General features: G+C 63.8%; 93 protein-coding genes, 1 pseudogene and 1 other annotated feature (1 of these 95 cut by a window edge). Of the genes and pseudogenes, 49 read left to right on the top strand and 45 right to left on the bottom strand.

The window, feature by feature from the left end:
- Nucleotides 1–72: 72 nt before the first annotated feature.
- Genes AB7A72_RS14095 through AB7A72_RS14085 form a run of 3 tightly spaced genes read left to right on the top strand, consistent with a single transcriptional unit; the run spans nucleotide 73 to nucleotide 3,600 of the window.
- The gene (locus tag AB7A72_RS14095) at nucleotides 73–2,634 is read left to right on the top strand and encodes an RHS repeat-associated core domain-containing protein (protein WP_407064982.1); all 2,562 of its coding nucleotides are present in this window, start codon (nucleotides 73–75) and stop codon (nucleotides 2,632–2,634) included.
- Between the two features lie 50 nt (nucleotides 2,635–2,684).
- A complete protein-coding gene (locus AB7A72_RS14090; protein WP_369460348.1) occupies nucleotides 2,685–3,080 on the top strand; it encodes a hypothetical protein in 396 nt (131 codons plus the stop codon).
- Between the two features lie 58 nt (nucleotides 3,081–3,138).
- The gene (locus AB7A72_RS14085) at nucleotides 3,139–3,600 is read left to right on the top strand and encodes a hypothetical protein (RefSeq protein WP_369460347.1); all 462 of its coding nucleotides are present in this window, start codon (nucleotides 3,139–3,141) and stop codon (nucleotides 3,598–3,600) included.
- A 735-nt stretch (nucleotides 3,601–4,335) separates the two neighbouring features.
- Here AB7A72_RS14085 and AB7A72_RS14080 read toward each other — a convergent pair.
- From AB7A72_RS14080 to AB7A72_RS14070, 3 genes are all read right to left on the bottom strand, one after another.
- Nucleotides 4,336–5,073 carry a hypothetical protein gene (locus tag AB7A72_RS14080; protein WP_369460346.1) on the bottom strand — a complete coding sequence of 246 codons (738 nt, stop codon included), beginning with the start codon at nucleotides 5,071–5,073 and terminating at the stop codon, nucleotides 4,336–4,338.
- 147 nt (nucleotides 5,074–5,220) lie between these two features.
- Nucleotides 5,221–5,826 (bottom strand): glutathione S-transferase family protein, encoded by a 606-nt coding sequence (locus tag AB7A72_RS14075; protein ID WP_369460345.1) that lies wholly within the window; start codon nucleotides 5,824–5,826, stop codon nucleotides 5,221–5,223.
- Nucleotides 5,827–5,893: 67 nt separating this feature from the next.
- Nucleotides 5,894–7,132: a CaiB/BaiF CoA transferase family protein gene (locus AB7A72_RS14070; RefSeq protein ID WP_312526332.1), complete on the bottom strand. Its 1,239-nt coding sequence runs from the start codon at nucleotides 7,130–7,132 to the stop codon at nucleotides 5,894–5,896.
- Nucleotides 7,133–7,307: 175 nt separating this feature from the next.
- Between AB7A72_RS14070 and AB7A72_RS14065 the strand changes: the two genes are divergently transcribed.
- The 7 genes from AB7A72_RS14065 (at nucleotide 7,308) to AB7A72_RS14035 (ending at nucleotide 13,784) form a co-directional block, all read left to right on the top strand.
- Entirely contained in the window at nucleotides 7,308–8,276 is a 969-nt protein-coding gene (locus AB7A72_RS14065; protein ID WP_369460344.1) for a Bug family tripartite tricarboxylate transporter substrate binding protein, read from the top strand.
- 5 nt (nucleotides 8,277–8,281) lie between these two features.
- Entirely contained in the window at nucleotides 8,282–9,349 is a 1,068-nt protein-coding gene (locus AB7A72_RS14060; protein WP_369460343.1) for a mandelate racemase/muconate lactonizing enzyme family protein, read from the top strand.
- An 84-nt stretch (nucleotides 9,350–9,433) separates the two neighbouring features.
- On the top strand, nucleotides 9,434–10,459 hold the full coding sequence (locus AB7A72_RS14055) for a Bug family tripartite tricarboxylate transporter substrate binding protein (protein WP_369460342.1): 1,026 nt from the start codon (nucleotides 9,434–9,436) through the stop codon (nucleotides 10,457–10,459).
- Between the two features lie 4 nt (nucleotides 10,460–10,463).
- Nucleotides 10,464–11,318 (top strand): alpha/beta fold hydrolase, encoded by an 855-nt coding sequence (locus AB7A72_RS14050; RefSeq protein WP_369460341.1) that lies wholly within the window; start codon nucleotides 10,464–10,466, stop codon nucleotides 11,316–11,318.
- A gap of 33 nt (nucleotides 11,319–11,351) precedes the next feature.
- The gene (locus AB7A72_RS14045; RefSeq protein ID WP_312806922.1) at nucleotides 11,352–12,320 is read left to right on the top strand and encodes a LysR family transcriptional regulator; all 969 of its coding nucleotides are present in this window, start codon (nucleotides 11,352–11,354) and stop codon (nucleotides 12,318–12,320) included.
- Between the two features lie 76 nt (nucleotides 12,321–12,396).
- Entirely contained in the window at nucleotides 12,397–12,972 is a 576-nt protein-coding gene (locus tag AB7A72_RS14040) for a carboxymuconolactone decarboxylase family protein (protein WP_312834856.1), read from the top strand.
- Nucleotides 12,969–13,784: an amidohydrolase family protein gene (locus AB7A72_RS14035; RefSeq protein ID WP_369460340.1), complete on the top strand. Its 816-nt coding sequence runs from the start codon at nucleotides 12,969–12,971 to the stop codon at nucleotides 13,782–13,784. Before AB7A72_RS14040 ends, AB7A72_RS14035 begins: the two co-directional genes overlap by 4 nt.
- A gap of 40 nt (nucleotides 13,785–13,824) precedes the next feature.
- Here the strand turns inward: AB7A72_RS14035 and AB7A72_RS14030 are convergent, their stop codons facing one another.
- Nucleotides 13,825–14,610 carry an enoyl-CoA hydratase/isomerase family protein gene (locus AB7A72_RS14030; protein WP_312526350.1) on the bottom strand — a complete coding sequence of 262 codons (786 nt, stop codon included), beginning with the start codon at nucleotides 14,608–14,610 and terminating at the stop codon, nucleotides 13,825–13,827.
- A 236-nt stretch (nucleotides 14,611–14,846) separates the two neighbouring features.
- Here AB7A72_RS14030 and AB7A72_RS14025 point away from each other — a divergent pair, with 236 nt between their 5' ends.
- Nucleotides 14,847–15,830, top strand: a complete 984-nt coding sequence (locus AB7A72_RS14025; protein WP_369460339.1) for a Bug family tripartite tricarboxylate transporter substrate binding protein — start codon at nucleotides 14,847–14,849, stop codon at nucleotides 15,828–15,830.
- A 58-nt stretch (nucleotides 15,831–15,888) separates the two neighbouring features.
- Here the strand turns inward: AB7A72_RS14025 and AB7A72_RS14020 are convergent, their stop codons facing one another.
- From AB7A72_RS14020 to AB7A72_RS14005, 4 genes are all read right to left on the bottom strand, one after another.
- Nucleotides 15,889–17,604 (bottom strand): FAD-dependent oxidoreductase, encoded by a 1,716-nt coding sequence (locus AB7A72_RS14020; protein ID WP_369460338.1) that lies wholly within the window; start codon nucleotides 17,602–17,604, stop codon nucleotides 15,889–15,891.
- Between the two features lie 42 nt (nucleotides 17,605–17,646).
- Entirely contained in the window at nucleotides 17,647–19,134 is a 1,488-nt protein-coding gene (locus AB7A72_RS14015; protein ID WP_369460355.1) for a polyamine aminopropyltransferase, read from the bottom strand.
- Nucleotides 19,135–19,441: 307 nt separating this feature from the next.
- Complete coding sequence (locus AB7A72_RS14010) at nucleotides 19,442–19,660, bottom strand: DUF350 domain-containing protein (RefSeq protein WP_021027983.1); 219 nt, start codon at nucleotides 19,658–19,660, stop codon at nucleotides 19,442–19,444.
- Between the two features lie 68 nt (nucleotides 19,661–19,728).
- Nucleotides 19,729–21,288 carry a DUF4178 domain-containing protein gene (locus tag AB7A72_RS14005; protein ID WP_369460337.1) on the bottom strand — a complete coding sequence of 520 codons (1,560 nt, stop codon included), beginning with the start codon at nucleotides 21,286–21,288 and terminating at the stop codon, nucleotides 19,729–19,731.
- Between the two features lie 214 nt (nucleotides 21,289–21,502).
- On the opposite strand from AB7A72_RS14005, the gene AB7A72_RS14000 reads away from it, so the two are divergent.
- Both AB7A72_RS14000 and AB7A72_RS13995 read left to right on the top strand, forming a co-directional pair.
- Nucleotides 21,503–21,763, top strand: a complete 261-nt coding sequence (locus AB7A72_RS14000; protein ID WP_239810043.1) for a DUF2061 domain-containing protein — start codon at nucleotides 21,503–21,505, stop codon at nucleotides 21,761–21,763.
- A gap of 68 nt (nucleotides 21,764–21,831) precedes the next feature.
- Nucleotides 21,832–22,131: a hypothetical protein gene (locus tag AB7A72_RS13995; protein ID WP_313333962.1), complete on the top strand. Its 300-nt coding sequence runs from the start codon at nucleotides 21,832–21,834 to the stop codon at nucleotides 22,129–22,131.
- A 9-nt stretch (nucleotides 22,132–22,140) separates the two neighbouring features.
- Here the strand turns inward: AB7A72_RS13995 and AB7A72_RS13990 are convergent, their stop codons facing one another.
- The 9 genes from AB7A72_RS13990 to AB7A72_RS13950 form a co-directional block, all read right to left on the bottom strand.
- Nucleotides 22,141–22,929, bottom strand: coding sequence for a peptidoglycan DD-metalloendopeptidase family protein (locus AB7A72_RS13990; protein ID WP_369460336.1), 789 nt, complete (start codon nucleotides 22,927–22,929; stop codon nucleotides 22,141–22,143).
- Nucleotides 22,926–23,561, bottom strand: coding sequence for an FMN-binding negative transcriptional regulator (locus tag AB7A72_RS13985; RefSeq protein WP_369460335.1), 636 nt, complete (start codon nucleotides 23,559–23,561; stop codon nucleotides 22,926–22,928). The genes AB7A72_RS13990 and AB7A72_RS13985 overlap by 4 nt, the downstream gene beginning before the upstream one ends.
- 22 nt (nucleotides 23,562–23,583) lie before the next feature.
- Nucleotides 23,584–25,020: an amidase gene (locus tag AB7A72_RS13980; RefSeq protein ID WP_369460334.1), complete on the bottom strand. Its 1,437-nt coding sequence runs from the start codon at nucleotides 25,018–25,020 to the stop codon at nucleotides 23,584–23,586.
- A 91-nt stretch (nucleotides 25,021–25,111) separates the two neighbouring features.
- A complete protein-coding gene (locus AB7A72_RS13975) occupies nucleotides 25,112–26,674 on the bottom strand; it encodes an ABC transporter substrate-binding protein (protein WP_369460333.1) in 1,563 nt (520 codons plus the stop codon).
- Nucleotides 26,675–26,722: 48 nt separating this feature from the next.
- Nucleotides 26,723–27,586 (bottom strand): alpha/beta hydrolase, encoded by an 864-nt coding sequence (locus tag AB7A72_RS13970; protein ID WP_369460332.1) that lies wholly within the window; start codon nucleotides 27,584–27,586, stop codon nucleotides 26,723–26,725.
- A 29-nt stretch (nucleotides 27,587–27,615) separates the two neighbouring features.
- Entirely contained in the window at nucleotides 27,616–29,292 is a 1,677-nt protein-coding gene (locus tag AB7A72_RS13965) for a dipeptide ABC transporter ATP-binding protein (protein ID WP_369460331.1), read from the bottom strand.
- The gene (locus tag AB7A72_RS13960; RefSeq protein WP_230774099.1) at nucleotides 29,289–30,107 is read right to left on the bottom strand and encodes an ABC transporter permease; all 819 of its coding nucleotides are present in this window, start codon (nucleotides 30,105–30,107) and stop codon (nucleotides 29,289–29,291) included. The genes AB7A72_RS13965 and AB7A72_RS13960 overlap by 4 nt, the downstream gene beginning before the upstream one ends.
- Nucleotides 30,104–31,048 carry an ABC transporter permease gene (locus tag AB7A72_RS13955; protein WP_182326223.1) on the bottom strand — a complete coding sequence of 315 codons (945 nt, stop codon included), beginning with the start codon at nucleotides 31,046–31,048 and terminating at the stop codon, nucleotides 30,104–30,106. The genes AB7A72_RS13960 and AB7A72_RS13955 overlap by 4 nt, the downstream gene beginning before the upstream one ends.
- 5 nt (nucleotides 31,049–31,053) lie before the next feature.
- Nucleotides 31,054–32,205 (bottom strand): C45 family autoproteolytic acyltransferase/hydolase, encoded by a 1,152-nt coding sequence (locus tag AB7A72_RS13950; protein ID WP_369460330.1) that lies wholly within the window; start codon nucleotides 32,203–32,205, stop codon nucleotides 31,054–31,056.
- A 242-nt stretch (nucleotides 32,206–32,447) separates the two neighbouring features.
- Between AB7A72_RS13950 and AB7A72_RS13945 the strand changes: the two genes are divergently transcribed.
- The gene (locus tag AB7A72_RS13945; protein WP_312414622.1) at nucleotides 32,448–33,323 is read left to right on the top strand and encodes a GntR family transcriptional regulator; all 876 of its coding nucleotides are present in this window, start codon (nucleotides 32,448–32,450) and stop codon (nucleotides 33,321–33,323) included.
- A gap of 20 nt (nucleotides 33,324–33,343) precedes the next feature.
- Here AB7A72_RS13945 and AB7A72_RS13940 read toward each other — a convergent pair whose 3' ends face one another.
- The 11 genes from AB7A72_RS13940 to AB7A72_RS13890 all read right to left on the bottom strand — a co-directional run bounded on the left by AB7A72_RS13940 (nucleotide 33,344) and on the right by AB7A72_RS13890 (nucleotide 44,157).
- Nucleotides 33,344–34,090 (bottom strand): siderophore-interacting protein, encoded by a 747-nt coding sequence (locus AB7A72_RS13940; RefSeq protein ID WP_369460329.1) that lies wholly within the window; start codon nucleotides 34,088–34,090, stop codon nucleotides 33,344–33,346.
- 141 nt (nucleotides 34,091–34,231) lie between these two features.
- Complete coding sequence (locus AB7A72_RS13935) at nucleotides 34,232–35,221, bottom strand: 2-hydroxyacid dehydrogenase (protein ID WP_369460328.1); 990 nt, start codon at nucleotides 35,219–35,221, stop codon at nucleotides 34,232–34,234.
- A 23-nt stretch (nucleotides 35,222–35,244) separates the two neighbouring features.
- Nucleotides 35,245–36,195 (bottom strand): sugar kinase, encoded by a 951-nt coding sequence (locus tag AB7A72_RS13930; protein WP_369460327.1) that lies wholly within the window; start codon nucleotides 36,193–36,195, stop codon nucleotides 35,245–35,247.
- 46 nt (nucleotides 36,196–36,241) lie between these two features.
- Entirely contained in the window at nucleotides 36,242–37,048 is an 807-nt protein-coding gene (locus AB7A72_RS13925; RefSeq protein WP_369460326.1) for a sugar phosphate isomerase/epimerase family protein, read from the bottom strand.
- Between the two features lie 209 nt (nucleotides 37,049–37,257).
- Nucleotides 37,258–38,013 carry an amino acid ABC transporter ATP-binding protein gene (locus AB7A72_RS13920; RefSeq protein WP_369460325.1) on the bottom strand — a complete coding sequence of 252 codons (756 nt, stop codon included), beginning with the start codon at nucleotides 38,011–38,013 and terminating at the stop codon, nucleotides 37,258–37,260.
- Between the two features lie 132 nt (nucleotides 38,014–38,145).
- Complete coding sequence (locus AB7A72_RS13915; protein ID WP_373449255.1) at nucleotides 38,146–38,937, bottom strand: transporter substrate-binding domain-containing protein; 792 nt, start codon at nucleotides 38,935–38,937, stop codon at nucleotides 38,146–38,148.
- A gap of 181 nt (nucleotides 38,938–39,118) precedes the next feature.
- Nucleotides 39,119–39,760 carry an amino acid ABC transporter permease gene (locus AB7A72_RS13910; RefSeq protein WP_312526389.1) on the bottom strand — a complete coding sequence of 214 codons (642 nt, stop codon included), beginning with the start codon at nucleotides 39,758–39,760 and terminating at the stop codon, nucleotides 39,119–39,121.
- 16 nt (nucleotides 39,761–39,776) lie between these two features.
- The gene (locus AB7A72_RS13905) at nucleotides 39,777–40,448 is read right to left on the bottom strand and encodes an amino acid ABC transporter permease (protein ID WP_230774108.1); all 672 of its coding nucleotides are present in this window, start codon (nucleotides 40,446–40,448) and stop codon (nucleotides 39,777–39,779) included.
- Between the two features lie 118 nt (nucleotides 40,449–40,566).
- Nucleotides 40,567–41,667, bottom strand: a complete 1,101-nt coding sequence (locus tag AB7A72_RS13900) for a LacI family DNA-binding transcriptional regulator (RefSeq protein WP_369460324.1) — start codon at nucleotides 41,665–41,667, stop codon at nucleotides 40,567–40,569.
- A 291-nt stretch (nucleotides 41,668–41,958) separates the two neighbouring features.
- The gene (locus AB7A72_RS13895; RefSeq protein WP_407064981.1) at nucleotides 41,959–42,945 is read right to left on the bottom strand and encodes a LysR family transcriptional regulator; all 987 of its coding nucleotides are present in this window, start codon (nucleotides 42,943–42,945) and stop codon (nucleotides 41,959–41,961) included.
- A gap of 48 nt (nucleotides 42,946–42,993) precedes the next feature.
- Nucleotides 42,994–44,157 carry an NADH:flavin oxidoreductase/NADH oxidase gene (locus AB7A72_RS13890; RefSeq protein WP_369460323.1) on the bottom strand — a complete coding sequence of 388 codons (1,164 nt, stop codon included), beginning with the start codon at nucleotides 44,155–44,157 and terminating at the stop codon, nucleotides 42,994–42,996.
- A gap of 154 nt (nucleotides 44,158–44,311) precedes the next feature.
- On the opposite strand from AB7A72_RS13890, the gene AB7A72_RS13885 reads away from it, so the two are divergent.
- The 4 genes from AB7A72_RS13885 to AB7A72_RS13870 all read left to right on the top strand — a co-directional run bounded on the left by AB7A72_RS13885 (nucleotide 44,312) and on the right by AB7A72_RS13870 (nucleotide 46,574).
- Entirely contained in the window at nucleotides 44,312–44,758 is a 447-nt protein-coding gene (locus AB7A72_RS13885) for a LysR substrate-binding domain-containing protein (RefSeq protein ID WP_369460322.1), read from the top strand.
- Between the two features lie 361 nt (nucleotides 44,759–45,119).
- The gene (locus AB7A72_RS13880) at nucleotides 45,120–45,548 is read left to right on the top strand and encodes a DUF4747 family protein (protein WP_369460321.1); all 429 of its coding nucleotides are present in this window, start codon (nucleotides 45,120–45,122) and stop codon (nucleotides 45,546–45,548) included.
- Nucleotides 45,549–45,588: 40 nt separating this feature from the next.
- Nucleotides 45,589–45,984 (top strand): DUF4747 family protein, encoded by a 396-nt coding sequence (locus AB7A72_RS13875; RefSeq protein WP_369460320.1) that lies wholly within the window; start codon nucleotides 45,589–45,591, stop codon nucleotides 45,982–45,984.
- Between the two features lie 20 nt (nucleotides 45,985–46,004).
- A complete protein-coding gene (locus tag AB7A72_RS13870; protein ID WP_369460319.1) occupies nucleotides 46,005–46,574 on the top strand; it encodes a hypothetical protein in 570 nt (189 codons plus the stop codon).
- A gap of 260 nt (nucleotides 46,575–46,834) precedes the next feature.
- Here AB7A72_RS13870 and AB7A72_RS13865 read toward each other — a convergent pair.
- From AB7A72_RS13865 to AB7A72_RS13835, 7 genes and pseudogenes are all read right to left on the bottom strand, one after another.
- Nucleotides 46,835–48,045, bottom strand: a pseudogene (locus tag AB7A72_RS13865) (IS3 family transposase); the annotation flags it as partial.
- Nucleotides 47,651–47,767 (bottom strand) — a sequence feature (AL1L pseudoknot). (Overlaps the previous pseudogene by 117 nt.)
- A gap of 63 nt (nucleotides 48,046–48,108) precedes the next feature.
- Nucleotides 48,109–53,646: a DEAD/DEAH box helicase gene (locus AB7A72_RS13860; protein WP_369460318.1), complete on the bottom strand. Its 5,538-nt coding sequence runs from the start codon at nucleotides 53,644–53,646 to the stop codon at nucleotides 48,109–48,111.
- A gap of 11 nt (nucleotides 53,647–53,657) precedes the next feature.
- Nucleotides 53,658–54,734, bottom strand: a complete 1,077-nt coding sequence (locus AB7A72_RS13855) for a hypothetical protein (RefSeq protein WP_369460317.1) — start codon at nucleotides 54,732–54,734, stop codon at nucleotides 53,658–53,660.
- 4 nt (nucleotides 54,735–54,738) lie between these two features.
- Nucleotides 54,739–57,591 (bottom strand): hypothetical protein, encoded by a 2,853-nt coding sequence (locus tag AB7A72_RS13850; RefSeq protein ID WP_369460316.1) that lies wholly within the window; start codon nucleotides 57,589–57,591, stop codon nucleotides 54,739–54,741.
- 14 nt (nucleotides 57,592–57,605) lie between these two features.
- Nucleotides 57,606–58,817, bottom strand: a complete 1,212-nt coding sequence (locus AB7A72_RS13845; RefSeq protein ID WP_369460315.1) for a Druantia anti-phage system protein DruA — start codon at nucleotides 58,815–58,817, stop codon at nucleotides 57,606–57,608.
- A 694-nt stretch (nucleotides 58,818–59,511) separates the two neighbouring features.
- Nucleotides 59,512–59,883, bottom strand: a complete 372-nt coding sequence (locus AB7A72_RS13840; protein WP_369460314.1) for a hypothetical protein — start codon at nucleotides 59,881–59,883, stop codon at nucleotides 59,512–59,514.
- Nucleotides 59,840–60,784 carry a phospholipase D-like domain-containing protein gene (locus AB7A72_RS13835; protein WP_369460313.1) on the bottom strand — a complete coding sequence of 315 codons (945 nt, stop codon included), beginning with the start codon at nucleotides 60,782–60,784 and terminating at the stop codon, nucleotides 59,840–59,842. The genes AB7A72_RS13840 and AB7A72_RS13835 overlap by 44 nt, the downstream gene beginning before the upstream one ends.
- 299 nt (nucleotides 60,785–61,083) lie before the next feature.
- Between AB7A72_RS13835 and AB7A72_RS13830 the strand changes: the two genes are divergently transcribed.
- From AB7A72_RS13830 to AB7A72_RS13815, 4 genes are all read left to right on the top strand, one after another.
- On the top strand, nucleotides 61,084–61,623 hold the full coding sequence (locus tag AB7A72_RS13830) for a cysteine hydrolase family protein (protein ID WP_369460312.1): 540 nt from the start codon (nucleotides 61,084–61,086) through the stop codon (nucleotides 61,621–61,623).
- A 250-nt stretch (nucleotides 61,624–61,873) separates the two neighbouring features.
- Nucleotides 61,874–62,830 (top strand): sulfurtransferase, encoded by a 957-nt coding sequence (locus AB7A72_RS13825; RefSeq protein ID WP_239810020.1) that lies wholly within the window; start codon nucleotides 61,874–61,876, stop codon nucleotides 62,828–62,830.
- Nucleotides 62,831–62,921: 91 nt separating this feature from the next.
- A complete protein-coding gene (locus AB7A72_RS13820; RefSeq protein ID WP_369460311.1) occupies nucleotides 62,922–64,193 on the top strand; it encodes a YeeE/YedE family protein in 1,272 nt (423 codons plus the stop codon).
- A gap of 164 nt (nucleotides 64,194–64,357) precedes the next feature.
- Nucleotides 64,358–65,221 (top strand): methylglyoxal synthase, encoded by an 864-nt coding sequence (locus AB7A72_RS13815; protein ID WP_369460310.1) that lies wholly within the window; start codon nucleotides 64,358–64,360, stop codon nucleotides 65,219–65,221.
- An 18-nt stretch (nucleotides 65,222–65,239) separates the two neighbouring features.
- Here AB7A72_RS13815 and AB7A72_RS13810 read toward each other — a convergent pair whose 3' ends face one another.
- Together AB7A72_RS13810 and AB7A72_RS13805 are read right to left on the bottom strand one after the other, a co-directional pair.
- Nucleotides 65,240–65,644, bottom strand: a complete 405-nt coding sequence (locus AB7A72_RS13810; protein WP_312834882.1) for a VOC family protein — start codon at nucleotides 65,642–65,644, stop codon at nucleotides 65,240–65,242.
- A 172-nt stretch (nucleotides 65,645–65,816) separates the two neighbouring features.
- A complete protein-coding gene (locus AB7A72_RS13805; RefSeq protein ID WP_312414672.1) occupies nucleotides 65,817–67,424 on the bottom strand; it encodes an alkaline phosphatase D family protein in 1,608 nt (535 codons plus the stop codon).
- A 312-nt stretch (nucleotides 67,425–67,736) separates the two neighbouring features.
- Here AB7A72_RS13805 and AB7A72_RS13800 point away from each other — a divergent pair, with 312 nt between their 5' ends.
- From AB7A72_RS13800 to AB7A72_RS13790, 3 genes are all read left to right on the top strand, one after another.
- Nucleotides 67,737–69,098: an aspartate aminotransferase family protein gene (locus AB7A72_RS13800; RefSeq protein WP_369460309.1), complete on the top strand. Its 1,362-nt coding sequence runs from the start codon at nucleotides 67,737–67,739 to the stop codon at nucleotides 69,096–69,098.
- Nucleotides 69,099–69,340: 242 nt separating this feature from the next.
- Nucleotides 69,341–70,858, top strand: a complete 1,518-nt coding sequence (locus AB7A72_RS13795) for a CoA-acylating methylmalonate-semialdehyde dehydrogenase (protein ID WP_312526405.1) — start codon at nucleotides 69,341–69,343, stop codon at nucleotides 70,856–70,858.
- 89 nt (nucleotides 70,859–70,947) lie between these two features.
- Complete coding sequence (locus AB7A72_RS13790; protein WP_369460308.1) at nucleotides 70,948–71,838, top strand: IclR family transcriptional regulator; 891 nt, start codon at nucleotides 70,948–70,950, stop codon at nucleotides 71,836–71,838.
- A 7-nt stretch (nucleotides 71,839–71,845) separates the two neighbouring features.
- Here AB7A72_RS13790 and AB7A72_RS13785 read toward each other — a convergent pair whose 3' ends face one another.
- Complete coding sequence (locus tag AB7A72_RS13785) at nucleotides 71,846–73,099, bottom strand: Zn-dependent hydrolase (protein ID WP_369460307.1); 1,254 nt, start codon at nucleotides 73,097–73,099, stop codon at nucleotides 71,846–71,848.
- Between the two features lie 162 nt (nucleotides 73,100–73,261).
- Between AB7A72_RS13785 and AB7A72_RS13780 the strand changes: the two genes are divergently transcribed.
- The 6 genes from AB7A72_RS13780 to AB7A72_RS13755 all read left to right on the top strand — a co-directional run bounded on the left by AB7A72_RS13780 (nucleotide 73,262) and on the right by AB7A72_RS13755 (nucleotide 80,253).
- Complete coding sequence (locus tag AB7A72_RS13780) at nucleotides 73,262–74,932, top strand: ABC transporter substrate-binding protein (RefSeq protein WP_369460306.1); 1,671 nt, start codon at nucleotides 73,262–73,264, stop codon at nucleotides 74,930–74,932.
- 126 nt (nucleotides 74,933–75,058) lie between these two features.
- Nucleotides 75,059–76,009, top strand: a complete 951-nt coding sequence (locus AB7A72_RS13775; protein WP_239810011.1) for an ABC transporter permease — start codon at nucleotides 75,059–75,061, stop codon at nucleotides 76,007–76,009.
- A 27-nt stretch (nucleotides 76,010–76,036) separates the two neighbouring features.
- Nucleotides 76,037–76,939, top strand: coding sequence for an ABC transporter permease (locus AB7A72_RS13770; protein ID WP_230774131.1), 903 nt, complete (start codon nucleotides 76,037–76,039; stop codon nucleotides 76,937–76,939).
- A 3-nt stretch (nucleotides 76,940–76,942) separates the two neighbouring features.
- On the top strand, nucleotides 76,943–77,992 hold the full coding sequence (locus tag AB7A72_RS13765; protein ID WP_369460305.1) for an ABC transporter ATP-binding protein: 1,050 nt from the start codon (nucleotides 76,943–76,945) through the stop codon (nucleotides 77,990–77,992).
- Nucleotides 77,993–78,007: 15 nt separating this feature from the next.
- Nucleotides 78,008–79,024: an ABC transporter ATP-binding protein gene (locus AB7A72_RS13760; RefSeq protein ID WP_312526416.1), complete on the top strand. Its 1,017-nt coding sequence runs from the start codon at nucleotides 78,008–78,010 to the stop codon at nucleotides 79,022–79,024.
- Between the two features lie 41 nt (nucleotides 79,025–79,065).
- Nucleotides 79,066–80,253, top strand: coding sequence for an amidase (locus AB7A72_RS13755; protein WP_369460304.1), 1,188 nt, complete (start codon nucleotides 79,066–79,068; stop codon nucleotides 80,251–80,253).
- A 16-nt stretch (nucleotides 80,254–80,269) separates the two neighbouring features.
- On the opposite strand, the gene AB7A72_RS13750 is transcribed toward AB7A72_RS13755, so the two are convergent.
- The 3 genes from AB7A72_RS13750 to AB7A72_RS13740 form a co-directional block, all read right to left on the bottom strand.
- Nucleotides 80,270–80,803, bottom strand: coding sequence for an ureidoglycolate lyase (locus AB7A72_RS13750; RefSeq protein ID WP_369460303.1), 534 nt, complete (start codon nucleotides 80,801–80,803; stop codon nucleotides 80,270–80,272).
- A 73-nt stretch (nucleotides 80,804–80,876) separates the two neighbouring features.
- Nucleotides 80,877–81,248, bottom strand: coding sequence for a hypothetical protein (locus AB7A72_RS13745; protein ID WP_239810005.1), 372 nt, complete (start codon nucleotides 81,246–81,248; stop codon nucleotides 80,877–80,879).
- 80 nt (nucleotides 81,249–81,328) lie between these two features.
- Nucleotides 81,329–81,961: a hypothetical protein gene (locus AB7A72_RS13740; RefSeq protein ID WP_312834892.1), complete on the bottom strand. Its 633-nt coding sequence runs from the start codon at nucleotides 81,959–81,961 to the stop codon at nucleotides 81,329–81,331.
- Nucleotides 81,962–82,282: 321 nt separating this feature from the next.
- On the opposite strand from AB7A72_RS13740, the gene AB7A72_RS13735 reads away from it, so the two are divergent.
- From AB7A72_RS13735 to AB7A72_RS13725, 3 genes are all read left to right on the top strand, one after another.
- Entirely contained in the window at nucleotides 82,283–84,595 is a 2,313-nt protein-coding gene (locus AB7A72_RS13735) for an NADP-dependent malic enzyme (RefSeq protein ID WP_239810003.1), read from the top strand.
- Between the two features lie 326 nt (nucleotides 84,596–84,921).
- Nucleotides 84,922–85,332, top strand: a complete 411-nt coding sequence (locus AB7A72_RS13730) for a ribonuclease (RefSeq protein ID WP_239810002.1) — start codon at nucleotides 84,922–84,924, stop codon at nucleotides 85,330–85,332.
- Nucleotides 85,333–85,466: 134 nt separating this feature from the next.
- Nucleotides 85,467–85,892: a barstar family protein gene (locus AB7A72_RS13725; protein WP_027010748.1), complete on the top strand. Its 426-nt coding sequence runs from the start codon at nucleotides 85,467–85,469 to the stop codon at nucleotides 85,890–85,892.
- A 75-nt stretch (nucleotides 85,893–85,967) separates the two neighbouring features.
- Here the strand turns inward: AB7A72_RS13725 and rsmA are convergent, their stop codons facing one another.
- From rsmA to AB7A72_RS13710, 3 genes are all read right to left on the bottom strand, one after another.
- Complete coding sequence (gene rsmA / locus AB7A72_RS13720) at nucleotides 85,968–86,747, bottom strand: 16S rRNA (adenine(1518)-N(6)/adenine(1519)-N(6))-dimethyltransferase RsmA (RefSeq protein ID WP_239810001.1); 780 nt, start codon at nucleotides 86,745–86,747, stop codon at nucleotides 85,968–85,970.
- A gap of 119 nt (nucleotides 86,748–86,866) precedes the next feature.
- Nucleotides 86,867–88,276, bottom strand: a complete 1,410-nt coding sequence (locus AB7A72_RS13715; RefSeq protein ID WP_239810000.1) for a peptidylprolyl isomerase — start codon at nucleotides 88,274–88,276, stop codon at nucleotides 86,867–86,869.
- Nucleotides 88,277–88,290: 14 nt separating this feature from the next.
- Complete coding sequence (locus AB7A72_RS13710) at nucleotides 88,291–90,756, bottom strand: LPS-assembly protein LptD (RefSeq protein ID WP_369460302.1); 2,466 nt, start codon at nucleotides 90,754–90,756, stop codon at nucleotides 88,291–88,293.
- A gap of 123 nt (nucleotides 90,757–90,879) precedes the next feature.
- Between AB7A72_RS13710 and AB7A72_RS13705 the strand changes: the two genes are divergently transcribed.
- The 15 genes from AB7A72_RS13705 (at nucleotide 90,880) to AB7A72_RS13635 (ending at nucleotide 105,146) form a co-directional block, all read left to right on the top strand.
- Nucleotides 90,880–92,025: an aminoglycoside phosphotransferase family protein gene (locus AB7A72_RS13705; RefSeq protein ID WP_369460301.1), complete on the top strand. Its 1,146-nt coding sequence runs from the start codon at nucleotides 90,880–90,882 to the stop codon at nucleotides 92,023–92,025.
- Between the two features lie 53 nt (nucleotides 92,026–92,078).
- Nucleotides 92,079–92,813, top strand: a complete 735-nt coding sequence (locus AB7A72_RS13700; protein ID WP_369460300.1) for a 16S rRNA (uracil(1498)-N(3))-methyltransferase — start codon at nucleotides 92,079–92,081, stop codon at nucleotides 92,811–92,813.
- A gap of 314 nt (nucleotides 92,814–93,127) precedes the next feature.
- The gene (locus tag AB7A72_RS13695) at nucleotides 93,128–93,907 is read left to right on the top strand and encodes an IclR family transcriptional regulator (RefSeq protein ID WP_369460299.1); all 780 of its coding nucleotides are present in this window, start codon (nucleotides 93,128–93,130) and stop codon (nucleotides 93,905–93,907) included.
- Nucleotides 93,908–93,952: 45 nt separating this feature from the next.
- The gene (locus AB7A72_RS13690; RefSeq protein ID WP_312414727.1) at nucleotides 93,953–94,693 is read left to right on the top strand and encodes a transporter substrate-binding domain-containing protein; all 741 of its coding nucleotides are present in this window, start codon (nucleotides 93,953–93,955) and stop codon (nucleotides 94,691–94,693) included.
- Nucleotides 94,694–94,756: 63 nt separating this feature from the next.
- Nucleotides 94,757–95,425 (top strand): amino acid ABC transporter permease, encoded by a 669-nt coding sequence (locus AB7A72_RS13685; RefSeq protein WP_239809994.1) that lies wholly within the window; start codon nucleotides 94,757–94,759, stop codon nucleotides 95,423–95,425.
- Nucleotides 95,426–95,451: 26 nt separating this feature from the next.
- The gene (locus tag AB7A72_RS13680; protein WP_394680822.1) at nucleotides 95,452–96,198 is read left to right on the top strand and encodes an amino acid ABC transporter ATP-binding protein; all 747 of its coding nucleotides are present in this window, start codon (nucleotides 95,452–95,454) and stop codon (nucleotides 96,196–96,198) included.
- A 10-nt stretch (nucleotides 96,199–96,208) separates the two neighbouring features.
- Entirely contained in the window at nucleotides 96,209–96,805 is a 597-nt protein-coding gene (locus tag AB7A72_RS13675) for a HutD/Ves family protein (RefSeq protein ID WP_369460297.1), read from the top strand.
- Nucleotides 96,806–96,809: 4 nt separating this feature from the next.
- Entirely contained in the window at nucleotides 96,810–98,207 is a 1,398-nt protein-coding gene (locus AB7A72_RS13670) for a formimidoylglutamate deiminase (protein ID WP_369460296.1), read from the top strand.
- A 3-nt stretch (nucleotides 98,208–98,210) separates the two neighbouring features.
- On the top strand, nucleotides 98,211–99,038 hold the full coding sequence (hutG, locus tag AB7A72_RS13665; protein WP_312414735.1) for an N-formylglutamate deformylase: 828 nt from the start codon (nucleotides 98,211–98,213) through the stop codon (nucleotides 99,036–99,038).
- Between the two features lie 135 nt (nucleotides 99,039–99,173).
- On the top strand, nucleotides 99,174–100,601 hold the full coding sequence (locus AB7A72_RS13660) for an FAD-binding oxidoreductase (RefSeq protein ID WP_369460295.1): 1,428 nt from the start codon (nucleotides 99,174–99,176) through the stop codon (nucleotides 100,599–100,601).
- A 239-nt stretch (nucleotides 100,602–100,840) separates the two neighbouring features.
- Nucleotides 100,841–102,073, top strand: coding sequence for an ammonium transporter (locus AB7A72_RS13655; protein WP_369460294.1), 1,233 nt, complete (start codon nucleotides 100,841–100,843; stop codon nucleotides 102,071–102,073).
- Nucleotides 102,074–102,171: 98 nt separating this feature from the next.
- Nucleotides 102,172–102,486 carry a hypothetical protein gene (locus AB7A72_RS13650; protein ID WP_369460293.1) on the top strand — a complete coding sequence of 105 codons (315 nt, stop codon included), beginning with the start codon at nucleotides 102,172–102,174 and terminating at the stop codon, nucleotides 102,484–102,486.
- 158 nt (nucleotides 102,487–102,644) lie between these two features.
- Nucleotides 102,645–103,985: an aspartate aminotransferase family protein gene (locus AB7A72_RS13645; RefSeq protein ID WP_312414747.1), complete on the top strand. Its 1,341-nt coding sequence runs from the start codon at nucleotides 102,645–102,647 to the stop codon at nucleotides 103,983–103,985.
- Nucleotides 103,986–104,020: 35 nt separating this feature from the next.
- Nucleotides 104,021–104,590, top strand: coding sequence for a carboxymuconolactone decarboxylase family protein (locus AB7A72_RS13640; RefSeq protein ID WP_369460292.1), 570 nt, complete (start codon nucleotides 104,021–104,023; stop codon nucleotides 104,588–104,590).
- Nucleotides 104,591–104,618: 28 nt separating this feature from the next.
- Nucleotides 104,619–105,146: a GNAT family N-acetyltransferase gene (locus AB7A72_RS13635; RefSeq protein WP_369460291.1), complete on the top strand. Its 528-nt coding sequence runs from the start codon at nucleotides 104,619–104,621 to the stop codon at nucleotides 105,144–105,146.
- 66 nt (nucleotides 105,147–105,212) lie between these two features.
- On the opposite strand, the gene AB7A72_RS13630 is transcribed toward AB7A72_RS13635, so the two are convergent.
- A protein-coding gene (locus AB7A72_RS13630) for a PepSY domain-containing protein (RefSeq protein ID WP_312453491.1) crosses the window boundary here: on the bottom strand, nucleotides 105,213–105,365 show its 3' portion. It continues 366 nt past the right edge of the window; only the last 153 of its 519 coding nucleotides appear in the window; its start codon lies beyond the right edge, outside the window; it ends in the stop codon at nucleotides 105,213–105,215.

Genomic DNA, 105,365 nt, shown 5'->3' with positions numbered 1-105,365 from the left:
ACCAACCCGCTAGGCCACGCCACCCAAATCCGCTATGACGCGAGAGGCAGGCGCACCCATGTCATCAGCCCCATGGGTAACACCCAAGTCACCCGCTACGACCAAAGAGGCCGGGTGATTGAAATCCTGGCCCCTGGTGAGAGCGAAGGCGCGGGCCGCAGGACGGTGTATGACAGCAATGGCTGGCCGATTCAGTCCATCAGCCCAAGCGGCCTGGTCACAGAAACCACCTATGACGAGAGAGGCCGCATCCAGGCCACCAAGGACCCTGCTGGCAATACTACCCGCTACGAATATGGACAAGACGGCACCGAGCAGGCAGGCCTGCTGATAGCAACCCAATACCCCACCTACAAAGAGACTTACCAGTACGACCAGCAAGGGCGGCAGACCGTCACCATGCAGCACCTGGGGGGAAACGAAACTCGCACACAAAGCCAAACCTATGATGTGCTGGGCCAGTCCGTAGCGAGCACCGATCCCGCAGGCAAGACCACGCTGGTTGAGTACGACGCGCTGGGCAGAAAGAGCGAGAGCACGGACCCGGCAGGGCAATCCACCCGCCAAAGCTGGAATGCCTTTGACCAGCTGACCAGCCTGACGGATGCCAATGGCAACACCCACCGTTTCGAGTACGACAAATCAGGACAGCAGACCAAAGAAACCCGCCCCATGGGCGGAGCCATTGCCTACCGCTACGACGCGGCCCACCAACTAATCCTGCGCATCGATGCGGGAGGCAATACACGAGCCTATAGCTATGACGCGGCCGGCCGAATGACCGAGGCGCAACACCAGCTTGGCGGCACCACCCTTGATGAAAAAACCAGCTACCAGTACGACAACGACGGGCGCCTGGCTGCCTACGAGCAGCAAGACGGCAACGGCCAACTTATCAGCAGCGCCAGTTACAGCCACGATGCGCAAGGGCGCACAGCACAAAGCCAAACAACGTATGGCAAGGTAGAAGGAGCAGGAAGCTTTAGCTTCACCACAGGCCAAAGCTTTAACAGTGACGGCCAACTGGCAAGCCACACCTATCCCGACGGCAGTAAACAAACCTATAGCTACACCCAGGGGCAGCTCGCCCACATCACGCTACCCAATAGCAGCGAGATCAGCTACCAAAACTACCAGTGGAACGTTCCTACCAGCATCCAAACCCCAGGCGCTGCCAAATCCTTGGCGCTGGATGCCCTGCAACGCCCCACCCGCATCCAGGTCCAGAACGGCAGCAACGAGATCCTGGCCAGCAAAGCCTACCAATACGACAAGGCCGGCAATATCACCCAGATCGACAGCGACCTGGGCACCACCCAATATGGCTATGACAACCTGGACCGCCTCACCCAGGCGACCCCCGACCAAAGCCTGCAGGGCCTGGGCCTGCCCAGCGAACACTATGGCTACGACGCCGTCGGCAACCGTACCAGCAGCGCGCACCAGCCGGGCGCCTGGAGCTATAACGCCGACAACCAAATGGTCCGCTATCCCCAAAAAGAGCCGTTTAGCCCAAGCCCTGCGGTAGACACCCAGGTGAGCTACACCCCGCAGGGACATACCCAGCAGGAAACGAGTGGGCAGGACAACAAGACCTACCGCTACAACGCCGCCGAGCGGCTGATCACCTACGAGAGCAGTGATGGCACCCGAGCCCATTACCGCTACGACCCGTTCGGCCGCAGAATCAGCAAGAGCGTGACCAAAGACGCGGCCACGCAGGTGACCTACTTTGTCTACAGCGAGCAGGCGCTGATGGGAGAGCTGGACAAGGATGGCAAGCTGCAACGGGCTTATGGATTCAATCCGGTTGCGGGGCAGCAGGGGTTGTGGAGTACGGATCCGGTTTGGCAGGCGGAGGCTGTTAATAGTGATTTAGCTAGTTCCCAAACCGGCTATCACTTTCTGCATACGGATCATCTGGGGACGCCTGATATAGCGACAGATAAGGCAGGCACGGTTACGTGGAAAAAGATCAATGACGCGTTTGGAGCCACTCAAACTGTGGAAAGTATCGCGCAAGTCAATCTCCGATTCCCCGGGCAATATTTTGATGAAGAGAAGCAAAGCGTCTACAATTTTAATAGGAATTATCGGCAAAATGTGGGCAGGTATTTGCAGGGGGATCCTATAAAATTAAACGGTGGTATTAATTTTTACAAATATGGCAATGCCAATCCTTTAATATATTTTGATGATAAAGGGCTATCAGCCGGGGGATGGGGTTTGATACCAGTTCCACCTGCAGGCGATGTTAATACAATATACTGCAAAGATGGTCGACTGGAATTGTATATTATTCCTAGTGAAGATTATAGCAAATGTCCCGCAATTGAAAAATGTTTAAGAGTTCATGAGGATACTCACAGACGGGATGCAATTAGCTTTGATCCTAAAATATGTGATGGTGTAAATGGGAAGGCTGTTGGATACTATGGAGAGGATGGAAAGTCATACAAAATGGCTGACTACACTAAAAATGCAGAAATTCGTGCTCTTGACAATCAAATTGCATGTTTAAAAGCATCCGTTTCCGAAGGGTGTGATGCATATTGCCAAGGCTGGATTAGAGATGAAATCATCAGGAACGAAAATTTAAAAATCAAAGTGCGACAAGGAACGTATTGGGGGTAATTATGAGGAGAATTTTATTCATTGCGATAGCTTGTTATGCTGGAACATCCTTGGCAAAAAGCGATTGCCCAGTCGAATTGCTCTTAATTGAAAAAAGCAATGGAAGGGTCGAGTTGGGTCTTAAGAATAATATGAGTAAACCTCATGAAATTCAATACGACCGCCTACCGTGGGTGCTTTTGTCTGGCGGTGTGGAATTCCATGTGTTGGTTGACGGCAAACGAATTCAACAGGTGCATGGAGTCGGACGAAATACGTTGGTTTTAAAATTAGGTCCTAAATCTTCAATATCTAGTGAGGTAAATGTTGGCTATTTGGCCTCGCATTACTCTGGAATTTCTATTGATAGAGTTTCAATTGCATGGGAATACGTTATTCCAAATAGTGAGATTTTTGAAAAGCATTGCCGACGTTTCGAGGGTGTGCTCAAGTCTCCTCCCGCATAAAACTATCAAATCATAAGTGGGATTTTTAATGCTGCAAATGTGAGAGCTAACGATAAAGGTGATTGATATTAAATCTTTATGGATGCTGGTTGGCTTAAGCGCATCGGTTCAAGCGTGCCCTGTGCATGTTAGCGTTGAGCCAAAAAATAACGATGTGTTAGTCGTCTCGATCGATAACATTTCGTCCCAAGACTTGGACATTCTCTACGATTTTCTTCCTTGGTCTGTATTCGGTTTCGGAATAAACTATTCTGCGAAATACAGAGAGGCGAAAACAGAGATTAGGCCTATATATGCCTTTGGACATCGCTCGGAGATTGTTGTGCTGAAGGCAAATACTTCTATGCAGCAAGAAGTATCTTTATACAAGCGATTCAATGATCTGAAATCAGATGCTGGGGTTGTTGATGTAGCTTGGGTCTACAGATTTCCGGAACCGGGAAAAGGGACAGAGGGCTGCGCTCAGTTCAAAGGCCTATTTTCTATTTTTGAAACACCCACCAAACGGACGTCAGAATGAGTTCGTTCGACCAGTAGCATTTGGCGGTGGTGGGTTCACTGCTTTCTGCGACGCGGCGAGAGGCATGTACAGATGGAATGCCAGCAGTCGTTTTGCTGCTTCTCTCAGCGCCTGCGCCAACCCGAACCCGATCTTGGCGCAGATTCCAAAGCACCCATCACCCCACCCCCGCCCCCGCATACAACCCCGCGTAAACGCCTCCTCAAACACCGAATACCCCGACCAGTCGCTGTGCGCAAAATGCAGGCGGCCGGTGCTTGGGGTGGGCAGGGCCTGGAGGCGTTCGCCGTTGATCAGCGCTGGGCGCTTGGCGCTGCTGCTGGGCTGGCCGATGCGGCTCAGCACGGTCTGGGTGCCGGGGCGGGGGATGGCATCGCGTGGCCGTAGCGCATGACCTCGACATGGGTGGTTTTTCGTAGATGTCGGCGTGCGCGCGGGCCAGGGTGGCCAGGGTTTGGTCGCGTGCTGCCTCCCAGCTTAGGGCCAGCAGTTGCTGGCGGGCGTTGCAGGCGCTGGCACCAGGCTGGTTGCCGCACAGCGCGCGATAGCAGTTGAAAACGCTGGGCAGTATGGCGATCCCTGGTTAGTGCATGGCTAAATCTGGGAGAGGTGATAAAGGGTGGGGGAACGCAAGTAACGGAGGTTCTGTCAGTGAAGCGATGATCCACAGAGAGGCTTGGGCGTGTGACCTGGATGTGCCCATGGGGTCACCTGGCAAAGCTTGTGTTGGCTGCACTAAAGCCTGGTGGCAAGTTGCGATTGGTAGAAATCGTGAAAGACGTCGACAGGTGCGGAAGTGGCCAGTGGCTGCAGTGGAAAGCACTGCGCGAGGTTGTCCAAGTTGGTTTGACTGTCGACCCGCTGCAGGAACACTGCCGCCACGCTCTTTCGAACATCGCCGTGGCGGTCCAAAAACTGGCCCCACAGTGGCATGTTGCGAAATCTGTTGCTGGCCACCATTGCCTGCGTGGTGTATTGCGGAGGAAAAAGCCGTTGGTAGGCAGGCAAGTGGTAGAGCCAGGAGACACCCGCTATTTGCTTGACTGATGGCAGCTTGGCGCGAACATGGGCCACGAGTGCAGCGAGCTCCGATAGCCGCAACTCCATACGCTCGTCGCTCAACGGACCCTGCAAGCTGTGGTCGTCGTTGTGGAAATGAAGCCTGATCTGACCCGGCTCCCCCAGCGCATACGAAAAACAGCCGAATGTTGCAATCACCGAGTCGGGACGATCAAGGTGCGCGCGTGGGGTGTAGACATGGTAGGTCCATGCACCAAGGTCCGGATGGTCTTTCAGACCCGCAATGTAGGCCACCCACCTGGGATGGTGGGGATTGAAATCTCGACCGCCCACCAATCGGACGTAGAAATTCGTGTAGTCGAGCAGGGCCGTCTCCAGCTTCAGGTTCGCCAGTACCGCGATCTTTCTGGCGAAATAGATCTGGAGATCAAAAAATTCCTTGGCGTAGGCCATCGCAGTAGCACTCCGTGAGATTGCCGTTACGTTCGGATTTTGGGGCATTGAACCGAGAATCGACCCAGCCGCATCGATGAACCGTTTGCTACGACCTTCGTCCTGGCGATGATTCAGACAAAAGGAGTTCCACACACTGCGATGCGATCAGCCGTCCACCGGCTCGGTAGCCACCACGGATGGGCGTTGTTGCATCTTCGCGAACCATGCCGCCAACTGCGGTGCCTGTTCGCGCCAGCCCAGCGTGTCGAAACGGTAATCGATGTAGCCCAGCGCGCAGACCAGGGTCAGATGGCCGATGCCAAAGGCGCGCGCTTCCAGTGCCGGTACCTCGCCCTCCAGCAGATCCAGGCTGGCGCGGGTCTTGAGCTCGAATGCGGCCAACAGGGCCGCCAGCGGCACGGCGCGCTCGCGTTCGTTGCGCCACAGAATCAGCGCATCGAGCAGGCCATCACCCAGCGCATGCCAGCGCAGCGCCGCCCAGCGGGCGTCGCCTTCCCGAGGGAAGAGCGAGCCGCTGGCCAGACCGTCCAGGTATTCGCAGATGACGACCGAGTCAAACAGCGTCCGGCCGTCGTCCAGGATCAGTGTCGGGATCTTGGACAGCGGATTGTCCTGCATCAGGACGGCATTGGGCTTGAGCATCGCGGCCACAGAGCGGACCAGCTCCAGCTGCTGCGTCAGCTGCAGCTCATGGGCGCAGATCATGACTTTTCGGACATAGGGAGATTTGGGGGACCAGTGCAGTTGCATAGCAATCCAGGAAGAGAAAACAAAGGAGCGTACCGGCGCTGGTACGCATGTGTTGTCCAGTGCGGGGCTACACCACACCGCTGGCCAGCAGCCCCTCGATACGCTCGGCCGAATAGCCCAGCTCTTCCAGCACCTGGCGCGAGTGCTGACCCAGCAGCGGCGGCGCCACCTGCTGCTGCAGCGGGGTCTCGGAGAAGCGCATCGGGCTCACCACCTGCGGCACCTGCACGCCGCTGGGATGCGGCACATATTGGAGCATGCCACGGGCCTGGACCTGCGGGTCTTCGAACACGTCGGGCACCGAGTTGATGGCGCCACAGGGCACGCCCGCGCCGTCGAGCGCAGCGATCAACTCGGCGCGCGGGCGCTGAGAGAACGCATGCCGCAGCATGGCCGACAGGGTCGTGATGTTGCGCACGCGCTGGGCGTTGGTGGCAAAGCGCTCGTCCTGGGCCCACTCGGCGTGGCCGAGCACATCGCACAACTTGGCAAACTGGCCGTCGTTGCCGACCACTAGGATGGCATCGCCATCGGCGCAGGCGTAGACATCCTGCGGCTGGATATTGGGGTGCGCATTGCCGTTGCGCCGGGGCGTCTTGCCGGACACGAGGTAGTTCATGGCCTGGTTGGCCAGCATCGCCACCTGCACATCGAGCATGGCGATGTCGATGGAGTCGCCCACGCCGTTTTGGTCGCGGCGGGCCACGGCCGCGAGCACCGCCACTGCGGTATACATGCCGGTCATCAGGTCGACGATGGGCACACCGACCTTTTGCGGGCCACCACCCGGTTGGCCGTCGCGCTCCCCTGTCACGCTCATCAGACCGCCCATGGCCTGGATCAGGAAGTCATAGGCGGGCTGGTCGCGGCGCGGACCGGTCTGTCCAAACCCGGTGACCGAGCAGTAGATGAGTCGCGGATTGATCTTGCGCAGGCTGGCTTCGTCCAGGCCATAGCGCGCGAGCGTGCCGGCCTTGTAGTTCTCCAGCACGATGTCCGACTGCAGGGCCAGGTCGCGCACGATCTGCTGGCCTTCTGCGGTGTCCAGGCTCACGGTGATCGAGCGCTTGCCGCGGTTCACCGCCAGGTAGTAGCCGGCCTCCTTGGTGTCCTTGCCATCGGCATCCTTGAGGAAGGGCGGGCCCCAGGAGCGTGTGTCGTCGCCGGCGCCCGGTCGCTCCACTTTGGTGACCGTGGCTCCCAGATCGGCCAGGATCTGCCCGGCCCAGGGCGCCGCAAGAATACGGCTCAGATCCAGCACCCGCAGGTGCGACAACGGGCCAGCAGCCACTTTGGCATTGGTCATCAGCAAGACTCCAGTCAGATATGCAATGCCTGGACTTTAGGCCTGCCTTGGCAGGGCGCCTAGCCGGGGCGCGCGCAAGGCTGAGATGCTTCGAGGCACATAACAGGCTTGCGATGCAAGGGCCTTACTTCGGTGGAAGGCTCTGCCTAGACTGGCGAAAAAGGAGACAACCACCATGCATAGACGTACTTTCACCAGCCTCTTGGCGGCTATCGGCCCCTTGCTCGCAAGCGGCCACGCATGGGCCGACAACTGGCCCAACAAGCCGCTCAAGCTCATCGTTCCCTATGCCGCTGGCGGCCCGACCGACGCCATCGCGCGCATGATCGGAACCAAGATGGCAGCCTCTTTGGGCCAGCCGGTGGTGGTCGACAACCGGGCAGGCGCGGGCGGCACCATTGGCGTCGATGCCACCGCCAAGTCGCCAGCGGACGGCCACCAATTTGCGCTGGTCGCGCCGGGCCCGCTGGCCGGCATGCCCAACCTGACGAAAGTACCGTACTCGCTCGACGATCTGGAGTTTCTCACGCTGGCGGCGCGCATCCCCAGCGTGATCGTGGTGAACCGCAAGTCCGGCATCACCTCGCTGGCGCAGTTGATTGCCAAGGCCAAGGCTGCCCCCGACACCCTGAACTACAGCTCCGCAGGGGCGGGCACCACGCCGCATATCGGCTTTAAGCTGTTCAAGCAAGAGACGGGCGCAGCCATCGTGCATGTGCCCTACAAGGGCGCGGCGCCAGCCATCAGCGCGGTGCTCTCGGGCGAGGTGCAGATGACCATGGTCGATCTGCTGCCCATCTTGCCCTTTGCCGCCAATGGCAATCTGGTGGTGCTGGCGGTCGCGGGCAAGACGCGTGCGCCGCAGCTCCCGGATGTCCCCACCACGGTGGAGCTGGGGCTGCCCAATGTGCTGATGGAGACCACCTACGGGCTGATTGCGCCCAAGGGCATTCCTGCCGGCGTGCAGACCCAGCTGCGCGAAGCCGCCGTGGCGGCCATCAACTCGCCGGAGATGAAGGAGCGGTTTCTCAAGCAGGGCGCGATCGCTGCCACCTCGACGCCAGCGGAGTACCGCAGCCTGATGCAGGCCGAGTCTGATAAATGGCGTGGCGTGATCAGCAGCGCGAAGATCACGCTGGACTGATCGCGATGAAGATTACCCACGCCTTGGTCAAGCCCTGTATCCAGGGGCTGGCGGATCCGCAATGGAAGTTTGCTCGCGCGCAGGTGCCGCGTCTTGAAGCGGCGGTGCTGGAGCTGCAGGACGAGGACGGTCATATCGGCCTTGGCTATGTGCATGCGATTCCCGCGATCTCCACACACGGCGCCGGCGCGCTGGCGGCGCTGGAATTCCTCGCGCCACGGCTGATCGGCCGGCGCGCCGATGACATCGCTGCCATCATGGAGGAGGTCGACGCCACACTGGCCTTCAACCCCACCGTAAAGGCCGGTGTCGACATGGCACTGCATGACCTGTTGGCTCGCCGCCTGGGCGTACCGGTACATGTGCTGCTGGGTGGCAAGATGCGCAATGGCGCCGCGCTGTCACGCATTCTTCCGATCAAGTCGCCAGACGACATGGCGGCCATCGCGGCCAGGCTGGCGGGCGAAGGCTATTCGCAGCTCAAGCTCAAGCTGTCGGGCGATACGGTGACCGACATCCAGCGCATTGCCGCTGTGCGCGCGGCAGTGGGGCCCCATGTGACGCTGACGCTCGACCCCAACCAGTCGTACCACGCCAAGCAGCTGATCAGTGCGTTCTCCAAAATGGAGCGCTATGACATCGCGCTGATCGAGCAGCCCGTGCCTGCGGCCGATATCGCCGGGCTGGCGCTGCTGACGCGCACGCTGCCGGTGGCCATCGAGGCTGACGAGAGCGCGCAGAGCGTGCGCGATGTGTTCAGGCTGGTGTCCGAACGCGTGGTGGATGTGATCAACCTCAAGGTCACCAATCTCGGCGGGCTGCGCCACTTCCTCGAAGCCGTGCGCATCTGCGAGGCCGGCCAGGTGGCCTGCCGCATCGGTGCCGCGTTCGGGCCGGCGCTGATGCAGTCCATGGCCCTGCAGGCGGCATGCATTCCGAAGGCGCTGCCTTACGCCTGCGAGCTGTCGGAGCATCTGCATCTGCAGGACGACCCGTTCACGGCACTGCCCGTGCAGAACGGCAGCCTGGCGCTGCCCGACGGGCCGGGTTGCGGCGTGGGCTGGCGTCACTGAGGCCGGGCGGCGGACCTCCGCCCCCGAGACGACGGATCATCTATCACGCGATGGCAGGATTTCAATAACGAGGAGACAGGCGCCATGACATTTCCCCACCACCTGACTGCACCTGCATGCGCAGCAGCCGGCACCGGCCGGCGCACCTGGCTGCTGGCGCTGGCGGCGGCGGTGCTGTGCGCCGCTGTGCCTTCGCTGGCCCGGGCTGAAGGCTTTCCCGACAAGCCGCTGCGGCTGGTCGTGCCTTTCCCGGCTGGTGGCGCTGCAGACATGATGGCGCGCGGTATGGCCCAGCGCCTGGGCACCGAGCTGGGGCAGCAGGTGGTGGTGGACAACCGGGGTGGCGCTGGTGGCGTGACTGCGGCAGAGCAGGTGGCACGTGCGCCAGCCGATGGCTACACGCTGTTTTTTGCCACCATGGGCACGCAGGCCATCAATCCGGCGTTGTATGCCAAGCTGCGCTACGACCCGGTCAAGGACTTCGCGCCGGTGGCGTTGACGCACACCACCCCGCGGGTGCTGGTGGTAGGCGCAGCAGTGCCGGCGCGTACGGTCAAGGAGCTGATTGCGCTGGCAAAAAGCAAGCCCGGCGTGCTGACCTACGGCTCGGCCGGCAACGGCAGCTCCAGCCATCTGTCGGGTGCGCTCTTCGACGAGCTTGCCGGGGTGAAGATGGTGCATGTGCCCTACAAGGGCAGTGCGCCGCTGCTCACCGATGTGCTGGCGGGGCGGGTCGACATGACCTTTGACTCCTACACCGTTTACGAAGAACAGATCCGCAGTGGACGGGCCCGCGCGCTGGCCGTGACATCGCGTACCCGGCTCAGTTCGCTGCCCGACATTCCGACACTGGCCGAGTCGGGACTGGCCGGCTACGACGTCTCGAACTGGCTGGGCGTCGTGGCGCCGGCCGGTACGCCCCGGGTTGTGATCGACAAATTGAATGCCGCCCTGGTGCGAGCCATGGCAGCGCCCGAGCTGCGCAAACAGCTCACGCAACTGGGCATCGAGCCCACCTCCAGCAGCCCGGAGGAGTTCGCCCAGCTGGTGCGCAGCGAGATCCCCAAGTGGCGCAGCATCGTCCAACAGTCCGGTGCGACGGTGGATTGACGCCATGCACACCATGACCCCAGCGGCAGTGTGGCGCCGCCGTGAGATGGTCTGCACCAGTGCCGGCGAGATCGATGTCGTGATCGACGCTCCCGAGAACGGTGCGGGCCCGGCCATCGTGCTGCTGCCGTCGTCGCAGCGCGATTCGCTGGACTTCGACCCCCTGGCGCAGCAGCTGGCGCTGCTCGGTCACCGCGTGCTGCGGCCCCAGCCCCGTGGCATGGGGCGCACCACGCTGCCCCTCGAACAGCTCACGCTGCACAGGCTTGCGCAAGACGTGATCGACACCGTTCAGGCGCTGGGCTGCGGCAGCGCGGTACTGGTCGGCCATGCGTTTGGCCATTTCATCGCACGCGTCGCCGACATGGACCACCCGCAATGCGTGCGCGGTGTGGTCGTGGCGGGGGCTGCAGCGCGCGTGTTTCCGGCAGGCATGGCGGAATCGCTGGACCTGGCATCGGACGCCAGCCAGCCCGCTGCCCTGCGCATCACCCATCTGCAGCGCGCCTTCTTTGCCCAGGGCAACGACCCCACGGCCTGGCTCGAAGGCTGGCATCCCGAGTTGCGTGCGGTCTACCGCGCGGCAGGCACGGTGCCGCCCAAGGACCGCTGGTGGACGGTGGCCAACGCCCCAGTGCTGGACCTGCAAGGCGCGCAGGACCCCTGGCGCCCGCCGGAAAGCCGCGGCGAGCTGCAGGAGCTGCTGGGTGCACAGAAGGTGGCAGTGCAGGTGATCGACCAGGCCAGCCATGCGCTGGTGGTGGAGCAACCCGTTGCGGTGGCCGGCGCCATCGCGCGCTGGATGGCCCTGCTGCCGGAGGGGGGCGGACGCAGCGCAGGCGCAGCACATGGGGTTTAATCAGCCATCGTCCTGATGCCTCTTTCCCATTCAATGTGCAGCGCCAAAGCCACCACACTCCAGCTCGACATCGCCTCCAACCTGCACAAGTGGCGCACGTTTTTGGCCATTGCCGAGCTGGGCAGCTTGACGCGGGCCGCGCTCTTTCTTGACAGCAACCAATCCCTGTTGAGCCGCCAATTGAATGCGCTGGAGCGCGACTGCGGCGCGCGGCTGTTCAACCGCACCGGGCGCGGCGTGACCCTGTCCGATGTGGGCGAACGCATCTTCCCCCATGTGAAGAACCTGCTCGCGGATGCCGAGCAGCTGGAAGTCGAGATCCGTGGCGAGGCGCGCGAGCCCGCCGGGCGTGTCACCGTGGGCTCGCTGCCGTCCATCTCCGGCCCCATCGTGGGGCGGCTGTTCCAGCAGATCCGGGCGCAGTTTCCTGGCATCCACCTGAAGATTCTCGAAGGCTCAAGTGGCCAGGTCGAGGAGTGGCTGGCCGATGCGCGCGTGGACATCGCCATTCTCTACCGCTACAGCCATGCGGTGCCCGAGCAGGAGCAGGCGCTGGCCAGCGTGGAGAGCTTTCTGATTGGTCCGGCAGGCGATGCGCTGACCTCGGCGCCGGAAGTGGCCTTTTCCGCGCTGCACGATCTGCCCTTCATCTTGCCCAGTGCGCCCAATGGCCTGCGCACGACCTTGGACGCGCTGGCGCGCCAGGAGCACATGAATCTGGTGCCCGTCATCGAAGCCGATTCGCTGCCGCTGATGCGCTCGCTGGTAGCGCAGGAGCGGCTCTACACTGTGTTGCCGATCCATGCCGTCTGGAACGAGGTGCAGGATGGCAGCCTCAGCGCTGCGCGCATCGTCAATCCACCGATGCAACGCATCGTCTCCATGGTCTTTGCCCGCAACAAGGGCCCGGGCCGCGCGGCCTCGGCCGTGGCGCGGCAGATCGCGCAGATCGTCGATGAACAGGCGCACGCCGGCATGTGGCGCTCCACGCTGCAGACATAACAGCTTTGCCGGCTGCCGGGGGGTGAGCCGGCTGGCATGCATGGTGAAATCGATGACCAGCATACGAAGGAGACCCATGCCCCGCATTTCCCTACCCGCCCCAGAGCAGATGTCGCCCGCCCAACGCCAGGTCTACGACAAGGTCGTGTCCGGCCCGCGCGGCAAGATCGAAGGCCCGCTGCGCGCGGCGCTGCACAACGCCGAGTTGGCCGACTGCTGGCAAGCCCTTGGTGCGCTGCTGCGTTACCGCACCAGCCTGACGCCTCGGCAGTCGGAGATCGCCATTCTGGTGACAGGCCGTGCCTGCCAGTCTCCGTTCGAGTGGTATGCGCACCGGCGTGAGTCGGAGAAGATCGGCATCGAGGCCGATATCCTCGAAGCCTTGCTGGCCCGGACGCCGCCACCGTTCCGCGCGCCCGAGGAGCAGCTGGTGTACCAGTTCGCGCTGGAGCTCAACCAGCAGCGCTCGGTATCGGATGCAACCTACGCCGCGACGCTGGGGGTGTTTGGCGAGCGCGCTGTGGTGGAGCTGACGGCGCTGGTCGGCTACTACACCATGGTGGCGATGACGCTGAATGCCCACGAGATTCCGCTGCCCGAAGGCCAGCAGCCGGCCTTCCCCTTGCCGCAACACCAGGGAGATAGGCCATGAGCGATGCGATCATCCGGGGCTGGGACTGCCACGCCCACTTGTTCGGGCCCTACGCGCGCTATCCGCTGAACGAGGACCGCAGCTATACGCCACCCGAAGCCCTGCAGGCCGGCTATCTGGCGCTGTTGCAGCGCCTGGGCCTCTCGCACGGCGTGCTGGTGCAGCCCAGCGCTTATGGGGAAGACCACCGCTTGCTGCTGGACACGCTCGCCGCCTTGCCCCAGCTGCGCGGCGTTGCCGTGCTGCGCCCCCATGCGGTGGAGCGCCTGCGCGGGCTGCGCGCCCAAGGCGTGCGCGCGGTGCGCTTCAGCCAACGCAGCGCCGGCGGCAACTTCGCCGGCAGTGCGTCATTGCAGGATCTGGAAGACATGGCTGGCGCTTTGGCCAGCGAAGGACTGCATGCCGAGCTGTGGACCGATAGCCAGGCGCTGCCCGATATTGCGCCGCGCCTGCGCCAGCTGCCGGTGCCGGTGGTCATCGACCACATGGGCGGTTTCGATGCCGCCGCTGGCGTGGATGCGCCTGGCTTTCGCGAACTGCTGTCCTTGCTGGAGGAGGGCGAGGTGTGGGTCAAGCTCTGCGCCTACCGCAACGTCATGGGTGACGCGGACCTGGAGCGCGCCCGGCCGTTTCATGACCGGTTGCTGGAGGCCAACCCCGAGCAACTGGTCTGGGGCAGCGATTGGCCGCATCTGCGCGTAGTGCCCGAGCCCGATGCCGGGCAGCTGTTGGACACCTTCAAGCAGTGGGGCGGGAGCGATGCAGTGGCACGCCAGGTGCTGCAGGACAATCCGGCGCGACTCTACGGCTGACGGAGCGTTGCAGCGCGCGCACCATGCGCGCCGCCTGCGCTCAACGCCCGGTGAACACCGGGGCGCGCTTTTCCTTGAACGCGAGCTGCGCTTCCTTGGCATCGTCGGTCTTGGCGATCTGCGCGGTCATGTCCTGTTCATAGCGGTAGCCATCGCGCAGGCTCATGTCCTCGACCACATTCATGGTGTGCTTGCCCATGCGTGTCGACACCGGGCTCTTGGAGGCGATGACGGCCGCCAGCTGCATCGCGGTGGGCATCAGTTCTTCAGGCGGGGTGCAGGCCAGAACGATGCCGAGCCGGTACAGCTCGGCGCCTGGCATGCGGTAGCCCGTCAGCATCATGTGGCGCAGCTGGGTATGGTTGAACAGCCGCATCGCATGGCGGCTGCCGCCGAGCAGGCCCACATCCACCTCGGGCAGACCCAGCGAGGCCTTGTCCGAGCACAGCAGCAGGTCGGACGACGCAGCCATCGCCAGGCCCGATCCGAGCGCCACGCCATTGATCGCACAGATCACCGGCTTGGCGCATTCGCGGATCGCATGGAAACACTCGCGCGTGCGCCGCGAGTGCGCCAGCAGGTCGCCGGGGCCTTTGATGACATCGGCCCGGCCCTTGAGGTCTGCGCCGGCGCAGAACACTTTGCCCGCCCCGGTGAGCACCACAACGCGGACCTCGTCCATTTCCGAGACCCGGTCCAGCGCCCAGGTCAGCTCGTCATTGAGCGTGCGCGTCAGCGCGTTCACCGGAGGGCTGTCGAGCGTCATCACGGCAATATGGTCGCCGACCTCTACCTTCAACTGCGTCAATTCTTTCCAGTCGCTCATGTCTCTTCTCTCGGTGATGGCAAAGAACCAGTCTATCCAAGGGCCCCCGGTGCCAGCCAGCTCTGCAGGATCACTTCTGTTATGCGCATTGGAGCCAGGCAGGCCCCCCCGCTATGTCTCCGGATGCATGCCAGCCTTGCTGCAGCCTGGCTGGGACAGCGCCGCGCAGTGCCTACACTTGGAGCGGGGCTGGTCCGCCGTGGCCCTACCGCACCTAAAAAATGGAGAGACATCAAATGCAACGCAAGCAATTCATCGCTGGACTCGCTCTGGCTGCCGTCGCCATGACCGCCGTGCATGCGGGCGAGGGGCCGGGTGGCTACCCGAGCAAGCCCATCCGTCTGGTGGTGCCTTTCCTGGCAGGCGGCGCCACCGACCAGATGGCACGCGGTATGGGGCAGAAGCTGGCAGAGGCGCTGGGCCAGCCGGTGATCGTGGACAACAGGGCCGGCGCGGGCGGCAGCATTGGTGCCGAGGCCGTGGCCAACGCCCCCAAGGATGGCTACACGCTGCTGTACTCGACGATGGGGGTGTTGACCATCAATCCCAGCCTCTATCCCAACCTCAAATACGATCCAGCCACCAGCTTTGCGCCGGTGGGCCTGACCCATGTCACCGCCAACCTGCTGGTGGTGAATCCGCAGGTGCCGGCAAAATCAGTGGCCGAGCTGGTGGCGCTGGCGCGCAAGAAACCGGGTGGGCTGAGCTTCAGCTCGGCGGGCAACGGCACCAGCAGCCACCTGTCGGGCGAGCTGTTCAAATCGATCGCCGGGGTGGACATACAGCATGTTCCCTACAAGGGCAGCTCGGCGGGGCTGCCCGACCTGCTGGCCGGGCGCATCGACATGACGTTCGACACCGCATCCCTCTTTGGCGAGTACACCCGGAGTGGCAAACTGCGGCCGCTGGCAGTAACGTCACGTGCGCGCATGCCAGCGATGCCCGAGGTGCCGGCCATGGCCGAGACGGCCGGCTTCAAGGACTATGACGTCTCGCTGTGGTTGGGCGTGCTGGCGCCGGCCGGGACCTCGCCGGAGATCGTGGCCTACCTCAACCGCAAGCTGGTCGAGGTGATGCGTGAACCGTCGATGGAAAGTTCACTCAAGCCTTTCGGTATCCAGCCGCTGCACAGCAGCCCGCAGGCGTTTGCCAAAGTTATCGACCAGGACCGCAAGAAATGGGCGGCGGTGGTCAAGTCGGCCAACGTCCAGGCGGATTGATCCGCAACGCAGCGCGCCAGGTCAGCGAACCTCGCTGGCCCTTGGGTTGAGACGCCCATCACCCGGCGCTCACCCCCGCATACAACCCCCGCGTAAACGCCTCCTCAAACACCGAATACCCCGACCAGTCACTGTGCGCAAAATGCAGGCGGCCGGTGCTGGGGGTCGGCAGGGCCTGGAGGCGTTCGCCGTTGATCAGCGCTGGGCGCTTGGCGGTGCTGGTGGGCTGGCCGATGCGGCTCAGCACGGTTTGGGTGCCGGGGCGGGGGATGGCCATCGCGTGGCCGTAGCGCATGACCTCGACATGGGTGGTTTTTTCGTAGATGTCGGCATGTGCGCGGGCCAGGGTGGCCAGGGTTTGGTCGCGGGCGGCTTCCCAGGTTTGGGCCAGCAGTTGCTGGCGCGCGGCACGGGCACTGGCGCCGGGCTGGTTGCCGCCCAAGGCGCGGTAGCAGGTCAGCACGGTGGGCAGTTGCTGCATTGCATTCAGGCGCTGGTGGCCGGCGTTGACATAGCCCAGGCCGCCGTGGGCCACATCGTCGTACAGCACATTGTCCCAGGCCAGTTCGGCGCCGGGGCGGTCACGCAGCGGCGCGCGGATGTGGACGTTGGTCACCTGCCAGGGTGCCCAGTCCAGCGCCTGCACGGCGGCGCGCAGAAAGTCGGGCGGGTCTTGCACCACATGGGCCGCGATAAAGGTCGGCAGCGCGACGATGCAGTGCGCGGCCAGCCAGCGCTCCATGCGCTGGCTGGCGTGGTTGAAGCTGTCGATCTCCACACCTTGGCGCGTCTCGGCAATCCGCATCACCGTGTGGCCGCGGTGCAGCCAGCCGGCGGCCTGCACCGGGGCCGCGAGTTGCTCGCTGAGCCAGCCATTGCCTTGCGGCCAGGTCAGCACGCTGTCATGCGCATCGTCCGCCGTGCCTGGCGCCTGAAAGCCGTGGCGGCTGGCAAAGTAGTGCAGGCCGGCCCAGGCCGATACCTGGGCGCAGCCGGCGCCAAAGTCGTCCTGGCAGGCATAGTCCAGGTACCAGCGCAGGTGCGGGTCGTCCAGCTGCTGCTGGGCCAGCCAGGTGTCAAAGCGGATCGCATCCAGCGCCTGGTGGGTGGGCGCCAGGCCGCCTGGGGCCTGCCAGCTGCGCATCGCTGGCATGCTGAAGGGCTGGGCGCGCATAGCCTGGTCCACCAGCTGGGCAAAGCGCTGGTACTGGGCCAGCGTGCTGGCGGCCACTTCCTGCGTGGGCAGCAGGCCTTCCTGCCATTCGCCATGGATAAAAAGGCGCTCCTGCGGGCTGAAGCACAGGTACTCGTCCTGGTACTGCCAGCGGCCGGCCACGCGCTGGCGCACGCCCAGCTCTTCGAGCAGATCCTGCACCTCGGGGGCGTTGTCACCAGGCACCGGCAGGTAGTGGGCGCCCAGGGGGCAACGCAGGCCCTGCACGGTGCCGCCACGGCTGTTGCCGCCGGCCTGGTCTTCCAGCTCCAGCAGGGCCACATCGCTGGTGCCTGCCAGGCGCAACGCGCGGGCGGCCGATAGCGCGGCAATGCCGCCGCCTGCAATCAGCACCTGCACGCGGTGGGTGCGGCTGGGCGCGGGCAGCGGCAGGCCTTGCGCCAGGCGGTCGCGCATCGCATGGCCGCGCTCCCAGGCCTGGCCCACAAAGCCGCCTTGGATATGGGCGGTACTGGTGCTGGGTGGCGCGGGCTTGCAGCCGGCCAGCGCGCTGCTGCCAGCCAGCGCGGCGGCGCCTTTCAGGACGGAGCGGCGCTGCATCACTGGGCGGTCCGCAGTGGGCAAGGGTGGCAGGCCATCATGTCAGTGCGCCACCTTGCCCCATTCGCGCTCATAGGTGTGCACCAGCACCTGGTTGGACAGGCGGTTCACCTCGGTCGGCACCCGCGCCATGTCGGGCGGAAAGTCAAACAACAGCGGCAGGCTGGGCAGGCTCAAAAAACGCATGCCTTCGGGCAAGGTGCTCGGCAGGCTCCAGGGGCGGCGGCTGGCAATCACAAAGCCCCATTCGCCAAAGCTGGGCACATGGGCGTGGTAGGGCGTGGCCTGCATGCCCACCGATTCGACGGTGGTCACCACGGTCCAGAAACTCTCGCGCGCAATCAGCGGTGAGGTGGTCTGGATCACCGCAAAGCCGCTGGCGGCCAGGTGTTGGCTCAGCATCGCGTAGAAGCTGTTGGTGAACAGCTTGCCCACCGCAAAATTGGTCGGATCGGGGAAGTCCACGATGATCACATCGAACACCTCGTCGGCCTTTTGCAGCCACTGGAAGGCATCGGCATTGATGATGCGCACCTTCGGGTTGTTCAAGGCATTGCTGTTGAGCGCCTGCATGCTCGGCACGTTCTGGAACAGGTCGGTCATCTGCGGGTCCAGCTCGACCAGGGTCACCGATTCGACCGAGGGGTACTTGAGCACCTCGCGCACGGCCATGCCGTCGCCGCCGCCAAACACCGCCACCTTGCGCGGCGCGCCAAAGCGGCTCATCACCGGGTGCACCAGGGCCTCGTGGTAACGGTATTCATCGCTCTGGGCAAACTGCAGGTTGCCGTTCAGGTAGAGGCGCGCGCCGCGCTTGCCCTGGGTCACCACAATGCGCTGGTAGGGCGTGGTGCGCGCCAGCACAATGGGCTCCTGGTAGAAGTGGTCCTCGGTCAGCGATGTCAGCCGCTCGGCACCCACCAGGCCGCCCAGCAAGGCGGCAATCACCAGGCCGCAGGCCAGCACATGGCTGCCAAAGCGGCGCAGCTCTTCCTTGAAGAGAAACAGCGCCCATACTGCCACCAGCGCATTGAGCAGGCCAAACACCAGCCCGGTGCGGATCAGCCCCAGGTGCGGCACCAGCAGCAGCGGAAAGGCCAGCGACACCGCCAGCGCGCCCAGGTAGTCAAAGGTCAGCACCTTGGAGACCAGATCGCGCAGCACCACATTGCGCTTGAGGATGCGCATCACCAGCGGTATCTCCAGCCCCACCAGGGTGCCCACCACCAGCACTGTGCCATACAGCATCCAGTGGAAGGCGCTGGGCACATAGGCGTTGATGATGGACAGCACGGCAGGCAAGGCCCCGCCCACCAGCGCCACCATCAGCTCGATGCGCAGAAAATGCGCCGGCAGCTCGCGCACCAGGTAGCGCGACAGCCAGGAGCCGATGCCCATCGCAAACAGGTAGGTGCCGATGATGGTGGAGAACTGCAGCACCGAATCGCCCAGCAGGTAGGACGCGAGCGCTGCTGCGGCCAGCTCGTACAGCAGGCCGCAGGCCGCCACCACAAACACGCTGAACAGCATCGCCACTTCCAGCGGGCTGGCGCGCCGCACCTCGCCTTCCGGCAGGGCGGCATGGCCAAACTCCAGCGCGTCGCCCGCGCCCAGGGGGCTGCCCGGACTGGGGCTGGGGGATGCGTTGGCAGAAGGGGTGGCGGGGGTGGAGGTCGACACGGGCGAGAGCTGCAGAAGCCGTGCAGGGCGCGCAGGCGCCAGCAGTGTTGGCTGAAAAAGAGAAAAAGACAGGGCGCCCCGTGCACAGGCCAGGCGCCGCCAGCGTGGCAAAGGGCGGCTGACGGCGATGGCCATCAGCGCCCGCGCAGGCGCAGAGCTAGCCGATCGCCGCTGCCACGATGATGCTGATGCCCAGGCTCATCGCCGCCACCACCACGCCCAGCGCGAGGTTCTGCTTTTCTACAATTTCGGCCCACATGTCCACGGGGGTGATCTTGTCGATGATCAGAAAGCACAGCCAGAAGACCACCACGCCCACCATGGCGAACAGGATGGAGCCAAAAAACGCCGCAGGGCGGAACCATTCCAAATCCATCACAACTCTCTCCTTCGTCAAAAGCGCGCCCTCATCGGGCTGTGCGCAGTGCTGTTGCCAGCGATTGTTTATTTGTGGCTGCCGCCGGAGCTGTAGCCACCCCATGAACCGCTGGACGACCGGCCGCTGCCCGTGCTGCTGCTGCACTTGCTCACATAGGTCGGGTCGGCGGCCAGTTTGCGCCGCTCCAGCGCAGTATCGCAGCCCTTGGGCCACAACCAGATAAGCAGGAAGAACAGCAGGAACAGGCCAATGATGACCGGCATGCAGCCGAGCTTGGGCACCGTGAAACTGCTGGTCTCGGGTTTGAACAGCGCCAGCTGGTCGCTCATGCCAAAGGCCGATGCCACCGACTCGGGCGTCATCTTGCGGCCCAGCGACCAGCTCAGCTCGCGCGGGCCCTGCTCCAGGTTCAGCAGCTGCGCGCCATCCTTGCCCCGGGCAAAGTCCACATTGTCGGTCTTGTCGCCCCGTGCCACCGGCCAGTAGAACTCGCCCAGCACATAGGTGGTCTCGGCGCGGTAGCGCGATTGCAGCTGGTAGGTCTGCTGTTTCCAGGTCGCCGTGCTGCGGCCTGCGCGGTAGTCGGGTGCGCCGGTCAGGGTCTTGACCAGGCTCCAGCCTTCGCTGCTGTTGACCAGGAACTGGAAGCCCTGCTGGCTGTGGTAGAGCAGGTACTCGTCCCAGCCAAAGTATTCGTCGTCATCGGGCTCGATGCCGATGCGGTGCTGAAACCCCACCAGCTGCCATTTGCTGCCAGCCAGGTTCGCTATCTTGCCCAGCGGCACCAGGGGCTTGACCGGGTCCTTCTGGATGGCGGCGCGCAGCTCCCCGCCAATGCCTTGCGACACATCGATGAGCGAGCCGCAGCTCGGGCAGGTCAGCGCCTGGGTCGTGTCCAGCTTGATATCGACCCGCGCCGCGCAGCGCGGGCAGTTGAAGTGCCGGCCCTGGTCCTTCTTGTTGGACGTGGTCTTCAGCCCTGCAATCTTGAGCGCGCCCAGCAGCACCGGCGCGCCCAGGTAGACGGCGGGCGGGTTCTCGCTGTAGTCGATGGACAGCACCTTGTCGTCCTCGGTGCGCAGCTCCACCACGGTAAAGGGCTTGCCCAATTCGGGCTGGTGCGGCATCTCGCCCTCGGCCGCCATCAGCTGGGCCAGTACGACGCTGGTCACGCTGTACTGCACGCCGCTGATCGCAATGCGCTGGCCCGGTTGCCAGCGGTCGGCCGGCGGCAGGTTCTTGGTGGCGGCCTGGCTGGCGCGGCTCAGCACAAACTGGCCGTTGTCTTCGCTGATGACAGCGGTCTCGCCGCTGTCGCCCAGCGCCATCCACTCGTTCCAGCTGCCGGTCTCGCCCTTGTACTGCAGCCGGCCCACAAGGCGGAAGCCCTCGGGCTTGCCCTGGCTGCCCTTGGCGAACTGGCCGGTCTGGTTCAGCTTGAGCGGGCTGTAGTCGTTGAAGACCTCGGCCATCTTGCCGATGCGCTTCAGGATATCGCCATTGCGCACGATGGAGCTTTGGCAATACGGGCAGACGGCGAAGGCGGACTGGGCGCTGGCAAATTCCACAGGTGCACCGCAGCCCGGGCAGGGCGCCGTATAGCTGCGTTGCTGGTCCGTCGTCATAGGTCGTCTGGCTTGTTATGAAGGTGTTATGGAGGCGCCCATTCGGCAACCGCACCGCATCATAGCGCAGGGCTTGGCGCGCGGGCCGCCAGCGTGCGACTGGCGGTATTAGCCAGGCCTATGGTTTTTTTAGCGAGGATTCATTGGCCTTTGCCATTGCTAATAAATATCATTTACAGCACTGCCATCGATTTATTGCAAGAAAGAGCCCGCCATGTCCTCCATCCGCCGCAGCCTGCAGAACAACCGCCAGACGCTGAAGAAGACCGCCAGCTACTACCTGATCCACATCACGGTCGCCGCAATGGTGGCGTACGCCGTCACCGGCAACCTGATCGCCTCGCTCACGCTGAGCCTGCTGGAGCCCACGGTGCAGGCCTTTGCCTTTTTCTTCCATGAAAAAGCCTGGCAGCGCTGGAATGCGCGCTCAGCTGCCGCTGTGGCAACCGCGCCCGTAGCGGTGCAAGCCAGCTGACAGGCCCCCTGACAGCAGCGGCCGGATGTGCGACAGTAGCGCATTGCCGCTACCCACAGGATGCACCGATGACCCCCTCCATTTCACGCAAGCGATTGTCCCTGGCCGCCTGGCCCGCGCTCTGTGCCGCCGTGCTGGCCTTGCAGGGCTGCGACGTGGTGGCGCCCATTGGCAGCAATGCCGTGCTGTCGGACCAGGCTATTGCCGAGAAAACCGCCAACTACTTCAGCAGCACCGAGGCGCATGTGCAGGTCTTCGGCTTTGACCGGCAGCGTGAATCGACGCGCTACCAGGCAAGCTTTCAAGGCAACAAGTACAACTGCTCGATCTACATGAACCAGGTGCGCTGCGACCCGGCTGGCCAATAAGCGCAGCCCTCAGCTGCGCAGCGCCTCATCGTTGGCGCGCAGCAGCGGCGCCGGGTTGGGGAAGATGTCCTGCCAGACCGGTGCAAAGGCCTGCTCGCCGACACCGGGCGCATCGCTGAAGTCGGGCAGGCGCAGCAGGCACAGCTGCAGGTGCAGATGGGGCAGCCACCAGCCGTTCTCTGCAAAGTCGCCCAGGTGGGCAAACTCGCTGCCTGCGGCAATCTGATCGCCCGGCTGCCAGCGCCGGGCCGATGCATGGCTCAGATGCCCCCAGATGCTGAAAAACTCTGGGTGCGCAGGGCCCTGGTGGCGCAGCACCAGCATGCCGCCATAGTCCAGCCGGATATCACGCACTTCAGCCACCACCACCTCCGCGGCCAGCGGCAGCCGCAGCGTGGTGCCCGCTGGCGCAAACAGGTCTACGCCCAGGTGGCAGTCGCGCATCGCGCCTGCCAGCCGGGTCGATGCGTAATTGCTGCTTTGGTAAACGCATCGCTGCTCCATCCAGTGGCCCACACCCATGTCAAACCCCTGGCTTTGCTGCAGGGCCTCATAGGCGCGGATGGCACCCTCGCGGTCCATGCTGGCGCTGGCGGCGGCCACGGCAGAGTCAGCGCTGCGGAAATCGACGTGGCCCATGCGCGCCTGCGCCAGGCCGGGCATCAGCCCACTCCAGCTGCCGCGCTGCTGCGCCACCCAGGCATGGAAGGCGGCAGCCTCCGGTACGGCGCTGAGGCCGCTGTGGTGGCGCGCAATGGCCTCGGCGATGGGGTCGGTCTGTGTGTCGGCGGTGGTCATGGTTGTTGGAGTTGGCAGTGTTGCTCTATGGTATCGGCCAGCGCATGCTGGTTCTGCTCGCGCAGGCGCGCCACGGCGCCGCGCATATCGGCCGGGCGTTCGTCCTGGCCGAGCTTGAACTTGGCTTCACAGCGCGCCACCGGCATCTCATAGCCCACAATGCCGGGCAGGCGCCGCTCCAGGCCGCCGGGGCCCAGCTCGCTGCTGTCCCAGGGGCAGCGGCGGCCGCGCTCCATGTGGCCCACCAGGTCCTGCAGGTGGGCGACCAGTTCATCTTCTTCCAGCATGCGCGGGGTGCCATGCAGGTGCACCACCTGGAAGCCCCAGGTCGGCGCGCTGTCGCGATGCGGGTAGTGGGGGTACCAGGACGGCGAGATATAGCTGCCCGGGTCCATCAGGATGGCGATGCTCGGCAGGCCCTGGCGCAGAAAGCGCACATGGTCGCTGGCCGATGCGACGTGCGACACCACCGTGCCCAGCGCGCCACGCGTGGAGTCGAGCCGGAACACCGGGTGGGACAGCGCCACGCCTTCGCTGTGCGGCGTGACCAGGGTGCCCAGCACCACGCGGTCGACCAGCTCCTTGATCTGCGCGGGCTGCTGGGGTTGGTAATAGGGTTTGGTGTAGAGCATGAGGGGGCGGGTCAGAGAGAGATCAGGCGTGGACCGGGGGTAGGCGCTGGTCCCAGGGCAGGGCCTGCTCCAGCTGCGCGGCCAGCTGCAGCAGCCGGCTTTCTGCGCCATAGGGGGCGATGAACTGCATGCCCATGGGCAGGCCGCTGGCGCTTTGCCACAGCGGCACGCTCATCGCGGGCACGCCGGCGGCATTGGCCGGGCGGGTGAACACGGTCGCATCCATGAACTCCTGCATGAAGTGCTGCGCATCGGGCTGGCGCACATCCAGCGCCTGCAGGCCCTGGGGCAGGGTCGGCATCACCGGGCAGAGCAGCAGGTCATAGCGGCCAAACATCTCGCCCAGGCGCCGGGCGATGCTGTTGCAGGTATTGCGCGCGGCCAATAGCTCGACAGCGCCCAGGCGCCGGCCCTGCTCGGCCAGGCCCAGGTTCACCGGTTCAAAGAACTCCGCTGTCGCTGGCCTGCCGGTGCTGCGCACCAGGTCATCCATCTCCAGCGCGGTGTAGGCGGCAATGATGCGGCTGAAGGCGGCGGCCAGGTCGGCGTGCGAGAAGTTCCATTGCGCCTCTTCGGTCACATGGCCCAGTTCCTGCAGCAGACGACTGGTGTCCTGCAGGCCTTGCAGGATGCTGCTGTCCAGCGCCTGGCCCGGGCCTGCCTCCTGCAGCACGCCAATGCGCAGCCGCCCGGGCGGGCGCAGCAGCGCCTGGCTGAAGTCTTCCGCCTTGGCCGGCGCGGCATAGAGCGAGCCGGGCTCCAGCGCATCGCTCAGGTCCAGCATCAGGGCCGAGTCGCGCACGCTGCGCGTCAGCACATGGTGGCTCACGAGCCCGCCCCAGTTCTCGCTGGAGACAGGGCCGCAGGCCACGCGGCCGCGCGAGGGGCGCAGGCCAAACAGCCCTGTGCAGGCCGCCGGTATGCGGATCGAGCCCGCGCCGTCATTGCCATAAGCCAGCGGCACCATGCGGGCGGCCACTGCGGCGGCCGAGCCCCCCGAGGAGCCGCCGACATTGTGCGCAGCACTCCAGGGGTTCAAGGCGCGGCCGTGCAGGCTGGGCGCGGTCGCCACATTGGCCGAGAACTCGGGCAGATTCGTCTTGCCGACGATCACCATGCCCGCCTGCTGGTAGCGGCGCACCAAGGTGTGGTCAGTGGCCGAGACGTTTCCCAGTGCCGCGCGCGAGCCATACGACATCGCTGCGCCGGCATAGCTGGGGCAGTCGTCCTTGAGCAGCACCGGCACGCCGCGCAGCGGCGCATCGGCCGGCAGCTGGCGCAGCTGCTCGTCTGCCTGCGCGCGCATTGTCAGGATCACGGCATTGAGCTGGGGGTTGCAGCGCTCGATGGCGTCAAAGGCATGGTCCACCGCGGCCTGGGGCGTGAGCGCACCAGCGCGGATGGCCTGGGCCAGGGCCGTGGCATCGGCCAGGCGGTAATCGGTTGCAGAGAAAGACATACAGGGTGTGAAACGCAGAGATCGGAATGCGGAGAAAGTGGCATGCGCGTGGCAGAACCAGACCGTTCTGCCCACGCGGGCGGAGGTTGGCTTAGGGCGCTGCGCGGCTCACGCCCCAGAAGCGGTGCGTGCCGGCGGGCCAGCCCTTGTAGCCCTTGATGCTGGGCGCCATCGCGGTGACGACGGGCAGGTTGTACAGCCCGATGATCGGCACCTCCTTGGCCATCAGCGCATGGAGCTGGTTGAACAGGTCCTTGCGGCGCGCCGGATCGCGCTCCATCGCCACCTGCTTGAGCAAGGCCGAGGCCTGCGCATCGTCCCACTGGCGGGTCGGCTCGGCCTTTTTGTCGCCGATCAGCGATTCATACATCAGCAAGGGGTCCAGCCGCGCCGAGTAGGCAAAGATGGCCAGCTCGTACTGGCCCTTGCCGTACAGATCCAGCTGCGAGGCCCAGTCGCGCACCTTGATGTCGATATTGATGCCGGCCGAGCCCAGCAGCGCCTGCAGGATGGTGGCCAGCTGCACGCGCTCCTGGCGGTTGGCTACCAGCAGGCTGATGGGCTGGCCCTTGTAGCCCGCCTGCTTGGCCAGCGCGCTGGCGCCCACCGGGTCATAGCCGGGCCAGGCCTTGCTGCGCTGGTCGTAGTAGGGGCTCAGCGGCGATATCACCGAGGGGTTGGCGGTAAACAGGCCCTTGCCGGCGGCCTCGGCCACATCGGGCAGGCTCAGCGCCTTGGCAATGGCCTGGCGCATGCGCACATCCTTGAGCGCGGGCGCCTCGGTCTGCACCTGCAGCACCACCCAGCTCGGGGTGGGTTGCACCTCCACCTGCACGCCCTTGCCCTTGAGCTCCTTGATGGTGTCGGGGTCTACATCGTCGATGACGTCCAGATCGCGCGAGAGCACGCCGTTGGAGCGCGTGCTGGCATCGGGCACGGTGACAAAGCGCAGGGTGGCAATGCTGGCCTGCTTGTTGCCGGCATAGCCATCGCGCGCGCCGGGCAGCGCGCTGTAGTCGGCAAAGCGCTTGAGCTCGGTGTAGCGGCCGGTCTGCTTTTCGGCAAAGCGGTAGGGGCCAGTGCCGATGACCTGGCTGACGCTGCCGTTGGCTGTTACCGACTCCGGGTGGATGATCCAGGGCGTGCACTGGATGGTGGCCAGGGTCATCAAGAAGTTGGGCGCGGGCGCCGAGAAGCTGAAGCGCACAGTTTGCGCGTCGACGGCCTTCACCTCCTGCAGCGCCGGGCCGATCTTGCCGTTGTAGCGGTTGATGCACTGGAAGTTGGTCTTGGGATCGAGGTAGCGCTTGAAGTTCCACACCACATCGGCGGCCGACAAGGTCTTGCCATTGTGAAAGCGCACATTCGGGCGCAGCTTGAAGTCGTAGCTGGTGCTGTCGTCATTGGCTGTCCAGCTGCTGGCCAGCATGGGCTTGACAGTCAGGTCCTCGCCATAGGCGACCAGGCCCTCGACCACATGGGCCATCACCATGTCGGAGTTGGCGTCGCGGTTGACACCGGGGTTGACGCTGGCGATATCGGCATGCAGCGCCACGCGCAGCATATCGGGGGCGCCGGCGGCCTGGCTGTGGGCACTGAGCGCGCAGGCTGCAGCGAGCAGCGCGGGCGACCAAAGAGAGCGGCTGGTGGGCATGGTCTTCCTTGTGGTGGTGACGTTGGCGTGGGGGCTTGGGACAGGGGCTTACACCGGGGCGGCTTGCGGCGTGCGCAGGCACTGCTGCAAGAAGGCCTCGACCGGCTCGATGACCTTGAAGGGCTCGTGCGCAATGCCGGGCACCGTGTCGCGCTGCACGCGGATGCCATGCGCGGCAAAGCTGTCGGCCAGTGCGGTGATGCGCTCGATGCGGTTGTCGCCCTGCAGCTGGGCGCCATCCATCCACAGTGCACTGTCGCGCGGAATGGTGATCTCCCAGGTGGCGGTGTCCGCCGTGCCGATGATGGTCTGCACCGTCACCGCGCGCATCGCCGCCAGGTTGAGGCTGCGGCCAAAGCGCTGCTCGATGTCGCGCACACCCACCCACCAGTCGTAGTCGGTATTGAGCAGGGTGACCACGCCTGGCGCGCCGATCGACACGGCATGGAGGCGCTCCGGGTGCAGCAGGAAAAAGCGCTGGCTGAACTGCCCGCCGCCCGAGAAGCCGTAGAGCATGAAGCGCTCGCTGCGCACGCGGTACTTGGCCGCCACCTCGTCCACCATGGACAGCAGCACCTGGTCATAGCGGATGCCATGGAAAAGAATGCGCTTGTAGTTGGCCAGGTCGCCGGCCACGCCAATGCCGGCGGGAAAGAGCGGCGCCAGCACGATGCAGTCATTGCGGTCGGCAAAATCGGCAAAGCGGTCGCGGTACTGGCTGGCGGTGCGGCCCGTGCCGTGCACGATCACCGCCAGGTCGTAGACCTTGTCCTCGCTCTCGCTGTAGTTCTTGGGCACATAGAGGCAGTAGCTGAAGCGCTGGTCGTACTGGCTGGCAAAAAAGGTCGTGGCGCCAAAGTCGTAATAGCTCAGCTTGATGCCGTGGCCCTGGCGGGCGGGAGGGGGTGACATAAGAGGACTCCTGAAAGGTTGCTGAATTTTTAGGCAGGGCAGGCAGCGCCGTCTGCTGGAGCGGTGGCCCGGCCCTCGGCATGGCGCCAGCGCAGGTGCACGCCGCCATCGGGCGTGGCCTGCAGCATCGGGATCGCGTCCAGCAGCTGGCGCGTATAGGGGTTCTGCGGCTGGTCAAACACGGCATCGCGCGTGCCCTGCTCGGCAATCACGCCGCCCTGCACGACGATGACCCGGTCGGCAATCTGCTCGACCACGCCCAGGTCGTGGCTGATGAACAGGCACGAGAAGCCATAGCGCTGCTGCAGCTCGGCCAGCAGGTCCAGCACCTGGGCGCGTACCGTCACATCGAGCGCAGAGACCGCCTCGTCGGCAATCATCAGCGCCGGGCGCCGCACCAGCACGCGGGCAATGGCCACGCGCTGGCGCTGGCCGCCCGAGAGCTCATGCGGGTAGCGCGTCGCAAAATCGCCGCCCAGCCCCACATCGGCCAGCGCCTGCTGCACGCGCTCGCGCTTGTCGCTGGCGCTCAGGCCCTCGGCCATGCGCAGCGCCTCGGCCACCAGCGCCTGCACCGTCATGCGCGGGTCCAGCGAGGAATACGGGTCCTGGAAGACCATCTGGCAGTTGTAGCGGTAGTCCTTGAACCCCGGGCAGCCCGGCCGCAAGGGCTGGCCCTTGTACAGCAGGCTGCCACTGGTGGGCTGCAGCAGGCCCGACAGGATCATGCCCAGGGTCGTCTTGCCCGAGCCCGATTCGCCGACCACGGCCACCACCTCGCCGGGGAAGATATCCAGGCTGATGCCCTTGAGCACGCGCGCTGGCGCCCCCTTGCGGAACCAGCGCTGGCGGCCGCCAAACTCCAGCACCAGGTCGCGGGCCGACAGCAGCGGCGCCGTGCGGTCGATCTTGCGCGGCGCCCGGCGCTGGGGCAGGGTGCGCAGCAGCTGGCGCGTGTAGTCATGCGCGGGGGCGGCCAGCACCTGGGCGGTGGGGCCGGTCTCGACGATGTCGCCCTGCTTCATCACCACCATGCGGTCGGCGTAGCGGGCGACCATCGGCAGGTCATGGCTGATCAGCAGCACGGCGGTGCCGTTCTCACGGGTCAGCTCCAGCATCATCTCCATCACCTCGCGCTGCACCACCGCGTCCAGCGCCGTGGTGGGTTCGTCGGCAATCAGCAGGGCGGGGCGCAGCAGCATGGCCGAGGCGATCATGATGCGCTGGCGCATGCCGCCCGAGAACTCATGCGGGAACGCACTCAGGATGCGCTGGGTGTCACGCAGGCCGACGCGCTCCAGCATCGCATGGATGCGCGGCATGTGCTCATTGCGCGCCTGGGGCAGGTGCATGCGCAGGCCTTCGAGCAGCTGCTCGCCAATGCTCAGGGTGGGCGTGAGCGAGGTCATCGGCTCCTGGAACACCATGGCCACGCGCGGGCCGCGCACAGCGCGCAGCTGGTGCTCGTTCATCGCATAGAGCGACTGGCCGTCGAGCAGGATATCGCCGCCACTGCGGCTGATGGCATGGGGCGTGAGCCGCATCACGGCGCGGCTGAGCATGGTCTTGCCCGAGCCCGATTCGCCGACGATGCCAACAATCTCGCCAGCGGCCAGCTGCAGCGAGGCGTTGCGCACCACCAGCTTGTCGGTGCCGGCCGAGAGGCTCAGGTTCTGGATCTGCAGCAAGGCAGGGGATGTGGTCATACGCGCCTCCGCATGCGTGGGTCGAGCCGGTCGCGCAAGGCGTCACCGAGCAGGTTGATGCCCAGCAGTGCCAGCGAGATCGCCAGCCCCGGGAAAATCGCCAGCCAGGCCGCCTGGCTGACATAGGAGCGGCTGCCCGCCAGCATGTTGCCCCAGGTGGGGGCCGGTGGCGCCACGCCCAGTCCCAGAAAGCTCAGTGAGCTCTCGGCCAGGATGATCCAGCCGCACATCGAGGTGGCCATGACGATCACCGGTGCGATGCAATTGGGCAGCACATGGCGTAGCAAGGTGTAGGTCTCGGAGTTGCCCATGACGCGCGAGGCACGCACAAAATCACGCTCGCGCAGGCCCAGCACGGTGCCACGCACCACGCGCACTACTGACGACGCATAGGCCAGTGCCAGCGCGATGATGATGCCGCTGGCGCTGGCACCAAACACCGCCAGCAGGCCCAGCGCCATCAACAGGCCCGGGAAGGCTAGCAGCGCATCGTTGATGGCCATCAGGATGCGGTCGGGCCAGCCGCGCAGGTAACCGCTGAGCGCGCCGATCAGCACACCAAAGAAGGTGGCCAGAAACACCGTGCTGAGGCTGATGCGGATGCTGGTGGCAGTGCCGCGCATCAGGCGGCTGAGCACATCGCGGCCCAGCTCGTCGGTGCCCATCCAGTGCTGCCAGCCGGGCGCTGCCAGGCGGGTCTTGAAGTCGAGCTTGAGCGGGTCATACGGCGTCCAGAACGTGGCCAGCAAGGCCACGGCGACCACCACGGAGACCAGGCCAGCGCCCAGCCAGAAGGAGAGGGAGCGGCGGTTCATGATGCAGCCACCCTCGGGTCGAAGATGGGATAGAGCAGGTCCACAAAGAGGTTCACCAGGACATAGATGCTGGCGATGAAGAGCAGGCAGCCCTGGATCAGCGGGTAGTCGCGGGCAAAGATCGCATCGACCAGCAGCCGGCCCAGGCCCGGAATGGTGAACACGGTCTCGATCACCGCCACCCCGGCGAGCAGGTTGCCCAGGATCAGGCCCAGCAGGGTCCAGGTCGGGCCAAAGGAGCTCTTGAAGGCATGGCGCAGCATCACCGTCATCTCGCTCAGGCCCTTGGCGCGGGCATGGGTGATGTAGTCCAGGTGCAGCACTTCCAAGGTGGAGGCGCGGGTCATGCGCAGGATCACGCCAATCTCGTGCAGCAGCAAGGTGGTGATGGGCAGCACCAGGTAGAGCAGCGCCTGCTGCGGGTTCTCGCCAAAGGCGACAAAGCCGACCACTGGAAACCAGCCGAGCTTGAGCGCAAAGAACATCAGCAGCAGCAGCCCCATCCAGAACGCGGGCAGCGACAGCAGCAAGGTGGCGGTGGCGACCAGGGCCAGGTCGGTGAGGCGGCCTTGGCGCCAGGCCGCCAGCATGCCCAGCGGCACGGCGACCAGCGTGGCCAGCAGCACGGCAGGCAGCACGATCTGGGCGCTGACGGCAAAGCGCTGCCAGATCAGCGCGGCAACCGGTTGGCGGTTGGAGATGGACTGGCCCAGGTCGCCCTGCAGCACATGGCCGGACCAGACCAGGAACTGCGTAGGCAGGCTGGCGTTGAGGCCCAGTTGCTCGCGCAGGGCCGCCAGCGATGCGGCATCGGCCGAGTCACCCAGCATCAGCGCTGCCGGGTCACCGGGGATCAGGCGCACCAGGATGAAGACGGCCAGTGCCACGATCACCAAGGTCGGAATCGCCATGCCGATTCGGGTGGCAGCGAATTTCCACATGGCGGTCAGTGCTCCAGCGCCGCAGCGGCTGCGGCAGACGGTTCAGCCGCGCCATCGCCATGCAGGCGGTAGGTGGTGAACTGGCGGTTGATGGCGGGCAGCGGTGCAATCTCCATGATGCCCAGCGCCGGCTCCATCACGATCATCGCGACGGTGGCGGTCAGGTTGCCGCCATCGGCAGGCCGGGGCGGGCGGCATACCGCGTAGGGCGAGAGGAAGTCGTCAAACAGCGCCTTCTTCAGCGATTCGCGGGTCAGCAGGCGGCCCTGCTCCTGCAGGATCTTGCGCACCCGCCAGTCGCGGTAAAAGCTCTCGGGCACATGGGGGATGCCGGTGTCGCGCAGCTTGGCCAGCGCCACCGGGCTGACCCAGTGGTTGGCGTGCACGATCATGCCGTCCTCGGGGTAGAGCGGGAAGGCCTCGTCGGGCGCGCATTCAAAGTCAATGCCAAAGCCCGCGGCCGATGCCACCATGATGTTGTTGGAGCAGGACTTGGGCGTGGTGGCCACGGCCTTGGCGGCCAGCGCAAAGTGCTCCTGCTCCAGCACCTTGCGGCGGATCAGGCCCAGCGGAATGCCCAGCTTGGTGTAGTCGCGCTCGCATTCCAGGTAGTTGGCGGTGATGGAGATGCCTGCGGCATTGAGGCCGCTGCGGGCCAGGCCGCCGGCTTCGACAAAGGTCAGGTAGTCGGGGCCATGGTCCTGGCGCACGCGCAGCACCACACCGGTCTCGGCGCATTCGGCGCGCCAGTCCCAGTTCTGGCCATGGATCAGGTTGCCCGAGGCGCTGCGCTCGGGCAGCAGCATGGCGCCGGTGCAGCCGTCGTCGAGCTCGTCATCGACCGGCTTGGTGGACTGGGCGCGTGCCAGGGCCACTACCTCGGTGCGGGCATTGATCATCACGATGTCGTCCAGCGCGACGCCCGAGCCTTCGGCAATGCCGCGCATTTCTTCGAGGTAGTTCTCGTCAAAATCGGCGATCTTCTGGGCGTACTCGGCGATCAGCGCGGCCTTGTGTGCGGCACTGATGCCGTACTTCTCCAGCGCGCCGCCATAGAGGGCTGCGCTGCGGGCAATGCGGTCTTTGAGCGCCGCGCCATACTGGCGCCCACGGGCTTGGGGGGCGCCAGACAGCGTGACGAGTGGAAACGGCGACATCTTTTTCCTTTTGTGTTTTGTGAACTTTTAATACATTAATTTCGTGGTCATTGACTGTCAATTTGTTTTTTATAGAATCAAACAAAACTTAGGGAAACTACGATGAAGGATGCTGCCAAGACGGGAAGCCTGGCGCGTATGCTCGGGGCTGGCCGGCAAAAACAAGAGGCTGCGCGCCGCCGCCACTGCCACCGCATTGCGCAGACGCGGGCCGCAGCAGCACAACCCAGGGGAGAATCGGTTTGAAGCAATCGCTGAGTTCTTTGCAGATCGACGTCGCGCGCAAGCTGACGGCGCTGATGCATGCTGGCCGCTGGCGCGTGGGCGACCGCATCTCCGACCTGCACCTGGCCGATGAGCTCAAGGTCTCGCGCACGCCGGTGCGCCAGGCGCTGATGCTGCTGACCGCCCAGGGCCTGGTGGCCTACCACCCGGGCCGGGGTTTTCGGGTCGAGCGCGTGCCCGATGGCGATGATGCCCTGGAGCAGCTGGTGCCCCCCTCCGACGCCGAGGCGCTGTACAGCCAGATCATGAACCACCGCGCCAGCGGCCAGCTGGCTGGCGAAGTCTCCGAGGCGCAGCTGGTGGAGCTGTTTGGCGTGACCCGGGGCGCCGTGCGCCGCGTGCTGATGCGCTTTGCTGCCGAGGGCCTGACCGAGCGCCTGCCTGGCCACGGCTGGCGCTTTACCGAAAGCCTGGACAACCCCCAGGCCGTGCACGAGAGCTATGACTTTCGCTTGATCGTCGAGTGCGGCGCGCTGAAGATGGCCGGCTTTGCGCCCGATCCCGAACAGCTGCAGCAGCTGTTTCGCGAGCAGTCAGACATCTTGCAGATGCCGGTCGAGCAGCTGCGCCAGGATGTGTGGTTCAAGGCCAATGCGAATTTCCATGAAACCCTGGTGTCCTGGTCGCGCAACCGCTTTCTGATCGAGTCGGTGCGCCGGCAGAACTCGCTGCGCAAGATCTCGGAGTTCGCGCACTTCAGCCACCTGAGCGAGCAGCACATCCGCCAGGCCTGCACCGACCACCTGGGCATTCTCAAGGCGCTGAAAGAAGGCGATGCCGACTATGCCGCCGCGCTGCTGCGCCGGCATATTTCGCGCTCGGCGGAAATCTAAAAACAGGTTCTTAACAGGACCTAGGTTTTTTCCAGGTCCAGCTTGGGCGCGCGCAGCTCGTTCTCGCTCATGCCCCGGCGCCAGTAGGCCACGATCAGCTGCTCCTGCTTGCCCAGGCCCAGGCTGTCCACCGCCCATGCGCGCAGCGCCTGCGCGGTCGCAAATTCGGCACCTACCCATAAAAAGCGGCTTGCGCCTGCGGTGGTTTGCGCGGCGGTCCAGTCCAGCGCTTGCACGGCCTGCTGCAGTTGCTCGCCGGTACCTGCGGGCGCGCCTGCGCGGTAAAGCCAATGCCACTGCATGCCGGGCGGCAGAGGGATGTTGATCGCATCCTGCGGGTCTGCGATCTCGCAGACCACATGGCCGCGTGTGCTGGCGGGCAGCTGCTCTGCGATGCGCGCCAGCGCGGGCAGTGCGCTGTCGTCACCGGCCAGCACCATCCAGTCGGCGATGCGGGCCGTGCGGCCACCGGGTTTGAGGATCTCGACCCGGTCGCCGACCTGCGCCTGCTGGGCCCAGCAGGCGCCCGGTCCGGCATCGGCATGCAGCAAAAAATCGATCTCCAGCCATTGCGCATCGGCATCGAAGGCGCGCACGGTGTAGACGCGTGTGCTGCTGGCGCCGTCGCGTTGCGGCGACGGAAACACCAGGCGGCAGTGGATGTTGTCGTGCTGGCAAAAGGGCGCCAGCTGCGCGCCGGCAAAGCGGATGCGGCGGTAGCCGGCAGAGGGGGAGCAGAGGGAGAGAACCTGGAGCGTGGAGGGCATGCCGCAGTCTAGAGACGGTACGAGAGGGGAGGCCGCTGGACCCGAGCGGGTGGCCAGCATCGGAGGGTCTGGCGGCCATTATGCGGGCGCGCCTTCCCTTATTCCGTCTCGCGCGGCGCTGCCCATGGCGCCGCTGTGGGCTCAGGCGTGGTTCAGGTCGAATCTGCCTGCAGGTTGTTCACCCGCCAGCACCTGCAGCAGGTTGCTGGTCGCCATCTCGGCCATCGCGTGGCGCGTCTCGTGCGTGGCCGATCCGATATGCGGCAGCGCCACCACCTTGGCATGGGTGCGCAGGGGGGATTCGACCGGCAGCGGCTCGGTGGCAAACACATCCAGGCCGGCGGCGCGGATCTGGTCGGTGTCGAGCGCATGCAGCAATGCAGCCTCGTCGACGATCGCGCCGCGCGAACCGTTGATGACGATGGCGCTGGGCTTCATCATGGCAAAGGCTTCGGCGCCCAGCAGGTGCTTGGTCTCGGGGGTCGAGGGCACGACGGAGACAACAAAGTCCGCCTCGCGCAGCAGTGCATCGCGGGCGACATAGTGCACATGGCCGGCCAGCGCGCCCAGTTCGCTCTCGGGCACAACGCTGCGGTTGTTGTAGAGCACGCGCATGCCAAAGCCCAGCGCCGCGCGCCGGGCCAGTGCCATGCCGATGCGGCCCATGCCCAGAATGCCCAGGGTCTTGCCATGCACATCCCAGCCAAACAGGTCCTCGCCAATATTGCGCTGCCATTGGCCGGAGCGCACATACATCGCCAGCTCCGGAATGCGGCGGCTGGTGGCCATCAGCAGTGCAAAGATGGTGTCGGCCGTCGTCTCCGTCAGCACGCCCGGCGTGTGGCACAGCGCAATGCCGCGCTCGCGCAGCGCGGCCAGCGGGTAGTTGTCCACGCCCACCGAGATGCTGGAGATCACCCGCAGCTGCAGTGCTTCATCGAGCAGCGCATCGGTGATCGGGTAGCTCGACCCGATCAGTGCCTGGGCCTGGGGCAGCGCTGCAAAAAAGGCATCGCGCTGTGCAGCCACGCGGGGGTTGGCCACGGTCACATTGTGCGCGGCTTGCAGGCGGGCCAGTTGGTCCTCGGGCAGTTCACGAAAAACCAAAATCTGGTGGCGGGTGCTGGTCATTGCTGCTCCTGGATGCGTTGAAATCAATAGCCGGCGGCGGTCAAGGCTTCGCGGGTTGGCAAGCCTTCGGAGTCGCCCAGCACCTGCACCTGCAGCGCGCCAATCCAGCAGCCGCGCTTGACGGCATCGGCCACCGAGCGGCCATCGAGCAGGCCGCTGATGACGCCCACCGCAAAGGCATCGCCGGCGCCCACGGTGTCCACCACCTTCTCGACCGGGCAGCCGGCCACATAGCCGGTGCCGGCCTGGGCGTCATCGTAGTAAGCACCTTCTTCGCCGAGCTTGACGACCACCAGGCTGGCGCCCTGGTCGCGGTAGAACTTGGCCACCGCTTCGGGCGTCTTGTGGCCGGTCAGCAGCTCACCTTCGGCCAGGCCGGGGAAGACCCAGTCCGCACCAGCGGCCAGCGCATTGATCTCGCGGCGCATCGTGGCCTCGTCCTGCCACAGGGTGGGGCGCAGGTTGGGGTCAAAGGAGATGGTGCTGCCAGCAGCGCGGGCGATCTGCAGGGTACGCTGGGCAGTGGCCAGGCTGGTCTGCGAGATCGCGGCAAACACGCCGGTGGCATGCAGGTGGCGGGCCGAGGCCAACCAGGGCTCGTCGATGTCGGCGGGGGTCATCAGGCTGGCGGCCGAGCCCTTGCGGTGGTATTCCACCTGCGGGTCGCTGCCGTCATCGGTGCGGCCCTTGATCTGGAAGCCGGTCTTCTGCGCCGGGTCCAGCACCACATGCTCGCAGTGCACGCCTTCGCTCTTCATCTGGTTGATGAGGTAGCGCGCCATCGAATCGGCGCCCAGGCGGCTCGCCCAGTGGGTGTTGAAGCCCAGGCGCGCCAGGCCGGTGGCCACATTGATCTCGGCGCCCGCAATGCGCTTGGTGAAGAACTCGGCGTTCTCCAGCGGGCCGGCGCGGTCGGCGATCAGCAGCATCATGGCTTCGCCAAAAGTGGCGATGTCGAAGGTCTTGGTGGTCATGGCCGTGTCTCTCTTGGGTGCGGTGGGCTGTTGGTTTATCGGGGACTTAGCGGGCTTGCAGTGCCGTGGCATCGCGCAGCACGGCCAGCTCCTGCCGGGTGACGGCGACCAGGTCGTCGCCGATCAGCGGGTACTCGATGGCGCGGGGTGCGTCGCTGGGCAGCGCGCGCAAAATGGCGCGCCAGGCGGCGGCCGATTCGGCCAGCGGCACTGCTACCCATTTGGCCGGCAGGCGTTGCACGCCCTTGGCATGCACATAGGCCACGCGGCTGCCAAACAGCTGCGCCGCTTGCAGCGCGCATTCGCCCAGGTAGTGCCAGTTGCCCATGTCAAAGGTCATCGGCAGCGGCAGGCCGGCGGCATCGGCCGCGGCAAAAAAGCGCTGCAGTGCCTGCACGGTGCCGGCGGCCGTGGTCTGGTCGTTTTCGATCAGCAGGGTCAGGCCCGCGCCCTCGATGGCGCTCTTCAGCGCCGCAAAGCCCTGGGCCGAATGCGCGACCGACTGGCTGGCAAAGCCGCCGATCGACATCTTGAGCCAGGTGGCCCCCAAGCTATGGCTGGCGGCGACCGCGTGTTGTACGGCAGCGGTGTTCAGGCTGCCGTCCATCGCAAACAGCGGCTGGGGGCAGGAGTAGACCAGGTCCAGCTGGTGGTCGCGGCCATAGGCGGCCAGCGCGGGCAGCTCTTCGGCGGGGTTCAGCAGCAGCTCTTCGCGCACTTCATAGCCGTTGGCGCCTGCGCGGTGCGCGAGCTGGGCAAAGTAGAGCTGGCCGTGGCGGCGCACTTCGGCATTGCCAAAGGAGGTGAGGGAGATCAGGGCGGGCGAGCCCGCGTTTTGCAAAGACAAGGCCATGGTTTTCGTATTTTTTGGCCGCTTACGCCCGTATACCAAGCGTTGACAGCTATTGATAAGTGAGCAAACAATCTGCAGTAACTTCGCACGTTCTCAAAAACTGGCGCGGCCCATCGGCGCACACCGAGCAAGGGCCGCCCCGCAGCGAAGGTGGGGTCCCCCTCCCGCGTAGCGAGAGAGGGGGAAGGCGCGAAGCGCCTCAGGGGGTGTTAGTGATTACTCAGGATCTGGCCCAGGAACTGCTGGGTCTTGGGGTGTTGGGGGTTGTCAAAGAACGCAGCCGGTGGGCCTTGCTCGATGATCTTGCCGTCGGCCATGAAGATCACGCGGTCGGCCACGCTGCGGGCAAAGCCCATTTCATGGGTCACGCAGAGCATGGTCATGCCGTCTTCGGCCAGGCCGATCATGGTGTCCAGCACTTCCTTGACCATCTCGGGGTCGAGGGCCGAGGTGGGCTCGTCAAACAGCATGATCTTGGGGGCCATGCACAGCGCACGGGCAATGGCCACGCGCTGCTGCTGGCCGCCCGACAGCTGGCTGGGGTACTTGTTGGCCTGGTCCGGAATGCGCACCCGCGTCAGGTAGTGCATCGCGCGCTCCTGCGCCTCGGCCTTGCTCAGGCCGCGCGAGCGCATCGGCGCCAGCATGCAGTTCTCCACAATCGTCAGATGCGGGAACAGGTTGAACTGCTGGAACACCATGCCCACTTCCTTGCGGATGGTGTCGATGGCCTTGCTGTCACCGGTCAGGTCCATGCCGTCCACGGTGATCTGGCCCTTCTGGATGGCTTCGAGCCGGTTGATGCAGCGGATCATCGTGGACTTGCCCGAGCCCGAAGGCCCGCAGATGACGATACGCTCGCCAGCACGCACGTCGAGGTTGATATCGGTCAGCACCTGGAAGTTGCCATACCATTTCTCGACGCCTTGGAGGCGAATGATGGGTGCTTGCGAGGGGGTCGTCATAAAGCAGTCTTGTCGTGTGTGATGAGCGTTTGCACGAGGCGGGTTTGATGCGCGGGACGGCCAGCTAGGGCCGCCCCGACGCAAAGGCCGTCGTCCCCCTTCCAGGGGGAAGGCGCGCAGCGCCTCAGGGGGTTAGTCCAATTTCGGCAGGTCGGCGCCCAACCACTTTTGGTACAGCTTGTTCAGCTCACCATTGGCGGTGTTCTTGGCGATGAAGGCGTTCACGGCTTCGGCCACTTCGTCCTGGCCAGGGCGCAGGGCGACGGCCATGTTCTGCTGCAGCAGCTGGAACTTGTTCTCGAACTGGCCCGCAGGGGCGCGCTTGGCGATCTGGGCCGCCACGGTCACCGAGCAGCCGATGGCATCGACCTGGCCCGACAGCAGGGCTTGCATGGCCGATGCGTCGTCGTCAAAGCGGCGGATTTGCGTGCCTTCCGGCGCAGCCTTGGTGACGGCCACGTCCTGGGTGGAGGCACGTGCCACGCCCACGCGCAGGCCCTTGAGGTTTTCCGGGCCCTTGATGGCGGTCTTGGTGGCGCCGTACAGCACGATCGATGCGGCCGAGTAGGGCTTGGAGAACAGCACCTGCTTGGCGCGCTCGGGCGTGATGGCCAGCGAGGCGATCAGCATGTCGACCTTGTTGGTCAGCAGAAAGGGGATGCGGTTGGGGCCGGTCACGGGCACGATGTCGGCGGTCACACCCCATTCCTTGGCCAGCAGCTTGGCCACATCGGCGTCGTAGCCATCAGGCTGGTTGCTGCCGTTCAGGATGCCGTAGGGCGGGAAGTCCACCAGCATGCCGATGGTGATCTTGCCCTTCTTCTTCAGATCCGCCAGCGACTGGGCCGATGCGGTCAGGGGCAACAGGGCGCTGGCAGCCAGGGCGGCAGCAGCGGAGGTGAAAGTGCGGCGGGAAATCTGCATGCTCATGTCTCCTAAGGGTTTATAAACGCGGCAAGAAGGGAAAGGGATTAATACAGGCCAAACGTAAGAAGCACCAGCGTCGTTGCAGCAGGGCCCATCGGCGGGACGCCGAGCAAGGGCCGCCCCGCAGCGAGGGCGTCGTCCCCCTGGGGGGAAGGCGCGTAGCGACTCAGGGGGGTGTTCATCTTGCTTGGCGCTTCTCAAGGCGGCCCGCCCACAGCGACAGCGGCCAGCACAGGATGAAGTAAACGGCACCGACGACACCAAACACCAGCATGGGCTGGAAGGTGGCGTTGTTGATGATCTGGCCAGCGCGGGTGATCTCGGTAAAGCCGATGATGGCTGCCAGCGAAGTGCCCTTGATGATCTGCACCAGGTAGCCCACGGTGGGGGCCACGGCAATCTTCATCGCCTGGGGCAGCACGACAGCGCGCATGCGCCAGAAGTAGGACAGCGACAGCGCATCGGCCGCTTCCCACTGGCCGCGTGGCACAGCCTGGATACAGCCGCGCCAGATTTCGCCCAGGAAGGCGCCGCTGTTCAGAATCAGCGCAGCCGCCGCTGCAATCCAGGGGTTGATCTCAAAGCCCAGAATGGGCGCGCCAAAGAACACCAGAAACAGCTGCAGCAGCAGCGGCGTGCCCTGAAAAATCTGGGTAAAGGCGGTGGCAATGCCGCGCGCCAGGCCGTTCTCTGACGTGCGCGACAGCGCAATCACCAGGCCCACCAGGGCGCCGCCGATAAAGGCGATCAGGGACAGGGCCACGGTCCACTTGGCCGCTTCCACGATGAACCACAGCTCGGGCCAACCAAAAGTACGCATTTCTTGTTCTCCGAGTTCAGCGACGGTCTGGGTAGTTCAAGGCCATCTGATAGATGAGCTTGAACAGCAGGTTGAAGGCCAGCGACAGCAGCAGGTAGATGGCGGCTACGACGATGTAGACCTCAAAGCTGCGGAAGGTCTCGGACTGGATATTGGCGGCCACCGAGGTCAGGTCGTCGGCCGAGATCACGGACACCACGGCCGAGCTCAGCATCAGCAGGATGAACTGGCTGGTCAGCGCCGGGTAGATGGTCTTGAGCGCGGGCTTGAGGATCACGAAGCGGAAGATTTCCCAGCGTTTCAGATCCAGCGCTAGGCCGGCTTCGATCTGGCCCTTGGGGATGGATTCGATGCCGGCGCGGATGATCTCGGTGGCATAAGCGCCCAGGTTGACCACCATGGCCACCAGTGCGGCGGTTTGCGGCGACCAGCGCAGGCCCACGGCCGGCAGCGCAAAGAAGAAGAAAAACAACTGCACCAGAAAGGGCGTGTTGCGGATCAGCTCGATGTAGGCATTGATGACAAAGCGCAGCGGCGCCGGGCCCGAGGTCTTGCCCCAGGCACAGACGATTGCGACGGCCAGGCCGATGATCATGGCGAGAAAGGACAGCTGGATGGTCACCCAGGTGCCCTGCAATAGCTGCGGCCAGGCTGCCAGGACCTGGTCGAATTGGAACGTGTAGTTCATGGCGATGCGGCGCGTTTGAAACCGGTTTCAGTAGCGCTGCAGTTTAACGGAAGGTTACGGAACGATTACTAGGGTTTGCCCTAGTTTGGTGCGTAACGCCTTTTTTAACCGTTGTAAATCAATTACTTGGCGATTTTGTCGAGCCGCGCACAATGATGGTGCCTGGTAACTCGACTGTTCGGGCGGGGCTTTGCAGGCCCTGGATGCGCTCGATCAGGCAGGTGGCCGCCGCCTGCCCCAATGCATCGGTGGGCTGGGCCACCGTGCTCAGGCCCGGGCCCACCAGCGCGGCCCAGTCGGTCTCGTCCACACCGATGATGCCCAGCTCGCGCCCGGGCACCCAGCCCAGTGCATGCACGGCAGTGGCCACGCGCAGGCTGGCCACGGCATTGCCGGCCAGCACGGCAGGGCGGCGGCCGGCTTGCTGCGCCTGCTGCTGCCAGTGCTGCAGGTGCTGCTGCAGGGCGCTGGCACCGTCGGCGGTGCTTTCCCACACGCTGCCCTGCATGGTGGGCGCCTGGCTTTGGATGTAGCGGGCAAAGGCCTGCTGGCGCGCGGTGCGCGAGCTCACATCGGCAATCGGCTCGGTCACCAGCAGTACCTCGTCAAAGCCTTGCTGCTGCAGATGGTCCATCGCGATCTGGACCACGCCGGGGTTGTCCACGGTCACAAAATCAGCGTCCAGCCCTTCCTGGAACCGGTCCACCAGCACGATGGGTTTGCCGTGCAGCTGCGCGTCCTGCCAGAGCTGGGCGCTGGTGTCCACGCGGTTGAGGATCATGCCGTCGAGCTGGTAGGCGGACAGCGCATGCATGGCATCGCGCTCGCGCCCGGCCTCATTGCCCAGGTTGAACAGCACCAGCAGGTAGCCGGCGGCCTGGCAGGCCTTTTCTGCGCCCTGCAGCACTGCGACCGAGAAGGGGTTGGTCACATCGGCCACCGCCAAGCCGATCAGGCGGGTGCGGCCATGCTTGAGCGCCTGGGCCATCGGGCTGGGCCGGTACTGCAGGCTGGCAATGGCCTCCTGCACGCGCTTGGCCATGTCGGGGGTGAGGATGTCGGTACGGCCATTGAGGTAGCGCGACACCGTGGCCTTGGAGACCTGGGCCGCCAGCGCCACATCGGCAATCGTGGCCCGGGCCTTGGCAGGGGCCGCAGGCTTGGCTGCGCCGGGCGGGCAGGGGCGCGATGGGGTGGCGGTGGGCGCAGGCTTGGGCACGGGGCAGTCCAGGGTGGTCGTTACGGTAGCGATGGTAGCGCCGAACCGCACGCCTGCCGCGTTGGCCGGCCTGCGCGCGGAGGGGGGCAGTCGCGCAGGTGCGACCCCGGGAGCCCGGTTGGTGCCGGGCGTTTGCTGCATTGCAAAAGCGGCGGTTTTCCGATTCTCACCCTGTGGATAATTTTGTGCAATGTTCCCGTTGTTGCGCGAGAAACTCCCTGCAATCTCCCTCTAGGAAAGAAATGCACACCGGGAAGCCGGTTTCTGTGGATAAGTTAATTTCATAGCAACTTAGTCAACTGCTGTGTGGGCATCAAGGAGGCAGTCAATAAAGGCCTGCGCCACACGGCTCGGAGCGGGCGATAAGCGCCACATGGCCACGAATTGGCAACGGTAATGGAAGCGTTCTGGCCGTACAGCCCGCATCAAACCTTGGTTTTCAAAACTGGCCGCGTAGTGGTCGGGCAAAAATCCCAAAAAACACCCGGACAAAATCAAGGTGGCAATCGACTCCTGGTCAAACCCGGTGGCTGCGCGCGGCAGCCGCACGCTGTGGCTCAGCTCCATATTGGGCGAGTGGTAGCCCAGGCCGGCAAAGGGGTAGCTGCGCAGCTGCTCCCAGTCCAGCGCCTGGTGCTGCTGCTCCCACAGGTCATGGCCGGCGGCGCAGTACAGCTGCATGTTCTCGGCAAACAGATCGCGGTAGACCAGGCTGGCCGAACTGCGGTGCGCCGGGATGATGCCCACATGAAACCGCCCGTCCATCAGCCCGCGCTCGATCGCGTTGATCGAGCTGACGTGCAGCTGCATGTTCACATCCGGCGCCTGGCCGTGGAACTGCGCAATCGCGCGGTGGATCTGGGCCTGCGGGTTGCTCACCGTCTTGTCGAAGATGGCGATCTCCAGATTGCCGCCCATGCGGGCGTGGATATCGTCAATGCGGCTGCGGAACAGATCGACGCCGCCGAGCAACTGCAAGGTGGCCTCGTAAACCTGGTGGCCCTCCGGCGTCAGCGCAAAGCCCGCGCGCCCGCGCCGGCACAGCACCATGCCCAGGCGGGTTTCCAGGTCCTTCATGTGGCGGCTCAAGGTCGACGTGCCGATGTTGAGCTCCAGCTCGGCGGCCGACATGCCCCCGCACTCCACCACGCTCTTGAAGACCTGCAGCAGCCGCAGATCCATATCGCTGAGCTGGCCCAGCACCGCGCGGGCGCGGCGAGCGGCGGCAGGGGGGTGGGGCGGGGAGGCAAACACGGGAGGGCGGGCAGGCATCCGCATAGCTTAGCGGCTTTGGGCGCTGCCGCCCACGGTGTTTACAGAAGCTGTTTAGCGCACGCCTACCGCTGCGCCACGGAACAGCTTGCTGTACTCACGCGGCTGGCTGCGCCAGTACTGGCGCGGTGCATCCACCTGCGCGCCCAGGCTGGCGGCCGCATGCCAGGGCCAGCGCGGGTCGTACAAAGCAGCGCGGCCAATGGCCACGGCATCGGCCTGGCCCGAGGCCACAATGTGCTCGGCCTGCGCAGGCTCGGTCACCAGACCGACGGCAATCGTGGTCAGGCCGGTGGCCTGTTTGATGGCCTCGGCAAAACCCACCTGGTAGCCCGGCTGCACGGGGATCTGCTGGGCGGTCGACAGCCCGCCCGAGGACACATGGATGGCGCTGCAACCCAGCGCCTTCAGCCCCTGGGCCAGCGCGATCGAGCCATCGATATCCCAACCACCCGGCGCCCAATCCGATGCCGAGATACGCACCCACACCGGTTTGGCCGCAGGCACGGCCGCGCGCACGGCGGCAAACAGCTCCAGCGGGTAGCGCAGGCGGTTCTCCAGGCTGCCGCCGTAGGCATCGCTGCGGGTGTTGGATAGGGGCGAGAGGAACTCGTGCAGCAGATAGCCATGGGCCATGTGGATCTCGATGCCATCGATGCCCAGCGCATCGGCCGCCTTGGCTGCGGCCACAAACGCGTCCTTCACCTCTGCCAGCTCGGCAGGAGTCATCTCGGCCGGCGGCACCTCGCCCGCCCCATGGGCAATCGCCGAAGGCGCCTGCGCCACCCAGCCCCGGGGCGCATCGGGCGCAATCTGCGCCGCGCCTTCCCACGGCAGGTGGCTGGACGCCTTGCGGCCCGCATGGGCCAGCTGGATAGCGACAGGAATGTCCGAAAGCTTGCGCAGCGACCCCATCAGCCGCCCCAGCGCCTGTTGGTTGTCATCGGAGTAGATGCCCAGGTCCTTATCGGTAATGCGCCCCACCGCCGACACCGCCGTGGCCTCCAGCACCAGCATGCCCGCGCCCGACACGGCTAGGCTGCCGTAGTGCATCAAATGCCAGTCATTGGCATTGCCGTCCTGCGCCGAGTACTGGCACATCGGGGCGATGACGATGCGGTTGGGGAGGGTGAACTGGGACAGGGTGAGGGGCTGGAACAGCTGCGAGGGGGTGGCGGTGCTGGCGGGGGTGAGGGATGGGTCGGTGGTTCTTTGCATGGGGGGTGTCCGGTTGGTTTGCGCTGTGGAGGTGGATGGCCTGTGCGTCACAGGTTGTGCACGGAGGCTGCATCGACAGATAGCTGGAACGGGGTAAAGCGTATTCCTATATTCCAACCTGGGTGCTGTGGGGGGATAGCTAAGGGTTGACCCCTTGGGGACATGGGCGTCGGCAAGCCGCGCGAATCCAGCCTGGTCGCCATCGCACTGGGCAGCAAACGCCGCATGCGCCGCGCCCAGTTACCTGGCCAAACACCCTGCGCCCCGCGTACTGAGCCGCCAGTGCGTCACCACCACCGAGCTGCAACCCTGGACCTTCCAAACCGGGCAGCAGGAGCACACGCTGCGCGTAGCTGGCCGCCTCACCGTCAACAGGTTTGAGGGCATCCACGCCGCCTGCATGGTCGGCGCGGGCATTGCGCTGCTGTCGAGCTGGTACAGGGCGGAATACCTGCAATCAGGCCGCCTGGTCGCCATCGCGCTGGAGGATGCGCAGCTCCAAGGAGCTGGCGGTGTGGGCGGTTTACCCGACGCGACGGCAGGTGCTGCCTATGGTGTGGGTGTTTGTGGAGGCGATGCGGGGGGTGTTAAGAGGGACTGAGGATGATGGAAAGTGAGGCTAGGAGTGGATATGTGGCTGAAGGTATGGCTGCATTGCAGCGATTGCCGTCGTACGGATGCGACGCCAAATGCCCGCTTACTTTCGCGAAGGAGTCATCTATCTTTTCGATAGCCACCAGCCGTCCAAGCGATCACGGGGGCTGTCTCCGGCTAGGTGCTGAAATTTGTTACAGTCTGCAAATCAAATTTAGCAGCCATATCTGTTGCTGGTTGCGCGCGCGGCTCGCCGCGAAGGAGGCTGGGGTGGCAGGCCCGCATCACGTGGGAGCGGGTCGCACACATCGAATTCGCTCCCCAATGAACATCAGTCGCCAAGACCAAAAGAATCCAAGGAGAACCCTTTGAGTAGAGCCAGAACGATCCAGGTGAGTGCACTAAACATCACGATGCACAGCCCGCATTCGCCACAACGTTACGTTGATCTCTTGAACTGTGCACTGAACAGAAGGAAGATCTTCAAGCAGGGTGAGATTCACGCCTTGATGCTTGGCTCGCTAACGGGTACTGCAAGTGCTGTCGATAAGAATGAACTTACCGGTGAAGTTTTCCGATTCGTAAAGGTGGATGCGGCGGAGCCCTGGTTCAACTCAGCAACGTTGAAGCAAGCAACGGATGATGACCTTGATGACATCAGCATACCGCAGCACCTCTATGCACACATGCAACGGATTCAATTTGTCTTTCTCCCAAAGGAACACCAGCTCTGGTTTGCCAGCGTAGACGGAAAAAACAGACTAGGGCCGCTCAAAGCCGAGAGTTTTTTTCCATGATTTGCTGACCGAGGCTACAAGTTCTCAGAATGGCCCACAGGTGGATGTCACGGTGATCCCGGACAAGTCAGCTCTCGATGAAATGTTTGCGCTTCACAAACTGAGCCGCATCACCATGCAATTCAAGCGGCCGAACCCTGATGACGTAGGCTCCGTAGCGGCACGCATCAAACAGCGGATGCAGGATCAACGTGTTGCTACCGTGAACGAGGAGCTCATCGCTGAAAAGGGCGAGAGCATCAAGCCCGACGCAACCACGAGAGTCGAAGCAGCAGTCGCAGCAATGAATGGCTATGTAGAAGTTGTCGGTAAAGATGAACTCGGGATGACAGTCACGGACTCGACCGTGAATAAGCCCCTGAGAATCCCGGTTAAGGTGAATCCGAACACAGAGACCACAGTAGCAGCTCTTTTGCGCGCTCGGACCAACCATTGACGACCCTTGCGGGAGAGCAGATGTACGACACCACATTCGAGATCATCAGGACCTATTGGGCCGCCTATGGCGGAATAAGAGCGCTTCTGAAGTCGTTTTACTTATTGATGGCGGCGATCCTTCTTGCTTTGACGTTTAGGATTTGGGTCACACCGATTCAGGTGGCTCCGGGGCAGTGGAACGCTTGGTGGGACCAATCCATTTCCATCTTGCCCAACCTGCTTGGATTCACCTTGGGTGGCTTCGCAATTTTCATCGGGTTTGGAGACGAGAAATTCAGGATGCTGCTGGCCGAACCTCAGCCTGGTGACGAAATTGCCCAAAATGACTACGTGCAGCTTTGCGCCACTTTCGTACATTTCATCATCGTTCAGGTAGTCGCTCTACTCGCGGCCATTCTCTGCAAGTCGTGGTGGTTCTACGCGGATTGGATGGAGCCACTGAGACCCGCTCTCCCGTGGCTCAATGCACTGGGAGGCCTGCTAGGCTACGGCCTCTTTCTGTATGCGCTCACCTCGGTGCTTGCCGCAACAATGCACGTCTTCCGCATGGCAACTCTATACGCCGAGTTCCAGCAACCAAAAGGCTAATACCCAGAATAGATCCGTAGCTGATAGATGGGGCGGGCTGAGCGGGTCAACCAACGGCGCACTCCACTTAGCACCCACTGCGCGCAGCAAAATGTCGCAGGGTCGTGTCAAGATTTGATAAAGCTTGCCGCTCTAGTACTGACTCTCGGCTAACGCAGATCTCATCGCGAGTTGCTTGACTGGCTGTACCCAGCCATAAGTGAATCGCCCCAGCTTTCATGGTGGCCGGTTGGTTTAAGTCGTGCCGCTATCGTGGCGGGCTGACTGGCGAGTTGCCGGTAATAGTTTGCCTCAGCTTCTGCAGGCGGGATGTCCCGATGGGTTCGAGCAGGCGATGATGGTTGAACAAGGACACCCATTCGAGTGCCGCGAACTCCACCGCCTTCTTGGTCTTCCACAGTGCCTGGCGATGGATCAGCTCGGCCTGGTAGAGGCCGTTGATTGTCTCGGCTAGAGCGTTGTCATAGGAATCGCCTTTGCTACCGACTGATGGCTCAATGCCGGCCTCGCCCAGTCGTTCCGTGTACCGGATGCTGACGTATTGCGAGCCGCGATCGGAGTGACAAATCAAGCTGCCGTCGCGCTCGGGCTGATGGTTGTACAGCGCTTGGTCCGAAGCATCGAGCACGAAGTCCGTGCGCATCGAGCAGTTGGACCCGCCAGCCCACGATGCGTCGGGCGAACACATCGATCACGAAGGCGACGTACAGCCAGCCTTGCCGTGTCGACACGTAAGTGAAGTCCGAGACCCTCAGTTGGTTTGGTCGCTGCGCGCGGAACTGCCGGTTGACCCGATCCAGCGGGCACGGCGCTCTGGAATCGCTGATCGTGGTCTCCACCACCTTACCGCGCATCACGCCCCGCAGTCCCAGGCACCGCATCCGCCGCTCGACTGTGCAGCGCGCCACAGCAGTGCCCTCGCGCGCCAGTTGCCTCCAGACCTTGTCGGCCCCTTAGACCTGCATGTTCGGCTGCCAGACGCGCTGAATCGCCGGCATGAGGGCATCGTCGCGTTGCGCCCTGGCGCAGCTCCCGTGCGGCTCGCGCAGCAGTGCCACGTGCCGCCGATAGCCCGACGGGGCGACCTACAAGACCTTGCAGATCGGCTCGACCCCGAAGGTGTCACGATGCTTGTCGATGAAATCCCTCAGGACTTCAGTCGGCGGTCGAGCTCCGCCTGGGCGAAAAACGCGCTCGCCAGCTTCAGAATCTCGTTAGCTCGGCGCAATTCTTTGACCTCGCGTTCGAGTTCCTTCATCCGCTGGGCCTCGCCGGTCGTCACGCCTTCTCTAACGCCGTTGTCGACCTCGTCGCGCGTAACCCATTCGTTCAGCGTCTGCGGAACACAGCCGATCTTCGGTGCAATTGATTCGATCGCCGCCCACGGCGACGGGTACTCCCCACGGGGCTCCTGCACCATCCTCACCGCGCGCTCACGCACCTCAGGTGAAAACTTGTTCGACTTCTTCATGGCTCAATCCTCTCAGAGTGTTGAGCCTTCACTAAATCCGGGGCGATTCACAAACGACCAGCGTCAGGCAACTACTTCGTCTCTTACTCGCTGGCACGCAGCTGGCAGGTGGTGGCGCACAAGTAGTTCGTTAACCACGACGACAGTCCAGCCACTGGTTCCAATCAACTTCTCGAACATCTCCTCATCCAACGGGACCTCACCCGACAGCGGCGCCGCTAAAAGGACGGCTACCTTGCTTCCGTTTGCGCGAGTTGCCACCAATGGAACGGTTCCGACATTAGGCACGACTACGTTCCTCTCGTATATCTCCCCGTCAGCCTGTTGGACCAGCGCACTCATGAGTAGCCCGGTGGCGGCGCCAATCCGCGCCGCGTCAAAGCCAGGGATGTCACCCGTCTGGAGATGTCCCAAAAGCTCCGCGCCTACATGACGGTCGAGAAGCCGATGCTCAATCTTGTTCTTGAAGCTCCTGAGGCATCGATAGCAGGACGAATCGCAGCTCCCAGGACAGTTACGGACTGCATCTAGGGCAAGCGACAAGAGGCGTGGTGCCTCCAGTGAGGCTAACCTAGAGAACCCTGCACCGCCGGGAAGTGTGTCGTACAAGAATATCTCCGCTTGAAGGCCTTCGCGACCGAGCGAATCCTCCGTGATTGCCGGCCGGTACTCGGCCAGAACCTCGCCAGGTTCTACGCCGAGCATTGAGGCGGCAGCCTTTGCCAATGCCTCGCATGCGGTCCGAAGCGCCACGTTTGTTGGGTAGGTTCCAGGCCGCAATTCCAAGGGCCTGGCCAGGCGGAGCGAAAACAGCGCTACGTCGGTAATGAACTTTGTCCCAAGAACCAAGTTCTTCGTCGCGTGCATACCATCGCAGTCCGGTTCATCGTCCGGGAATGGCTTGGTGTGCTGACCCCGAAGCTTTGGGGCTGGGTCTGTGTAAGCTTCTATGCACCCACACCATGAGCAATAGGTGTACCCCTTCTTCTCTGGTCCAGTGTTCGACACCAGCAGGTGTGGACGCGACGAATAGACCCGAACGCGCTCGTTGACATCGAGCCACGCCGCAGTCTCAGCAGGCGTCGGAATCATCAGCTTTGCACGAGTCGCATAGGCCGTGTCCGGCGAATCGTCAGGTGACGTGACTGGAGCGCGGTTGTACGGATGGGCGAACCCTGGGGGCCGCATCCAATATTGGGCTGGCCCAAAAGTCTCTGTGTCGCCGCAGGCGATGCAGTTGCTCACTGTGCCCTTGGGAACTATCGAGACGTCCTTCGTCTCGGCGTAGCCGCAGGTGCTGCACTCCCTATAAGTCATTCGCTCCTTGAATGCCTTCGTCCGCTCAGACCGTATTGGCGAGTAGACGGCCGCAGAGGTGTAGCACTTGTTCGCAATCCACACCTCCTTACCAGGCGCGTACTGAGACAGTGCAATTGGCAGACTCTGGCTTGGCGAGAACCTAGCTATATGCCTGAAGCTGTTTGAGCGTTCATCGAAAACTGTGAAGTTCGCAACGTCTGTCGGGAACGCGTACCGGGGGAGCACTCCGAAGTACAGCAACCGGTTCAAGAGCGTGGCGGGCGCCGCATCGACCGTTGGGCGCTCCTCACCTTCCTCAAACCCGTTCTCGCCGGCATCGACGTCACCTTCCTCGTCTGACTCCTTCTCGTTCCTTGGTGCCTCATCGTCGGCGATTGCTGTGTCGACTGCTTCCAGACAGTCCTCGGCCATGCTGGCCACAAGCCTCTCCTTAAGGTCGCCCAGCTCAACCGGTAGCCAGTCGCGAAGTGACTCTTGCAAGCGCTCCTTGTTCTCGCCGAGCCATGCCTCGAAGTCCAGGCGATTCAGTCGACCTGTATCTGACTTGAAGTCATGCACCGTGCCGAGGACCGAGAAAAGGTCGTTGGCTTCCCCAGGATTCACCTGGAGAACCCGCGACTGGTGGTAGGACTGTAGGAGGAACGCGCGCACGTGACGTTGAGCGATATCGGCATTGGCCAGAGCCAACTTGGGGTCGACAACGCTGCCACTAACCATCGCTTGAGGATTGGAGAAATAGTGTTCATCGTGGCTGTCGGCACTTCCGAAAGAGACCACCGTTGCCACCGCATTCCCACGACGACCTGCACGGCCCGCGCGCTGCTGATAGTTGGCCCGACCGGGTGGCATGTTCCTCAGTGCAACGCCTGAAAGCGCGCCGATGTCGATACCGACTTCCATCGTGGTCGTACTCGAAAGGACATCGATTGCCGTCGGGTTCTGAATGATGTCGTTCCAGACCAGTTCAACGTCTTGAAAGAGCAGTTCATGCTCCTCCGCTCGAGAAAACGCCTCCTCGCTACCTGCCGAGTTCAATTGAGCCGTGTGCTCGGCAGCGATGAGTGAAAGTAGCGGCGCTCCAGCCTTGGTCTCGATGACGGGCTTGCGGTAGTTGCCCTTTCGAGCTATGAAAGCTTCATCCGAATCTGGGTCCAGTACGGAGACGCGACTACTGCCGCAGTCAAGGCAGCGATGTAGTCTTGAGACAGGTCGATGAACCGACGTGCAAGTAGCGCAACGCTGCCAGGCTCCACCAAATCTCAGTGCTAGATTGCTGGCAAGGATTCGACGCTGACTCGCCTCGACCTGCTCCGTAAGTTCGGCCATTAGCTTCGGCAGCCATTCATTCGTGAAGCACTTGACCGAGTTCTTGTCATTCAGGAACTTCTTCAGAGGCTCAAAACTTCCCTTGTGCGACTGAACCGATGTTCCGGAGGACTTTGGCCGCTGCCACCATAGCTGCGGCATATCGCGCATCCAAACTCCGCCGCTGGATGCCCGCCACCAGCAGCGCAGCCATGCCTCTACGAGCTCGAGCTTCTCATTGGAAGTCTCAGCAACGCCTGTAATCGCCGGAAGCTCGTAGAGCTTCTTTAGCTTATCCCCTCTCAACGAGAGAGAAGCGAACGCCAACGGCTCAAGGCCTAGGTGCTTGTCGAACAGGGATTTGTAGATGTCTTCGAGCAGCGAAGAAGGCGCCTTGTTCGCCTTCATATCAATCCACAGGTCGAATAGGACTTCGTCATCGATGCTTCCATCTGCCCTGACGGCCGCCCGCACCGTGTCGACGGCCGCAATTGATTCCCCCGGAATCAACTCCGGTCGCAATCTGACGTTTCTTGTTGCCGCTGCGAGCAGCACCGCCAGGTAGGCATCATCTAGACTAAGCTTCGGTCGAATAGCCTCGACAGCTCCCAGACGCTCGAAGCCCAATACGAGCATTGGTCGCAGGGCGTCTCGCGTGGAGTACATCTGCAAGTTCGGCGCGAGTCTTGCCGCAACTTGCCGTGAATCTGAGAACACAAGCACTTTGCGCCCTTGCAATGGAGCAAAGGCACTGCCCTCCTGCTGGCCTGGCGGCTGCACGTGGAGCTGGCGGGCTACAAGAGTCTGGAATGGCTGGTCACCCTTTGTCTGGTGGTCCTGCACGGTTGAATGACCGAACGCAGCAAAGCCGCCGCACATTCCGCACGGTACAAATTGCCCCCTGCTTTCTACGCGTGTGTCACGATTGCCGTCCTCGTCCGCCGCACTCGAACTTCTGTCCTTCCTCAGAAAGACCTCTCGAGTTCGAGAACCGCCATTTTTTGGGTCCAGCGCAGCCGTCACCAGGTCGAGCGTTTTCAGTTCGACGACGTCGGTCTTCAGCGGCTCCGTCTCGAGCAGCAAGTCCAGCGGGAGCAAAGGTTCAACCTCGCCAGTATTCAGCTTGAGCTTGCTCCCCGCATGACTCCAAAGATGGCGCGGGGATTCAACGTTGTCCGTGTAACCTCGAGCATAGGAAGAGCCACAGTTTCTGCAAGTGAAGTACTCGAGCACTTGAGCATCGCAACCACAGCGTTCCCTCGGTTGCGCGTACAGCTTCCCGCAACTACCGTTGCGTTCGTCCTCCGCGAGCTCACTGCAAGCGGCATCCAGGCAAACCCATAGTCCTGGCAGCCCTCGGAAGAAGTTGTGAACTCGGCAGGGCAATAGACCGGCTGCGAATGCCGTTGGCCTAGCAACGCTACTAAGTGCGAGAAGCGACGTCACGGCTCGGTCGCGAATATCCTCTGCCACTCCAGGGAACACAAGCCCGCCTAATTCTTCTAGCGGCGTCGCATTTCCCATAGTGAGATTTATCAACTGCCCAAGCGGAGGAAACTCAGCCAAGGCATTGAAAAGGTCGCGCTCGACATCATTGGACTCCTCAGTACCGAGGTAAGCCAGCAACCTCTTTACCGCAAGCTTGCGAAGAGTCGGCGCGCCATAGAAGGCATCCAAGTCGACGGCCGCAAGAATCTTGGCGTCGGCCTCTGAACCAACGGTCGCAAACTCAGCAGTCGCAAGGTCTCCAGTTATGGGCACGAAGGAGTCCGACGGTGCGCCGGAGAGCTGTGCCCCGAACGAGGGGGCGTAGTTCTTATCGTCAAAGCTTGCGGTCGCGCAAATGACCTGCAATCGCTCAATGCCAATCCCAAGCCGTGCCCGCAGGCGACGGAGTAGAAGACCAACCTCTGCCCCAGGTGCGCCCCGATACAGATGCGCCTCATCCAGAACAACCAGGAAGGTCTCATTCGGATTCCGCTTCAGCCACTCTGCGGTCTTGTCGAACACCGCCCGTTCGATTGGCCGCATGAGCATGTACTCAAGCATCGAATAGTTCGTGACAAGCAGGTCTGGCGGAGCGGACTGCACCTCATGCCTTGTGACAAGCTCAACGTCAAAAGGTTTGGTTACTGCCCTCAGAGGCTTCTTGTCCTTATCTTCCCAAAGAGAATTCTTTGCTCCGAACCAATCCACCAAGTCCGGCTTAGCTGGCCACTTCCCACGGGACTTGAGCTCGTTTTTCAGTCCAACAGCTAACTCGTGCTTTGGGTCATCGGCATTCTTCGTCGCTCGCTCGAGGTCCACATAGAACTCTTCAAATGACTTCAGCCGGGTCTGGTCCTTCTTTCGCGAACGGACACCAGCATAGGGAGTGCGACTCGTGTATCGAGCGAATCTTGCCGGTCTTCCCGACCACTTGGTGAACAGGTTCGCAAGACGAGGGTCGCCGAACATTGCCCGCATGCGACCAAGTTGGTCATTGACCAGTGCATTCATGGGATACAGGACGAGCGCCCGCATCGCATGCTGTTCCCCAAATACCTTCGGTCGTTCAGAGGCTTCGCGCGCGAGCTTGCCCAGAATTGGAAGCAAGAAAGATTCCGTCTTGCCAGAGCCCGTGCCCGTCATGATGACGAGATTTCTGCTCTCGACCAGAGTCGAAGCAATTGACTTGACCTGATGCGTGTATGCAGGGTCGTGAATTACCCTTGGCAGGCCTTCGCTAGCAGTAGACAACAGCTCGAACGCTTCTCTTGCACCCGCAGATAGACCCTTGATTTCACGAAACATTCGCCCCGGGCGGTACTTGGGTGTCGATTCAAGGTAGGGAACCTGGTGGATTACGCCGGGCAAGTCGAGGAGACTTCGCCGTTGGCTGATGAGCTTCGGGTCCGCGATGTGGTACGTGGCTTCAATGTAATCCTTGAGCGATACGTGAAGCTGCTCGATGGTCTCGTGAATCGTTGAACTCAATGTTCTCTCCCTCAACTCGTTGTCTTTTTCATCCAGAGCTGCCGCTCCAGAAAGCTCGAGGCTTCGGCCACCAGGCCCTCTGAAATGTCGTAACTGCAGATGCACTTTCGGCTTGGTACCTGCCGGCCGAACGCCAGCATGCGGCGATGCGCCCACTGCGGAATCGGGAACGTCAAATCGAAGTGGGCGACTTTGCCCAGCAAGGTCAGGCGGAATGCCTGTGGCCTTCCGTCAACCGCGTCCTTGGCGAGTTGAAGGCGCCAAGCTTCGTCGCACGCACGCAATAAACTTCCCGGCGATGGCAGGTGCGCGAGGCGCAGCGGCCGCCCCGCGTCAAGTGAGACTAACATCCATTGTGCAGCGCCAAAGGCCTTTGCCCGCTTCGCGATGAAGTTGCCCGACTGGCACGACGGCCGCATCCAGCACTTCGAATAGATGCTGCCGCCCGCCACGAAGACCTCCATGTCAGCGCCGATGGCGTCTCTAGGCTCGGCCAGCTTCATCTTCGCCAACGCCGCAGAAAGCAGGTCAGCGGCGGAGACGGCTGGCGGCTCCTTCAGCCATGCCTTGACTGACAACTCGCGCAGCCCCGCTGCGCGTAGCTTGGCCGCAAGCTCTTCCCCAGGCTTTGCCACGATGCGCCGCGATGCCCCGTCATAGCCGACTCGGCCAAGTAGGTCAGAGAGACTGCCCCAACCCCCTTCATTCGCGAGCCCGAAAAGTTGGGCTACATCCTGAGAGAGCATCGCGAACGATGGAGGCGCAGGGAACAGGACTCCACGTGAGAAGAATTCAGCCTGCGTGACCTGACCCGGTTCGACAAGGTCTCCAGTCGCGATGAGTGCCTCGAGGACTGCGGAAAGTCTGTCTGCCAAATCCGTCGCATGCGGAACTAGCCCGTTCAAATGGCGCTCAGCCTCTCTCATAAGGATTAAGGGCTGACAGGGACAATGCGACCACGCTACCGCCCGAAGAACCTGAGCAAGCAAGGTGTCGTCTACCGCGACGCTCGCGGCGACGGCCGGGAGGCCGAGTCCCTTTCTCGTCTCCGCGACCACCGCGTCTGCAGTCAGCAAGGTCATGGTCATTTGTTCACCAATTCCGAGCAGCGAGTAGGCGACGCGGACCGTTGAGCAACGCTAGAAGGCGGGCAGCCTTGAGCAAGGTCTTCTTATTGACCAATTCGTCAATCTGCGCGCACGCCCCGCTGCCTGCCCAGTCCGCAAATCGATGAGGGGCCACGGCCATCCGGAGCGCTAACTTGCAAAGGCGTTGGTCGCTGCAAATTGAATATGGGCCTACATGTTGCAAAAACTTCTCGCAGGTCTCGTCCAATGAATCCGAGATGATGGACCGCGCGTTCCGCCCAATGCCGATGGCGAAGGAAGGGTTGTGTCCACGCCATACAGATGCTTCAAGCGACTCTTGCGCCTCGATTGAACCGCTCGAGTCCAGGAAATTCAGTTCTAGCCGTGACCACGCTACATCGCACATTGAGGCGACGAGTTGGCGGTGCATCTCTCGTAAAACCGAGTTTCGGCGGTGTTCAGCAAGCGGTCCAACAAGCCTAGCGTCCGTCCAGTCTCGAATCCAGCAGAGAAGCTCGCCAACTTCTTGGGCGCAGGTAAGGTGGGCCGACAGCTTTGGAGCACTGTGCGTCCAGTCGTCCCAGGATAGTTTGGCGGGCGGGGCATTGACTACAACCGAGCTTCGGTGGCCATTTACCCATACGACATAGAGGCCGCCATCACCTTCAACATCGAGCTCGTGCACTCCATCCCACGAGTCGCTTCTGCACGAAGGTCGCTGAAAGCTGGCGCGATACGCATGGACAGGGTGGGAGTGGTCCGTGTCATCAACGACGCTCAGCCGCACTCGCTTCGATACCCGAGAAACGTGCCAACGGACGGGCGACATAGCGTGCTTGAGGGCGACGCTAGCTTTGCCGAGAGCATGCGCATCCACGACCAGCAGCCCAGCGCTCGCCTTGAAATAGGCCTCATTGACTACATCAGCATGGTCGCGACGCTTAACCAATTGACCCCAGTCCGACTGATTCACCGGCAGCGCCAACGTTCCAAGAAACTCATTGTGGATGGCATCACCAGAGCCGCTTAGTAGCTTCAAATGAAAATCGACCGCCATCCCGCGTGGCCCATGAACGGTGCAAGCAGCAGCACCTGACATTATTGAATCCAAATTAGGCTCATGGGGGTCCGTTGCCACAACCAAGACGGGCGCATGGACACGACTGCTTGTGCCGGAGACGGGTGAGCGAACGACGATGGAGAACCCTCGCTGGCTCGCTTGGGTCCGCAAATCGGACTTTCCGTTTGGTGCTCTATATGACGCCGCGATGGTGACCAGATGAACACCGACTGAGAGCTTTCCGAGCCCAACGAACGAGACCGTGCGTCCCCCGGTTGGGAATACTGAGCTCTTGCCGTCCAATTGCAACGTGAACGACTCGCAGGTCTCATCGTGCTCGATGCCGAGCATGAGCGGATGTTGTTCAGACCATTCGAGGAGGTCGTCACGGCCAAAGTTAAGTGGAGGCAGCCCGGCCGGCCAGACCTTTAACATTTTTGCAGTTGAAAGCCCTAACAGACTGAGGCATTTGCTCAACGAATCAGTGGCTTGGGCCGGAACACTTAGGAGGTATCCGAACCCTCCTTCGACATCCATTGGAACCGGGGACAGATGCTCACATTTCTCATACATCGACGAATGGATGACAAGGTACTTTGAACCGAGCCGGACGTTCTTCCACTTTGCTTGAAAGGCGCATCCGTCGTCATCAACTTTGAAGAGCCAGGGCTTGGGTTGGACTCGACACGCGTCATCAATTGCGTGGACCGTCCCCTCCTCCCACTCTTCAAATCTAAGCCAGGAGGCTCCAGCATTTGGCCACTCAAGGACTCGGCACTGTTGCGCGCCGAAAAGCAACCAACGCTTGCTCCGCCAAATGTCCTCCCCTCCGGCGACCTTGCATCGCGAGCGGCGGATAAATCCATCAATACCTTGATTTGACCGAGCCCATCCAGCGAATGTCGGAATTTCCACGAACGCCTGCCACTTGCCGGCCTGATTTCTCATGAGCACCTTGGGCGTTACGCAGGCAACCTCTGCAGACTCCCGTGGGTCTGGACCGTCCGGTCTGCGCCCTTTCAAGACGTCGGCCGCTCGCCGAAACATTAGGCGAATGTGTACTTCACCTGCGACCTTCCTGGCCTCCCTCAGCCAGGACTTTGCCTCCCAAGATGCTTCAAGGTCAGCAATGATGCGAGCTTGCGTCTTCGCCGTCAGTACCGCACCCAAGTCATGGTCATCTGGAAAAAGCAGAGCCCTAGTGATATGGCCCGTCAACTCTTCTTGCTCGAGGAAGTTCCGGAACCGAGAAGACGGCCACTCGGCGCAGCGCGCCACGAGTGCCCCTAGAACAGATGCCGGACGGTCTGCAGCTTCTGCAATTTCATTCCGTGAATCGAACAGAGTTCGCGCCATCTGCAATTGGAGGTCTTTTGGGAGCACAGCGTGCGTAATCGGCCAAGCGATGATGGAGAACTGTCGAGCCCAAGGACCCGAGGGAGATACCCCTCCAAATTTGGCTTCAAACCTCTCAAAGAAACTGCGCAACAGGTTTCGACGACCAATTTCTTGCTTCCATTGCGGCGTCCGGCGCTCAAAGGACTGCCAATATTCCTCACCGTCGAAGTTGTAGCCCATCTCGGTCGCATAGACCACACAAACGAGCCAGATAGGATTTAGTCGATTCCCAAACGCGATTTGCCGACGCAGGCTGGCCGCGAGCTCTGAAACCTGCTCCTTGTCGAGGCCGTGCTCGAGTGCGAATAGAGGAAGCCCAACGTCCCGCCGCTCCGACGCAAGCCGCTCAAAATGGCGTTCAAGCCTCGCTTGCAGACCTTCCAAGAACGTGGACTTCATGCGACGGCCTGGCGCTAGGCGCTCTCTGTTTTGGTCACGCCCACTTCAACTGCGGCGGTGACTGACCCTTGGTGTATGAGGTCGCCGAGACTGGTATTGCTCCACGCCCTGTATTCGGGCCGACGCCCAGCTCGGCCAATCATCCATCTTTGGACAGCGAGCTCTCCGACTTGCTTCACCGAAAGAAGGCCATCGAGTTTGGGGCGTTTCGCCGCTCCCTTCAACATGTCAAAGCTGTTGCTTACGGTCTCACAAAGGAATACTTCGCGGTGAATGCCGTGCTTCAGGATGTCTTCCTTGAATCCCAATGCGTTGAGTGCCGCGCGCACCGTTCGCAGCCGCCAGTTCGGCCCCTCGCCAAAGGTATGCATATCCGCATATCCATGGTCGATTGCTCGAAGGTAGCTCCGCATCTCCTCAAACAGGTCGTCGGGGATGTGGAAGTGCCCCCATCCGCCAGTGTATCCAATCGAACTGAAGTACGAGGTCTCGCCAAGCTTCAACCGGTTGTAGACTGCCGACCTCCCCATTGAAGAAGAGGTGGTAACGGCGACCAGCCGTGCGTTCTTCGCCGCGCCAGAGATGATGCCCTCTGTTCCAGCATACCGCGCGCGGAAGTCGTCATATACATCGCGTGTTCGGATAAGGCAAGCCACAAGCTTTCCTCCGAGCAACATGTTGTACGGTGGGACGGCACCAAGCACGTACGCGTCCATGAGATTGACTAGCCGTTTCTCACGGTCCTTGACGGTCCAACCGATGTGGTCATCCCGGACGCCCATGTTGTAGACGGGGTCGCCGATAGCGAAAATGCCAATCAGTTTTCCGTTGTTTTCGTCCCAGACGAGATATCGCATTCGGCGGCCAAAACCAGCGGACACGGGAACGGACCAAGTAAGAGCGGCAAGCCTGAAGAGACGAGCTTCCAACCCCTCTCCAGTAACCAACTGCAGCTTCGGCCGGATTTTGTCAGGTTCTACGTCTGCGCCCGAGGCGAAGTACTGTCGCAGGCTCGGCAGTAATCGCTCGACAAAGGACGAATTTTTTGAAGCCTTGTCCTCTCGCTGCTTGCGATGCAAAGCCCGAACGGTGTCCTTGGAGTCGTCGGGCAGGATGAGCGAACCACTCGAGTCCTTAGTGAAACCAAGCTCTGCCAAGTGCTGCCGGAGGTGTCGCTTGATGCGGGCCTCAGGTGTAAATGCAGCTGCCGCTCTCTTAACTGTCATCGTTGTTCTCGCCGTCGCCGCCATCGGCGCGCACTTAATATTAACCTCTTAATAATATCTTGTCTTAGGGTTATCAAGGGGACCTCTACGGGTTATCGCCAAAGCACTCTGAATCGCCCCGGGTTTTAAGGAGGCTTCAACTCCTGAGAAGATGAAGCTATGAAGAAGTCGAACAAGTTCTCGCCTGAGGTGCTTGAGCCCGCGGTGAGGAAGGTGCAGGAGCAGCGCGGAGAGTACCCGTCGCCCCAGGCTTGGCGTGGAGGAAACCCGCCTTGAATTGCGTGCGTATTTCCGCGGCACGCATCAGCGTGAGCTAACCTCTCAAAGGCATGCTTTAGGCGTCCATTCCAAGCAATCTGTGTGGGCAGGAAGGGTGGCAAGCGGTCGCTCACAGAGCATCGACCAAAATACCGCAACCAGCCTGAAGCGACCTCCATTATGGTCAATTCGTCTTTGCGACGATGGCTGCCGGTCGTAGTCAATGCGTTTAGCGGCCGCTTTCGCGACAGAAGCCGACACAGCCCCTGCTATAGAGCCGACTCCCTAATCGCATCGTTCGCGAATGCGGACGCCGTCGCGATCAGCTTAAACACGCATGGTCGGACCGACAAGCACAGCGAGGATGAACAATACTCCTTGCCCTTTAGAAACCAATTAAGGCAGTCGCACACTGATATCACTACGCACCGGCAGGTCAGTGGATCTGTCGAACTCTCGATCCCAAGTAGCGCAGTACTTTTGTCGTTCGACTGTTAAGGATCGGGAGTTCTTCCTTGTTGCACCAGCCGATTAGTTCCTGCACGTTAGCCTTACCGAAAGCCTTTATCTTGCCGTCGCCATTGACAGCATTAGCCATTCTGTCTACTACGTCCCCGCGCTCGAACACCAAATGCGCAAGCGCCTCTCTGGCGCGTTTGGGATCGTTGCTATTGATGAACTTATCTTTCCAGGTTTCCCTCCCGCCGCGATAGAAGCGGAGCCGGTCGCCGAAACTGTGCAGAGTGGCCAGGGCGTTAAAGAGTTCATCGTCCGTGGCCGCGAGAACTGTCTCCTTTGACTTGAACACGCGCTGCAGGTGTGGATAGGTCTCGCCGACGATTGGTTTTCTCGAAGTAAGGCCATGGTACAGATGACCACTCGTCAATGAGTGGTCGCAGGATGGTTCGCTGCTCCTCGACGGTTCGGTAGGGGGACTTCTGCCAAGACTCCCCTATGGCGTGTTTTTGCCGAATGAAGCTCATGAAGGAGTCAACCTCGAGACGGAGCGGAACGTCCTGCTCGCTGACCTTCCTATAGCCGCTCGCTGCGTATGCATCACGCACAATGTTGAATGCCGAGACGCACTCTTGATAGGACTTTCGAAAGCTTGAACGAAAGAGAGAATCGGACTTGGGCTTCGGCTGTCCGCGGGCGATGTTGTTCGGTGCGGTCTTGCCGAGCAACTCTGCGACCTCTTCAGCAAGCAATTCTGCAGCGTTGCTGTGCTGTTCGTACTTGCGGTACAGCACCCTGTACTTGGCCAACATTTCGCCAGTGGGAACGTCGGCGCTTTCCCAGTAGTCGTGGAATATCGCTGTGAGCTCAGACAAACGTTCGTCACTATCGTCAAGTCCGACAACGATTTCTTGATTCGTTGTTATGGCGGCTCTTGTTAGGTTAGCCGAGCCCACTAGAGCCTTTTCATCGCCGAAGAGATAGAGTTTCGGATGGAATGAACGCGCCGTGTAGACGCGAAGTTGGACATTCGGGTGGCTCATGGCCCACTCAACAGCAGCAGGACTGGTCGGAAATCCCAGTCTTACCACCAGCCAAACCTTGCAGCCGTGGTCTAGAAGTTGCTGGACAACATTGGTTTCAGTGAAGAACGCTACGGCTATGAAGACGTCACAACCCTGAGCATCTCGCCGAGTAAGTTCGTTGATCAGGAAGTCCCTGTGCGCCGTCCGATTGGCAAATAGATTGTTCACCCTAGCGCCTCCTCTAAATGTAGTGGGCGCGAGTCTACATATACGCAAGTCGATCCTGACTATTGTTGCTAGTCAGCCCACGACGCTGGAGCGGAACGAACAGTTGCCGATTAGGCCAGCGGGGCCCAACAGCTGCTCTTGGCAGCAGCGGTCGCCCAAGCCCTGAAGCGCGAACGACTCAATCCAGCCTTTTACGGACCTAGATATCAAGCACCAAAACATAGCCGAGCAAACCGGCGTAATGCACGCCCATATCCAACCATAGAATCCTGCACATCCTCCAGCAACAGCACCCCCCCATGCCAGCCCTCCTCCTCATAGACATCCAACAATCCCTCTGCACTGGCCCCAACGCCGCCTGGGATTGCCCCACCCTGATCGCCCGCATCAACCAGGTCACCGCCGCCGCGCGCCAGGCCAACACCCCCATCATCTGGGTGCGCCACGCCGAGCCTAGCCTGGAGGCAGGTACGCCCGGATGGCAACTGGCCGAGGGCCTGCAGGTGGAGAGCGCTGACCTGACCCTGGACAAAACCACCGGCGATGCGTTCTGGAAAACCGACTTGCTGCCCATGCTGCAAAACCTGGGCGTGCGGGAGCTGGTGATTGGCGGGATGCACACGGAGTACTGCGTGGATGTGACCACGCGCGCGGCGCTGCGCCATGGCTACCCGGTAGTGCTGCTGGAGGATGCGCACACCACTTGCGGCAATGCCGTTGTCACGCCGCAGCAGGTGATTGCGCACCACAACATCACCCTCAGCAGCACCAGCAGCTTTGGCCCGCGTGCGCGGCTGCAGACGGCGCAGCAGTGGGCGGATTCGGTCGGCCGGGCTTGAGAAAACCCGGCTTGGCTGGGGTTGGCCCAAGCCGCTAGGGAAGCGTTCTAGCTCCCAAAGTGGAAGCAGCCCAACGCAATGCGCGCTGGCGCTGCGCCGATGTCGTTCAGGCTTGGCCCCTGTCAAGCGCGCAGATCACATATGCATCTGCGCATTCCTCAGTTGGAGTAGCTGCTTGCAACATGCACAGTGCAAGCAGGCCCTGCCGTGATGGCAGCCTTTTCTCCCATGACCTGAAGGACGACACAGCATGACTATCCGCACAGCAGCGCCTTGGCGCGTTTTGATTGCCGGTACCGCAGCGGCAGCCGTTTGGGGCGCGAGCCCTGCCTTTGCCAACACGCCGCAGGCGGTGCCTGCGGGCGCGCTGGTCAGTACCGAATGGCTGGCGGCCAATCTGCAGAGGCCCGATGTGCGGGTGATCGAGGTCAGCGTGAACCCGGGGCTGTATGAGCGGGCGCATATTCCGGGGGCGGTCAACTTCTCCTGGCACAACGACCTCAATGACAAGGTGCGCCGCGACATTGTCAGCAAGGAGGCGTTTGAGCAATTGCTGTCCAAGGGCGGCGTGAGCGACAACACGACCGTGGTGCTGTACGGCGACACCAACAACTGGTTTGCGGCCTGGGGCGCCTGGGTGTTTGATGTGTATGGCGTCAAGAACGTCAAGCTGCTCGATGGCGGCCGCAAGAAGTGGGAGGCCGAGAACCGTGCGCTGAACAACCGCGCGCCGGACTACGCTGCCACCACCTACCGCGTGGGCCAGGTCAACACCGATTTGCGGGCCCGCCTGGGTGATGCGCTGGCAGCGGTGGAGGGCAAGGGCGCCACGCAGCTGGTGGATATCCGCTCGGCCGATGAATACCAGGGCAAGGTGTTTGCGCCTGCCGGTGTGCCGGAGCTGTCGATCCGCGCCGGCCATATCCCTGGTGCAGTGAATGTGCCCTGGGGCAAGGCGGTGAATGAAGACGGCACCTTCAAATCGCGGGCTGATCTGCAAAAGCTCTATGCCGATGCCGGCATCGACGGCAGCAAGCCCATCATCACCTACTGCCGCATTGGCGAGCGCAGCAGCCACACCTGGTTTGCGCTCAGCAAGATCCTGGGCTACCAGGTGAAGAACTATGACGGCTCCTGGACCGAATACGGCAACAGCGTGGGCGTGCCGATCAACAACCCGGCCGGCACGATCTGGGCTGCCAAGTAAGCCAAACCCTGAATGTATTGAATGTCTCCGCATGGGCTCGGTCCTGTGTTCAATGCCCGCCCAGCGCGGGCATTTTTTTGGATGGAATGCCATGACTGATTCCAGCGTGGGTTTGGGGGGGGCGGGCAGCGCTGCCGGGCAGCGCGCGGCCGGGGCCATCAGCGCCTATTGGCAGCCGGCGGCAGCGGCCGTGCTGTTGCTGGCGCTGTGGCCATTGCAGCAGGCCTTGCTGCAGCGCGATGGCGGGCGCACCCTGGTGTTTGCGCTGGCCATTGGGCTGGCGCTGGGCGTGGTGCTGCAGCGCTCGCGCTTTTGCTTTTACTGCCATGCGCGTGATTGGCTGCAACGGGATGACCCGCGCGGTATCTTGGCAATCATCCTGGCGCTGGCCGTGGGGCTGGTGGGCATGACGGTGGTGCAGAGCAGCTGGGTGCCCAACCCCCAGGCGGGGCAACTGCCGCCCGATATGCACATTGGCCCGGTCAGCTGGGTGCTGGTGCTGGCGGGCCTGGCCTTTGGGGCGGGCATGCTGGTGTCGGGCTCCTGCATCAGCGCGCACTGGTACCGGCTGGCCGAGGGGTCGGCGGCATCGCCGTTTGCATTGCTGGGCACGGCGCTGGGCTTTGCGTTGGGTTTTCAGACCTGGAACCCGCTCTACAGCCTGGCGGTGGCCGATGCGCCCGTCGTCTGGCTGCCGCAGCATCTGGGCTATGGCGGGGCCTTGCTGCTGCAGCTGGGCGTGCTGGCAGCCTGGGCGGCCTGGGTGTGGCAGCGCCATGTGCAGCAGCGCCGGCGCAGTCTGCCGCTGCCCGCAGCATCTACAGCGGCTGCGCCGCGCAGCTTGCCCGCGCTGTGGCGCAGCCTGTGGCAAGGGCGCTGGAACTATGCCTTGGGCGGCCTGCTGGTGGGCCTGATCGCCACCGCCGCCATTGTGCGCATGCGGCCGCTGGGCGTGACGGCCCTGATCGGCAGCCAGGTGCGCGGCGCGCTGCAAGGCCAGGGCTGGGTGCCTGAGCGGCTCAATGGCCTGGATGGCTTTGCCGGCTGTGCCACCTTGCCGGCAGCAACCTGGGCCACGCCCAATGCGCTGGTGCTGCTGGGCCTGCTGGCCGGCGCATTCATCGCCGCCTTTGCCAGCCGCCAGTTCCGCCCGCGCCTGCCCACCGGGCGTGATGCCGGCCGGGGTGTGCTCGGCGGTGTGCTGCTGGGCTGGGGCGCGATGACCGGTATTGGTTGCACCGTTGGCACCTTGCTGTCCGGCGGCATGGCCGGTGCGCTGAGCGGCTGGGTGTTTGGCGCGGCCATGCTGCTGGTGTTGTGGCTGGGGTTCCGGTGGCAGACCTGGTGGGCCAGCCGGGCTTGAGCAGGCTGGATGGCAGCGCAAGCGCAGTGTGGCTGATTGGCGATGGTTGTCCGAAGTTAAGAATTGGGCGCAGCATTGAGCCACTGCGCCAGTCGGCTGTCATACCGGCGCTGCGCATTTGGCGCTATGCTTTCCACTCGCTTGCCACACCCACGGGATAGACCATGCTTTTAGGCCTTGCCGCCAACCGTTTGCACCACCAGAACGAGGATGCCGCGCTGTTCAGCTTTTTGCGCGCCTGCGAGCAGGGCATTCGGGAGCTGAACATCGGGTTCCATGCGGTGGGCCGCACCTATGGCGCGATTGCAGCGGCAGAAATGCTCAAGGGCCACAAGGGCCTGGTGCGCTACCCCTATGGCCGCGAAGGCGGGCTGATGAAGCTGGTGGCCGAGGTGGTGGGCATGCCGGGCGACAACCGCGTGCTCGACGGCGCCATCTACCTGATCGACCCGGTGGACCCGTCGTCGATCTTCCCCGAAGCACTGGCCTTGAAGCGCCAGTGCGTGATCCACGGCAAGCCCTTTATCTCGACAGCAGCCAGCGCGCGCGACTGGGTGGAGATGGAACGCATCCACGCCGGGCTGGCGCCCGACCGCCATGCCGACCGCCTGCACGACTATGGCAACCAGACCCTGGCGCTGATTGCCCACGATGCGATGAAGCCGGCGATGCTGGACTTTTGCGAGCGCAATTTTGCGCTGCTCTCGCGCTACCGCCGCCGCGTGGGCACCGGCACCACCGGCCAAAAGCTCAATGAGCTGGCCTGGAGCAAAGGCTGGCCGGCTGACAAGCCCTGGGTGGACCGTTTCAACAGCGGCCCGCTGGGCGGCGATGCGCAAATCGCCGACCTGGTGCTGGAGCGCCGCTGCCAGCGCGCGATCTTCTTTGAAGACCCGCATGTGGCACGCCAGCATGAAGCCGATATCCAGCTGCTGGAGCGGGCGGTGACGACCGTCACCCAGGAGGTGGTGTGCATGACCTCGCCAGCGGTGGCCCAGCGCTGGTGCGATGCGGCGGTCAAACGGTAAGTCCCAGCGCGTCAGTCATCAGCCAGCCTGCACCTCGTTCGCGACCTCGATCAGGTTCTCATCGGGGTCGTAGAAATACAGCGATTGCAGCGTGGCCTGCGCACCGGTGGCCCGCACCGGCCCCTGCACGATGGCGACCTGCTCGCGCTGCAGATGGGCGATCACCTCGGCCAGCGGCATGCGGGTCAGAAAGCAGACATCGGCAGAGCCTGGCGTTGCATGTTTCACGTTCGGGTCCACCACGTGGCCCACCTCGTGCAGGTTGATCTTTTGCCGGCCAAAATGCAGCGCATAACGGCCTGGCTTGAACTCTCGGGCCTCCATACCCAGCACCCGCTCGTAAAAGGCAATGCTGCGCGGGATGCTCTGCACGGTGAGCACCAGGTGGTCTAGGGCATCGACCAAAGAGGTGGTGGAAGGCATAGGGCTTGCTCCAAAGATGGACTCCAGCGCGCAGTATGCGCCCCAACGGCGCCTTTGCCCACCGTGGCCCGGGGGGGCGCGCTTCGGCCGGTGTGGCCCCTGTCAAAAGCCGCAGCACCCATGGCGTCTGCGGCTTCTGTATCTGGGCCTGGCTGGCGTGCCAGCCCTTCGCTCAGGCCTGCTGCGGCTCCAGCGTCTTGGTGTAGAGCGCGGCGCCGTTCAGGTCCTTGAGGACCACGGTCAGCGCGCGGCTCTGGTGGTGGATGTCGAGCTGGCCAAAGAACTGGTAGCCCTCGCTGGGGGCGGAATTGGCCTTCGGCGGCGCCTTGTGGAAGACAACATCCAGACCAAAGGTCTGGTCCGCCTCGTTGGGCCCGAAGCCACCGGCATTGAGGGGGCCGGAGACGAATTCCCAGAACGGCGCAAAGTCCTTGAACTGCGCGCGCTCGGGGCTGTAGTGGTGGGCGGCGGTGTAGTGCACATCGGCGGTGAGCCAGACGACGTTGCGGATGCCCGCATCCTTGATGCCCTTCAACAGCCGCGCCATCTCCAGCTCGCGCCCCTTGGGCACGCCGTGCTCACCGTTGGCAATGGCTTCCCACTGGTCGCGGCCTTCGGCGTCCTTGCCGTCGGGCACGAACAGGCCGATCGGCATGTCGGCGGCAATCAGCTTCCAGGTGGCAGTGCTGGCCTTGAGGCCGGCCAGCAGCCAGTCCAGCTGGGGCCGGCCGAGAAAGTCGGTCTCGGCGCTTTCCACCGCCTGCAGGTTGTGGCTGTTGGGGCCCCGGTAGCTGCGCATGTCCAGCACAAAGATATCGGCCAGCGGGCCCTGCGGCAGGTGGCGGTAGACGCGCTGCTGCTCGGCCGCGCCAAAGGGGCGCATCGGTGCGTATTCCATAAACGCGCGGCGGCCCCGGGCGGTGAGCAGCTGCACATTCTTTTCGGAATAGCGCTTGTCGTTGGCCACGCTCTTGCTGTCCGAGTAGTTGTTGGTGACCTCGTGGTCGTCCCACTGCCAGATCTGCGCGACCTCGCTGCCCAGCGCGCGCACGTTCTGGTCCATCAGGTTGTAGCGGTAGCGGCCCCGGTACTCGTCGAGCGTTTCGGCCACCTTGGCAACCTGGGGCGTTACCAGGTTCTTCCAGGTGCTGCCATCGGGCAGCGCGATGGTCTCGGGGATGGGGCCGTCGGCGTAGATGGTGTCGCCGCTGTGCAGAAAGACATCGGGGTTGGTCTTGCGCATCTCGTCATAGATGCGCATGCCGCCGATGCCCTCGTTGATGCCGTAGCCCTGGCCGGCGGTGTCGCCGCTCCACACCAGGCGGAAAGGGCGGGTGGCCGGGCCCTGGCTGGCCAACGGGGTGCGGAAATGCCCCAGCACTGCCGGGCTGCGGGTGTTGCTGCTGGCCAGGTCATCGAGCACCACGCGGTAGAAGATGTCCTGCCCGGCGGGCAGGCCCTGCAGCTCGACACGGCCAGTGCCATCGGTATCGGGCAGCAGATCGGGGCCGCGCACCAGCGTGCTCTGGGCAAAGTGGCTGGTGGTGGACCATTCCACCCGCATGCGCGCCTCGCGGCTGGCCCGGGCCCAGACGATGGCGCTGTGGGCCAGCACATCGCCGCTTTGAAGGCCCGACAGCAGCAGGGGCCGCGCCGCATCCTGCGTGATGGCCGCAGGCGCCGTTTGCGCACGTAGTATGCCGGGCAGCAGGCCGGTGCCGGCGATGGCGGTGGAAGAGAGCAGAAAGCGGCGGCGCGCAGAGGGATCGTGGGAGGTCATGGAGGTGGTAGCAATGGCAGAAAAACCGCCACGATAGCCGGGCTGTGTGACGCGGGGATGAAGCGTGAAACAGCGTGTAAACAAGCTCTGTGTCTGCATTCGAAGCTATTTATTCAGTAGCGCTTTTCAGGCAGAAGGACCCTGCATGCGGGCGGAAGGAGCGGCGCGTCTTGCGCGGATGCGTCACCGGCTTTACTTGCTAAATTCCGCAAGTGAGCTTTGATATGTCAATATTTGAATAAGAAAAAAACCGGCCCACAATCGCCTATCAACACTGGAAAAATGGAACGCCGCCGTTCCAAGGAGAAAACCATGAGCTTTGTGCAGATCGACGACCAAAACGCAGGCACCACGCTGCGCACCGATGCAGCCTGGCTGGACGCGCACTGGATGCCCTTCACCGGCAACCGCAACTTCAAGGCGCAGCCCCGCATGATCGTCAGCGGCCAGGGCGCCTACTACACCGATGCCGATGGCCGCAAGATTTTTGACGGCCTCTCGGGCCTGTGGTGCTCGGGCATTGGCCATGGCCGCAAGGAAGTGGCCGAGGCGATTGGCAAGGCGGCGTTGCAGCTCGATTACGCACCGGCTTTCCAGTTTGGCCACCCTGCCTCGTTTGCGCTGGCCAACAAGATCAAGGAACACACGCCCGCAGGTCTGGACCATGTGTTCTTTACCGGCTCGGGCTCCGAAGCGGCCGACACCTCGCTGAAGATGGTGCGCGCCTACTGGCGCCTCAAGGGCCAGGCCGGCAAGACGGTGCTGGTGGGCCGCGAGAAGGGCTACCACGGCGTGAACTACGGCGGCATCTCGGTGGGCGGCATTGCCGGCAACCGCAAGATGTTTGGCCAGGGCATTGTGGCCGACCACCTGCCGCACACCCAGCCACCGGCCGGCACGTTCCAGAAGGGCATGTCCGATGAAGGCGGCCGCGCGCTGGCCGATAAGCTGCTCGATGTGATCGCGCTGCACGACGCCAGCAACATCGCCGCAGTGATCGTCGAGCCGTTCTCGGGCTCGGCCGGTGTGGTGATCCCGCCCAAGGGCTACCTGGAACGCATCCGCGAGATCTGCACGCAAAACGGCATTCTGCTGATTTTTGACGAGGTCATCACCGGCTTTGGCCGCTGCGGTGCCTGGACCGGTGCCGAAGCCTTTGGCGTGGTGCCCGACATCATGAACTTTGCCAAGCAGGTGACCAATGGCGCCCAGCCGCTCGGCGGCTGCGTGGTGACCAAGGAAATCTACGATACCTTCATGGCCGCAGGCGGCCCCGAGTACATGCTGGAGTTTGCCCACGGCTACACCTACTCGGCCCACCCCGTCGCTTGCGCGGCAGGCCTGGCGGTGATGGACATTCTGGAGAAGGAAGACATGCCCGGCCGCGTGAAGGCGCTGGCACCTTACTTTGAAAACGCCGTGCACAGCCTCAAGGGCGCCAAGCATGTGGCCGACATCCGCAACTACGGTCTGGCCGCCGGCTTCACGATTGCGGCCTTGCCAGGCGAGCCCGCCAAGCGCCCTTATGAGATCGCGATGAAGTGCTGGGAAAAAGGCTTCTACGTGCGCTATGGTGGCGACACCATCCAGCTGGCGCCGCCCTTCATCAGCGAGAAGGCCGAGATCGACCGTCTGGTCAACGCGCTGGGTGACGCGCTGGCTGAGACCAACTGACACCCGTAAGAGCTATTTGCTATCTGGCGTCATATGGGGCCCTTTGCAGAACCCTCGCCCAATGGGATGGACGCGGATCGGGATGAGACGCAAGGCGTCTTTCGCAGTCAATAGCGAGCTATTGACAAGGAAGACAACGCAGCGGATCGCCCGAGTCCGTGTTCAGACCAAGGCAGGGAGTTTTGCAAAGGGCCCCTCGTGGCGCCGGTGCTGTTTTTGAATGGAACCCAAGAGAGACTGACATGAACCACGACAAGAATGTGACGGCCACCGTAGGCCATTTGATCGACGGCAAGATCGTGCACGATGGCGGCCGCACGCAGCCGGTGTTCAACCCGGCAACGGGCCAATCGACCGTGAGCGTGGAGCTGGCCAGCAAGGCCACGGTGGAGGCCGCGATTGCCTCTGGCGAAAAGGCCTTCCCCGCCTGGCGCAATACGCCGCCGCTCAAGCGCGCGCGCATCATGGGCCAGCTCAAGGTGCTGCTGGAGCAGAACGCCGACAAGATTGCCGCGATGATCACCGCCGAGCACGGCAAGGTGCTGGCCGATGCGCATGGCGAGCTGCAACGCGGTATCGAGAACGTCGAGTTCGCCAGCTACGCGCCGGAGCTGCTCAAGGGCGAGCACAGCCGCAATGTGGGCCCCAACATCGACAGCTGGAGCGAGTTCCAGGCGCTCGGTGTGACAGCCGGCATCACGCCTTTCAACTTCCCCGCGATGGTGCCTTTGTGGATGTGGCCCATGGCCGTGGCCTGTGGCAATACCTTTGTGCTCAAGCCCTCCGAGCGCGACCCGACCAGCGCGCTCTTCATTGCCCAGCTGGCGCAAGAAGCGGGCCTGCCACCGGGCGTGCTCAATGTCGTCAACGGCGACAAGGAAGCGGTCGACACGCTGCTGCATGACCCGCGCGTCAAGGCCGTGAGCTTTGTCGGATCGACCCCGATTGCCGAGTACATCTACGGCGAAGGCTGCAAGAGCGGCAAGCGCGTGCAGGCACTGGGCGGTGCCAAGAACCATGCGGTGGTGATGCCCGATGCCGACATCAGCAACGCGGTGACCGCGATGATGGGCGCCGCCTACGGCAGCTGCGGTGAGCGCTGCATGGCCGTGCCGCTGGTGGTGGCCGTGGGCGACGAAGTCGCCGAGCAGATGATCGCCGGCCTGAGCGCCGAGATCGCCAAGATGAAGGTGGGCCCGGGCACCGACAACAGCAACGACATGGGCCCGCTGATCACCAAGCCGCATTTCGAGAAGGTCAAGGCCTATGTGGACAGCGGTGTGGAAGAGGGCGCCAAGCTGCTGATCGACGGCCGCAGCCTGCAGGTGGCCGGCCATGAGGACGGCTACTTCCTCGGCCCCTGCCTGTTCGACAACGTGCGCCCCGGCATGAAGATCTACCAGGAAGAGATCTTTGGCCCGGTGCTGGGCATTGTGCGGGTCAAGACCTTGCAGGAGGCGATGGACCTGATCAACGCGCATGAGTACGGCAACGGCACCTGCATCTTCACCCGCGATGGCGAAGCAGCCCGCTACTTCAGCGACCACATTCTGGTCGGTATGGTCGGCATCAATGTGCCACTGCCTGTGCCTGTGGCCTACCACTCGTTCGGCGGCTGGAAGCGCAGCCTGTTTGGTGACCTGCACGCCTACGGGCCCGATGCCGTGCGCTTCTACACCAAGCGCAAGACCATCACCCAGCGCTGGCCCAGCGCCGGTGTGCGTGACGGTGCGGTGTTCAGCTTCCCCAGCAGCCGCTAAGACCTTGCTGCAGCCGCCCTGCGATGGGCCCGGCTGCAAGTTGGTGCGTTTCTTGCGAAGGCCAAGGCATTGCCTCCCGCCCTTGCACCATGCGCACCAGCACCGCCCACCGCCGGTCTTCGGACACCGCAGCGTCAGCCGACGCTGCAGCCCCCCGCACATCCCCAGGCACGCCACCGGCACACCCACCGGTGGCGGCTTTGTCTGGGCCTGCATCCGACAGCCTGTTCAATCTCTCGCTGGCCAAGGGCCTGCAGGTGCTGCGCGCCTTCAGTGCGGCGCACCGCAGCATGACCCTGGCCGAGATTGCGCAGGCTGCCGGCATGACCAAGGCCTCGGCGCAACGCTCGGTGCACACCTTGCAGGCGCTGGGCTATATCGGCAAGCACCCGAGCACGCGGCGCTTTGTGCTGCTGCCGCGTGTGGTGGAGCTGGGCTTCAACTACCTGGATGCGCATCCGATGATCAGCGCCGCCCACACCTATCTGGCGCAGCTGGCGCGGCAAAGCGGTGAGACGGCGACCTTGTCCGAGCCTGCGGGCACGCACATGGTCTACCTGGCCCAGGTGCTGACGACCCAGCACATCCCGGTGCTGACACCGGTGGGCACCCAGGTGCCGCTGTATGCCAGCAGCTGCGGCCGCGCCTACCTGAGCCAGCTGCCGGCCGCGCAGGCCGAGGCACTGCTGCAGCAGGCGCCCATGCCGCCCCGCACCCGCGCCACGTTGACGACGGTGGATGCGGTCATGGAGCAACTGGCGCAGTGCCAGCAGACGGGCTATGCCACCAACTGCGAAGAGCTGTTCCTGGGCGACATGGGCATTGCCGCGCCGGTGTTCAATGCGCGCGGCGTGGTGGTGGGCGCCATCCACCTGGCGCCGCCCACCAGCCGCTGGAACATGGCCGATGCCCAGCAGGCGCTGGCCCCGCTGGTGATCGAATGCGCGCGGGCGGTGTCGCAGCTGTTGCCAGCAGATTAGGCGGCGCTCAGGCCACCCCGGCATGCGCCAGCATCGCATGCAGCAGCACATTGCAGCCAGCGGCCAGGTGCTCGGATTTGGCGTCCTCGATCTCGTTGTGGCTGATGCCATCCTTGCAGGGCACAAAGATCATCGCGGTGGGCGCCACGCTGTGGACGTAGACGGCATCGTGCCCGGCGCCGCTGACGACCTCCATGTGCGCATAGCCCAGGCTGTCGGCCGCGCCGCGCACGCTGGCCACGCAGCCGGGGTGGAAGATGCAGGGCGCAAAGCGCACCACCTGCGTGATCTCCACCTGGCACTGGCACTGGCCGGCGAGGCGCGCAAACTCCGTGCGCATGGCGGCGTCCATCGCATCCAGCCCGGTCTGCGAGAGGTTGCGGAAGTCGACGCTGAACTTGACCTGGCCGGGGATCACATTGCGCGAGTTAGGCAGCACCTGCAGATGGCCGACGGTGCCGCGCCCGTGCGGCGCCTGGTCCAGCGCGATGCGGTTGACGGCATCGACCATGCGGGCAGCGGCCAGCATCGCATCATGGCGCAGGTTCATCGGCGTGGGGCCGGCATGGGCGTCCATGCCGGTGACGGTCACGTCATACCACTGCTGGCCCAGCGCGCCGCTGACGATGCCGATGGGCTTGTCATAGGCTTCGAGCACCGGGCCTTGCTCGATATGCGCTTCAAAGTAGGCGGCAAAGGCGCCACCGGGTACATCGCCACAGGCCACATCGCCCAGGTAGCCGATGCGGGCCAGCTCCTCGCCGACAGTAAGGCCTGCACCATCTTGTTGCGAGCGGATGTGGTCTGCACCAAAAATTCCCGCAAATGCACCAGAGCCCATCATCACCGGCGTGAAGCGCGTGCCTTCCTCGTTCATCCAGAAGGCCACTTCCAGCGGCGCAACGGTCTGGATGCCGTGGCTGTTGAGCGTGCGCACCACCTCCAGCCCGGCGAGCACACCGTAGTTGCCATCGAACTTGCCGCCGGTGGGCTGGGTGTCGATATGGCTGCCGGTGGCCACGGCGCGCGCCTGCGGGTCGGTGCCGGGGCGGCGGCCAAACACATTGCCCACTTCATCGACGCGCACCTGCAGGCCCGCATCGCGGAACCACTGCACCACTTGGTCGCGGCCGGCCTTGTCCTCGTCGGTCAAGGCGATGCGGCAGACGCCGCCTTTGGGCGTGGCCCCTATCTGGGCCAGGGCCATCAGGGATTGCCAGAGGCGGTTGTCATCAATGCGCAGGCTGTCTATGGGGGTCATGCGGTTACTCCTGAAAGTGAGGCGAACAATGCGCAGAGCGTTCGCATAAAGCATGCCAAAAATATCGATGAATCAATCACTTGTATCGATAAACGATATGTGTGATGTGGCACGCAGCTTGCTTTGGACTTGTCATCCCCCACTTCTTGGAAAGGTCCTGTGATGCAAGCGTCTTCCGGTTTCTCCGTCTCCCGTCCCGCGCTCAAAAGCCTGGCTCTGGCTGTCACCCTGGCGCTGGGCGCAGGTGCTGCCCTGGCCCAGGAAAAGGTGCTGCGCATTGCGATGACTGCGGGCGATATCCCGCGCACCTCGGGCCAGCCGGACCAGGGTTTTGAAGGCAACCGTTTCACCGGCATTCCGATGTATGACGCGCTGACCCAGTGGGACCTGAGCAAGGCCGACAAGCCCAGCGAGCTGGTGCCGGGCCTGGCGCTCTCGTGGGAGGTGGATGCCAAGGACAAGACCAAGTGGCTGTTCAAGCTGCGCCCCGGGGTCAAGTTCCACGACGGCAGCGCCTTCAATGCCGATGCCGTGGTCTGGAACGTGAACAAGGTGCTGGACAAGGAGGCCGAGCAGTTTGACCCGGCCCAGGTGGGCGTGACGGCATCGCGCATGCCGACGCTCAAATCGGCCAGGAAGATCGATGACCTGACGGTGGAGCTGACCACCACCGAGCCCGACTCCTTCCTGCCGATCAACCTGAGCAATCTGTTCATGGCCTCGCCCGCGCACTGGGCCAAGAAGCTGGCTGCAGTGCCGGCCTCCGTCAGCGGCAAGGCCGAGCGCAGCAAGGCCGCGTGGACGGCGTTTGCCGCCGACCCCTCGGGCACCGGCCCCTTCAAGGGCGCACGCCTGGTGCCGCGTGAGCGCTTCGAGATGGTGAAGAACGCCAGCTACTGGGACCCCAAGCGGACACCGACCATCGACAAGGTGGTGCTGCTGCCGCTGCCCGAGGCCAACTCGCGCACCGCCGCGCTGATGAGCGGCCAGGTGGACTGGATCGAGGCGCCGGCGCCCGACGCGCTCGATGCGATCAAGGCGCGCGGCTTCAAGGTCTATTCCAACCTGCAGCCCCACATCTGGCCATGGCAGTTCTCGTTTGTGGAAGGCTCGCCCTGGCTGGACAAGCGCGTGCGCCATGCCGCCAACCTGTGCGTGGACCGTGCCAGCATGAAGCAGCTCTTGAACGGCCAGATGGAGCCGGCCACCGGCATCTTTGAGCCCGGCCACCCCTGGCGCGGCAGCCCCAGCTTCCAGATCAAGTACGACGTGAAGGCCGCGCAGGCGCTGATGACCCAGGCCGGTTACAGCGCAAGCAAGCCGATCAAGGTGAAGATCCAGACCTCCGCGTCGGGCTCGGGCCAGATGCAGCCGCTGCCGATGAACGAGTTCATCCAGCAGAACCTCAAGGAATGCTTCTTTGATGTGGAGTTCGATGTGGTGGAGTGGAACACGCTGTTCTCCGGCTGGCGCCTGGGCGCGAAGGACCCGGGTGCCAACAAGGCCAGCGCCACCAATGTGACGGCCGCCACGATGGACCCCTTCTTTGCGATGGTGCGCTTTGTCAGCACCAAGTCCTTCCCGCCGCTGTCCAACAACTGGGGCTTCTACAGCAACAAGCAGGTCGATGCGGTGGTGGACAAGGCCCGCACCACCTTTGATGCCAAGGAGCGCGACAAGGCACTGGCCGAGCTGCACACCCTGGTGGTCGATGAGTCGCCGTTCCTCTTTGTGGCCCACGATGTGGGCCCGCGCGCGATGTCGGCCAAGGTCGGCCACGTGGTGCAGCCGCAAAGCTGGTTCATCGATATCGCGACGATGACGATGAAGTAAGCCGGGCGGCGCCGGGCATGCAGACGGGTGCTGAGACACCGCTGCATGCCGGCCGCAGGCCGATGGCCCAGCCCGCCAGTGCGGCCCCGCATGGTCCGCCTCTCCCCCACGAACCTCTGAACCGCCATGCTTGCCTATCTGATCAGACGCATTGTCTATACCCTGCCCATCATGCTGGGCGTGGCCCTGCTGTGCTTTGCCCTGGTGCATATCGCGCCGGGCGACCCCCTGGTGTCGGTCTTGCCCGCCGATGCATCGGCCGAGCTGCAGGCCCAGATGCGCGAGCTCTATGGCTTCAACCGGCCGCTGCCCGAGCAGTTTCTGCGCTGGGTCTGGCGCGCGCTGCAGGGCGATCTGGGCCAGTCGATTGCCACCAGCCGGCCGGTGACCACCGAGGTGATGGCGGCCGTGGTCAACACCTTGCGCCTGGCCGTCGTGGCGACCTTGATCGGCTTTGTGCTGGGCAGCCTGTTTGGCTTTGTGGCGGGGTACTTCCGCAACTCCTGGGTGGACCGCAGCTGCTCGATGCTGTCGATGCTGGGCGTCAGCGTGCCGCACTACTGGCTGGGCATGGTGATGGTGATCGTCTTCTCGTCGCAGCTGATGTGGCTGCCCGCCACCGGCGCGGGGCCGGGCGGCTCGGGTGACTGGGCCTGGGACTGGGCGCATGTGCAGTTCATGATCCTGCCGGCCATCACGATGTCGGTGATTCCGATGGGCATCATTGCGCGCACGGTGCGGGCGCTGGTGGCCGAGCTGCTGGACCAGGAGTTCATCCTCGGCCTCAAGGCCAAGGGCCTGGGCCATCTGGGCATCTTCCGCCATGTGCTGAAGAACGCAGCGCCCACGGCACTGGCGGTGATGGGCCTGCAGCTGGGCTACCTGCTGGGCGGCTCCATCCTGATCGAGACCGTGTTCTCCTGGCCGGGCACCGGCTTTCTGCTCAACCAGGCCATCTTCCAGCGCGATCTGCCGCTGCTGCAGGGCTCCATCCTGGTGCTGGCCGTTTTCTTTGTGCTGCTCAACCTCATCATCGATGTGGTGCAGACCCTGCTCGATCCCCGCATTGCCCGCTGAGCGCAGACCCCCGGAGGTTCCGTCCCCATGACCAGTCTTACCCTTCCCGATGCTGCAGCGGCCCAGGTGCAACCGCTGCCGGCCCAGCGCTCGCGCGGCTATTGGTCCTCGGTGCTGCAGCGCCTGCTGCGCGACCCGGTGGCCATGGGCGCTGCCGCCGTCATCTTGCTGCTGATTGCAGTAGCGGCGCTGGCGCCGTGGATCACGCCGTCCGATCCCTATCTGGCCTCGATGCTCAAGCGGCTCAAGCCCATCGGCACCGCCGGCCTGCCGCTGGGCAGCGATGAGCTGGGCCGCGACATGCTGTCGCGCCTGATGATGGGCGCGCGCCTGTCGCTGTTCATGGGCATCACCCCGGTGCTGATGGCCTTTGTGATTGGCACGGGTATCGGCATTGTGGCCGGCTACGCCGGTGGCCGCACCAACACGGTGATCATGCGCACCATTGATGTGTTCTACGCCTTCCCCTCGGTGCTGCTGGCCATTGCACTGTCGGGCGCGCTGGGCGCGGGCATCTTCAACTCGCTGGTGTCGCTGACGATTGTCTTCATCCCGCAGATCGCCCGCGTGGCCGAGAGCGTGACGGCCCAGGCCCGCAACCGCGACTATGTGGAGGCGGCGCGGGCCACCGGGGCCAGCGCCTTCACCATCGTGCGGGTGCATGTGCTGGGCAATGTGCTGGGCCCCATCTTTGTCTATGCCACCAGCCTGATTGCGGTGTCGATGATCCTGGCCTCGGGCCTGTCGTTTCTGGGCCTGGGCGTGAAGCCGCCCGAGCCCGAATGGGGCCTGATGCTCAACACCTTGCGCACGGCGATCTACACCCAGCCCTGGGTGGCGGCCTTGCCGGGGCTGATGATCTTCATCACCTCCATCTCCTTCAATCTGCTCTCCGATGGCCTGCGCTCGGCCATGGACAACAAGGGTTAAGCCATGCTCCAGCATTCTTCTTTGGCCCCTGCCGCCGCGCTGGCCGCCGATGTGGGCGGCCCGGCCCAGCCGCTGCTGACGGTGCGCGGCCTGACCAAGCATTTCCCGCTCAAGAACGGCAAGCTGGTGCGCGCGGTCGATGGCGTGGATTTCGAGGTGCTCAAGGGCGAGACCCTGGGTGTGGTGGGCGAGTCCGGTTGCGGCAAATCGACCACCGCACGCCTGTTGATGCACCTGATGGACCCGACCGCTGGCGAGCTGGTGTTCGATGGCCGCACGGTGGGATCGCGCGACCTGAGCCTGAAGGAGTTTCGCCGCCAGGTGCAGATGGTGTTCCAGGACAGCTATGCCTCGCTCAACCCGCGCCTGACGATCGAGGACTCGATCGCCTTTGGCCCGCAGGTGCATGGCGTCTCGCGCAAGGAGTCGGTCGCCCGCGCCCACCACCTGATGGACCGGGTCGGCCTGGCGCCGGCCCGCTTTGCCGAGCGCTACCCGCATGAGCTCTCGGGCGGCCAGCGCCAGCGCATCAACATTGCCCGCGCGCTGGCGTTGCAGCCGCGCATGGTGATCCTGGACGAGGCGGTCTCGGCACTCGACAAATCGGTGGAGGCCCAGGTGCTGAACCTGCTGGCCGACCTGAAACGCGAGTTCGGCCTGACCTATGTGTTCATCAGCCATGACCTGGGTGTGGTGCACTACATCAGCGACCGGGTGATGGTGATGTACCTGGGCCAGGTGGCCGAGATCGGCCCCTCGGATGCGCTGTTTGCCGCGCCGGCCCACCCCTATACCGAGGCCTTGCTGTCGTCGGTGCCGTCGATGGACCCGAGCCACCGCACCTTGGTGGCACCGCTGGCCGGTGACCCGCCCAACCCCATCAACCCGCCCACCGGTTGCCGTTTTCACCCGCGCTGCCCGCAGGCCGCGCCGGTCTGCGCCCAGGCCGTGCCGGCCGTCACCCCGGTGCAGCTGCACCATGCCGCGCGCTGCCTGGTGCACGAGTCCGGCAGCGGCCACCCCCTGGCCGCCGCTGCTGCGCTGGCCGCCTGAACCCGGAGCCCCACGATGAACACAGCCTCTCCTCCACTGGTCCGGATCCAGGACCTGAATGTGCAGTTTGCCAGCGGCAAGAAAGTGGTCCAGGCCGTCAGCGGCGTGAGCCTGTCGGTCGCCAAGGGCGAAGCGGTTGCGCTGATTGGCGAATCCGGCTCTGGCAAGAGCGTGACCCTGCGCAGCCTGCTGCGCCTGCACCCCGAGCGCAAGACCACGATGAAGGGCCAGATCCAGGTCGCAGGCCAGGATGTGCTGGCGCTGCGCGGCGGCGCGCTCAACGACTTTCGCGGCAAGACCTGCGCGATGATTTTTCAGGACCCGTTGCTGGCGCTGGACCCGGTCTACCCGGTGGGCGCGCAGATTGTCGAAGCCATACGCCGGCACGAGCGCGTGAGCCAGAGCGAGGCGCAGCAGCGTGCGCTGGCGCTGTTTGAGCGGGTGCGCATTCCCAGCCCCGAGCAGCGCCTCAAGGCCTACCCGCATGAGATGTCGGGCGGCATGCGCCAGCGGGCGATGATTGCGCTGGCGCTGGCCTGCAACCCCCAGGTGCTGCTGGCCGACGAGCCCACCACCGCGCTGGATGCGACGGTGCAGATCCAGATCCTGCTGCTGCTGCGCGAGCTGCAGCGTGAGCTGGGCCTGGGCATTGTGTTTGTGACCCACGATATTGGTGCAGCGGTGGAAGTGGCCGACCGCATTGCGGTGATGTATGCCGGCCGGATTGTCGAAGAAGGCACGGCCGAACAGCTGATCCGCAGCCCGCGCCACCCCTACACCATGGCCTTGCTGCAAAGCCGTTCGCACGGCGCGATGGAGCGCGGCCAACCGCTGCAGACCATTGCCGGCGCGCCGCCCGATCTGACCGCCATCCCGCCGGGCTGCGCTTTTGCGCCGCGCTGCAAGCTGGCCACAGCCGCGTGCCTGCAAGCGGTGCCGGCACCGGTCACGCTGGCGCCTGGCCATATGGCGCGCTGCGTGCACACTGCAACGGCGGCGGCCTATGCGCCCAACGTGCTGGCCGCCGCGTAGGCCGCTGCATTTCCATCTTTTTGCCCAGGACTGACTCCACCATGCCCTTGCACGACCCTGCCCATGCCTTTGTTCCCTACCCCGATGTGCCCGTGCGCCATGCGGGCACCGGCCCGCTCAGCGGCCTGTACTTTGGGGTGAAGGACTTGTTCGACATTGCCGGTTACCCGACCGGTGGCGGCAACCCGCTGCTGCTGGCCCTGTCCGGCATCAAGACGCAGACGGCGCCCACGGTGCAGAAGCTGCTCGATGCAGGCGCGGCGCTGGCGGGCAAGACAGTGACCGACGAGCTGGCGTTCTCGATGAACGGCAACAATGCCCACTTTGGCGCGCCGATCAACGGCAACGCGCCCGAGCGCATCACCGGGGGGTCGTCGTCGGGCTCGGCTTCGGCAGTGTCCAGCCGGCTCTGCGATTTTGCGCTGGGCACGGACACGGGCGGCTCGGTGCGCGCGCCTGCCAGCCACTGCGGCCTGTATGGCATACGGCCCACGCATGGCCGGGTGAGCCTGGAATCGGCACTGGCGCTGTGCCACAGCCTGGACACCTGCGGCTGGTTTGCGCGCGATGCCCTGACCTTTGCCCGCGTGGCCGATGTGCTGATGGCGCCCGACACCACGCCGTTGCCTGCGCGCCCGCGTTTGCTGATGCCCAGCGATGTCTGGGGTCTGGTGGACAGCGCGGTGCGCCCGGCCTGGGACGGGGCGCTGCAGCAGATCACGCAGCTGCTGGGCCGCGCGCAGGACTGCACGGCCGTGCTCGATTCCTTCGATGCGATGTACTGGAGCTTTCGCTACATCCAGGGCCGTGAGGCCTGGATGACCGATGGCGCCTTCATCAGCCGCTATGCGCCCGTGCTGGGCCCGGGTGTGAAGGAGCGCTTTGACTGGTCGCGCCAAGTGACCGATGCGCAGGTGCAGCAGGCCGAGCAGTTCCGCACGCGTTTCCGCCAGCATCTGGCCGATGTGCTGGGCAGCGATGGCGTGCTGGTGATGCCGACCATGCCCGATATTGCGCCGCTGCGTACGGCCGACGAGGCATCGCTGGAGGCCTACCGCAACCAGGCGGTGCAGATGCTGTGCCTGGCCGGGTTGTCCGGCTTTCCGCAGATCTCGCTGCCGCTGGCCAGCCGCAATGGTGCGCCCTTGGGTATCTCGCTGCTGGGCCCGGCAGGCACGGACCGCAGCTTGATTGCCATTGCGCAGCAGCTGGCGGCGGCCGCTGCTTGAGCTTTAGAACAGGTTCTTAGGCCAGGTCGGCCGGCAGGCGGACCTGCAGCGGCTCGCTGATTGCTTCACAGCGGCAGTCCAGCGCATCGGCGCGCCGCTCGATGATGGCAAAATCGCCGCCCTCGACGGCCAGCAGGGCATGGTGCCAGGTGCCGGGTGCCAGCACGATGCCCTGGCGGCCATCGGTCACAAAGGCCTGCAAATCCGCAGCCTTGGGGGCCGGGCCGGCAGCGGCCACGACCACGACAAAGCGCTGCGTGCCCAGCGGCACAAAGCTCTGGCTGCCCAGCGCATGGCATTCGACCTCGGTCACCATGAGCGGAAACTGCCGCGCCTGCGCACGGAACAGTGCCAGCATGGGCCAGCCGCCTTGCGCCGTCAGTTGCAGATCGGGCAGCAGGTCATAGCGCAGCGCATTGCCCTGGTTGATGGGCTGGCTGGGCAGGCTGGGGTCAGCGAGGCCGATGACGGTGCCAAAGGCCGAGAAATTGTGCGCTGTCAGAGGCCGGGCCTCCAGGATCAGCGCGGGCATGTGGGTGTCTGAGGTCATGAACAGCTAGCTAGCAAGGACGGTGCCTGATTGGCAAGGGGGCGGCCTTCCGCCATGAACCGCTTCTTGCGCCTTATGGCTTGCCATCCGCTTCGTGCTGCGCGCCCTTGCTGTCGGTGATGACGGCGCCCATGCCGGCAGAGGGGTTCACGCTGCCGCCTTCAGCCGTCGTGCCGCCGTTGGAGGTCTTGGGGTCGTCGGCCGAGGCCAGCGGCACAGCCGGGGGCAGTGGGTCGTGTTTGTCGGCCTTGGCATGGGGCAGCACCGAGTGCGTATCCACAATGGGCGCGTTGAACAGCGGCTTGTCGGGCAGGGGCTGGCGCGATGCCGCGACGGTGCCGGAGATGGGCTTCATCGGTCCGGGACGCTCGTCACAGGCGCTGAGCAGGCTGGCGGTGGCAACAACGGCTGCCAGGGCGGCAAGGCGGGTTGGAATGGCTGGCATGGGCTTTCCCTGGGTTGGTGGTGTCAATCCGCTGATTGTCGCCGCTGGCGCTGCGCCCAGGTGTCAGCCAATGGCGGACATCAGCGCTCGCCCAGCAGCGCCAGATAGGCATTGCGGGTCTCGGGCGACACGCTCTGGATGACCTGCTCGTAGGTGGTCTGGTTGCGCAGCTGCATGCGCGCCGATGCGACGGCCTTGGATTTGCAGTACCAGTGGCAGGTGTGCTGCATCAGGTACATCTCGGCCAACAGCGTAAAAGCGCGGTCCTTGGGGCTGCGGCCGGCCGTGTTGGCGACCACGCGCGCGATGCCGTCAGCATGCAGGCGGATGGCGGTGCGCAGGTCAAAGGAATGGCGGTTGCCCTGCCATTTTTCCAGCAGGTGCGAGAACGGAAAGTAGAAAGCCTGGGTGCTGATCTTGAAGCTGGCGCCGTTGGCGGGCTCGGGCGCCTTGGCCAGGGTGTCGGCAAAGCTGCTGAACTGGCTGGCCAGGCTGTTTTCTACCGAGGCCTGCAGCTCCCAGATTTGCTGCTGGCGGTTGCTGTCTTTCTCATCGAGCGCACGCATATAGCTGCTGACGAGGCGTTCCATCAGCTTTTCAATGTCGTAATTACGCAAATATTGGGCCAACAAGGCGATGCGCTGCTTTTGGGCCTTGGCACGCAGCACAAAGCTCACGCCCAAGATGAGAACGACCAGAAGCATTAAATCCATGACAAATGAGCCCTTGCGGAGCCTATATAGCGCAAACGTGAGCCATTGTAGACCTTCGCTTCTGGCAGCAGTGGAACCGTTTGCGCTAACTATGCATAAGGTGGAAAAAGCTATAAATCTTTTTCATAGTTCTAGTCGGCGACTGGAATACTTGATTTTTAGCCTGCGCCTAGAATGGAGCGTGCCTTGTATACGATCCACAGCTGTCGGCTGTGTGGACATCGATCTGGGCCCTTGGACATACTGTTGGGACATGCATGCAGATGGCAGCATGTTCCAGCCGTTTTTCGTAGTGAACGCTGCGTGATGCCGGAGACCGCCATGACTGAGAAGAATTCAACCCCCACTGCTGTCGACAAGCGCGCACTGCTGCGCCAGTCCGCACTGGAGTACCACCAGTTTCCCCGCCCCGGCAAGGTGGCGATTGCCGCCACCAAGCCGATGGCCAACCAGCATGACCTGGCGCTGGCTTATTCGCCCGGTGTCGCGGCGCCTTGCGAAGAGATCGTCAAGGACCCGGCTGCAGCCTTCAAATACACCAGCCGGGGCAACCTGGTCGCGGTGATCTCCAATGGCACAGCGGTGCTGGGCCTGGGCGATATCGGTGCGCTGGCCTCCAAGCCCGTGATGGAAGGCAAGGGCGTTCTGTTCAAGAAGTTTGCCGGTGTCGATGTTTTTGACATCGAAATCAACGAAAAAGACCCCCAGAAGCTGGTCGATGTGATCGCAGCACTGGAGCCCACGTTTGGCGCCGTGAACCTGGAAGACATCAAGGCGCCCGAGTGCTTCTATGTGGAACGCGAACTGCGCAAGCGCATGAAGATCCCGGTCTTCCACGATGACCAGCACGGCACGGCCATCACTGTGGCGGCAGCCATGGTCAATGCGCTCAAGGTGGCCGGCAAGAAGATCGAGGACGTGAAGCTGGTGGCGTCCGGCGCGGGCGCTGCGGCGCTGGCCTGCCTGAACCTGCTGCTGGAGATCGGCCTGAAGCGCGAGAACGTGATGGTCACCGACATCGTCGGCGTGGTCTACAAGGGCCGTACCGAGCTGATGGACGAAGATAAGGAGCTTTTCGCTCAGGAAACCGACAAGCGCACGTTGTCGCAAGTGATCGATGGCGCCGATGTGTTCCTGGGGCTGTCGGCGGGCGGTGTGCTCAAGCCCGATATGGTGCAGCGCATGGCGGTGCGCCCCATCATTTTTGCGCTGGCCAACCCCAACCCCGAGATCTCGCCGGAAGACGCCAAGGGCGTGCGCGACGACATCATCATGGCGACCGGCCGTTCGGACTACCCGAACCAGGTCAACAACGTGCTGTGCTTTCCCTATATCTTCCGGGGTGCACTCGATTGCGGCGCGACGACGATCACCACCGAGATGGAAATCGCCACGGTGCATGCGATCGCCGACCTGGCCCAGGCCGAGCAGACCGAAGAGGTCGCCAACGCCTATGCCGGCCAGGACCTGTCGTTTGGCCCCGAGTACCTGATCCCCAAGCCGTTTGACCCGCGCCTGATGATGAAGATTGCGCCGGCTGTGGCACAGGCGGCTGCGGAATGCGGTGTGGCCGAGCGCCCGATCCAGGACATGGATGCCTACCGCGAGCACTTGCAGACCTTCGTCTACGCCTCCGGCACGGCGATGAAGCCCATCTTCATGGCGGCCAAGCGGGCGGCGAAGAAGCGCATTGCTTACGCCGAGGGCGAGGAGGAGCGCATCCTGCGTGCGGCCCAGATCGTCGTGGACGAGCGCGTGGCGCGCCCCACCTTGATCGGCCGCCCCGCCATCATTGCCCAGCGCATCGAGAAATTTGGCCTGCGCCTGAAGGAAGGCACGGACTACGATGTGGTGAACGTCGAGCATGACGACCGCTACCGTGATTTCTGGCAGTCCTACCACCGCATGGCCGAGCGCAAGGGCGTGACGGTGCCGATCGCCAAGATCGAAATGCGCCGCCGCCTGACCCTGATCGGCTGCATGCTGCTGCACAAGGGCGAGGTCGATGGCCTGATCTGTGGCACCTGGAACAACACCGCGATCCACCTGCACTACATCGACCAGGTCATCGGCAAGCGTGCCGGCACTGCCACCTATGCCTGCATGAACGGCCTGCTGCTGCCCGAGCGCCAGGTCTTCCTGGTGGACACCCATGTGAACTACGACCCGACGGCCGAGCAGCTCGCCGAGATCACGATCATGGCGGCCGAGGAGATGATGCGCTTTGGTATCAAGCCCAAGGCCGCACTGCTGTCGCACTCGAACTTTGGCTCCAGCAACCAGCCCAGCGCCGTCAAGATGCGCCAGACCCTGGAGCTGCTGCGCATCCAGGCTCCGTGGCTGGAGGTGGATGGCGAAATGCATGGTGATGTGGCCATTGACCAGAAGCAGCGCGCCAGCATCATGCCCGAGAGCCCCCTGGTCGGTAACGCCAATCTGCTGGTGCTGCCCAATATCGATGCGGCCAATATCAGCTACAACCTGCTCAAGACCGCTGCAGGCGGCAATATCGCCATTGGCCCCATTCTGCTGGGCGCTGCCCAGCCGGTGCATATTTTGACCCCGAGCGCGACGGTGCGCCGCATTGTCAATATGACTGCAGTTGCGGTGGCAGACGCGAATTTTGCGCGTTGATGCTGCTATTTGTGCCTAAGTTGCGCTGATTCCGCAGCACTTGCTGCGGTTAAATACTGAGAAGCCTGCTCAAATTTTGGGCAGGCTTCTTGCATTTTGGGGGGCAATCCGTCACACTGACCGGCTGAACTTTCGGTGAGTCTAGGAATTCTCCGCAAAACTCCCTGCCATGGCCGGACTGCGGGCACGGGCGATTCGCGGCGTTGTCTTCCTTGTCAATAGCTCGCTATGAGCTGCAAAAAGACGTCTTGCGTCTCCTTCCGATCCGCGCCCGTTCCCTGGGCGCAGGTGGTGCAGAGAATCCCTGGTTCTGAAAGGTGTTGTTGATGCTCAAAGCATGGGGTTATCTGGCCCGCTCGTCTGTGAAGGCTGGTGTGCTTGCTGCGGTCCTGGCGGTGTTGCCGCCTGTCGTGCAGGCCCGCGGTAGCGGGACTTCTGCATTCGATGGGCCGGTGGTAGCCGTAGCCGAATTGCCGCCCCAAGGCCGCAAAACCTATGCGCTGATCCTCGACGGCGGCCCTTTTCCCTATGACAAGGACGGCTCGGTATTTGGTAACCGTGAACGCATACTGCCCAGGCAGAAGCGGGGTTACTACCGGGAATACACGGTCAAGACACCCGGCTCCCGCGATCGCGGGGCGCGCCGCATCATTTGTGGCGGTCAGGTCGCCACAATGCCCGATACTTGCTACTACACCCAGGATCACTACAGCAGCTTTCGGCGCATTGTGAATTAGCCAGTCAGATTCCTCCTATGTCGCTTTTCCGCAAGAGATGTCTTGCGCTCAGTGATGTGCTAAGTCAACAATGCCCAATGAGCCCCAGGATGGGGTGTGGTTTTTAAAAAATGCTAATGGAAAGAGCAACGGAGATGGACACTCCACTTCGTCAGGTACAAGATACATCGCTGCGTTTCGTGCGTCCGAACATCGTGCAGGCCATCCGTGCCTACCGGTTGGAAGACCTGCGCGACGCAGCCCAGAACCTGGGGCAGCACTTCTTGTACGCCAATCTGGCGCATGCGCTGTCCAAGGCCGATGTGCTCGAGTTGATTGGCATGCAGTTCTATTTTCCGTCGCACTATGGCAAGAACTTCGACGCGCTGTTCGACTGCCTGACGGACCCTTTGCACAAGAGCGGGCCCCAGCCCGGCTTTGTCGTGGTGCTGGACCAGATCCCCACTGCGATGAAGTTCGACCGCGAGGCGCGCGAGCAGCTGCTCGATGTGTTCCGCGATGCGGCCGAGTACTGGGCCGAGCGCAAGGTGCCGTTTCGCTGTTTTTACTCTTTCCTCTGATCGGCGTCCTGATTCCCCAGAAAAAACGCCCGGCGCAAGCCGGGCGTTTTGCTTGGGGGCGGGGCTGCTTCAAGGTCAGGCAGCGTCGGGTGCGGCAGACAGGCTGGCGGCCGCTTGCTCGTATTCGGCGACCGGTACTTCTTCGGCGCGGCGCTGCAGATCAAAGCTGCCGCCATAGCCTTTGTCCTCCAGCCATTTGCCCAGGGTGTTGCGCAGGATCTTGCGGCGCTGGCTGAAGGCGACGCGCACCAGCTCTTCGAGCAGCCTGGCATCCAGCTGGGCGGGTTGCGCGCGCGGGACCATGCGCACCACGGCGCTGTCGACCTTGGGGGGTGGGTCAAAGCTCTCGGGCGGCACGAACAGTACGTTCTCCATCGCATAACGCCACTGCAGCATGACCGTCAGGCGCCCATAGTCCGAGGTGGCAGGCGCGGCCACCATGCGGTCGATGACCTCCTTTTGCAGCATGAAGTGCTGGTCTTCGACCACATCGACCTGTTCGAGCAGGTGGAACAGGATGGGGCTGGAGATGTTGTAGGGCAGGTTGCCGGCGACGCGCAGCTTGGCCACGCCCAGGCGCTGGGCCAGCGCGCGGAAGTCCACCTTCAGCACATCGGACTCGACCACGTCGAGCTGCGGGTGCGTGCGCAGCCGCACGGCCAGGTCGCGGTCCAGCTCGATGACGCTGAGCTTGCCCAGGCGCTCGACCAGCGGCTGGGTCAGCGCCATCAGGCCGGGGCCGATCTCCACCACCGTTTGGCCGGGCAGCGGGTTGATGGCGTCGACGATCGCGTCGATGACGGCGCGATCGGTCAGGAAGTTCTGGCCAAAGCGCTTGCGGGGAATGTGTTTCATGCAATGACAAAGCGGTGCGAAAGCACCGCTCTAAAAGTGGCTTGCCGAGGGCCGGATGATGACACCGCCCCAGCGCCACAGCGCCGGGCAGGGTCATCGCGCCCGGGGCATCCGGGCTGTTACTGGGGCGGCTCGCGGTATTCCACGTAGGCGCGTGCACGGGCTTCCTGTGCCCAGGTGTTGAACGCCTGTTCGAGCTTGTTCTCACGCACGATGGAGCGCACCATGTCACGCTGCTCGCGCTGGTTGAGCTTGGCTTCGCGGCGCTCCAGCAGCTGGATCAGGTGAATACCGAAGCGGCTGGCAATGGGCTGGCTGATCTCGCCGGGCTGCAAGGCGTTGAGCGCTTCTTCGAACTCAGGCACAAACTTGCGCGGGCTGGCCCAGCCCAGGTCGCCGCCTTCCTTGGCGCTGCCGTCTTCGGAATAGCGCTTGGCCAGGTCTTCAAACGTGTCCTGGTGGGCCAGCACGCGGCGGCGGTAGTCTTCCAGGCGCTCAACGGCCTGGGCTTCGCTCAGCTGCGGGCTGGGGCGCAGCAGGATGTGGCGTGCATGGCTCTGGGTGACGATCGCGGGGACTTCGCCGCTGGTCTTCTCCAGCACCTTCAGGATGTGGAAACCGGCGGGCGAGCGCACCGGGCCGGCAATGGCGCCCTGTGGCGTGGCCTGGGTGGCCTTGACGAACAGCTCCGGATAGCGGTCGGCCGGGCGCAGGCCCATGGCACCACCGCCCTTGCCGTCGGGCACATCGGAGAACTCGGCCACGGCCGCATTGAAGTCTTCGCCTGCGCGGATCTTGTCGGCCGCCTGCTGGGCCTTGGCCTGCAGCTGCTTGACTTGGTCTTCGCTGGCATTTTCCGGCACGGTGATCAGGATGTGGCCCAGGTTGAGCTGGGTGGCCGCGCCGGCGAGGCCTGCCTTGGCCTTCTGCTCGCGCAGGTACTGGTCGATCTCCAGGTCGCTGACGCGCACCTTGGAGTCGACTTCGGCCTCGCGCAGCTTCTGGATCACCAGCTGCTTTTTCAGATCGGAGCGGAACTGGGCTTCGGGAATACCTTCGCTGGCCAGGCGGCGGCGTAGCTCGGGCATGGTCATGCTGTTCTGGCGGGCGACCGACTCTTCGGCCTGCTGCACCGCAAAGTTGTCCACCGTGATGTTGCGCTCGGCAGCCATCTGCAGCTGGATCTTCTGGCCGATCAGCATCTCGAGTGCCTGGCGGCGAGCGGCTTCGGCCGGCATGTTGTTGGCCTCGGCCTGGGCGCGCAGGCGTTCGAACTGCTGCTGCACCTCGACATTGGTGACCGGCTCGGAATTGACGACCGCGACGATGAAGTCCGCCGAGCGGGGCGCACTGGCATTGCGCTGCGCAGCAGCAGGTGCGGCTGCCGTGGGCGCGCCCCGGCCGGTGCCAGGGGCACGCATACCGGCGGATGCGCCGTCACTGCCAGCCTTGATGCCTTGTGCCGCGCCGGCACCAGCCAGCAAGGCCAGGCTGCAGGCCACGCTCAAAGAGAGAATGCGTTGTTTCATGGTCAGGGAATGCTTCAATCGTAATTGCTGAAACGGCTGGGCACTGCGGAGCCGTTGCCGCTGGGCAGGGACTGGTAGCCGGGCACGTTTTCGCGCATGCTGGCCAGCGGGTCAGCGCCCAGCGTGAGTTTGGTCAGGCCAGTGAATTCCATCTGGAACAGCAGCTTGGTGTTGGACTGCACCAGCGAGTTCTGCAAACGCTGGAGCACGATGCGGCTGCTCCAGCAGCATCCGGCGTATTCCACGCCCACCACCGAGTCCACCAGTTTCTTGTCGCGCATGCTGTAGTTCAAGCGGCCCACAGTGTACCAGCGGCCTTCACCCTTGGCTTTTTTGCCCTTGGAGCCAAAGATTTCATCGACCGGCCACTGCCAGCCCAGGTCCATCTGCTCGCTGTTCTGTGCCTGGTAGCGGTAGGCCAGCGCCAAGGTCTTGTAGTCGCCTGGCTTGTAGCGCGCCTGCATCGTCGATCGCACCGAGCGGCCGCTGTCGGGATTGAACTGCACCGTGGTGTCGAAACCCCATTTGGGCGTCCAGTTGATGCCGGCGCCCAGCATGATGTCCGACCAGCGCTCGTTGACCGGGCTGGCATTGGGCATGACCACGCGCTGGTCCGAGAAGCGCAGGCGCTGGGCGATGCCAAAGCGCGCCGCCTCGGTGCCGGTTTCGGCATCGAGGAAACGCGTGGTGGCGCCGACGGTCAGCATGTTGTTGTCGGCAATGCGGTCGTAGCCGCTGAACGAGTTCGAGCTGAAGATGGTCGCAAAGCTGAAATCGTAGGGCGCCGTGTCGTAGACCGGGATCATGCTCTGATCGCGGTAGGGCGTGTAGGTGTAGAAGGCGCGCGGCTCCAGCGTCTGGATCAGGTTGCGGCCAAACAGCCGCGTGCTGCGCTCAAAGGTCAGGCCGCTGTCCAGGCTCACCGTGGGCACCGTGATGCTGGCGCTGCTGACGGTGGCCAGGCCCGAGTTGTCAAAGTTGTAGTGCCGGGTGTTGAGCATCAGCTTGGGCGTGATGTAGCCCTGCGGCGCAATGAAGGGGCGGCTCAGCTCGGCCTGCACGTAGCCCCGGTCGGCATTGGGCTGGTTGAGCAGGCTGGTGTCGGCACGGAAGCGCGTGGCATCGGCCTCGATCGAGCCTTCCAGACCCAGCGGCAGGTTTTGCGGCGTGTAGCGGTACTGCAGCTGGGGCATGCGGTCATACGGCGGCACGATCGGCGAGAGCGGGTCCTGCAAGGTCTGCCACTTTTGTGCACGCAGCAGCAGGCTGTGGTCGTCACGCGACCAGCTGGCCGACGCTTCGCTGTTGAGCAGGCGCTCGTTGAGCTTGTAGCTGTTGCCCTGGAAGTCGCGCCAGTAGTCGGAGTCGCTGACGCGTTTGGCGTTGATGTTCAGGCCCACGCCGCCGATCGGCGTGTCGATGCTGCCGATGTGCTGCCACAGCCAGGACCAGCGGTCGCGGTCGCGCAGGCGGTCGCCGGGCATGTACAGGCCCGCCAGCGTGCCGTAGTAGGTGGGTTCGAGGTAGCGGAACTCGCCGCCCAGCGCCAGGCCGCGTTTGACCATCGCCGTCGGCGTGATCGTCGCGTCGCGGTTGGGGGCGATGTTCCAGTAATAGGGCTGGGCGTAGGTGAAGCCGCTGTCGCTGTCGAGCGACATCGTCGGCGGCAGCAGGCCCGATTTGCGCTTTTCCGACAGGGGAAAGCTCATCTTCGGGATGGGGATGATCGGCACGCCCTTGAATTCGAGCACGCCGTTCTCGGCGACACCGACTTCTTCGAGGTTGTCGATGCTGATTTTTTCAGCACGGATGATCCAGTCCGGCTGCCAGCTGGCTTCATCGTTGCGCTGGCAGGTGGTATAGGTGCCTTCATGCACGACCGAGCGTTCGCGGTCGATGAAATCCACACGCGAGGCCACGCCATAGCCGTTGTTGGGCAGCAGGCGGTAGTTGGCGTCCTTGAAGAAGCCTTCGTTGGAATCGAGCTGCATCTGCAGCTCGGTGCCGTCAAACACACTGCCTGCACGGTTGATGTGCACATTGCCATCGGCATAGGCGGTATTGCTGGGCTCGTAAAAGCGCAGACGGTCGGCGCGGATCATCGTGTCGGCGCGGCGCAGGCTGGCATTGCCGGTGACGGTGGTCATGTCCGCCGTCTGACCGGTGAGTTCATCGCCTTCGAGGTAGACCGGCATCTTGCCGCGCTGCTCGGAGCTCAGGTTCTCCTGCAGGCGCGGGCTGGCGCGCAGCACCAGGCCGGCGTCATCGCTGTCAGCGGACGTCTGGGCCAGAACCAGCGCCGGCGAGGCCCAGAGCATGGCCATGCACAAGCCGGCAATGGCGGTCGGAGAAAAGCGGGGTGCGGAGAGGGACAAGGTGCGGGGCGATGGGGGCTTGCCTGCGCGCGCGCGCAGCCCTGCGGCGGCGCCAGCAGGGCGGGGCGAGGCTGGCGCCACATCGGTGAAAGCGTGAATATCCATGGGAAATAGCCACTGGCCTGTGCATCTGCGGTGCATACATGCACACGGATCGGGATCTGGGCCCCAGCCGGGCGGCAGGGCTTTGTAGAATCTGCATTATCCATGAGCCAATCTATTTCCCCCATGTCTGACCCTATTGCTGCACCTTCTGTAGCACCCCAGCCTGACAGCACCGTGCAATCTTTACAGGGCGTTACCCCGGTGGTTTGGGCAGACGCTGCCCGCGCCACACAGTTTGGCCAGTGGCTTGCTGCGGTATCGGCCAGCCATGGTCTGCGGGCCGAGAGCGTTCGCCTGGCATCGGCGGATGCGAGCTTTCGCCGTTATCTGCGGGTGGACGACCTGCAGGGTGGCACGCGCATCATCATGGATGCGCCGCCGGACAAGGAGAACAGCGAACCTTTTGTGAAGGTGCAGGCCTTGCTGGCCCAGGCAGGGCTCAACGCCCCCGAGGTGCTGGACTGGGATGCCGCCCATGGTTTCATGCTGCTGTCCGATCTGGGCACGCAGACGGTGATCGAGAAGCTGCAGCCGCCCGATTCCCAGGCCGCCTACCAGTGGTACATGCAGGCGGTGGATATTCTGGTGGACTGGCAGAAGGCATCGCGTGAAGGCGTGCTGCCGGTCTATGACGAGGCCATTCTGCGCCGCGAGCTGCAGCTGTTCCCCGATTGGTACATCGCCCAGCACCGCCAGGTGCAGCTGAGCGACAAGCAGCAGGCGGTGCTCAACAACGCCTTTGACGCGATCGTTGCCCAGAACCTGTCGGTGCCTCGGGTGTTCGTGCACCGCGACTTCATGATGCGCAACCTGATGGTGCCGCCCACCGCTGGCGCGCCGCTGGGCGTGCTGGATTTCCAGGATGCCCTCTACGGCCCCATCACCTATGACATCGCCAGCCTGATGCGCGATGCCTTCATCAGCTGGGAAGAGGATTTTGTGGTGGACATCACGATCCGCTACTGGGAAAAGGCGCGCAAGGCGGGCCTGCTGGGCGCTGGCAGCCCGTCGGGCTTTGGCGCGGATTTTGGGGACTTCTACCGCGCGGTGGAATGGATGGGCATCCAGCGCCACCTCAAGGTCGCCGGCATCTTTGCCCGCCTGACCCTGCGCGACGGCAAGCCGCGCTACCTGGCCGATGCGCCCCGCTTTCTCCACTACATCCGCGCGACGGCCTCGCGCTACCGCGAGCTGGTGCCGCTGATGCGCCTGGTCCATGAGATTGAAGGCATCGAGGAGCAAGGCGGCTGGATGATGGGCCGGGGCTGAGCCTCTGACCTGACCTACTCGCCCCTGACATCCGTCCACTTTGACTGATCCCCATGCCCCGTTTTTATTGCCCCGTTGAGCTGCGCGCCGGCGCCACCCTGGATCTGCCACCCGAGGCTGCGCGCCATGTGCAGGTGTTTCGCATGCAGCCCGGCGAGCACATCACCTTGTTCAACGGCGAGGCGGGCAGCCCGGCGGGCGAGTACGACGCCAGCATCGTGCAAATGGGCCGCAGCCATGTGACCGTGCAGATAGAGGGCCACACGGCCATCGAGCGCGAAGCGGCCCGTGCCGTGCACCTGCTCGCCGGCATTACCGCTGGCGAGCGCATGGAATGGCTGGTGGAGAAGGCGACCGAGCTGGGCGTGGCCAGCATCACGCCGCTGGAGGCCGAGCGCTCGGTCACCCGCCTCAAGGGCGACCGCGCCACCAAGCGCCAGGAGCGCTGGCAGGCGATTGCCGCCAGCGCCTGCGAGCAATGTGGCCGCAACCAGGTGCCGCGCATCCATGCGCCGGTGGACCTGGCGCAATGGATCAAGGCCGGGAGCCTGGCCGGTGCGCAGCGCCTGGTGCTGTCGCTGGCCGAGGGCACGCAGCCGCTGGCCCAGGCGGTGCAGCAAACGGGCAGCCAGCCCCTTGTCTTTCTGTCCGGCCCGGAAGGTGGCCTGTCGCCCGCCGAAGAAGCGCTGGCGCGCGGCAACGGCTTTGCGCCCGTCACCCTGGGCCCACGCGTGCTGCGCGCCGAGACGGCACCGCTGGCGGCTTTGGGTTATCTGGCGGCCCTTTGACCGCAGTCTGGGCGCTGGCCAGGTGCTGATCAAGCGCTGATCGAACGGCGGCCCTGCCACAGCGCTGCCACCCACTCCCCCGTTCCCACAGTCCACCGCCCTGCACGACAGCGGTCGCGTTCGCCTGCGCGTCCAGCGCCGCACCATGCTGGGGCTTTTTACATTTCAAATTCCCATTAAATGGGAATTGAATTCTCCATTCAATTCCGACCTAGGGTTTGCGCTAGGTATTTATTCAGAGAGCAATTCGACAATTCTGGCATTGATCTTGCAAGATCATCTGTGTCACTAGTCCCGAGGAATGGGAATTGAAAATGGATGCTTCAGAGTTGTTGGTTGGCGAGCGTACGGCAGCGGATGCCCCGGGTTCCGAGGTGTCGGCGGCCGACCGTGTGCTGCAGGTGCTGGCGGTTCTGGCTTGCGCCGGGCGGCCGCTGTCGGCCAACGAGCTGATGCAGGGCACGGGTTTGCCCCGCAGCAGCCTGTACCGGCAGCTCGCACGCCTCAAGCGCTTTGGCTTCGTGGCCGACAGCGGTGCGCTGTATGCGCCCGGGCCGCTGGGCCTGCAGCTGGCGCGTGGCTTCGATGACGGCTCCCATTTGGTGCATGTGGCCCGCCCTGTACTGGTGCAGCTGTCGCAGCAGACCCAGGAAAGCGCAGGTTTGCTGGTTGCCGCCAATGGCCAGGCCGTGTGCCTGGACATGGTGGAAAGCCCGCTGTCGCTGCGCTGCTCCTTCGACAAGGGCAGCAGCGTGCCTCTGAAGGTCGGGGCATCTGCCAAATGCGTGCTGGCCTATCTGCCCGCCGTGCAACGCGAAGCGCTGCTGAACCAGCACTATGGCGAAGGCACCCCCGCCCGCGCCGAAGCTGCTGCCGAGCTGCAGGAGTTGCGCACGCAGGGCTACATCACCACGGTGGGCCAGGTCGATGCCGGTGTCTGGGGCTGCAGCGTGCCGGTGTTTACCAGCGGCCGCCGCGCCGTGGCGGCGCTCAGCCTGATGGCGCCCCACCAGCGTGTGCAGCACCAGCAGGCCCAGCTGGTACAGGCCACGTTGGCCGCAGCGGCCCGCATCTCCCGCAGTCTGGCTGGATGACATTGATATTTTTGCTTGGTACTTGAATTGAAAAAGGACTCTCCCATGAACTTCCGCCGCCTGGTCTTGAAGACCTCTTTGATCGCCCTGGCCTGTGGTGCAGGCGCTGCCTTTGCCCAGAACAATGTGCTGCGCGTGGCCACCGATGCCACCTTCCCGCCGATGGAATTTGTCGAAAACGGCAAGAAGACCGGCTTCGACGTCGAACTCGTCGAGGCCGTTGCGGCCAAGATGGGCAAGAAGGTCGAATGGATCGATATCGATTTCAAGGGCCTGGTACCCGGTCTGATCGCCCGCCGCTACGACATGGCCGTCTCGGCCATCTACATCACCGATGAGCGCAAGAAGGTGGTGGACTTCACCCAGCCTTACTACGCCGGTGGCCTGGTGGCGATGGTCAAGGAAGGCAGCCCCATCACCAAGCTGAGCGATCTGGACGGCAAGAAGGTGTCCGTGCAGGTGGGCACCAAGTCCGTGGGTTACCTGACCGAACACTTCCCCAAGGTGCAGCGCGTCGAGGTGGAAAAGAACCAGGAAATGTTCAACCTGGTGGATATCGGGCGCGCCGATGCCGCCGTGACCGGCAAGCCTGCTGCGTTCCAGTACAACCGCACCCGTGGCGGCATGAAGGTGCTGGCCGAGCAGATCACCACCGAGGAATACGGCATGGCCATCCGCAAGGACACGCCAGAGCTGACCGCCGCGGTGAACAAGGCGCTCGAGCAGCTCAAGGCTGATGGCGGCTACAAGGCCATCGTGGACAAGTGGTTCCCCGGCAGCAAGTAATAGGCAAGGGTGCCGCAGCGCGCTGCCCGGGCAGCGCGCTGATCTGAGACGACAGGATTGACTATGGATTTGGATTTTTCGCCCGTCTGGGCAGGGTGGCCCGATCTGCTGCGCGGTGCAGCGGTGACGGTGGAGATCACGGCCGCAGCGCTGGTGCTGGGTTGCGTGATGGGTCTGCTGATCGGCATTGGCCGGCTCAACCCCAAGAACAGGATCATCTACAGCATCTGCACAGCCTATGTGGCCGTGATCCGGGGCACGCCGCTCCTGGTGCAGCTGTTCATCCTGTTCTTTGGTCTGCCGCAGTTCAACATCATGCTGCCGGCCTTTGCCTGCGGCGTGCTGGGCCTGGGCATCTACTCGGGCGCCTATGTGTCCGAAGTGGTGCGTGGCGCCATCCAGTCCATCGACCGCGGCCAGATGGAGGCAGCGCGCTCCATCGGCATGTCGTCCGGCCAGGCCATGCTGTCGGTGATCCTGCCCCAGGCCATCGTGCGGATGATTCCGCCGCTGGGCAACGAGTTCATTGCACTGATCAAGAACTCGGCGCTGGTCTCGCTGCTGACCATCCACGATGTGATGCACCAGGGCCAGAAGATCATCAGCGTGTCCTACCGCTCGCTGGAAGTGTATTTGGCGATTGCCGTGATTTATTTTGTGTTGACCGGCGTGACCACCCTGGCACTGCGCCATTTTGAGAAGCGCATGCGCGCTGGAGGCATGGTGCAATGACCGCAACTCCGTTGAATTCCGAATCCATGATCCGCATCCGTGGCCTGCGCAAGGCCTATGGCACGCATGTCGTGCTCGACGGCATCGACTTCGATGTCAAGCCCAAACAAGTGGTGGTCGTCATCGGCCCCAGCGGCTCGGGCAAGAGCACCTTTCTGCGCTGCTGCAATGGGCTGGAGGCGCCGCAGGGCGGCCGCATCGACATCTGTGGCCGCACCCTGGTGCAGGACGGCCAGATGCTGCCCGAGAAAGCCCTCAACGCGCTGCGCGAAGAGGTCGGCATGGTGTTCCAGTCCTTCAACCTGTTCCCGCACCTGTCGGTGCTGGACAACGTGACCCTGGGCCCGCGCAAGCTCCATGGCCTCAGCCGCAAGGATGCCGATGCGCTGGCGCATGACCTGCTGCAAAAAGTGGGCCTGGCCCACAAGGCCGATGCGATGCCCGGCAGCCTCTCGGGGGGGCAAAAGCAGCGCGTGGCGATTGCCCGTGCGCTGGCGATGCGCCCCAAGGTGATGCTGTTTGACGAGCCCACCTCGGCGCTCGACCCCGAGCTGGTGGGCGAGGTGCTGCAGGTGATGAAGATGCTGGCTGCAGAAGGCATGACGATGATGGTGGTGACCCATGAAATGGGCTTTGCCAAGGAAGTGGCCGATGTGGTTGTCGTCATGGATGGCGGCGGCATCATCGAAGCCGGCGATCCGCAGACCATCTTCAGCAACCCGACCAAGGAGCGCACGCGCAGCTTTTTGCAGGCCGTGTTGACCAAGCAATAAACGGGTAGCTATGAGCATGCAATTTTTCAGCAGCAGCGCGCTGCCCGCTACGCCATGGAAGAACGGCGGCGGCACCACCCAGGAGGTGCTGTGCTGGCCGCCTGGCGCAAGTATCGACAGTTTTGCCTGGCGCATCAGCATTGCGCAAATTGCCAGCAGCGGGCCGTTCTCGGCCTTTGCCGGCGTCGACCGCATCATCACCTTGCTGGACGGTGACGGCGTGCATTTGCAAGCAGCCGATGGCAGCGTGGACCACCTGCTGCAGCACTGCCTGCAGCCTTTTGCGTTTTCGGGCGATGTGGCGCTGGACTGCCAGCTGCTGGGCGGCGCCTCGCAGGATCTGAATGTGATGACCCGGCGTGGCCGGGTGCAGGCGCAGGTCACCATCCACCGGGGTGCCAGACTGGCACTGACCAGTGCCCAGGGCATGCTGCTGGCGCGGGCGGGCAGCTGGCGCTTGCCTGCGCAGTCGGCCGCCTTGACGGCCGGTGGCGAAGACGGCCTGTACTGGACCGCCGCGCTGGGCCAGCCATTGCAGCTGGAGGCGAGCAGCCACGATGCCTGGTTGATCGCCGTCGCGCTGCAGGAGGTAGCTGCCGGTGTCTGATGCGATGAATACCCATAACCAACTGTTTGCGGCTCAGGCCTTGCTGCCCAGCGGCTGGGCCCAGAACGTGCTGCTGCGCTGGGATGCGCAAGGCCGCTTTACCTCCATCGAAACGGGCGTGGAGGCAGCCCGCTGCGCTGGCGTGGCGCAGGCCGCCGGCCCGGTGCTGCCGGGCATGCCCAACTTGCATTCGCATGCCTTCCAGCGCGGCTTTGCCGGGCTGTCGGAGTTCCGGGGCCAGGCGCAGGACAGCTTTTGGAGCTGGCGCAACCTGATGTACCGCTTTGCGGCCCGGCTGGGCCCTCAGCACCTGGAGGCGATTGCCACCTGGCTGTACATCGAGATGCTCGAAGCGGGCTACACCAGCGTCTGCGAGTTCCACTACCTGCACCACCGACCCGATGGCCAGGCCTATGCGCCCGATGGCGAGTTGAGCCTGGCGCTGCTGCGGGCGGCGCAGACGGCGGGCATCGGCATCACCTTGCTGCCGGTGCTGTACCAGAACAGCGGTTTTGGCGGCCAGGCGCCCAATGAGGGACAAAAACGCTTCATCCGCAGCACCGACAACATGCTGCGCCTGCTGGAAACCTTGGCACCGGCCTGCAGCGCCCAAGGCGCAGCGCTGGGCCTGGCACCGCATTCGCTGCGCGCCGTGGCGCCCCAGGCCTTGCAGGAGGCCGTGCAGGGCCTGCATGCGCTGAGCGCCCAGGCGCCGGTGCACATCCACATTGCCGAGCAGATGGCCGAGGTCAACGCCTGCGTCGCCTGGAGCGGCCAGCGGCCTGTTGCCTGGCTGCTGGACCATATGCCGGTGGACGCGCGCTGGTGCCTGGTGCATGCGACACACATGGACGAGGCCGAATACGCCGCCGCCGCTGCCTCGCAGGCGGTGGCTGGCCTGTGCCCGCTGACCGAAGCCAACCTGGGCGATGGCATCTTTGACCTGCCGCGCTGGCAGGCTGGCAATGGCCGCTGGGGCATTGGCTCGGACAGCCATATCGGCGTGAACGCCGCCGAAGAGTTGATGATGCTGGAGTACAGCCAGCGCCTGCAATCGCAGCAGCGCAATGTGGCGGCCAGTGCGCAGCAGCCGCATGTGGGCAGCCATATGCTGCTGGCGGCCGTGCAGGGCGGCGCGCAGGCCAGTGGCCGTGCGGTGGCCGGCCTGGCCGTGGGCCAGCAGGCCGATTGGGTGGAGCTCGATGGCCAGCACCTGGCGCTGGCCGGCTTGCCGGCGGCCGAGCAGCTCGATGCCCATGTGTTTGCCAGCAGCCGCAGCAGTGCGGTGGCCAGTGTCTGGGTGGGCGGCCAGTGCCGCGTGGCTGACGGCCGCCACCCGCTGCACCACAGCGCGCAGCGCAGCTTTGTCGCCGCGCGCACCGAACTTCTTCAGGAGCCATGATCCATGCATTTTGAAACCGACCGCGCCGCCTTCGAGTTCCGCCAAGGCACGGCGCCGCTGCTGATCTCCTTCCCCCATGTGGGCACCTATGTGCCGCCGGCGCTGGCCGAGCGCTTTACGCCCGAGGCGCGCGAGGTGCATGACACCGACTGGCACCTGCCGCTGCTCTACGCCTTTGCGCAGGAGATCGGCGCCTCGACCCTGGTGGCCACGCATTCGCGCCTGGTCGTGGACATGAACCGTCCCCCCGATGGCGCCAGCCTCTACCCCGGCCAGAGCGTGACCGGCCTGTGCCCGGTGGACACCTTTGCCGACACCCCCGTCTACCAAAGCGCCGCGCTGCAGCCCGATGATGCCGAGATTGCCCAGCGCCGTGACCAGGTCTGGAAGCCCTACCACGACCAGCTGGCCGCCGAGCTGGCCCGCATCCAGGCCCAGCATGGCGCTGCGGGCCTGTGGGATGCGCATTCGATCCAGTCGGTACTGCCGCGCTTTTTTGAGGGCAAGCTGCCCGATCTGAACCTGGGCACCAACAAGGGCGCCAGCTGCGGCGAAGGCCTGGGCGAGGCGCTGCTGGCCGAGGCGCGCAAAGGCGAGGCCGACGGCTTCACCAGCGTGCTCAATGGCCGCTTCCAGGGCGGCTACATCACGCGCCACTATGGCCAGCCGGCACAGAACGTGCATGCCATCCAGCTGGAGATGACGCAGAGCAGCTATATGCAGGAGCACATGCCGTTTGACTACCTGCCGGCCGTAGCCGCCAAGGTGCAGCCCCATGTGCGCCGCATGGTGGAGACCTTGCTGGCCTACGTGCAGCAATCGGCACGCTGAGCCCGGCTCCTCCAAAAGCGGTATCCAGCGCTTGCAATGCAGGCCCGGGATGCCGCTTTTTTGCTGTACCGGCCCAGCAGGTTTTGCTGCTGGCAGCGCGCGCCTGCCGGGCAAACCGCCCGACAATAGCGGGCTATGACTACCTCTCGCACCGACAACGCGGCAGCCGCTCCTGCGGCGGCTTTCTGGACCGACCTTGAGCAAGCGCTGGGCCCTAACGGCTTTTCGCGCGGCGCAGACGCCATTGCGCAGAAGTACTGGACCGACTGGAGCGGCACGCCGCCGGTGCCGCCGCTGGCGCTGCTGCGCCCGCGCAGCACCGAAGAGGTCAGCGCCTTGCTGCGCATCTGCCATGCCCACCGGGTGCCGGTGGTGCCGCAGGGCGGCCTGACCGGGTTGGCCGGCGCGGCGGTGCCAGTGGCCCATGGCGTGGCGGTGGCGATGGACCGCATGCAGCAGATCGAGGACGTGAATGCGCGCACCGGCCTGATGACCGTGCAGGCAGGGGTGAGTCTGCAGACGGTGCAGGAAGCGGCCGTGGCGGCCGGCTGGGTGTTTGGTGTGGACCTGGGCGCGCGCGGCAGCTGCCAGATTGGCGGCAATGTCTCCACCAACGCAGGGGGCAATGGCGTGCTGCAAAACGGCATGATGCGCGAGCAGGTGCTGGGGCTGGAGGTGGTGCTGGCCGATGGAACGGTGCTGCCGATGCTGCGGCCCATGCTGAAGAACAACACCGGCTACGACCTCAAGCAGTTTTTTATCGGTGCCGAGGGGACCCTGGGCATCATCACCCGCGTGCTGCTGCGCCTGCGGCCCGCTCCGCAGGCCAAGGCCACCTGCATGGTGGCCCTGCCGGGTTTTGACGAGGCGCTGGCGGTGCTGGCGCGCATGCAGGCCCGTTTTGGCAACAGCGTGGCCGCGTTCGAGCTGATGTGGAGCGACTTTGTGCAGACCTCCATGCAGTGGCAAAAGCTCCAGCCCGCGTTTGCCCAGCAGCATCCGCTGCAGGCGCTGATCGATGTGGACGGCAAGGACGAGGCCGCGTTGCGCGCTGCGGTGGAAGAGGCCTTGGGCGAGGCCATGGAGGCCGGCGAGGTGGTGGACGCGGTGATTGCGCAATCGGGCGAGCAGGCCAGGAGCCTGTGGAAGCTGCGTGAGGCGCCGGCCGAGATGACGGCGCACATGCACCCGCCGGTGAACTTCGACGTCAGCCTGCCCCAGGTGGACATTGGCCGCTTTGCCGCTGCCTGCCGCGCTGCCTTTGATGCGCGCTGGCCCGGCCACCACAGCCTGTTCTTTGGCCATGTGGGCGACGGCAACCTGCACGTGACCACCGACAGCCAAACCATCAACGGCGAGGACGAGGCGCTGGAAGCCGTGCTGTACGGCCTGGTGCAGCAGTTCCAGGGCAGTGTCTCTGCCGAGCATGGCATTGGCCTGCACAAGATGCCCTACCTGGGCTTTAGCCGCACCCCGCAGGAGCTGGCCGCCATGCGCGCGATCAAGCAGGCGCTCGATCCGCTGGGGCTGATGAACCCGGGCAAGGTGTTCGCGGCGGACTGAATCCCGTTTTCGCCCCTGTCTTGGAGACCGGCGCCTGCAGCGATGCATGCGCCGGTTTTGTTTTGGGCGGCCGGTGGCCCAGGGCACCGATGTGGTGCGATCTGGCCCCGGCCTCATGCGTTGCCATCGCTGCGCATGCCCCAAGACCCCGTATCCAGGGGCCTTGCCTGCCCATGGCATAAAAACTGCTACCTTTTGAAACAAACCCGCAATGGATGACAACGTACAAAGGGGATGGCATGCAAATGGTGCAGATGGCTGCGATTGACAAGGCCGATACGGCCTGGCTCTTGGTCTCTACGGTGCTGGTGTTGCTGATGACACTGCCGGGCATTGCGCTCTTCTATGCCGGGCTGGTGCGGCGCAAGAACGTGGTCAATACCATGGTGGCGGTGTTTGCGGTGGCGGCCGTGGTGGCGCTGACCTGGTTTGCGCTGGGCTATTCGCTGGCATTCAGCAAGTCGTCGGCCTGGCTGGGCGGGCTGGAGAGGGCCTGGTTCTCGTCCATGCGCCTGGAGGCGGCGGCCGGCACCGTGTCGGTCAGCCACCTGGCGCCGCACCTGCCCGAATCGCTGTATGCGCTGTTCCAGATGGCGTTTGCCGTCATCACCACCACCTTGGTCATTGGCGCCGTGGTCGAGCGCATGCGCTTTTCGGCGCTGCTGCTGTTCTCTGCGCTGTGGAGTGTGCTGGTCTATGCACCGGTGGCCCATTGGGTGTGGGAGAGCGATGGCTGGCTCAACAAGCTGGGCGCGCTGGACTTTGCCGGCGGCGCGGTGGTGCACGTCAATGCGGGGGTGTCAGCGCTCGTCTGCGCGGCCATGCTGGGCCGGCGCCAGGGCTATGGCCGCCAGGCCTTTGAGCCGCACAGCCTGGGCTGGACCGCGATGGGCGCCGCACTGCTGCTGATTGGCTGGTTTGGCTTCAATGCCGGCTCTGCCCTGTCAGCCGATGGCCGGGCCGCACTGGCCATGCTGGTGACCATGGTGGCCGCTGCGGCTGGTGCGCTGTCCTGGATGCTGGTCGAGTGGTGGGTGCGCGGCGCTCCGACCTTGCTGGGTGTGCTCTCGGGCTTGATTGGTGGCCTGGTGGCCATCACACCGGCTGCCGGTTTTGTGCAGGTGGGTGGTGCGGTCGCCATCGGCCTGATCGCGGGCGTGGCCTGCTTTTGGGGCGCCACCTGGCTCAAGCGCCGGCTGGGTGTGGATGACTCGCTCGATGTGTTTGGCGTGCACGGCGTGGGCGGCATTGCCGGCTCGCTGCTCACCGCGGTGTTTGCCGACCGGGCCATTGCCGGGGTGGACGCCACGGTGCTGAACCAGCTGGTCGCGGTGGCGGCGGTGGCCCTCTACAGCGCGGTGGGCAGCGCCATTTTGCTGACCTTGATACGTGTGGTTCTGCCTTTGCGGGTGACCGCGCAGCAGGAGCTCGATGGGCTGGATGTCAGCCTGCACCAGGAAAGCCAAAACTGAGTTGCCATGCGCGGTGCCGCGCTGCGCCGCCGCGCCACCGGGTTGCGCCGCCTTGGGCGTGCAGCCTGCCCATCAGGTTCTGCCACGGAGGAGCTTGTATGAACGACAGTGAACGCCTGGCCATCGCCGCGCATTTGCATGTGGCGCTGCGCCGCAAGACGGGCCGGGTGACCGATACCGAGTGGATGGCCAGCGATACCGCCTATGGCCAGGCGATGGCCCAGTTTGCGCTGAACCATGCCCGCAGCCACCAGGATGCGGAGCTCGAGCGGCTGGCGCTGCGTTTTGCCGCCAGCTTGCCGGGCGCGCCTGCACCGGCGGCAGCCACCATGGGCACTGCGGGGGCGGCAGCGGATGCCGCTGCGCCGGGCCTGGTGGCGAGCGCCAAGCGCTATGTAGGCGGCTTGCGTTGAAGGGATAGCGAGAGGGAGGGAAGGGGAGGCCTGGGACCAGAAATACATCGATATGGAACAAATGATCCATTAATGTATTGAAAAAATACAAATGATCCTTATACTATGCGTATCGCTGCCGGCGCAGGGCTGGTGACGCATTGTGAAGGAGTGCTCGCATGAGCCATGTCATCCATCGTTCTCTGGCCCATGTGCCTCTTGTCGCAGTGGGCGGCAAAGGCGTGGAATTGTTTGACCAGGCCGGCAAGGCCTACCTGGATGCCAGCGGCGGGGCGGCGGTGTCCTGCCTGGGCCATGCGCACCCGGATGTGCTGGCGGCGATGCACCGCCAGCTCGACCAGCTGGCCTATGCCCACACCAGCTTTTTCACCACCGAGGTGCAAGAGGCGCTGGCCGACCACCTGGTCGCGCATGCACCCGCAGGCATGACCGATGTCTACTTTGTCTCCGGCGGATCCGAGGCGGTGGAAGCGGCGCTGAAAATGGCGCGCCAGTATTTCGTCGAGATCGGCCAGCCCCAGCGCACGCACTTTGTTGCGCGCCGCCAAAGCTACCACGGCAACACCTTGGGTGCCTTGGCTGTCGGCGGCAATGAATGGCGCCGCAAGCAGTTTGCCCCCATCCTGATGGACGTGGGCCGCGTGGCCCCGGCCTATGAGTACCGCGACCGCCTGGACGGCGAGAGCCAGCCCGCCTATGTGGCGCGGTTGCTGGCCGAGATCGATGCCAAGTTCCAGGCGCTGGGCCCGGACAACGTGATCGCCTTTGTGGCCGAGCCGGTGGTGGGCGCAACCCTGGGCGCGGTGGCGGCGCCACCGGGCTACTGGCAGGGACTGCGCGCGCTTTGCGACCGCTATGGCATCTTGCTGATTGCCGATGAAGTGATGTGCGGCATGGGCCGCACCGGTACCCTGCATGCAGTGGAGCAGGAGGGCATCAGCCCCGACCTGATGACCATTGCCAAGGGCCTGGGGGGCGGCTACCAGCCGATTGGCGCGGTGCTGGCACAGCGCAAGATCGTCGAAGCCATGCGCAGCGGCAGTGGCATGTTCCAGCATGGCCATACCTATATTGGCCATGCGATGGCGGCGGCGGCCGCACTGGCGGTGCAGCAGGTAATCCAGCGCGACCAGTTGCTGCCCCAGGTACTGGCACGCGGCGCCTACCTGCAAAAACAGCTGCATGCCCGCTTTGATGCGCACCCGCATGTCGGCGACATCCGGGGCCGGGGCTTGTTCTGGGGCGTGGAGCTGGTGCAGGACCGCAGCAGCAAGGCCACGTTTGACCCGGCGTTCAAGCTGCATGCCAAGGTCAAGGCCCAGGCCATGGCCCATGGCTTGCTGTGCTATCCCATGGGTGGCACGATCGATGGCCTGCATGGCGACCATGTGCTGCTGGCACCGCCCTTCATCAGCAGCGAAGCCGAGCTGGACCAGGTGGTCGAGCGGCTGGGCGATGCCATTGACACCGTGCTCGCCACGCAAGCCATTGCTGCCTGAACCCCTTGCATTTCTCGATCGGAAAGACCCTGCCCATGACGCCCTCCCAGGACCGCATGCCTCCCTTGCCCCCGGAGGCCTGGAGCGAAGAACAGCGCCGCTATGCCCAGCCCATCATTGATGGCCCGCGCGGCGCACTGATATCGCCCTTTGTGCCCTTGCTGCGCAGCCCCGAGCTGATGGACCACACCCAGCGCCTGGGCGAGTACCTGCGCTACCGCAGCGCCATCGGTGTGCGCCTGACCGAGCTGGCGATCCTGGTGACTGCCCGCCAGTGGACGCAGCAGGTGGAGTGGGCCATCCATGCGCCGATTGCGCTGCGCGAAGGGGTGAGCCAGGCGACCGTGGATGCCGTGGCCCAAGGCCGCCGCCCCGATGCGATGCCCGAGGACGAGGCCGTTGTGCATGACTTCTGCGTCGAGCTGCACCAGCAGCGCCAGGTGAGCGACGCCACCTGGGCGCGGGCCCAGCAGCGGTTTGGCGACAAGGGCGTGATGGATCTGATCGGCATCAATGGCTACTACAGCCTGCTGTCGATGGTGATGAATGCCGCGCGCACCACAGTGCCGGCATCTACGGCGCAGCCGCTGGCGCCTTTGGGTTGATCGCCGCGGCATCGCCGACAATCGGGCGATGCGTTTTTCTTCCCCCGACCAGCCCCGCTGGTCTCTTGAACCTCTGACCGCGCAGCACCTCGATGGGCTGATGCAGGTGCAGCTGGCCTGCTATGGCGCGGACTTCATGGAGAGCGCCGCGCTGTATGCCGAGCGCTTGGCCAGCCCGGTGCAGTGCTCGCTGGTGGTCGTGCAGGGCCGTGAAGTGCTGGCCTATCTGGCCGCCTACCGGTCCGTGCTGGGCAAGGTGACGCCGCTGCATGGCGGCTTTGCCTGTGCCTCCCCCGCCGATACCTTGTACCTGCATGACATGGCCGTGGCCCCTGCGCGCGCGGGCGAAGGCCTGGCCTCTGCGCTGCTGCAGGCCATGCTGCAACAGGCGCAGGCCGATGGGCTGCGCTACTCGGCCTTGGTCTCTGTGATGGGCTCGCAGCCCTATTGGCAGCGCAAGGGCTATGCGCCGCTGCTGCCCTGGTCGGCCCAAGAGCGGGATGCGCTGTACAGCTATGGCGGCGATGCGCAGTACATGGCGCAAACATTGGGCTGAGACCGGTCATCGGGCACAAAAAAGGCCAGCGCTGGGCTGGCCTGGGTGTCTTGCTGCTCGGCCCAATTACTGGTGGATGTTGCCGTTGATGGCATGCACGCGCACTTCCACCTCGGTGTTGGCCGCATTGATGATCTTCACGTCATAGGTCAGCACGCCCAGGTGGTCGTCCAGGTCCACCTCGATGGCCTTGCCGGGGGTGTGCTTCAGGGCAGTGGC

Source organism: Comamonas sediminis (assembly GCF_041107495.1).
In the GTDB taxonomy this organism is placed as follows: Bacteria; Pseudomonadota; Gammaproteobacteria; order Burkholderiales; family Burkholderiaceae_C; genus Comamonas; species Comamonas sediminis.
This window is presented reverse-complemented; position numbering and strand designations above follow the sequence as displayed.

Coding starts and splice junctions, on each gene's coding strand:
- AB7A72_RS14095 (WP_407064982.1), top strand. CDS start 73: ATGGGTAACACCCAAGTCACCCGCTACGACCAAAGAGGCCGGGTGATT.
- AB7A72_RS14080 (WP_369460346.1), bottom strand. CDS start 5,073: ATGGCCTACGCCAAGGAATTTTTTGATCTCCAGATCTATTTCGCCAGA.
- AB7A72_RS14075 (WP_369460345.1), bottom strand. CDS start 5,826: ATGCAACTGCACTGGTCCCCCAAATCTCCCTATGTCCGAAAAGTCATG.
- AB7A72_RS14070 (WP_312526332.1), bottom strand. CDS start 7,132: ATGACCAATGCCAAAGTGGCTGCTGGCCCGTTGTCGCACCTGCGGGTG.
- AB7A72_RS14065 (WP_369460344.1), top strand. CDS start 7,308: ATGCATAGACGTACTTTCACCAGCCTCTTGGCGGCTATCGGCCCCTTG.
- AB7A72_RS14060 (WP_369460343.1), top strand. CDS start 8,282: ATGAAGATTACCCACGCCTTGGTCAAGCCCTGTATCCAGGGGCTGGCG.
- AB7A72_RS14055 (WP_369460342.1), top strand. CDS start 9,434: ATGACATTTCCCCACCACCTGACTGCACCTGCATGCGCAGCAGCCGGC.
- AB7A72_RS14050 (WP_369460341.1), top strand. CDS start 10,464: ATGCACACCATGACCCCAGCGGCAGTGTGGCGCCGCCGTGAGATGGTC.
- AB7A72_RS14045 (WP_312806922.1), top strand. CDS start 11,352: ATGTGCAGCGCCAAAGCCACCACACTCCAGCTCGACATCGCCTCCAAC.
- AB7A72_RS14040 (WP_312834856.1), top strand. CDS start 12,397: ATGCCCCGCATTTCCCTACCCGCCCCAGAGCAGATGTCGCCCGCCCAA.
- AB7A72_RS14035 (WP_369460340.1), top strand. CDS start 12,969: ATGAGCGATGCGATCATCCGGGGCTGGGACTGCCACGCCCACTTGTTC.
- AB7A72_RS14030 (WP_312526350.1), bottom strand. CDS start 14,610: ATGAGCGACTGGAAAGAATTGACGCAGTTGAAGGTAGAGGTCGGCGAC.
- AB7A72_RS14025 (WP_369460339.1), top strand. CDS start 14,847: ATGCAACGCAAGCAATTCATCGCTGGACTCGCTCTGGCTGCCGTCGCC.
- AB7A72_RS14020 (WP_369460338.1), bottom strand. CDS start 17,604: ATGCAGCGCCGCTCCGTCCTGAAAGGCGCCGCCGCGCTGGCTGGCAGC.
- AB7A72_RS14015 (WP_369460355.1), bottom strand. CDS start 19,134: ATGCTGTTCAGCGTGTTTGTGGTGGCGGCCTGCGGCCTGCTGTACGAG.
- AB7A72_RS14010 (WP_021027983.1), bottom strand. CDS start 19,660: ATGGATTTGGAATGGTTCCGCCCTGCGGCGTTTTTTGGCTCCATCCTG.
- AB7A72_RS14005 (WP_369460337.1), bottom strand. CDS start 21,288: ATGACGACGGACCAGCAACGCAGCTATACGGCGCCCTGCCCGGGCTGC.
- AB7A72_RS14000 (WP_239810043.1), top strand. CDS start 21,503: ATGTCCTCCATCCGCCGCAGCCTGCAGAACAACCGCCAGACGCTGAAG.
- AB7A72_RS13995 (WP_313333962.1), top strand. CDS start 21,832: ATGACCCCCTCCATTTCACGCAAGCGATTGTCCCTGGCCGCCTGGCCC.
- AB7A72_RS13990 (WP_369460336.1), bottom strand. CDS start 22,929: ATGACCACCGCCGACACACAGACCGACCCCATCGCCGAGGCCATTGCG.
- AB7A72_RS13985 (WP_369460335.1), bottom strand. CDS start 23,561: ATGCTCTACACCAAACCCTATTACCAACCCCAGCAGCCCGCGCAGATC.
- AB7A72_RS13980 (WP_369460334.1), bottom strand. CDS start 25,020: ATGTCTTTCTCTGCAACCGATTACCGCCTGGCCGATGCCACGGCCCTG.
- AB7A72_RS13975 (WP_369460333.1), bottom strand. CDS start 26,674: ATGCCCACCAGCCGCTCTCTTTGGTCGCCCGCGCTGCTCGCTGCAGCC.
- AB7A72_RS13970 (WP_369460332.1), bottom strand. CDS start 27,586: ATGTCACCCCCTCCCGCCCGCCAGGGCCACGGCATCAAGCTGAGCTAT.
- AB7A72_RS13965 (WP_369460331.1), bottom strand. CDS start 29,292: ATGACCACATCCCCTGCCTTGCTGCAGATCCAGAACCTGAGCCTCTCG.
- AB7A72_RS13960 (WP_230774099.1), bottom strand. CDS start 30,107: ATGAACCGCCGCTCCCTCTCCTTCTGGCTGGGCGCTGGCCTGGTCTCC.
- AB7A72_RS13955 (WP_182326223.1), bottom strand. CDS start 31,048: ATGTGGAAATTCGCTGCCACCCGAATCGGCATGGCGATTCCGACCTTG.
- AB7A72_RS13950 (WP_369460330.1), bottom strand. CDS start 32,205: ATGTCGCCGTTTCCACTCGTCACGCTGTCTGGCGCCCCCCAAGCCCGT.
- AB7A72_RS13940 (WP_369460329.1), bottom strand. CDS start 34,090: ATGCCCTCCACGCTCCAGGTTCTCTCCCTCTGCTCCCCCTCTGCCGGC.
- AB7A72_RS13935 (WP_369460328.1), bottom strand. CDS start 35,221: ATGACCAGCACCCGCCACCAGATTTTGGTTTTTCGTGAACTGCCCGAG.
- AB7A72_RS13930 (WP_369460327.1), bottom strand. CDS start 36,195: ATGACCACCAAGACCTTCGACATCGCCACTTTTGGCGAAGCCATGATG.
- AB7A72_RS13925 (WP_369460326.1), bottom strand. CDS start 37,048: ATGGCCTTGTCTTTGCAAAACGCGGGCTCGCCCGCCCTGATCTCCCTC.
- AB7A72_RS13920 (WP_369460325.1), bottom strand. CDS start 38,013: ATGACGACCCCCTCGCAAGCACCCATCATTCGCCTCCAAGGCGTCGAG.
- AB7A72_RS13915 (WP_373449255.1), bottom strand. CDS start 38,937: ATGCAGATTTCCCGCCGCACTTTCACCTCCGCTGCTGCCGCCCTGGCT.
- AB7A72_RS13910 (WP_312526389.1), bottom strand. CDS start 39,760: ATGCGTACTTTTGGTTGGCCCGAGCTGTGGTTCATCGTGGAAGCGGCC.
- AB7A72_RS13905 (WP_230774108.1), bottom strand. CDS start 40,448: ATGAACTACACGTTCCAATTCGACCAGGTCCTGGCAGCCTGGCCGCAG.
- AB7A72_RS13895 (WP_407064981.1), bottom strand. CDS start 42,945: ATGCGGATGCCTGCCCGCCCTCCCGTGTTTGCCTCCCCGCCCCACCCC.
- AB7A72_RS13890 (WP_369460323.1), bottom strand. CDS start 44,157: ATGCAAAGAACCACCGACCCATCCCTCACCCCCGCCAGCACCGCCACC.
- AB7A72_RS13870 (WP_369460319.1), top strand. CDS start 46,005: ATGTACGACACCACATTCGAGATCATCAGGACCTATTGGGCCGCCTAT.
- AB7A72_RS13855 (WP_369460317.1), bottom strand. CDS start 54,734: ATGACCATGACCTTGCTGACTGCAGACGCGGTGGTCGCGGAGACGAGA.
- AB7A72_RS13850 (WP_369460316.1), bottom strand. CDS start 57,591: ATGAAGTCCACGTTCTTGGAAGGTCTGCAAGCGAGGCTTGAACGCCAT.
- AB7A72_RS13845 (WP_369460315.1), bottom strand. CDS start 58,817: ATGACAGTTAAGAGAGCGGCAGCTGCATTTACACCTGAGGCCCGCATC.
- AB7A72_RS13830 (WP_369460312.1), top strand. CDS start 61,084: ATGCCAGCCCTCCTCCTCATAGACATCCAACAATCCCTCTGCACTGGC.
- AB7A72_RS13825 (WP_239810020.1), top strand. CDS start 61,874: ATGACTATCCGCACAGCAGCGCCTTGGCGCGTTTTGATTGCCGGTACC.
- AB7A72_RS13820 (WP_369460311.1), top strand. CDS start 62,922: ATGACTGATTCCAGCGTGGGTTTGGGGGGGGCGGGCAGCGCTGCCGGG.
- AB7A72_RS13815 (WP_369460310.1), top strand. CDS start 64,358: ATGCTTTTAGGCCTTGCCGCCAACCGTTTGCACCACCAGAACGAGGAT.
- AB7A72_RS13810 (WP_312834882.1), bottom strand. CDS start 65,644: ATGCCTTCCACCACCTCTTTGGTCGATGCCCTAGACCACCTGGTGCTC.
- AB7A72_RS13805 (WP_312414672.1), bottom strand. CDS start 67,424: ATGACCTCCCACGATCCCTCTGCGCGCCGCCGCTTTCTGCTCTCTTCC.
- AB7A72_RS13800 (WP_369460309.1), top strand. CDS start 67,737: ATGAGCTTTGTGCAGATCGACGACCAAAACGCAGGCACCACGCTGCGC.
- AB7A72_RS13795 (WP_312526405.1), top strand. CDS start 69,341: ATGAACCACGACAAGAATGTGACGGCCACCGTAGGCCATTTGATCGAC.
- AB7A72_RS13790 (WP_369460308.1), top strand. CDS start 70,948: ATGCGCACCAGCACCGCCCACCGCCGGTCTTCGGACACCGCAGCGTCA.
- AB7A72_RS13785 (WP_369460307.1), bottom strand. CDS start 73,099: ATGACCCCCATAGACAGCCTGCGCATTGATGACAACCGCCTCTGGCAA.
- AB7A72_RS13780 (WP_369460306.1), top strand. CDS start 73,262: ATGCAAGCGTCTTCCGGTTTCTCCGTCTCCCGTCCCGCGCTCAAAAGC.
- AB7A72_RS13775 (WP_239810011.1), top strand. CDS start 75,059: ATGCTTGCCTATCTGATCAGACGCATTGTCTATACCCTGCCCATCATG.
- AB7A72_RS13770 (WP_230774131.1), top strand. CDS start 76,037: ATGACCAGTCTTACCCTTCCCGATGCTGCAGCGGCCCAGGTGCAACCG.
- AB7A72_RS13765 (WP_369460305.1), top strand. CDS start 76,943: ATGCTCCAGCATTCTTCTTTGGCCCCTGCCGCCGCGCTGGCCGCCGAT.
- AB7A72_RS13760 (WP_312526416.1), top strand. CDS start 78,008: ATGAACACAGCCTCTCCTCCACTGGTCCGGATCCAGGACCTGAATGTG.
- AB7A72_RS13755 (WP_369460304.1), top strand. CDS start 79,066: ATGCCCTTGCACGACCCTGCCCATGCCTTTGTTCCCTACCCCGATGTG.
- AB7A72_RS13750 (WP_369460303.1), bottom strand. CDS start 80,803: ATGACCTCAGACACCCACATGCCCGCGCTGATCCTGGAGGCCCGGCCT.
- AB7A72_RS13745 (WP_239810005.1), bottom strand. CDS start 81,248: ATGCCAGCCATTCCAACCCGCCTTGCCGCCCTGGCAGCCGTTGTTGCC.
- AB7A72_RS13740 (WP_312834892.1), bottom strand. CDS start 81,961: ATGGATTTAATGCTTCTGGTCGTTCTCATCTTGGGCGTGAGCTTTGTG.
- AB7A72_RS13735 (WP_239810003.1), top strand. CDS start 82,283: ATGACTGAGAAGAATTCAACCCCCACTGCTGTCGACAAGCGCGCACTG.
- AB7A72_RS13730 (WP_239810002.1), top strand. CDS start 84,922: ATGCTCAAAGCATGGGGTTATCTGGCCCGCTCGTCTGTGAAGGCTGGT.
- AB7A72_RS13725 (WP_027010748.1), top strand. CDS start 85,467: ATGGACACTCCACTTCGTCAGGTACAAGATACATCGCTGCGTTTCGTG.
- rsmA (WP_239810001.1), bottom strand. CDS start 86,747: ATGAAACACATTCCCCGCAAGCGCTTTGGCCAGAACTTCCTGACCGAT.
- AB7A72_RS13715 (WP_239810000.1), bottom strand. CDS start 88,276: ATGAAACAACGCATTCTCTCTTTGAGCGTGGCCTGCAGCCTGGCCTTG.
- AB7A72_RS13710 (WP_369460302.1), bottom strand. CDS start 90,756: ATGGATATTCACGCTTTCACCGATGTGGCGCCAGCCTCGCCCCGCCCT.
- AB7A72_RS13705 (WP_369460301.1), top strand. CDS start 90,880: ATGTCTGACCCTATTGCTGCACCTTCTGTAGCACCCCAGCCTGACAGC.
- AB7A72_RS13700 (WP_369460300.1), top strand. CDS start 92,079: ATGCCCCGTTTTTATTGCCCCGTTGAGCTGCGCGCCGGCGCCACCCTG.
- AB7A72_RS13695 (WP_369460299.1), top strand. CDS start 93,128: ATGGATGCTTCAGAGTTGTTGGTTGGCGAGCGTACGGCAGCGGATGCC.
- AB7A72_RS13690 (WP_312414727.1), top strand. CDS start 93,953: ATGAACTTCCGCCGCCTGGTCTTGAAGACCTCTTTGATCGCCCTGGCC.
- AB7A72_RS13685 (WP_239809994.1), top strand. CDS start 94,757: ATGGATTTGGATTTTTCGCCCGTCTGGGCAGGGTGGCCCGATCTGCTG.
- AB7A72_RS13680 (WP_394680822.1), top strand. CDS start 95,452: ATGATCCGCATCCGTGGCCTGCGCAAGGCCTATGGCACGCATGTCGTG.
- AB7A72_RS13675 (WP_369460297.1), top strand. CDS start 96,209: ATGAGCATGCAATTTTTCAGCAGCAGCGCGCTGCCCGCTACGCCATGG.
- AB7A72_RS13670 (WP_369460296.1), top strand. CDS start 96,810: ATGAATACCCATAACCAACTGTTTGCGGCTCAGGCCTTGCTGCCCAGC.
- hutG (WP_312414735.1), top strand. CDS start 98,211: ATGCATTTTGAAACCGACCGCGCCGCCTTCGAGTTCCGCCAAGGCACG.
- AB7A72_RS13660 (WP_369460295.1), top strand. CDS start 99,174: ATGACTACCTCTCGCACCGACAACGCGGCAGCCGCTCCTGCGGCGGCT.
- AB7A72_RS13655 (WP_369460294.1), top strand. CDS start 100,841: ATGCAAATGGTGCAGATGGCTGCGATTGACAAGGCCGATACGGCCTGG.
- AB7A72_RS13650 (WP_369460293.1), top strand. CDS start 102,172: ATGAACGACAGTGAACGCCTGGCCATCGCCGCGCATTTGCATGTGGCG.
- AB7A72_RS13645 (WP_312414747.1), top strand. CDS start 102,645: ATGAGCCATGTCATCCATCGTTCTCTGGCCCATGTGCCTCTTGTCGCA.
- AB7A72_RS13640 (WP_369460292.1), top strand. CDS start 104,021: ATGACGCCCTCCCAGGACCGCATGCCTCCCTTGCCCCCGGAGGCCTGG.
- AB7A72_RS13635 (WP_369460291.1), top strand. CDS start 104,619: ATGCGTTTTTCTTCCCCCGACCAGCCCCGCTGGTCTCTTGAACCTCTG.